Here is a 114,388-nt window from a genome sequence, read left to right as displayed (position 1 = left end):
CCACAGTGATGCGGAGTGTACGGTGCGGATATCCGCCGGATCCATCGTCACGGCCTGCGCGCTCTCGGTGGCGTTCCTCGTCGCCGGCTGCGCCGGCCACGGTGTCAAGGAGGCCCGGATGGGCGAGGAGGTCTACCTCCTGCCCGCCGCTGCGCAGGGGCCCGACCCGTTCACCGGTTCCACGGTCACGACGCCGACGGCACCCCGGCCGGTGACCCCCGCCGCGAGCAGCGCCGAGCCCGCCGCCACCGGGCCGCCCGGCGCCTCCTCCTCCGCGCCGGCCCTGCCCGCCGCACTGGTCGCCGTGCCCCTGCGCGCGGTGCGGGTCGTGTCCGGCGCGACGCCCGGTCTCTACGGCGGCACGGCAGGCGTCTCCGGCTGTGACGTCGAGCGGCAGATCGCCTATCTGACGGCGGACCGCGCCAAGGGCGCCGCCTTCGCCCGGGTGGCCGGCGTCGCCGAGAGCGGCCTGCGCGGCTATCTGCGCGGCCTCACCCCGGTCGTGCTGCGCGCCGACACCCGGGTCACCGACCACGGCTACCGCGCCGGAAAGGAGACCGGCTACCAGGCCGTGCTCCAGGCCGGCACCGCCGTCCTCGTCGACGACCGGGGCCTGCCCCGCGTGCGCTGCGCCTGCGGCAACCCGCTGACGCCGCCCGCACGGGCCGGCACCGGCTTCGGGGCCCGGGGCAGCGCCTGGTCCGCGTACCGGCCGAGCCAGGTGATGGCGGTGACCGCCGCGCCCCGGCCCGTCACCCGCCTCACGCTCGCCGGCGCCGACACCCGGACCTGGATCGAACGGCGGATCGGCCACGACGTGCGCCGCGACCGGATCGTGCCGGCGCCCGCCTGGGCCACCGCCCCGCCCGACGACGGCCCCGACATGCCGGGCGCCGCACCGCCGTACACCTCGGCCCCACCGGGCGGCGGCGCGGTTCCCGTCCCGGCCGGCACGCCGCACCCGCCTCCGGGAGCGGTCCCGGGCGCTGCGGACGGCGGTGCCACGGCCCGCGCCCCCGACGGCTGAGCCGCCGGCGAGCCGGTCCGCCCGGAGCCGGGATCCCACCGATCCCACCGGGCCGAACAGGTCGAAGAATCGGATGAATGCTGGCAAGGTGGGCGCATGGCAGTTCGGGGAGCGAGCGCCGTGTCACTCCCGGAAGGCTGGCCCGCCCACCCGGATCCGATCCTGGCGCTCAACCGCATGGGCAGCTTCGACTGGGACCTGGACACGGGCCTGTTCCACATGGACGCCCAGGCGCACGAGGTGTTCGACCTGATGCCCGGGGAGTACGACGAACACCCCGAGTCCCTCGCCGCCCGGGTGCCGCCGCCCGAGGCAGCCCGGGTGGACGCCATGGTGTCCCAGGCCATCAAGGACGGCAGGGAGAACTACGGCGGCTACTTCCGCATCCGCTGCCGCGACGGCACCCTCCGCTGGACCCACACCCAGGGCTACATCCGCCGGGACGACACCGGCCGCCCGCGCCGGGTCGTCGGCATCGTGCGGGACGCCACCGAGGAACTCGCCGAGAGCGAGGCACGCAGCGCGCGCGCCGCCCAGGACGAGGCGTTCCGCCAGCAGACGAACGTCGTCCAGGCCGTCTCCGCCGCCCTCGCCCACGCCCGCAGCGTCCAGGACGTCATCGACGCGCTCAAGGACACCCGCGGCATCCGCCATCTCGGTGCGGCCAGTCTCGTGATGGGGCTGGTGGAGGCCGGCCGCATCCGGCTGGTCGCCGAGGGCCCCGTCGACGCGTCCGTGCCCGGCACCCAGCTCACCCGGATCGACGAGCCGTACCCGATGAGCGAGGTCGTGCGCACGCTGATGCCGCGGTTCATCGAGTCCCCGGAGGAGTTCGCCGACTGCTACCCCATCCTCTGGCCGCACCTCACCGACCTGCGGGTCACCTCGGCCGCCTATCTGCCGCTGATCGCCCAGGCCCGCCCGATCGGCGCGATGGGACTGCTCTACAGCGACCGGCGCGGCTTCTCCCCCGAGGAGCGCGCCGTCCTGGTCGCGTTCAGCAGCAGCGTCGCGCAGAGCCTGCAGGGGGCCATGCTCTACGAACAGGAGAAGGACCTCGCGCAGGGCCTGCAGCAGGCGATGCTGCCGCGCACCATTCCCGGCGTCCGCGGCGCCGACGTCGCCGTCCGCTACCGGTCGGCCGCCGCGGGCCGGCACATCGGCGGCGACTGGTACGACCTGGTCCCGCTGCCCGGCGGCCGGGTCGGCGCGGTCATCGGCGACGTCCAGGGCCACGACACCCACGCGGCGGCCGTCATGGGCCAGCTGCGCATCGTGCTGCGCGCCTACGCCGCCGAGGGTCACACCCCGGCCACCGTGATGGCCCGCGCCTCCGTCTTCCTGCACGAACTCGACACCGACCGCTTCGCCACCTGCCTGTACGCCGAGGCCGACCTGGCCACCGGAGTCGTCCAGGCGGTCCGTGCCGGGCACCTCGACCCGCTGATCCGGCACGGCGACGGCGACTGCTCGCGGATCCCGGTCGAGGGCGGGCTGCCGCTCGGCCTGTCCGCCGAGTTCGGCCGGCTGGAGTACCCCGTCTCCACCCTCGAACTCGACCCCGGCCACACCCTGGTGCTGTGCACCGACGGGATGGTCGAACAGCCCGGCGCCGACCTCGACGACGGCATGCGCCGCCTGGCGGCACTCGTCGCGGCCGGCCCCGAGGACGTGCGCGCCCTCGCCGACCTGCTGATCCAGCGGGCCGAGGAGCGGGGCGGCGACGACGACGTGGCGCTGCTCCTGCTGCGCCGGCGCACCCCGGAGGCCCCGCCGGCCGGCGGCCGGCTCCAGCAGCACGTGGCGCCGGGCGACTCCGAGGCCCTCACCCGGGCCCGGCACCTGATCCGCGCCGCGGTCCGCTCCTGGGGCTACCGCGACCGCGCCGACGAGATCGAACTGGTCGCCGACGAGCTGATCACCAACGCGCTGATGCACACCGAGGGCTCCGCCATCGTGACCCTGCGCGCCCTGGACCGCGGGCGCAGACTGCGCATCGAGGTCGAGGACTCCTCCAGCGCCCTGCCGCGCCGCCGCGAGCCGGGCGAGGACGGCGTCTCCGGCCGGGGCCTGCTGCTGGTGGACATGCTCGCCGACGGGTGGGGCGTGGAGGCCCGGGGCGGCGGCAAGGCGGTGTGGTGCGAGTTCCGCCGGGACGGCTGACGCGCGTCACCGCCGGGGCGGTGTCCGTGCCGGATGGCACTCTGGACGTATGCCGGAACTGCCCGAGGTAGAAGCGCTCAAGGACTTCCTCACCGAGCACCTGGTCGGCCGCCGGGTGGCGCGGGTGCTGCCGGTCGCCGTCAGCGTCCTGAAGACGTACGACCCTCCGGTCACCGCCTTCGAGGGCGGCGAGGTGACGGCCGTGCGGCGGCACGGCAAGTTCCTGGACCTCGCCGCGGACAGCGGGCTGCACCTGGTGACCCATCTGGCCCGGGCCGGCTGGCTGCGGTGGAAGGACCGGCTGCCCTCCGGCCCGCCCAGACCCGGCAAGGGGCCGCTCGCGCTGCGCGTGGCGCTGGAGACCGGCGAGGGCTTCGACCTGACCGAGGCCGGCACCCAGAAACGCCTCGCGGTGTACGTCGTCCGCGATCCGCGCGAGGTCGAGGGCATCGCCCGCCTCGGCCCGGACCCGCTCGCCGCCGACTTCGACGAGGACCGGCTCGCCGCCCTGCTCAAGGACGAGCGACGGCAGCTCAAGGGCGCCCTGCGCGACCAGTCCCTGATCGCGGGCGTCGGCAACGCCTACAGCGACGAGATCCTGCACGCCGCGAGGATGTCCCCGTTCAAGCTCGCCGCCTCCCTGACTCCGGAGGAGACGCACCGGCTCCACGAGGCGCTGCGCTCGACGCTCGGCGAGGCGGTCGAGCGCTCCCGGGGAGTGGCCGCCGGGCGGCTGAAGGCGGAGAAGAAGAGCGGCCTGAGGGTCCACGGCCGCACCGGCGAGCCCTGCCCGGTGTGCGGTGACACCATCCGCGAGGTCTCCTTCAGCGACTCCTCGCTGCAGTACTGCCCCACCTGCCAGACGGGCGGCAAGCCCCTGGCGGACCGCAGACTGTCCCGGCTGCTGAAGTAGTCACCGGCCCGCACCGACGGACACGAGCCGCTGTCCGTCCATGGTGAGCACGTCGTAGCGGGCGATCTGGTCGGGGTGCATCGTGGAGGACCCGAGCGTGGTGAAGGTGCCCGCGCCGCGGCCGGGTTCCATCCAGGTGCCGGCGGTCTCCTCGGAGCCGTCGCGGCCGACGACCACGAGCCGGCAGGCGTGCGGACCGGTGCCGTCCTTGACCTTCAGCAGCAGCCGGCTGCCGGAGTCGCCGTCGTCGGCGGTGACCTCGGCCCACACCCCGGTCCGCGCGTCCGTCGCCGCGGTGACGTGCGCGGCGTGCCCCGCGTGGCCGGTGAAGGCGACGATTCCCGGACCGGCCACGGCCAGCACCACGGAGGCGGCCAGGCCGTACAGCAGGCGCCTGCGGCGCGCCCGGTGCCGGTGCGCGACCTCGCCGAGCAGCCGGTCCAGCAACCGGGGACCGGGCTGTGCCATGGGGTGCACGAAGCGCGGCGTGGCGCGCCGGTACAGCATCAACTGCCGTGTGGCCGGCCCGAATTCGGTCACCTGTGCCGCGCACCGAGGGCACTCCATGAGGTGGTCCTCGAAGCGGAAGGCCTCCGCCTCGTCCAGCACGCCGAGCGCGTACGCGCCGACGTCGCGATGCCTTTCCAGGGACCTCATGCCGAATCCTCGTGCCGATGGGTGCGGGTGGGGTTACTGCGTGCACCCACCCGTACGCAGCCGACAGCCGAATCACTCAAGCCACCCACAGAATCCCGGATGAGAGATTCGGAGCCGCGCGGCACGCGGATTGGTCGGATTCCGGAAAACTTCGCAGGGACCGCGGCGAGCGGTCAGAACAGATGGATGGCGAGGTGCCCGAGGGGCAGCCCGAGCCGCCAGGCGGGCGTCCACACCTTCGGCCCCTCGTCCTCGCCGGCCGCCGCGCCGCCGCCCGGCACCGCGTCCAGGTCCGGGGCGAGCAGCTCGGTCTCCTCCAGCCAGCGCCAGGCGTCCGCGGCGAGGGCCAGGTCGGGGGAGCGGGTGCCGGACCGCTCGGCCTGCTCGGTCAGCTCGGTCATGCGCGCACGCACCCAGTCCCGCCACGGCTGGTCGTAGGCGGTCAGCGACAGCCAGGTCTCCAGCTGGGAGATCACCCGGATGCCGGACAGCTCGCCGTCGGTGTCGGACAGGAAGACGGTCAGCGCCAGCGCGTCCCGGCCGGCCCGGAACTCGAAGGAGGTCGGCGGCATCAGATCGCCGGTGCGCAGCAGCTCGTCGGCGATGTACTCGGCGTACAACCAGGCCATGGGGACGGTCAGTTCACCGCCGTCGGTGCCGTCCGTGCTCTCGTGCCCTCTGTGCTGCATCCCTTCCTGCCCTTCCTCCGGTACGTGCCCTCGTCGCCGGGCCCCGCCGGGATCGCAGCCCCGGCCCGCCCGGGAACGCGGATGAGGACAGCCCATTGCCCCAACGGGGGGTGCAGCAAGGCGCTTTGCGAAGGCTTTGCTTCGGTTCCGGTTTCAGTGCAGGTCGGCCGCATAATCCGGAAGGACCCGGCGCAGCGCGCGCAGCGCGTAGTACGCGCGGGACTTCACGGTACCGGGTGGCACGCCCAGGGTCTGCGCCGCTTCCGCCACACTGGCACCGAGGAAATACACGAGTACGAGGACGTCACGGTGCTCCGGCGTGAGCGTCTTCACAGCCCGGCGCACATCGAGCATCGCGGCGGCCCGCTCGGCGTGATCGGCGGTCACCCGCGCGGTCTCGGGAAGCTCGGCGCCGGTCTCCGGCGGCCGGGCCTGCCGGGCCCGCCGGGCGTCGATGGCGAGCCGCCGGGCGACCGTCAGCAGCCAGGGCCGTACGGAGTCGAAGTTCTCGGCGTGCAGCGCCTCCGGATGCTGCCAGGCGCGCACCAGGGTCTCCTGGACGAGGTCCTCGGCCCGCTGCCGGTCGCCGTCGCAGAGCCGGAGCAGCAGGGCGAACAGCGGTCCGCCGTGCTCGCGCTGGAGCGCGGCCAGTTCGTGCTCGGCGGTCGTCGTCCCGTGGGGCGGTGCCGCCGCCTGGCGGGTGAGGGGGGTTACGGCCGTCATGGCCGTATGGCAGCGCGGGGAGCGGCCGGGGGACAGGGCGCGGGGCCGCCGGAGCGACGGACGGTCGATCGGGTCGGCGAACGGTCGGACGAACGGTCCGCGACGGCGCCGCCGGCCCCCGTCCCGTCATTCGGCGGGCCGCTCCTGGGCCAGCACCGAGCGCTTGTAGGAGTAGCCGAAGTAGATCAGGCACCCGATCACGAACCACACCGCGAACCGCACCCAGGTCTGCCAGTGCAGGAACGTGATCAGCCAGACCGAGAAGACGCACCCCAGCGCCGGTACGACGGGCATTCCGGGCGTGCGGAAGGTGCGCGGCAGCTCCGGGCGCCGGTAGCGCAGCACGATCACCGCCGCGCACACGACCACGAACGCCAGCAGGATGCCGATGTTCGTCAGCTCCGCCGCCGAGCCGATCGGCACGAACCCGGCGATGGCGGCCGAGGCGACCCCGACGATCCAGGTCACCCGGGTCGGCACGTGCCGCGTCGGGTGCGTCTTGGCGAACCACCGGGGCAGCAGACCGTCGCGGGACATGGAGAACCACACCCGGGTCACGCCGAGCATGAACGTGAACATCACCGTGAGGATGCCGATGATCGCGCCGACCGCGATCACGTCCGCGAGCCCGTGCAGACCCACCGCCTTGAACGCCGAGGAGAAGCCGCTCTCCGGGTCGATGTGCTTGTACTGCTGCATGCCCGTCAGCACCAGGCAGGCCGCCACGTACAGCACCATCGAGATCACCAGCGAGTAGATGATCGCCTTCGGCATGTGCCGCTGGGCGTCCCTGGACTCCTCCGCCGCCGTCGACATGGCGTCGTAGCCGAACACCGCGAAGAACACGGTCGCCGCGCCGGTGAACGCGCCGCTGACGCCGAACGGGAAGAACGGGTGGTAGTTCGACGCGGTGATGTGGAACACGCCGACGCCGATCACCAGCAGCACCACCAGCACCTTCAGCGCCACCACGAAGGTCTCGAAGCGGGCCGCGCTGCGGATGCCCAGGTTCAGCAGCCAGGCGATCAGCAGGCACAGGACCGCCGCGAAGAGATCGACCCGGTGCCCGGCGCCGGTGCCGGGCGCGCCCAGCATCCAGGCGGGCAGCTTCGCGCCCATCTCCTCGACCAGGAAGCCGAAGTAGCCCGAGATGCCGATGGCCACCACCGCCACGATCGCGGTGTACTCCAGCAGCAGGTCCCAGCCGATGAACCAGCCCGCGAACTCGCCGAGCACCGCGTAGCCGTAGGTGTACGCCGACCCCGCCTTCGGGATCAGCCCGGCGAACTCGGCGTACGACAGCGCCGCGCAGGCGCTGGCCACACCGGCGATCAGGAACGACACCAGCACCGCGGGGCCCGCCGTGCCGTTGGCCACCGTGCCCGCCAGCGTGAAGATGCCGGCGCCGATGATGCCGCCCACGCCGATCGCGGTGAGCTGCCACAGGCCGAGCGAGCGGTCCAGCCGGGTGCCCTCGCCGACCTCGGTGTCCTCGATGGGTTTGCGCCGGAGAATGCCCTCACCCGCGCGGAGCCTGGCCATGCCCCTCACCTCTTCGCCGACGGCAACGGCTGACGCCGGATCATGATGGCTCAGGGCCGCCGCGCAGGGAAGACGCCACGCACGGCCCAGGCGGGCGTCCAGGTGCAGCCTTCGGGCCGGGCGGGCGGCCCGGCCGTGAGATGGGCCCGCAGGGCGGGGAGCGCCGGGTGCGGGTTGGCGGTGACCCACAGCAGGGAGTGCGGGTAGACGGGTGTCGGGTCGCGCAGCGGGATACGGCGCAGATCGTGGCCGGACGGCCAGGTCAGCCGGGTCCGCTCGCTGACGAGAGTCGCCAGGGAGCCGGAACCGGCGACCGCCTCCTGCACCGCCCCGGTGAAGTTCGGGCCCGAGGAGTCGATGGTGAGCCCGAACTCGGCGGCGAGGCACGCGTAGTAGGCGGCCCACTCGGTGCCCTCCACGATGCCCGGCATCCAGATCCGGTGCCCGGCCAGCTCCCCGGGCGACACCGAGCGCCGCCCGGCCAGGGCGTGCCGCGGGCCGGTGAGCAGCTGGAGCGGCTCGTCGTACACCGGCGCGGCAGCGACGCCCCTGGGCAGCGGTCTGCCCGGCATGACCACGGCCCGGAAGGACGCGTCGATCGCACCCGAGCGCAGGGCGGTGAGCGCCGAGTCCACGTCGAAGAGCGTGACGACGTCCAGGGCGATGTCCGGGTGCGCCTCGTGGAAGCCGCGCAGCAGCCCCGCCGGGGCGAGCCGTGCGCCGATCACATCGACCCGCAGGGGGCGCCGCCCGAGCCGTACGGAGGCGGCCGCGCGCTCCTCGGCCAGCAGCAGCTCGCGGGCGTGGGGCAGGAAGGCATGGCCGTCGACCGTCAGCTCGGCGCCCCGGGCGGTACGGGTGAACAGGCGCACGCCCAGCTCCTTCTCCAGCGCGCCGATCCGCTTGGAGACGGCCTGCTGGGTGATCGCCAAGACCGCCGCGGCCTCCTGGAACTGTCCCGAGTCGGCCACGGCGACGAAGGTGCGCACTGCCTTGAGATCCACGGCGTCACGGTACAACCAACGGTTGTGCCATTCCTCCCGGCGGTTGTTTGATCCGGCGCCCACCTGCGGGTTTTCATGTCCCGGGTCAACGGGAGGTTGTGCATGGCGCTGGGCCGGCGGTTCGGGTGGCTGTGGGCAGCGTACGCGGTGAGCGCGCTCGGCACCTACCTCGCCTTCGACGCGTTCTCGGTGATCGCGGTCATCGCACTGCACGCCGGCCCGGCCGAGGTGGCGCTGCTCGCGGCGACCGGGCCCGCGGTGGGCGCCGTGGCCGCGATCCCGCTCGGGCCCTGGGTGGAGTTCCGGCGCAAACGCCCGGTGATGATCGCGATGGACCTCGTCCGGTTCGCCGCGCTGCTCACCGTCCCCGCCGCCTGCGCGCTCGGCGGGCTCGGCCTCGGCCAGCTGCTGCTGGTGTCCGTCGTCGTCGCGGCGGCCGACATCACCTTCAACGCCGCCTCCGGCGCCTTCCTCAAATCGCTCGTGCCGGCCGGCCGGCTGCTCGCCGCGAACTCCCGGTTCGAGTCCACGAACTGGACCGCCCTCGTCCTCGGGCCACCCCTCGGCGGCGCCGCGATCGGCCTGTTCGGCCCGGTGGCGACCGTCGCGGCGAACGCGGTCAGCTTCCTGCTGTCGGCCCTGGGCATCGGGGCCGTCGGCGGCGGTGAGCCCCGCCCCGAGGGCGCCGGCGGGCGGTGCCTGCGCGCCGCCGACCTGCCCGACGGCTGGCGGCACATCCTCACCAGCCCCGAACTGCGGCCGCTGTTCTTCAACAACCTCGCGGCCAACGCCCTGATCATGGTCGCCGCGCCGCCGCTGGCCGTCCTCATGCTCGGCCCGCTCGGCTTCGCCCCCTGGCAGTACGGCCTCGCCTTCGCCGTGCCCTGCCTCGGCGGCCTCCTCGGCTCCCGGCTGGCCGGCCCGCTCGTCGCCCGGCACGGGCAGCTGCGGGTGCTGCGCGTCGCGGGCACCCTGCGCGCCGTCTGGCCGCTCGGGCTGGCCTTCGTCCGGTCCGGACCGCCCGGCCTGCTGCTGGTCATGGTCCTGGAGTTCGGGGTGATCACCTGCTCGGGCGTCTACAGCCCCGTGTACGCCACCCGCCGCCTGGAGTGCACCCCCGACGACCGGGTCGCCCGCACCCTGTCCGCCTGGTCGGTCACCGGCAAGGCCACCACGGCCGCCCTGACGGCCCTGTGGGGACTGCTGGCGAGCCTCACCGGCCCACGCGCCGCCATCGCCCTGGCCGGCGTCCTGCTCCTGGCGACACCGCCCCTGCTGCTGCGGGCGACGCGGGAGGTCACGGCACCACGGTCACCGGCCAGCGCCCCGCCTTCACCAGCCGGATCGCCACCGAGCCGATGAACCGGTGCCCGGCCTGCTCGGAGGCGCCCACGACCACCGCGTCCGCCTTCAGCTCGTCGGCCGCCTTCACCAGCCCGCTGTAGGGGTCGCCGCGGAAGGTGTGGAACTCCCAGCGCACCTCGAATATCCCCTTGACCCGCTCGGCCGCCTCCCGGATGTAGCTGACCAGGTCCTCGGCGATCTCGTCGGTCGTCTCCGCCACCGGCGCCCCGAGCGCCGCTCCGGCCGCCAGCACCGGCTGCACGTACACCACGGCCAGCAGCGCGTGCTGCCGCCGGGCGAGGCCGCCCGCGTACGCCGCGGCCCGCAGGCTGGAGTCGGAGCCGTCCACGCCGACGACGATGACCTTCGGCCCGTCCGTGCCCCGCTCGAACTGGTACGAATGCGAGTGCGAGTGCTGTTCCGTCACGGCCGTGAGGTTATCGGAACACGCGGTTCCCGCTGAGCGGCGCGGCGCCCGAGGGCCGAACCGGACGCCCGCGGCGCACCGCGCCCGCGGCGTGCGGCCGGTGCGGCGCACGGTCCGGCCGTGCACGGCGGGTGGCCGGTGCGGGGCAGGGTCCGGCCGCGCGCCGCGGGGCCGCTCGCGCCGGGCCGGTATCACCCGCGCCGTGCCGCCGTGCCGCCGTGCCGTCTCGACGGGCGAGGCGGGCGGCGCCTTCCTACAGTCGGAATCATGACCGCCAGCGCGGAGCCCGCCGCACGGAGGGACGTCACGGCCTCGACCCGCCCGCCCGCCGGCCGGCGCCTCGGCTGGGTGCCCGAGGCCTTCGCGACGCTCTTCGCGGCGCTCGGCCTGCTGTGCGCCCTGCTCGCGCTCGTCGAACCGCTGCGCCGGCTGCTCCGCCCGGTGGCCCGCGCCCTCGACCTGGTGCTGGTGCCCATCAGCGCCAACCTGGCCTACGCCGTCTTCCTGTTCCTGCTCGGCGGCGCCACCGCCGCCCGCAAGAAGGTCGCCTGGTGGCTGGTCGTCGTCTATCTGGGCCTGGTCGTCCTCACCGACGCCCTCGGCCTGGGCCTCGGCCTGTACGCCGCGTCACTGCCGTCGCTGGTGCTGTGCGGTCTGCTGCTGGCCCTGCTCGTCGTGGCCCGCCGGGAGTTCTACGCCGCCTCCCGCCGCGGAGCCGTCTGGCGGGCGTTCGCCGTGCTGCTGGGCGGCCTCGTCGTGGCCATCCTGCTGGGCTGGGCGCTCGTCATGATGTTCCCGGGCACTCTGCCGGCGAGCCAGCACCTGGCCTGGGCGGCCGACCGGGTCTGCGGCGGACTGGTCTCGAGCGGCTCCTTCGCGGGCCGCCCGCCCCGCCGGGTCACCTTCGTGCTCGGCCTGCTCGGCGCCCTCGCCCTGCTGAACGCCGCCGCCGCCCTGTTCCGCTCCCAGCGCCTGGAAGCCGCCCTGCACGGCGACGAGGAGGCCCGCATCCGCGCCCTCCTCGCGGCCTGGGGCGACCGGGACTCCCTCGGCTACTTCGCCACCCGCCGCGACAAGGCCGTCGTCTTCTCGCCCAGCGGCAAGGCCGCCGTCACCTATCGCGTCGAGGCCGGCGTCTGCCTCGCCAGCGGCGATCCCGTCGGCGACCCGGAGGCCTGGCCGCACGCCATCGCCGCCTGGCTCGACGTCGCCCGCCGCTACGCCTGGGTGCCCGCGGTGATGGGCGCCTCCGAGGACGGCGCCCGCGCCTACGCCCGCGCCGGGCTCGGCGCCCTGCAGCTCGGCGACGAGGCGATCGTGCACGTGGCCTCCTTCGATCTGGACGGCCGGGACATGCGGGTCACCCGGCAGGCCGTGCACCGCGTCCGCCGTACCGGCGCCACCTGCCGGATCCGCCGGCACGCCACCCTCACCGAGCGGGAGGCGGAGGAGATCGTCGACAAGGCCGACGCCTGGCGCGACACCGAGACCGAGCGCGGCTTCTCCATGGCCCTGGACCGGCTCGGCGACCCCGCGGACGGCGACTGCCTGCTCGTGGAGGCCCTCGGCGAGGACGGCCGGCTCCTCGCCCTGCTGTCCTTCGTGCCCTGGGGCCGCGACGGCATCTCCCTGGACCTGATGCGCCGCGACCGCGCGGCCCCCAACGGGGTCATGGAGTTCATGGTCGCCGAGCTGTGCGCCGCCGCGCCGAAACTGGGCATCCGCAGGATCTCGCTGAACTTCGCGGTCTTCCGGTCGGTCTTCGAGGAGGGCGCCCGCATCGGCGCCGGACCCGTGCTGCGGCTGTGGCGCCGGCTGCTGCTGTTCTTCTCCCGCTGGTGGCAGCTGGAGGCCCTGTACCGCTCCAACGCCAAGTACCACCCGGAGTGGTATCCGCGGTTCCTCTGCTACGGCGACGCCGCCGCCCTCGCCCGCATCGGCCTGGCCTCCGGCATCGCCGAAGGCTTCGTCTCCGTGCCGTCGCTGCGCAAGCTCTGGGGAAAGGGGCGCCCGAGGAACGGGCAGCGTCCCGCCACCACCCAGGGCCTGCCGTCCCTGGCGGCGCTCGGCCTCGAAGCGGGGGCGCCGGCCGGGCCCGCCGCACCGCAGGCGGACCTGCCCGACCAGGTCCGCGTCCGGCACCGCAAGCTCGACCGGCTGCGCGCCGGCGGCACCGACCCCTATCCGGTCGGCGTCCCCGCCCCCACCCACGCCCTCGCCGACGTGCCCCCCGGCGCGGACGTCACCGTCGCCGGCCGGCTCATGCTGGTCCGCGACTTCGGCGGCATCGTCTTCGCCGTGCTGCGCGACTGGTCCGGCGACCACCAGATCGCCCTCGCCCGCGACCGCTGCGGCGCCGCCCTCGACCGCTTCACCGCCGTGTGCGACATCGGCGACCACCTCACCGTCACCGGCCGTTCGGGCCTGAGCGACAAGGGCGAGCCCACCGTCTTCGCCGCCTCCTGGCAGCTCACCGGCAAGTGCCTGCGCCCGCTGCCCGACAAGCGCCGGGGCCTCGCCGACCCCGAGGCGAAGGTGCGCCGCCGCTATCTCGACCTGGCCACCAGCCCCGCCGCCCGCGCCGTGCTGCGGGCCCGCTCCGCCGCCGTACAGGCCCTGCGGCAGGGACTGCTGGACCGCGGTTACGTCGAGGTCGAGACCCCGATGCTGCAACGGATCCACGGCGGCGCCAACGCCCGCCCCTTCACCACCCACATCAACGCCTACGACCTCGACCTGTACCTGCGCATCGCCCCCGAGCTGTATCTGAAGCGGCTGTGCGTGGGCGGCCTGGAGAAGGTCTTCGAACTGGGCCGCACCTTCCGCAACGAGGGCGTCTCCTACAAGCACAACCCCGAGTTCACGATGCTGGAGGCCTACCAGGCGTACGCCGACTACGACGTCATGCTCGACCTCACCCGCGAACTGGTCCAGGGCGCGGCGACCGCCGCCTTCGGCGCCCCGGTGGCCCGCAGGAACGGGCAGGAGTACGACCTGTCCGGGCAGTGGCCGGTCAAGACCGTGTACGGCGCCATCTCCGAGGTGCTGGGGGAGGAGATCGGCCCCGGCACCGAACTGCTGCGGCTGCACCGGCTGTGCGACCGGGCCGGGGTGCCGTACACCGCCGACGACGGGCCCGGCGACATCGTCCTGGAGATGTACGAGCGGCTGGTCGAGGAACGCACCGGCGCCCCCACCTTCTACAAGGACTTCCCCACCGACGTCTCCCCGCTGACCCGGCAGCACCGCGCCGACCCGCGGCTCGCCGAGCGCTGGGACCTCGTCGCCTTCGGCACCGAACTCGGCACCGCCTACTCCGAGTTGACCGACCCGGTGGAGCAGCGCCGGCGGCTGACCGAGCAGTCGCTGCGGGCGGCCGGGGGCGATGCGGAGGCCATGGAGCTGGACGAGGACTTCCTGCAGGCCCTGGAGTACGCCATGCCCCCGACCGGCGGGCTCGGCATCGGCGTGGACCGGCTGGTGATGTTCCTCACCGGCCTGACGATCCGGGAGACCCTGCCGTTCCCGCTGGTGCGCCGCCGCTGAACCGCGCGCCCCGGCCGCCGTCCGTGCGCCCGGCCATCCGTGCTGGGCCGTCCGGGTGCCTTCCCGCCGCCGCACCGGTGTCGTTGCGGTGCGCCGGAGCGGTGTGTGGGCGAGTGATGAGTCATGCAGAAGGACCAGTTGTTCACGCGGCGCCGGATGCTCCTGGCCGGCGCCGCCGCGCTGGGGGCCGCGGGTACCGCCGGAGCCGTCCTGGCGGGCGGCGCCGAGGACAGCCCCGAGGCCGCCGCCCCGCCCGCCCCCGGCCCGCGGGCCCGCCAGGCGCCCGGACCGTCCGCCTTCCGGCTGCAGCCGCTCACCGGGTACGGGCCGCCGCGGGCCGCGCCGCACCGGCTGAGGGTCCGCACCGAACCCCTCGTGCGGATGCCGGGGCGCGGCCGGCGGATGACGCTGACCTTCGACGACGGACCCGACCCCGCGTACACCCCGCACGTCCTGGACACCCTCGCCAGGTACGACGTACGCGCCATGTTCTTCGTGTGCGGCCAGTGCGTCGCCGGCCACAGGGAACTGGTGGCCCGGATGGCCGACGACGGCCATGTCGTCGGCAACCACACCTGGACGCATCCGGTGCTGACCTCCCTCAGCCGCGGGAGGATCCGCGACGAGATGAAAAGGACCAGCGACGTCATCGAGGACGCCTGCGGCGAGCGCCCGCAGTGGTTCCGGGCACCCTTCGGCGCCTGGGACCGGACCGTGTTCCGGCTGGGCGCCGAGATGGGGATGGAACCGCTGGGCTGGACCGTCGACACCACCGACTGGATGCTGCCGGGGGTCAGGACCATCGTGCGCCGGGTGGAGGCGGAGGCCGCCCCCGGTGCCGTGGTGCTCTCCCACGACGCCGGGGGAGACCGTTCGCAGACCGTTCGCGCGCTGCGTGAATGGCTGCCCCGTCTCCTCGATTCCGGATATCGCATGACGGTGCCGAAATGGCGCGTGTGACGGTTTCCCCGGGGCCGTTCCCGGAATATCGGCCCGCCTGGTCGCGGTGGTTCACCGCACCGCGACCAGGCGGGCGAAGACGACCACGTTCCCGTCGTAACCGTGCTGCTTGGAGAAACCGCCGCCGCAGGTGATGACCCGCAGTTCCGGAGTTCCTTTCGAGCCGTAGACGCGGTCGCCCGGAAAGCCGTTCTTGGAGAAGAGTTCGACGCCGTAGGTCTCGAACACCGCGGTCTTTCCGTCCTTGCGCAGAACCTCGATCCGGTTTCCCTTCCTGAGGTTTCCCAGTCCGTAGAACACGGCGGGGCCCTGCTGGTTGTCCACGTGCCCGACGATGACGGCCGTGCCCTCCTCGCCGGGGGAGACCGCACCGGTGAACCAGCCCGCCAGCTCCGGGTTCTCCGGCGGTGGCGCGCCGATCCAGCCGTCCTTGTCCAGGGTGACCGGCATCACCGGCGCGTCGACCCGGATCGCCGGGATCCGCACCCGGGCGGCGGCGGAGAACGCCAGCGGCGCCGGGGCCGCGGGGTGGGTGCGGGCGCCCGTGGCGGGCCGGCTGTCCGGGGCGGCCACCGAGGCGGGCTGCGGCGGGCCGACGTCGAACTCGCCCGAACCGTTGCGGATGAGCGCGATGCCGGTCAGCAGAACCAGCGCCGTCACGCCCCACGGGGCGCGCCTCTTTCGCCGCTCCTCCTCTTCGGCACGTTCGAACAGCTCGGACGCAGACATTCGCCATCCCCTCTCGACGTGCCCGTCACCACGTCCCTCGCGCATGGGAAAACGCTAAATCCCCGCGCACGCGGCGGGCGACGGGGTGAGCGGCGAACGGTGGCGGCAGGGGCTGTGCGGTGCGCCATCCGAGTTGCCGTACCCCGGTGGTTTCTGACGGTACGTGACCTGCGACAATATCCGATTGTGTGCTTTTCTTGCGGGATGTTGCGTCACCAGGACAGAGCATTCTCGACGTGCGGGCGTGTTCCGCGCGCTCGAGTGTCGTCCCGGGAGGTGTTTTCTCGCCGATCGACCGGGGACGGCCCCGGGCGCCTCCCGCGGAGGTTCACATGCGCAACCCACGTGCCCTGAGGGCCGCTTGGACGGCGGCCGCCGTCCTCGGGCTCGCCTCCCCGGTGGCGGTCGCGGCCGACACGGGCAACGGCGACGTCCCGTACACCAGTCCGGACCGGGCGGACCACCCCGGCCTGGACGAGCAGCACGGAAACCGCGGCAGGGACGAGCACCATGGAAACGGCGGCCGGGCGGAGGGCGGGGCAAACGGCGGCCGGCACGACGGATCCGCCGGTCGTGAGGGCGGCTCCCGGGACGACGACGGCGGGCCGCGTGGCATCCTCGTCACGCCCGGGGTGCTCCCGGCGGGCGGGCGGCTCACCGTCTCCGTGGAGGGCTGCCCCGACGGCGGCACCATGTCCTCCCGCGCCTTCCCGGCCACCGGACTCGACGCGTCCGGCGGCGGCGCCTCGCGGGCCGGCGTCCGCCTCGACCGCGACGCCCGCCCCGGCCGCTACGACCTCACGGTCCGCTGCGACGGCACGGCCCTGGTCCGCCCGGACGCCTTCACCGTGCTCGGCGGCGTCCACGGCGGTGTCGGAGGCAACCGGGCCGCCGGCGCCACGCCGAGCGACATGGCCGCCGGCGCGGCACTGGTCACCCTGTCGGTCGTCGGGGGCGGCACGTACTGGCTGCGCCGCCGCCGGGAGAAGCGGAGCTGACGCCGCGTCACCGGGCCGTCCCTTCCGCGGCGGACGGAAGGGACAGTGGCGCCGGGCGGCCGGGGGCTAGCCGGTGACGCCCGGGAACAGGTTCAGGAAGGGTTCCGCGGTCACCGCCATGCCCCGGCTGAAGGGGGCGTCGAAGTCCCAGATGAGGAACAGCATGAACGCGATGGTCGCGGAGAACAGGCCGGCGAGGATCAGTTCGCGTCTCGTACGCCGGATCTGCAGGGCGAACACCATGCCGACGGTGATCAGCGCCCCGGTGAGCAGCCCCCACCACACCACCGGCGGCATGGTGGACCCGGTGGAGCCGGCGCGGGCGTTGCGCGCCTGGTCGGCGGCGGCCGTCTGGTCCAGCAGCGGCTGGTAGGCCTGCGCCTCGAAGTCGTTCTTCGGCCGGTAGTCGGTGACGTCCTGACGGACCTTCCGCAGCAGCCGCGCGCCGCGGTCGGTGACGCGCCCGTCCCGGTACATCGTCGTCCACTCGTGGTGGACGACATCGCCGACATAGGTGTTGACATCGCTGCGGATCCGGTCACGGACATCCGGCGGATACACCCGGACCCGCTCCGAGATCTCGTGCAGCGCCTGTGCCTCGGACTGCACGTGGTCCTGCGCGGAGTTGCGGGCCTCCCACACGCCCGCGATGGCGAGACCCAGGACGATCGCGTACACGACGCCGATCCACATCGTCATGTACTCGATGACGTCCGGGGTCTCGCTGGGATCCTCGTCCTCGGGAGCCCGCTTGTGCCGCAGGACGGTGACGACCACCACCACGGCGCAGGCCGCGAGCATCGCGAGGACGAGAACAAGCCAATCCGGCAACGGATACCTCCAGAAGGTGAGGGGCCGGCGCGTCAGCGCGGGCGCAGGGCCGCGACGGCGACGATCGCCGGGACGGTGATGAGCAGCACGTAGGTGACCGGCGTGGTGTGGCGGGGCGCGACGTGCGCGGCGGGGTGCGGGTGGTACGCCGGGTAGGTCACCGGCGTCACCGACGGCCGCGGAGCGGGTTCCGGCTTCGGCGCGGGCGCCGGCTTCGGCGGTGGGGCAGGCGGGGGCGGGGGCTTGGGCGCGGGCGGTGCCGGGGCGGGCCGGGCCGGCGGGCGCGGCCTCGGCGCCGGTTTCGGCCGGGGCGGTTTCGGCACCGGCTTCGGTGTCGGCTTCGGTGGTGGCGGTGGTGGCGGTGGCGGCGTGGGGCTCGGCGGGCACGGGGACGGGGTGGGCGCCGGACAGGGCGGCGGGGGCGGCCAGTGGCCGCCGCCCGCGTAGGCCACCGCCGCCGTGCCGTCCGGTCCCGTCGAGGCGTACGCGCAGGCGTCGGCCGACGCGCTGCCCACGGGGCAGCCCACCAGCGTCCAGGCCAGCGTCACCAGGGCCAACAGTCGTGCGGCGGGCGCGCATCGGGTCACTTCGGGTCCATGCACGCCGAGATCATGTGTTGCGGGAAGGGGTCGTACGCCGCGGTCCTGCGGGTTTGCTCCGAAAGGGGGAGATGTCGCGACCGGTGGTTTGACGGGGTGAGCAGTGCGATCGGCCTGAAATGTGCGCCGGTACGGGCCGCGCACCGCCGGCCCCGGTCACAGGGTCCGGAAAGAAATTCCCGAAGAACTTCCCCTCCCCGTTGAACGCTTCCGCCCCCTCGATGCGTACCCATGACCGTGCGGCGGCGCGGCAGGCGCTGCAACAACCAGGCAGACATGGGGAGTTGGAGATGAAGACCTCCTGGCGGACCGCCTCGATGGTGGTCACAGCCGCCTCGGTGCTGGCGCTGACGACGGCGTGCGGTCAGGACAACGGCACCCCGTCCTCGGCGGCGCAGAACGTCGGGGCCACCGCGCCCGCGGGCAGCCCGACCACCGGCGCTGGCGCCGGCGCCGGCGCGGGCAACGGCTACGGCGCCGACGGCAACCAGAGTGCCGGCTCGCCGGCCCCGGCCGCCCCCGCGGGCAAGCTCACCGCGGACACCAACCCCACCCTGGGCAAGGTCGTGACCGACGGTTCCGGCCTCACCCTGTACCGGTTCGACCAGGACACCGCGAATCCGCCCAAGTCGAACTGCGAGGGCGCCTGCGCCACCACCTGGCCGCCGGTGCCGGCCGACGACGCCACGGCCGGCGCCGGCATCGACAAGTCGCTGCTCGGCGAGGTCACCCGCGCCGACGGCACCAAGCAGCTCACCATCGGCGGCTGGCCCGCCTACCGCTACGCCAAGGACGCCAAGGCTGGTGACGCCAAGGGCCAGGGCGTGGGCGGCAAGTGGTTCGCGCTGGCCCCGAACGGCAAGAAGGCCTCCCTGTCCTCCCTGCCCGGTCTGTCCGTCCGCAAGGACCCCAAGCTCGGCGACATCGTCGTCGACAGGAACGGCATGACCGTCTACCGCTTCCTCAAGGACAAGGCCTGGCCGAAGTCCGTCTCCAACTGCACCGGGGCCTGCCTGGAGAAGTGGCCGGCCGTCGGCATCGTCAAGGCCGACGACACCAAGGGCGTCCAGAAGAAGGGCCTGATGGGCTTCACCCGGCCCGACGGCGTGGAGCAGATGACGGTCGACTGCTGGCCGATCTACACCTTCTCCGGGGACAAGGCCCCCGGCGACACCAACGGTCAGGGCGTGGGCGGCACCTGGTACGCCGTCGCGCCCGACGGAAAGCCGGTCGGCGCGCCGGGCCACTAGATCACCTCCCCAGGGTCGATCGCCCCGCCCGACCCGGAGCGCCACCGAAGGTCCGCCCCCTCCGCACCGCAACGGAGGGGGCGGACCGCTGTGCGGGGTCCGGGCCCCCGCGGACGGCGTGCGCAAGACGGGCAAACCACGGCACACGCGACAGCGACTGCCCAGGCAGTGGCGGGGAACGGACGGGCAATTTCCGGTTCGGGTCGCCCCTTTGGCGGGCGATCAGTAGCCTCAGCTCGAACACGGGATCGCCTGCCCCTGCCGCCTACCCTGGGAGAGATACATGGAGCGCCCCGCCTGGGCCCCCCGGAGCATCGACATCTCGGTGCCGAGCGTCTCGCGGATCTACGACTTCTACCTGGGCGGATCGCACAACTTCGAGGTGGACCGGGAAGCGGCCCGCAAGGCGATGGAGTTCATGCCGGGCCTGCCCAAGATCATGCAGGCCAACCGGGCGTTCATGCGCCGCGCCGTCCGGTTCGCGGCAGCCGAGGGCATCACGCAGTTCCTCGACATCGGCTCCGGCATCCCGACGTTCGGCAACGTCCACGAGGTGGCCCAGGCGGCCGTACCGGGCGCCCGCGTGGTCTACGTCGACCACGACCCGGTGGCCGTCGCGCACAGCGAGGCGGTGCTTGCGGGCAACGACGACGCGGACGTGGTCGCCGCGGACCTGCGCAAGCCGCAGGAGATCCTCGCCAGTTCCCAGGTGGAGCGGCTGATCGACCTGAACCGTCCGGTCGCCCTGCTCCTCGTTGCCATACTGCACTTCGTGGAAGACGCGGACGACCCCTACGGTGCGGTGGCCGAGCTGCGCGACGCGCTCGCGCCCGGCAGCCTGCTGATCCTGACCCATGCCTCGTACGAGGGAATCCCGCTGCCCGCCGAGCGGGCCGAGGGCGCGGTGGACGTATACAGGGGCATTCGCAATCCGCTCATCATGCGCTCGCGCGAGGAGATCGCGCGGTTCTTCGAGGGGTACGACATGGTGGAACCGGGACTGGTGCCGATGCCGCTCTGGCGGCCGGAGTCGGCGCCGGAGGACGAGGACCCGTTCGCCTTCTCCGGATTCGCCGGCGTGGGGCGTACGGCGTGAGCGCCGAGCCGGACGGGCCGGAGGACAGACTGCGCCGGTTCACGACGATCTGGAGCCGGGCGGTCTACCCGGTGACCTCGACGTCGCTGACCCGTCAGGAGTTCGAGGAGCAACTGCTGCCGCTCGCACGCCGGCTGAGCGAGCTGCTGCGGGCCCGCGTCTTCGACGGGGAGGGCGCCAAGGCGATCGGCGCCGCCCTGGTCACCGCGCACTGCACCGACCCCGAGGCGCTCACCCGCACCCTGGACTGCGTCGACGCCTATCTGGTCCTGTACTGCGCGGGCGACGGCCCCCAGGACGAACCGCGCCTGCGCTGCTCGCGGTTGCAGCACGCGATGGCCGCCGGGTACGCCGAGGCGCTGCGCGCGCGCACGCTCGCCGAGCAGGAGTCGATCGCCCAGGCCGCGCTCAGGGCCCAGGGGGTGGTCGCGCAGGCCCTGCACGCCAGCGAGGCCCGCTTCCGCGCGGTGTTCGAGGGCGCGGCCATAGGGATCGGCATCGCCGACCTCGACGGCAACGTGCTGCAGGTCAACAAGGCGCTGCTGCGCATGTTCGGGCTCTCCGACCAGGCCCTGCGCGGCCGCCGCGTGCAGGACTGGGTGCACCCCGAGGACGCGCCGCAGACCTGGAAGCTCTACGACGAGCTCGTCCGCGGCGAGCGCGAGCACTACCACCTCGAGAAGGCCTTCAACCGCCCCGACGGAACGGTCCTGTGGACCAACCTGACGGTCTCCCTGCTGCGCGACGCCGACGGCGATCCGCAGTACCAGCTCGCGCTCATGGAGGACACCACCGAGCGCCGGCTGCTCAACCTGAGGCTGCGCTACGAGGCCACCCACGACGCGCTCACCGGCCTGCCCAACCGCACGCTGTTCTTCGAGCGCCTGGAGAAGGCGCTGAACGCGGGCGAGGGCCAGCGCTTCGGCCTGTGCTACCTGGACCTGGACGGCTTCAAGACCATCAACGACAGCCTCGGGCACGCGGCCGGCGACCGGCTGCTGGTGGAGGTCGCCGACCGGCTGCAGTCCTGCGCGACCGCGCCCGGCGAGATGGTCGCGCGGCTCGGCGGCGACGAGTTCGTGGCGCTGACCACCGGGCCGGGCACCGAGCGCAAGGTCGACGAACTCGCCGACCGCATCATGAACGCCCTCGTCACGCCCGTCAGCATCGACGGCCGCGACCTGCTGGTGCGCGGCAGCCTCGGCATCGTCGAGGGCCCGGCGGGCGAGCGTACGGCCGCGGAGGTCCTGCGCAGCGCCGACATCACCATGTACCGGGCCAAATCGGCGGGCGGCAACCGCTCCGAACTCGCCGACCCCGAGGCCGACGCGCGCGCGATCACCCGGCACGGCCTGACCACGGCGCTGCCGACCGCCCTGGAGCGCGGCGAGTTCTTCATCGAGTACCAGCCGCTGGTCCACCTCGGCGACGGCAGCGTCCGGGGCGCGGAGGCCCTGGTCCGCTGGCTGCACCCGCAGCACGGCGTCCTCGGCCCCGACCGCTTCATCCCGCTCGCCGAGCACACCGGCCTGATCGTCCCGCTCGGCCGCTGGGTGCTGGAGGAGTCGATCCGGCAGGCCCGCGCCTGGCGAGAACGGCACGGCGCGGAGAAGGCCGCGGGGCCCCTGCGCATCAACGTCAACCTGTCGCCGTGCCAGCTCAGTCATCCGGGCCTCGTCCAGGACACGGTCGACATCCTGGAGCGCGCGGGCGTCGCCCCCGACGCCCTGTGCCTGGAGGTCACCGAGTCCGCGCTCATCGGCGCCGACGACGACCTGCTCAAACCGCTGCACCGGCTCGCCGAGATGGGCGTCGACATCGCCCTGGACGACTTCGGCACGGGCTACTCCAACCTCGCCAACCTGCGCCGCCTGCCGGTGCGGGTCCTCAAGCTGGACCGCTCCTTCACCCAGGGCATGCAGCGGTTCCCCGCCGACCCCGTCGACCTGAAGATCGTCGAGGGCATCGTCTCCCTCGCCCACAGCCTCGACCTCGCGGTCACCGTCGAGGGCGTGGAGACCGGCGCCCAGGCCGAACAGCTCCGCATCCTGGGCTGCGACACGGCCCAGGGCTGGTACTACGCGAGACCCGGTCCACCGGAGAGGCTCCACGAACTGGCCCTGGCGGACGCCACGGGCTGACCGTCACCGCCCGCGCGGACCGGCCGGGGCCACGGCTCCCGCCGCCTTCGGTATTGCCCTGAGGGCAACAACCGTGAGCCGGCCGGTCCTTCAGTTCCGTGACGGCCCGGGGCAGGCTCGGGCACGCAGATCACTGCGTGTCCAGACCACCTGTTTCCCGCGGAGACCCCATGATCCTCGTCACCACTCCCACCGGCCAGATCGGCAGCCGCGTGCTCGGCCGCCTCCTCGACGCGCCGGACGCGGCCGGCCCGGTCCGTGTGATCGTCCGGGACCCCGGTCGCCTGTCCCCGGCGGTGCGCGCCCGCGTCGAGGCCGTTCCCGGCTCGCACGCGGACCCCGACGTCGTCGCCAAGGCCTGCGCGGGCGTCGACCGGGTGTTCTGGCTCGTGCCGCCGTCGCTCACCGTGGACAGTCTCGAAGGCCACTTCGAGGACTTCACCCGGCCCCTCGTGGACGCCATCGCGACCCAGGGCGTCGAACGGGTCGTCGGCGTCTCCACCCTCGGCCGCGGGATCGCCGAGAACGCCGGGCAGATCTCCGTGACCCTGGCGATGGACGAGGCGATCCGGGCGACCGGCGTCCACCACCGGGCGCTGTGCCCGCCGTACCTCATGGAGAACCTGCTCCGGCAGGCCGCCGCGATCCGCGACGGCGGCACCCTCACCATGGCGGCGCGCGGCGACCGGGTGCTGCGCACCTGCACCACCCGGGACATCGGCGACACGGCGGCGCGGCTGCTGCTGGACGGCTCCTGGACCGGCCAGGCCGACGTGCCGACGGTCGGCCCGGACGAGCTGACCCCCGAGGACATGGCACGGGTCGTCTCCGAGGTGCTGGAGAGGCCGGTCCGCTTCCAGGAGGTCACTCCCGAGGAGCAGAAGGCGGCGCTGCTCGCGCACGGCGCCGCCGAGGCCGCGGCACAGGGACTGACCGACATGGTCCGCGCCCTCGCCGCCCAGGGCTTCTACGGCGCCTCCGCCCCGCGCACCCCCGACACGGCGCCCACCGGTTTCCGCCAGTGGTGCGAGGAGGTGCTGAGGCCGGCCGTCCTCGGCTGACGGCGGACCGCTCAGCGCTCCAGCAGCATCCGCTGGAGTTCCCGCGCGGCCCGGGGCGGAGCCACGTCGCTGCGGTGGGCCAGGGCGATGGTCCGCTGCAGCCCCGGCCGGGCGAGCGGGGTCACCCTGAGGCCCTGCCCGGACCGGGTGGCCACCATCCGGGGGACGACGGCCAGGCCCAGCCCCGCCCGCACGAACCCCAGCACCGCGTCCATCTCCCCGCCCTCCACGGCGAACTCCGGCTCGAACCCGGCGGAGCGGCACGCGGCGACGGTGAGTTCCCTGAGGTCGTAGCCGTGCCGGAACATCACCAGCCGCTCGCCCTCCAGGTCGGCGATGCGCACCGCCCGCTCGCCCCGGCCGGGCGCCGGCGCCTCGGGGGAGGAGACCACCACCAGTTCCTCCCGCAGCAGCTCCACCGTCGACAGCGCGGGCGCCGGGGTCGGCAGCGGCAGCACGATCAGCGCCAGGTCCAGCGCGCCCCGTGCCAGTTCCCGCACCAGGTCGTGCGAGCCGCCCTCCTCGACCAGCAGCCGGATGCCGGGGTAGCGGTCGTGGAAGGCGCGCAGCACATCGGGGAGCAGGCCCGTGCACAGGCTCGGCGTCGCCCCCAGCCGCACCCGGCCCCGGCGCAGCTGCGCCAGCTCCTGCACCTCCTGCCGCGCGGTGTCCGCGTCGGCCAGGATGCGGCGGGCCAGCGGCAGCAGCGCCTCGCCCGCGTCGGTGAGCGTGATGTTGCCCCGGGCGCGCAGGAACAGATCCGCGCCCAGCTCCCGCTCCAGCGCCTTGATCTGCTGGGACAGCGACGGCTGGGCGACATGGACCAGCTCGGCGGCCCGGGTGAAGTGCCGGGTCTCGGCCACGGCGACGAAGTACTGGAGCTGCTGGAACTGCATCCAGCGAGCATAGCCTGCGCCTATGGAAACGAGCCGTACCATGTCTTGGACCGATCGGGACCTTCGGTCCTAGCGTGCTGTTCCATGGCTCTGGCAACGCGGACGGACCGACGGCCGTCCATGGCGCGCACGATGTGGGACTCCTCCGTCGGCAAGAAGACGGTGATGGCCGTCAGCGGCGTGATCATGCTGCTGTACCTGGTCGCCCATGTGATCGGCAACCTGAAGATCTTCTTCGGCGCGGGCGAGTTCAACCACTACGCCCACTGGCTGCGCACCGTCGGCGAACCCTTCATGCACTACGAGTGGACGCTCTGGCTCATCCGGGTCGTGCTGGTCGTCGCCGTGGTCGCCCACGCCACCTCCGCCTACCAGCTCAGCCGCCGCGACATCAGGGCCCGGCCCAGCAAGTACGTGCACACAAGGCCCCGGGCGAGCTACGCCACCCGCACCATGCGCTGGGGCGGGATCATCCTCGGCCTGTTCATCGTCTGGCACGTCCTGGACCTGACCACCGGCACCGTGCACCCGGGCCACTTCCGCAGCGGGCACCCGTACCAGAACGTCGTCGACGACTTCTCCCACTGGTACAGCAACGTCATCTACATCGTCGCGATGCTCGCGCTCGGCCTGCACATCCGGCACGGCTTCTGGAGCGCCGCCCAGACCCTCGGCGTCGGTAGCCGCGCCCGCGACCGCGCCCTGAAGACCGTCGCCAACGTCCTCGCGCTGCTGCTCACGGCCGGCTTCATCGCCGTACCCGTGGGCGTCATGACCGGAGTGGTGAGCTGACATGACCGCATACCTGAACTACGCGACGGGCGAGCCGGTCGCCGACACCAAGGCGCCGTCGGGACCGATCCACGAGCGCTGGGACAAGCGCCGCTTCGAGGCCAAGCTGGTCAACCCCGCCAACCGGCGCAAGCACACGGTCATCGTCGTCGGCACCGGGCTCGCCGGCGGCTCGGCGGGCGCCACCTTGGCCGAGCAGGGCTACCAAGTCGTCCAGTTCTGCTACCAGGACTCGCCGCGCCGCGCCCACTCCATCGCCGCGCAAGGAGGCATCAACGCGGCGAAGAACTACCGCAACGATGGCGACTCGATCCACCGCCTGTTCTACGACACCGTCAAGGGCGGCGACTTCCGCGCCCGCGAGTCCAACGTCCACCGGCTCGCGCAGATCTCGGTGGAGATCATCGACCAGTGCGTGGCGCAGGGCGTGCCCTTCGCCCGCGAGTACGGCGGTCTGCTCGACACCCGCTCCTTCGGCGGCGTCCAGGTCTCCCGCACCTTCTACGCCCGCGGCCAGACGGGCCAGCAGCTCCTGCTCGGCGCCTACCAGGCGCTCAGCCGGCAGATCGCCGCGGGCAACGTGGAGATGCACCCGCGCACCGAGATGCTGGACCTGATCGTGGTCGACGGCCGGGCCCGCGGCATCGTGGCCCGCGACCTGATCACCGGGAGGATCGACACGTACTTCGCGGACGCCGTCGTCCTCGCCTCCGGCGGTTACGGCAACGTGTTCTACCTGTCGACCAACGCGATGAACTCCAACGCGACCGCGATCTGGCGGGCGCACCGGCGCGGCGCGTACTTCGCCAACCCCTGCTTCACGCAGATCCACCCGACCTGCATCCCGCGCACCGGCGACCACCAGTCCAAGCTGACGCTGATGAGCGAGTCGCTGCGCAACGACGGCCGGATCTGGGTGCCCAAGGCCAAGGGCGACACCCGCCCGCCCAACGAGATCCCCGAGGACGAGCGCGACTACTACCTGGAGCGCATCTACCCCTCCTTCGGCAACCTGGTCCCGCGCGACATCGCCTCCCGCGCCGCCAAGAACGTCTGCGACGAGGGCAGGGGGGTCGGCCCCGGCGGTCAAGGCGTCTACCTGGACTTCGCCGACGCCATCAGGCGCATGGGCCGGGCGGCGGTCGAGGCCAAGTACGGCAACCTCTTCGACATGTACCAGCGGATCACCGACGAGGATCCGTACGAGGTGCCGATGCGGATCTACCCGGCCGTGCACTACACGATGGGCGGCCTGTGGGTCGACTACGACCTGCAGACCACCATCCCGGGCCTGTTCGCGATCGGCGAGGCCAACTTCTCCGACCACGGCGCCAACCGGCTCGGCGCCTCCGCGCTGATGCAGGGCCTCGCCGACGGCTACTTCGTGCTGCCGGCCACCCTGAACGACTACCTGGCCCGCAACCCGCGCACCGAGGAGATCACCCCGGACCACCCGGTGGTCCAGGAGGTGCTCGCCGAGACCGAGGACCGGCTGAACCTGCTGCTGTCCGTCGACGGCGACCGCACCCCCGACTCCTTCCACCGCGAACTCGGCGAACTGATGTGGGAGTTCTGCGGCATGGCCCGCACCGACTCCGGGCTGCGCAAGGCCCTGGAGCGCATCCCGCAGATCCGCGAGGAGTTCTGGCGGCGCATCAAGGTCCCCGGCACCGGCGAGGAGCTGAACCAGTCGCTGGAGAAGGCCAACCGGATCGTCGACTACCTGGAACTCGCCGAGCTGATGTGCCTCGACGCGCTGCACCGCACCGAGTCCTGCGGCGGCCACTTCCGCGAGGAGTCCCAGACCCCGGACGGCGAGGCCGCCCGCAAGGACGACGAGTTCGCCTACGCCGCCGCCTGGGAGTTCACCGGCACCGGCGAGGCCCCCGTCCTGCACAAGGAAGACCTGGTCTTCGAGTACGTCCACCCCACCCAGCGGAGCTACGCATGAAGCTCACCCTGCGCGTCTGGCGCCAGAAGAACGCCGACGCCGAAGGCGCCATGTCCACGTACGAGGTGGACGGCATCTCGTCCGACATGTCCTTCCTGGAGATGCTGGACGTCCTCAACGAGCAGCTCATCCTCTCCGGCGAGGAACCCGTCGCCTTCGACCACGACTGCCGCGAGGGCATCTGCGGCGCCTGCTCCCTCGTGATCAACGGCGAGGCGCACGGCCCGGAGCGCACCACCACCTGCCAGCTGCACATGCGGTCCTTCAAGGACGGCGACACCATCGACATCGAGCCCTGGCGGGCCGCCGCGTTCCCGGTGATCAAGGACCTGGTCGTCGACCGGTCCGCGTTCGACCGGATCATCCAGGCCGGCGGCTACATCACCGCGCCCACCGGATCCGCCCCGGAGGCGCACGCCACGCCGGTGCCGAAGGCCGACGCCGACTACGCCTTCGAGCACGCCGAGTGCATCGGCTGCGGGGCGTGCGTGGCCGCCTGCCCCAACGGCGCGGCGATGCTGTTCACCTCCGCCAAGGTCAACCACCTCAACGTGCTGCCGCAGGGCGCGCCCGAGCGGGAGACACGGGTGCTGGACATGGTCGCGCAGATGGACGCGGAGGGCTTCGGCGGCTGCACCCTCGCCGGGGAGTGCGCCACCGCGTGCCCCAAGGGCATCCCCCTGATGTCCATCACGAACATGAACAAGGAGTGGCTGCGGGCCACCCGCAAGGCGGGCAAGCGGTAGCCCCACCGCACAGCAGACGTTCGTCGCACGGACGAACGGGCGGGGCCGGGGATGGTGCTCACCGGCCCCGTCTCGTTTCCCGTGATCGCCGGGCCCCCGGCGTTCAACATCCCCACATCCGCTCTCCCGGCACACGTCACGCGCACGCCAACCGGCGTCGGAAGAACAGGAGCGGCGGGCCGTACACGGCGCCCGCCGTCCTCGCCGAACCGGCCCGTGACCAGGAGAGAGCCATGACCGGCGTTTCCACCCTCGACCGCCCCCCGCAGCCCGCCGCACCGGCCCGCTACACCGTCACCCTCGCCCGCGACGAGGACGACGTGCGGGCCGCGCAGCGGCTGCGGCACGACGTCTTCGCCGGTGAGATGGGGGCCCTGCTGGCCACGCCGCAGCCGGGACACGACATCGACGCCTTCGACGCGTACTGCGACCACCTGCTGGTGCGCGACACCGGCACCGGACAGGTCGTCGGCACCTACCGGCTGCTGCCGCCGGAGCGGGCCGCCGTCGCCGGCCGGCTCTACTCGGAGGGCGAGTTCGAGCTGGGGGCGCTCGATCCGATCCGGCCCGGACTGGTCGAGGTCGGCCGCTCCTGCGTGCACCCCGACCACCGCGACGGCGCCGTCATCAGCCTGATCTGGGCCGGAATAGCCCGCTACATGGCCGACCGCGGGCACGAGTGGCTCGCGGGCTGCTGCTCGGTGCCGCTCGCCGACGGCGGCACCCTCGCGACGGCCACCTGGGAGCGGGTGCGCGTCAAGCACCTGGCCCCCGAGGAGTTCCGGGTACGGCCGCTGCTGCCGTGGATCCCGAACGCCGAGGCCCCCACGGGCCACAGCGAGCTGCCCGCCCTGCTGCGCGGCTACCTGCGCCTCGGCGCCTGGGTGTGCGGCGAGCCCGCGCACGACCCCGACTTCGGGGTCGCCGACCTGTACGTGCTGCTGTCGATGCGCCGGATCAACCCGCGCTATCTGCGGCACTTCCTCTCCCTCGTGCCGGCCTGATGAGCGTCTGGCTGCCCGCCGCGCCCTGCACCCCGGGCCACTGCGTGGAGCCGGTCCCGGCCGCGGCGGCCGTACCCCGCGCCGTGCTGCGGCTGACGGCGGTCGCGGTCCTGGTCCTGACCGGGATCGCGCTGTCCCCGCTCGGTGGGAGGATCCCCGCCGGGTGGGTCGGGCGGTGGTGCCGGGCGATCGTGCGGGCCGCCGGGGTCCGGGTCCGCGTCACCGGCGCCGCCGCACCGGCCGCCGGACTGCTGCTGGTCGCCAACCACGTCTCCTGGCTGGACATCCCGTTGCTGACCGCCGTACGCCCGGCCCGGATGCTCGCCAAGAGCGAGATCCGGCAGTGGCCGGTGGCGGGCGCGCTGGCCGCCCGGGGCGGCGCCCTGTTCATCGAGCGGGACCGGATCCGGGCCCTGCCCGAGACGGTCGCCCGGATCGCCGATGCGCTGCGCGAGGGTGCGGCCGTGGCAGCGTTCCCCGAGGGCAGCACCTGGTGCGGGCGCGCCCACGGCCGCTTCCGCCGGGCCGTCTTCCAGGCCGCGCTGGACGCGGGCGTGCCCGTGCAGCCGGTCGCCCTGCGCTACCGGCAGGCGGACGGCGGACCCGGCACCGCGGCGGCGTTCGTCGGCGAGGACACCCTGCTCGCCTCCCTGTGGCGGGTGGCCCGCTCCCGGGGCCTGATCGCGGAGGTGGAGGTACGGCCGCCGATCCCGCCGGGCACCCACCCCGACCGCCGGACCCTCGCCCACGCGGCCCAGCCGCTCACCACCGAGCCGGCCTGGACCCATACGGCCCTGGTCACCGGCCACGCCCTGGCCGCTCGGCCGCTGCCCGGGCCTCGGCCCGGCCTGCCGGACCCCGCCCCCCGGCCAGAGCACCCCCGCACGGCCCGCTGACGGCACCTCCGACAGGGGCCCACCATCGAGCGAACCACCTCGATCGCCGAACCTGCCACCCTTACTGACGATGCCACCGCCGCCAAGTGGGGCACCATGTCGTAGAAGTGCCTCATGTGCTCGGACCAATCCATTGTTTCTCCCCGAAAAACGAGCTGCCGAATGCGATCGGCCGACACCGCTCCGGGTCGGCCAAATCCAGTCAACAGGAGCCTCTTGGACACGGGCTGGTTGTTGCCTGGTCACCAGGCGGGCATCATCGGGTCATGGCGGTCGAGATGGGGGCACCCGACGTTTCGCACGACGACGTCGAGACCCTGACAATCGATCTTCGACTTCTCAGAGAACGAGGCCTGACCGCCGTCCGTGATCTCTCACTTCCCGCACTCGGCACAGCGGTGAGAAAAGTCCATGGCGTTACCGACGACCTGCCGGTGTCGTCGGGAATGATCCAGCGTCTTCTTTCCGTCGCGGTGGACAGATTGGGCGGTGATCGGGCAGGGGAAGCCGCCCAATACTGTTTCGGCCTTGTGCAGGGTACGAAGTTCTGGCCGGCCGCTCAGCGGAGAAGAGCAGCAGCGCAGGCTCAGGGCGTCAGCGTGGAGCGTTTCCGCAAGGGGTACGAGCCACTGATCATCCGCCAAGTGGCAGAGGAGATCAGCGCGCTTGTCGCCGAGGCGCTGGAAACGGCCGGCGCTCAGGCGACCGCGCCGCCTTCCGGGCGTACAGACGGCTGGACGGTTGCCGAAGAGCTGTCACAGGACACCGACGGAATACGTGCCGCGTCGGCTGTTCTCGTCGGCCGCCTGGGCCGGCGCCGAACGGCGTACCCGTTGGACATGAGCCTCGGTGAACTGGTTCGCTCGGGACTCGCTGTCGACACCCGGATCGAACACTACTCACCGCGAGGCCAGTCGCCGGGTCCGGCCACGGTGCAGTTGCCGGGGGTCCTCGGCTCTGGCCGCTCGTGCCTGGTCCTGGGGGAGCCGGGGGCAGGCAAGACCCTCGTGCTCTACCGCGTGGCGCTGGCCTGTGCAGAGGCGGGCCTGGTTCCCGTCGTGCTGCGTGCGGGCGATGTCGAGCAGTTGGGGACCGATCCCACGTGGCTGAGTGTGTCGCAGGCCGCACCGGGCGCGGTCGTGGTGCTTCTCGACGGGCTGGACGAGGCGCTGACCGCCTGGACACATGTCGACACCCTCCCGTCGCTCCTCACCGATACACTCTCCCGCTTTCCGTGCATGGTGACGTCACGTACGCGTGATTTCGAAAGCTCTGCTCTTCTTCATCAGGCGGATGTGGTGTTCGACGAGATCTACCGGATCGAGCCCTGGCGTGTGACAGAAGAATTCAGGGAGTACGTCGAGCGCCTGCGCGGCGCGGGAAAGCTGCCGAACCCTGACCTGTACGAGGTGGTGCGGCAGTCGCCGGGGTTGGCTCGTGTGGCCAGTCGTCCCCTGCACGCACGCATGTTGACCTTTGTGAGCGAGGGCGACGTCCTCGACGGTTTCAGCGACAGCATCACTCTTTACGGGGAGTATGTGGCCAAGTTGGCGCGCATCGCCGACGGTGACATGCGGCGCCGCTCGTACACGATGAGTGAGAGTGTGTTCAGGCTGTGGCAGCGGTTCGCCTGGGAAGTGCACCGGCATGGCTCGCACGCAGAGGTGGCCGTCGACCTGAAGCCGATCGAGGGAGCGCTCCAGGAGTTCGGCCCGACAGGGTGTGTGCGAAGCGCGCTGGATTACATCCTGGACCGGCGTGAAACCGCCGGCCGTGAAGTCGGAGAATTCATCCACTACTCCTTCTACGAGTACTTGCTGGCCGGGCATGTGGCGGAGGTGTTGACCGCACACGCCACTCCGGAGTCCATCGTGGAGGCCTGCCGGCTCGATCTGAGCCGTGAGATGCGGCACTACCTGATCGGCCAACTACGGAGTGCGCCGTCGAACGAGGTCTCACGCAATCTCGCGAACGCGTACGGACTGGCGCGCGTCTGCAGAGGACTGAGCCCGGAAGAGACGCTGATCGCCTGCAACCTGATCAGTTACCTGATCTCGCGGACCGCTACCGAGCCCGTCGCGAAGCTGCGCACCGTGCTGGCCGACGAAGAGCATCCGTTTCTTCGGGTCTCGTTGTGGTGGGGTCTGTGCCATCTCGGCGACTCGTACGGGTTGACAGAATTCTGGCATGCCCTGGAACAGAACACGGACATCAGGGAAATCACGCCGGGGTACGTTCTCTACTATTACGGTGATCTACCCAGGACCGCAGATCCCCCTTACCGTGACTCCGCTCCCTATCGCCCATTGGTTCTCACGCCCGGTAGAGTGCTGCGCATGCTGCGGGATCCGCAATACGCGGCAACCATCCCACCCACGCGTCAATTTGTCGACATGTACTCATTTGCCGATGTGATGAAAGTACGCGACGCGGGTGTTGCGGAGCGGGATAGGGTTCAGCTTCTCGCACTGGTCCGCGGGCTGGCGGACGCCGGCATCGACGGAGTGCTCGTGAGAGGACTCGCGGCCGTGATCGGTGAGCTACGACTGCTTGAGGAGACTGAATGAAACAGCTTTTCGTCTGGGACCTGCACGGTACCTTAGAGCAGGGCAACGACCGTGCCGTGGTCGATGTGTCCAATCGGGTGCTGGAACGTCACGGGTACCAGGAACGGTTCACGTACGAGGACGGCATGAAGCTGTACGGCAGCAAGTGGTACGAGTACTTCCAGTGGCTGCTGCCGCAGGAGTCGTACCCGACGTGGTCCCGGCTTCAGGACGACTGCTTCGACCTGTCCCAATCAGACATAACGCTTCAGTGCAGGTGGCTGCAGCCGTCCGACTACGCACTGGATGTGCTGAGGTCGATCGCCCAGCACGCGGACTGGGATCAGATTCTCATCTCCAACACCCGCGCTGCGAACCTGAAGATCTTCATCGACGCGCTCGGGATCGCACCCTTCTTTCCGGAGGGTTCGCGCTATGCGGTCGACGGCCATGCCGCGCAGGAGCGAGCGACAAAGAAGGGAGTCCTGCGTGACCACTTGAAGAACAGGCACTACGACCGCCTGGTCTTCATCGGCGACTCGCCCAGTGATATGCGTCTGAAGGAAGTGGCGGGCGGTACCAGTTACCTGTACGCACACGCGGACTTCCCCTTCCGGAAGTGCGAAGCGGACTACAGAATCAGAGACCTCCGCGCGATCCTGGAACCTCGCAACTGACACCGAACCGGGGGGATGAGGGTGAAGTCTCTGTCGTCAGGTTCCGGCTTCCAAAGCCCCGGCATGGTAGTGATTCCTCCGCCTTCCCCTTCGGACACCAATCCGCCGCTCGGGCCGGCCGTGCTGGCGCGGGTGGCGGAGCAGCAGGGTGTGCACCTGAGCGTGGTCGATTTGAACATCGCCTACGTCAATCGGTTTCGCGACACTGCTCGTCGGCGACCCAGCCACGCCCTGGGCGATCACGGCAAGGACCGCGCCCTCGTCCAGGCCGCCGCGCGTGAACTCTTCTCCTGTTTCGGACTGGCTCAGGAACGGCCCTTGTTCCTGCCGACAGGCGAGCAACCGATCGCAGGTATGCACTACGCGTTCGACACGCTTGACCGGTGCCTCACGCAGGTGGCCTCGGAGGGCGCACTGTCGGCATGGCTCGAGGAAACGCTCTTCGGACGTCCTGACTGGCCACCCAGGGTGTTCGGGGTGTCCCTCATGGGGCCCTCCCAGGTCTTTGTCGGCTTGCTGCTTCTGCAGTTGGTGAAGCAGCGTCACCCCGAGATCGTCACCGTCGTCGGCGGCAGCCACGTCACTCTCCTCGGGCAGTCGATGCACACGGACGCGCGCTACCGGCGTCACATCGATGTCGTGCTGCCCGGCCACTGCGAGGACGCGTTCGTCCGGCTGCTGAGGAATCCAGACGAGACGCCGGGGCGCGTCGGACGGCATCCCAGCACAACGGCGCGGCCGCACGGCAAGACGGTCCTCCCGTCCGAGCCCGCTTTTGCGTACACACCCCTTTTCACGTCTGCGCAACTGGCTCTCTATCCGCAGGACCGTTTGACACTGCCGGTGCAGTTCACGCGTGGGTGCGTCTACGGCCGCTGCACGTTCTGCACCTATCCGCAGGTGGAACCGGAGACGACCGACCTGTACGAGAACCCTGCCGTCGACGCACTGGCCGAGCTGACGGAAACTCACGGCATCCGGCGTTTCTCCTTGAAGGACTCGCTGCTGACGTCGGTGATGATGGAGCGTCTTGCCCGAGCGTTGCTGGCTCGCCGACAGGCCGTCGAATGGAGCGCCACGACCAAGGTGACGAGGCGGCTCACCCACTCGGCTGCTCTGCTGGCCGAGTCGGGGCTGCGCACAGTGGAGCTCGGAGTCGAGACCGTCAGCCCCCGTGGGCAACTGCTGATCGACAAGCGAGCGCGACTGGCGGACATCGAGGCAGTGGTCACGGCACTCACCGGCCAGGGCATAGTCGTTGTGGTCAACCTGATCTTCGGTTTACCGGGGGAGACCCTCGAAGAGGCCGACCACCAGCTGCACTGGTTGAAGGACATGCAACGTGCCACCGGTGGCCGCATCGACTTCTCACTCAACATGCTGCAGATCGTCCGCGGCTCCCCCCTGGCCGCGAGGCCGGGTGCTGCCCCGCTCCTGGGGATCGCTCCCTGGGCCTACAGCTACGCCTGGGAGCGTCCGGACTGGGTCACACAGTTCGCCGACCGCATCGCCGATCTGGAACTCGCCGATCCCGTGCGGCCGGAAAAGCCCTCGGACGCCGGCTGAAGCCGACAGGGTCTCAGGGCATGACCCGCGCCAGATAAGGCGCCGTGACGCTGCCTTCGGTCCGGGACACGCGGGCCGGAGTTCCCGTTGCCACGATCCGGCCGCCCCGGTCGCCCCCGCCGGGGCCCAGGTCGATCACCCAGTCCGCGCCGGCCACCACCGTCATGTCGTGCTCGACCACCACGACCGTGTGCCCGGCGTCGACCAGCCCGTGCAGCCGGTCCATCAGCACCTCGACGTCGGCCGGGTGCAGCCCGGTGGTCGGCTCGTCCAGCAGGTAGAGGGTGTGGCCGCGCCGGCCGCGCTGCAACTCGCCGGCCAGCTTGATCCGCTGGGCCTCGCCGCCGGACAGCTCGGTCGCCGGCTGGCCGAGCCGCAGATAGCCGAGGCCCACGTCGAGCAGGGTGCCGAGGCTGCGGGCGGCGGCCGGGATGTCGTCGAAGAACTCCGCCGCGGCCTCCACCGTCAGGTCCAGCACCTCGGCGATGCTCCGTCCCCGGTACGTCACCTCCAGCGTCCCGGGGTTGTAGCGGGCGCCGCCGCAGTCCGGGCAGGGTGCGTACGTGCTGGGCAGGAAGAGAAGCTCCACGCTGACGAACCCCTCGCCCTGGCAGGTCTCGCAGCGCCCCCCGGCGACGTTGAAGGAGAACCGCCCGGCGCCGAAGCCGCGGGCCCGCGCCTCCTCGGTGCCGGCGAACACCTTGCGCACCACGTCGAACAGGCCGGTGTAGGTGGCCAGGTTGGAGCGCGGGGTACGCCCGATCGGCCGCTGGTCGACCCGGACCAGCCGGTCCACGCCCGCCGGCTCCTGCGCCAACTCCCCGATCAGCGTGGACTTCCCGGAACCGGAGACCCCGGTCACGGCGGTGAAGACGCCGAGCGGGAACTCGGCCGTCACCGCGCGCAGGTTGTGCCGGGTCACCGGGCCGACCTTCAGCCAGCCGCGCGGCGCCCGGACTTCACGCGCCGGTCCGGGCGACTCGTCGAAGAGGTACGCGGCGGTCGCCGACTCCTGCACCGACGCCAGTTCGGCCGGCGGCCCGCTGTAGAGCACCCGCCCGCCGTGCTCGCCCGCGCCGGGGCCCACGTCCACCAGCCAGTCGGCGCCGCGCACCACGTCCAGGTGGTGCTCCACCACGAACACCGAGTTGCCCGCGGCCTTCAGCCGGTCCAGCACGGTCAGCAGCGCCTCGGTGTCCGCCGGGTGCAGCCCGGCGGACGGCTCGTCCAGCACGTACACCACGCCGAACAGCCCGGACCGCAACTGCGTGGCCAGCCGCAGCCGTTGCAGCTCGCCCGCCGACAGGGTGGGGGTGGAGCGGTCGAGGCTGAGATAGCCGAGGCCCAGCTCGACCACCGGCGCGATGCGGGACCTGAGGTCCTCGGTGAGGACGCGGGCCGTCTCGTCCCGGCCGTGCAGCAGGCCCGCCAGGTCGGTCAGCGGCAGCGCGGCCAGTTCGGCGATGGTCCGGCCGCCGAACGTCACCGCCAGCGCCTCCGGCCGCAGCCGGCTGCCCCCGCACACGCGGCACGGCGCGCTGGTGAGGAACCGCTCCGCCTTCGCCCGCAGGGACGCCGACCTGGTGTCCGAGAAGGTCTTCAGCACATACCGGCGGGCACTCGTGTACGTGCCCTGGTACGGCCGCTGGATCCGGCCGGCGTCACGGACGGGGTGCACGGTGACGACCGGCTGCTCGTCCGTGAACAGGATCCACTCCCGCTGCTCGGCGGGCAGTTCGCGCCAGGGCCGGTCCACGTCGTAGCCGAGCGCGTCGAGGATGTCGCGCAGGTTCTTGCCCTGCCAGGCGCCGGGCCAGGCGGCGATGGCGCCCTCGCGGATGGACAGCGAGGGGTCCGGGACCAGCGACTCCTCGGTGGTGTCGTGCACCAGGCCCAGGCCGTGGCACTCCGGGCAGGCGCCGGACGCGGTGTTCGGCGAGAACGCGTCCGAGTCGAGCCGCTCGGCGCCCGGCGGATACTCCCCGGCGCGGGAGAACAGCATGCGCAGGGAGTTGGAGAGATTGGTGACCGTGCCCACCGAGGAGCGCGAGGTGGGGGCCGCGCGCCGCTGCTGCAGCGAGACCGCGGGCGGCAGCCCGGTGATCTCGCCGACCTTGGGCGCTGCGACCTGGTGGATCAGCCTGCGCGCGTACGGCGCCACCGACTCGAAGTACCGCCGCTGCGCCTCGGCGTAGATCGTGCCGAACGCCAGCGACGACTTCCCCGAGCCGGACACACCGGTGAACACGGCCAGTGCGTCCCGTGGGATGTCCACGTCGACGCCCTTGAGGTTGTGCTCGCGGGCGCCGCGGACACGGACGCAGGGATCGTGCGGGCTGTGCATAGGGGGGAGACTCTACCCGCCCCCGTTCACTAGGACTGCGGCGGGTTGTCCTGGTTCGGGCGGGTGCCGAACTCGTCCCTCATCCTGTCCTGCGCGGTGTCGACCTGCGACTGGTACTTGTTCCCGGTGCGCTGGTCGACGTAGTCGCCGCCCTTGCCGATGCCCTTGTCGGCCATGCCCTCATGGCCCTTGAGCATGCCCTTGATCCTGTCCATGAAGGACATGGCAGCCCTCCTCGTCGCTTGAGGCTTCCCCTCCCAGGTTCCCCGTGCGCGACAGGGTTCGCATCTCGGGGTCTGTTCGGTGGCCGGGTGCGAAGAGCGCGGCGAGCCGCCGGAAGGAGTCCAGCAGGGCCGTACGGTCGTAGGAGCTGGTGGTGACGAGGACCTCGTCGGCGCCGGTCTCCTTCAGCACCGTCTCCAGCTCGTGCGCCACCTGCTCCCCGGTGCCCGCGATGTGCCCGGCGAGGTGCGAGGTGTACAGGTCGCGCTCCTTCGCGGTCATCGGCCGGGCCTCGATCTCCTCGGCCGGCGCGAGCGGCGGGAAGGCGCCGTGGGTGCGGGAGTACGCCATCGACCAGGCCTCCGGGACCAGCAGCCGCCGCGCCTCCGCCTCGGTGCCGGCGACCGCGACCGTGCCCGAGATCACGACGTACGGCTCGGCCGCCCACGGGGAGGGGCGGAACAGCGCGCGGTACTGGTCGATGCCGCGCAGCATCCGCTCGCGGGCGCGCAGATCGCCGATCACCATCGGCAGCCCGGCATGCGCCGCCATCCGTGCGCCCTCGCCCATGGCCAGCACGAACGGCGGGATCCGCAGGCCTTCGGAGGGGCGGGCGTGCACCCCGGCCGGCGAGCCGCCCTCGAACCAGGCCAGCAGCTCGCCCAGCTGCGTCCCGAAGTCTCCGGCGGCCTCCTTGTCCCGGCCGAGGGCCTTGCGCACTCCGTCGGTGAAGCCGACGGACCGCCCGAGCCCCATGTCGATCCGGCCGGGGAACAGCGACTCCAGGACGCCGAACTGCTCGGCGACGACGAGCGGTTGGTGGTTGGGGAGCATGACACCGCCGGTGCCGACCCGGATCGTCCGGGTGGCCGAGGCCACCGCGGCGGCCAGCACGGTCGGCGCGGAACCGGCGACGCCGGGCACCCCGTGGTGCTCGGAGACCCAGAACCGGTGGTAGCCGAGCGCCTCCGCCTCCCGCGCCAGCGCGACGGTGTCCCGCAGCGCCTCGCCGGGCGGACGCCCCTCCCGGATGCGGGAGCGGTCGAGGACGGAGAACCGGGTCCGGGCGATCAGTGTGCTGCTCACCCATTGTTCAACGCTCTGACGAGAGGGGAATTCCTGGCTTGCCGGCGCCTGGCTAAGGTGGTCCGGTGACCGACAGCACCCGGCGTCCGCTCGCCGTGTTCGACCTCGACAACACCCTGGCCGACACCGCCCACCGGCAGCACTTCCTGGAGTCGAGGCCGAAGAACTGGGCCGCCTTCTTCGCGGCGGCGCCCGCGGATCCGCCCCTCGCCGAGGGCGTCGCGCTGGCCCTGGACAGCGCCCGGGAGTGCGAGGTGGTGTATCTCACCGGCCGCCCCGAGCGGTGGCGGCGCGACACACTGGACTGGCTCGCGGCCCATGGGCTGCCCGAGGGACGCGTGTACATGCGGAGCAACGCCGACCGCAGGCCCGCCCGGTTCACCAAGCTGGAGATCCTGCGCCGGCTCGCCGAGGACCGCGAGATCCGTGTCCTCGTGGACGACGACGAGATGGTCTGCGACGACGCCGAGCGCGCCGGGTTCACCGTCGTACGTGCCCGCTGGGCCGCGAAGTCCGCGGCGCTTCAGGAGGCTCAGGAGCGAGAGGGCCGCACCTGACGCCGGGAGGCGGTCAGTCCGCGTCCTCGATGCGGAAGCCCACCTTCAGCCCCACCTGGTAGTGCTCGATCCGCCCGTTCTCGATCTGCCCGCGAACCTCCGTCACCTCGAACCAGTCGAGGTTGCGCAGGGTCTGGTCGGCGCGCGCGATGCCGTTGCGGATGGCCTGGTCGATGCCCTCGTGCGACGTGCCGACGATCTCGGTGACCCGGTAGGTGTGGTTCGTCATGAGGGTGCTCCTCTCGTGTCACGCCGTACTCCACCGTGCCCCATCCCCGGCCCGCCCGCACGGTGTCCGGCGCCTACGCGGGTAGCCCTCGGCCCCCTTGACCCTCCGCATTGGTCCATACCAAAATCCAGCACACCCGTACGAGCGGCGCCGCTCGTCCCCCACGTCGGGCCCCCACGCCTGTCCGCACTCGCCTGCCAGACAGAACAAGGACGGACCCCTCGTGAGACGTCGTCTGATCGCCCTGGTGTGTGTCGCCTGTTCCCTCCTGAGCGCCTGCGGGATGCTCCCCGGCGGGCACGAGCGGAAGACCGTGACCGTGTGGCTCATGAAGGACAGCGCCTCCGCGGACTTCCTCAGGCGCTTCACCGCCGACTTCGAACGCACCCACAAGGACCTGCGCCTGGACATCCGCATCCAGCAGTGGACCGGCATCGTCGACAAGGTCCGCGCCGTGCTCGAGGACCGCTCCGGCCACGCGCCCGACGTCATCGAGGTCGGCAACACCCAGGTGCCGCTGTACGCCGACGGCGGCAAGCTCGCCGACCTCACCCTGGAGTCGATGCGCGACTGGGGCAAGGACACGTGGCTGCCCGCCCTCGCCGGCCCCGGCAGGGACGCCGACGGGCAGTACGGCATCCCCTGGTACGCGGCCAACCGCGTCGTCATCTACCGAAAGGACCTGTTCGAGCGGGCCGGCATCACCCGCCCGCCACGGACCCGCGAAGAGTGGCTCGCCGACACCGGGAAGCTGAACTCGGGCGGCGACCAGGGCATCTACCTCGCCGGTCAGGACTGGTACACCCTGTCGGGGTTCATCTGGGACGAGGGCGGCGACCTCGCGCGGCGCGAGGACCACCGGTGGCAGGGCGCCCTCGACAGCCCGGCCGCGCTGCGCGGCATGGACTTCTACCGGCGGCTGCAGGCGCTGGGCCGGGGCCCGGTCGGGGCCGACGAGGAACACCCGCCCCAGGCCGGGGTGTTCGCGGCCGGCAAGGTGGCCCAGATCATCGCCGTCCCCGGGCTCGCCCAGACGATCGTGCGGCAGAACCCGGACCTGAAGGGCAGGCTCGGCTACTTCCCGGTGCCGGGCAAGACCGCCGCACGGCCCGGCACCGTGTTCACCGGCGGCTCCGACCTCGTCGTCCCGGCCGCCACCAAGGACCAGTTCGCCGCGACCGCCGTCGTCGGAGCCCTCGTCGGCGCCAAGTGGGACACCGAACTCGCCCGCACCATGAACTACGTGCCCAACAAGACCACGCTGGCGGGCGCGGTCGCGGGAGAGGAGGGGGTCGCCGCCATGGCCGCGGGCGCGGCTCAGGGCCGGGCGACCCCCAGCACCCCTCAGTGGGCCGACGTCGAGGCCGACAACCCGATCAAGGAGTACATGACCCGGGTGCTCCAGGGCGCGGACCCGGCGACAGAGGCCCGCCGGGCCTCCGCGAAGATCACCGGGGAACTCGCGCCGGACGTCTGAGCCGGCGTCCGGGTCACCGCACCACGCTCAGCGACAGCGCGAAGCGCCCCTGCGCGTCCGTCCACCAGTGGGTCAACTCGAGCCCAGCGACGGACAGTTCCGCGGACACGCCCTCCTTGCGGAACTTCGCCGACACCTCGGTGCGCAGTTCCTCGCCGGCCGCGAAGTCCACGGCCAGATCCAGCGCGGGCACCTTCACGGTCTGCGCGATGCGGGAGCGCAGCCGCATCTCGATCCACTCGCGCTCGGCGTCCCAGAGGGCCACATGGTCGAAGGCGTCCGGATCGAAGTCGGCGCCCAGCTCCCGGTCGATCACGGCCAGCACGTTCTTGTTGAACTCCGCCGTCACCCCGGCCGCGTCGTCGTATGCCCTGACCAGCACCCGCGCGTCCTTGACCAGGTCCGTGCCGAGCAGCAGCCCGTCGCCGGGTGCGAGCAGCGACCGGACGGAGGCGAGGAACCCGGCGCGTTCGGCGGGCAGCAGGTTGCCGATCGTGCCGCCGAGGAAGGCCAGCAGCCGGGGTCCGGGGGTCGCGGGCAGGGCCAGCGGGGCGGTGAAGTCGGCGATCAGCGCGTGCACCTCCAGGTCCGGGCGTTCCGCGACGAGCGCCTTGCCGGCCTGGGTGAGGGCGCTCTCGCTGACGTCGACCGGGACGTACGCCGCGGGCGCGAGCGCGTCGAGGAGGAAGCGGGTCTTCTCCGAGGAGCCCGAGCCGAGTTCGATCAGCGTGCGGGCGCCGCTCGCCGCGGCGATCTCGCCGGACCGGCCGGCGAGGATCTCCCGCTCGGCGCGGGTGGGGTAGTACTCGGGCAGCTCGGTGATCTGCTCGAACAGCTCGCTGCCGCGGGCGTCGTAGAACCACTTGGGCGGCAGCCACTTGGGCTGGGCGGTGAGGCCGGCCAGGACGTCGGCGCGCAGTGCGGCGTCCGTCGCGTCCTCGGGGAGTGTGCGGGTGACGTGCAGGGGGCTCACGTACAGGGCTCCTTCGATGATGGGGGCGTCACCGCTCGAGCGGAGTCGAGAGTGGGGGAGGACGCCGGATCCTCCAGCGGTGCGAGCAGCACGCCGGCGCGGCTCGCGGTGAGGACGGTGCGGTCGGGGACCTCCTGCCAGAGCGGGTCGTCGTCGTAGGGCTCGGAGGCGACGACCGTGCTCCGGCCGGGCTCCGTGCGGTACCAGAGCGTGTCGCCCCAGGCGGTGGCGGCGATCGTCGCGCCGTCCGTCAGCAGCAGGTTGAGCCGTGAGGCCGGGGCGGCCCCGGCCAGTTGGCGAACCGTTTCGCCGAGGGCTTCCCCGAGGTCGTCGCCGCGGCGCAGCCGGTGCAGCACCAGGGCCCAGACGAACGCCGAGTCGGTGCGGGCCTGCAGCGACAGCAGGTCGACCGGAGGCAGCAGGGACACCAGCGGGGCCACCGAGTCCGGCCAGCCCGCGAGGGCGCCGTTGTGGCTGAACAGCCACCGGCCCGAGGCGAAGGGCGCCGCGGCGGCCTCGGCGTCCGCGCCCGCGAGCGTCGCGTCCCGTACGGCGGCCAGCACGGCGCCGGAGCGCACCACCCGGGCCAGGTCGGCGAAGGACAGGTCCGCCCAGATCGGCCCGGCCCGCCGGTAGCGGGCCGGGACCGGGTCGTCGGGGGCGTACCAGCCGACCCCGAACCCGTCGGCGTTGACGGTGCCGTAGCGCTGCCGCCGGGGCGCCCACGACTGGCGCAGCAGGCTGTGCTCTGGCTCGGTCAGGACCTGCCCGAGTGGCACCTCGGGCCCCAGGTATGCCAGGTGACGGCACATCAGACGGCCTCCGAGCGGGCGGTGCGGAACCCGGAGAAGATCTGCCGCCGGATCGGGTAGTCCCAGTTGCGGAACGTGCCCCGGCAGGCCACCGGGTCCACGGCGAACGAGCCGCCGCGCAGCACCTTGTACTCGGGCCCGAAGAACACCTCCGAGTACTCCTTGTACGGGAAGGCCCGGAAGCCCGGGTACGGCAGGAAGTCGCTCGCCGTCCACTCCCACACGTCCCCGATCAACTGCCGTACGCCGAGCGGGGACTCGCCGGCGGGGTAGCTGCCGGCGGGCGCCGGCCTGAGGTGCCGCTGGCCCAGGTTGGCGTGCTCCGGCGCCGGGTCGGCGTCGCCCCACGGGTAGCGCATGGAGCGGCCGGTGGCCGGGTCGTGCCGGGCGGCCTTCTCCCACTCCGCCTCGGTGGGCAGCCGGCGCCCGGCCCAGCGGGCGTAGGCGTCGGCCTCGTACCAGCACACGTGCAGCACCGGCTCGTCCGGCGGGACCGCCTCGGTGATCCCGAAGCGGCGCCGCAGCCAGCGGTCGCCGTCCCGCCGCCAGAACAGCGGCGCGGTGATCGCGTGCTGCTTGATGTGCGCCCAGCCCTCCGGCGTCCACCAGCGCTCGGTGTCGTAGCCGCCGTCCTCGATGAACGCCTGGTACGCCCCGTTCGTCACCGGCGTGGTGTCGATCCAGAACGGGGCCACCTCCCGGACGTGCGCCGGGCGTTCGTTGTCCAGCGCCCACGGCTCGGTGGCGGTGCCCATGGTGAACGGGCCGCCGGGCACCAGGACTTCGGCCGGACCGGTGAACAGCGGGGCCGGTGCCGGGTCCGGTGCGGTCAGGGCCTGCGGGCCCTTGCGGAGCTGATGGGTGATCAGCATCGTCTCGTCGTGCTGCTGTTCGTGCTGGGCGATCATCCCGAACGCGAATCCGGCCTCGGTCAGCCGGGTGCCGTGGAAGTCCGCCTTCTCCAGCAGGTCCATGACCCGGCCGCGCACCTCGGCGGCGTAGTGCCGGGCCTCGCCGGGCGGCAGCAGCGGCAGCGAGGGCCGCTCGGCGCGCGGGTGCTCGAACGCGTCGTACAGGGTGTCGATCTCGGGCCGCATGGGGTCACGGCCGCCGACCGTCCGCAGCAGCCACAGCTCCTCCTGGTTGCCGATGTGCGCGAGGTCCCACACCAGCGGGGACATCAGCGGCGAGTGCTGTGCGGTCAGGTCGGGTTCCTCGACGCAGGTGGTCAGCAGCGTGGTGCGGTCACGGGCGGCGGTCAGGGAGGCCAGCACCCGTTCGCGCAGCGTCTCGCTGTCCGCCTCGGTCGTCGCGGTGTCGGTCTCGGGGCCGGTCATGTGCGGATGTCCTTCCTCCCGTGGGCGGTGCGGCCGGGCCGGTTCCCGGGGGTCCTCCGGCCGGCCGTCCCGTCGAGCAGATCGTCGGCCGGGCAGCGGCCCCGCGCGACATAGCGGTCCCGGTACGCGGCCACCGCGCCGGTCACCTCGGCGGTGGCGCCGAGCCGGGGCAGGGCGTCCAGCGCCGCCGCGAAGCACACGGCGGCGGTCTCGCGCAGCTCCGGGTCGGCCAGACCGAGCCGGGCCGCGTCGGTCCACAGCGGGTTGTGCGGGGCGGGCAGGTTCAGGGCCCGCTCCGCGAGGCGTTTCACGCTCCGGTACGCCGTCTCCGCGGCCGCCGGGTCGTCGAACAGCGCCGCCGTCACCGCGAGCGGCACGATCCAGCCGTCGTCGCCGGGCTGCGCGTCGATCATCCGCAGCTCCAGGTGGCCGCGCGGCCGGACCGGCGGGAACAGGGTGGTCAGGTGGTAGTCCAGGTCCGCCCGGGTGGGCGGCCGGGGCGAGCGGGAACGGGTCCACTCCCGGAAGGTGAGCCCCTCGGGCACCTCCCACGGCCCGCTGTCCTGCCGTACGCACATGACCGGCGAGTCCAGCACGTGCCGCGCCCAGGCGGCTCGCGGGTCGCCGTCCAGCGGGGGAGCACCCGCACGGCCGGCGCCGATCTCCATCCACATCAGCTGCCGGGTGGACATCCAGCCCGTGGGCTCGTGGCCGAGCAGCGGGGAGTTGGCGAACGCGGCGACCAGCACCGCCCCCAGCTGATGGGCCAGCCACCAGCGGCGCCGGTGCCCGAGCGGGCCCGGCTCCTCGTGGCCGGCGTCCACGCACACCTGCACGGAGGCCGAGGCGCACATCATGTGCCGGCCCGCGGGACCGGTGCGGTCCAGGCAGGTCTCCATGGCGTCGTAGCGGGGCTCGCGCAGGAACCTGCGCGGGGTGTGCCAGGGGTCGTGGCCGATGCCGACCAGACCGAGTCCGTGCTCCGCGAGGACGGCGCGTACGGCGTCCAGGTCGGCGGAGACGGTGGCGACGCACTCCATCAGGGAGGCGGCGGGCGGCGAGCTCAGCTCCAGCTGGCCGCCGGGTTCGACGGTGAGCGGCGAGCGCAGGGGCACCGCCCGCAGCGCCGCGTACGCCGCCGCGAGTCGTTCGGGTGTCACGGGGAGCTGCGGCATCCGCAGCTCGTGGACCAGCCACTCCAGTTCGACACCGAGCGCGCGCGGTGGTCCTGTCTTGAAGCAGATGCCCCTGACCAGGGCCTCCACCTCGGCCTCGGTGACGGCGCTCCGGTGGTGCGTACAGTCGCCACCGTCACTCTGTGAATCGGACATGTAGGGATCCTCCTGAGATTCCACCATGTCGCCGGCCCGGTTCGTACGTGGGGCCGGGCAGGCGCGCGTTCCACCCAAGACCCTCGAGCCGCTCGGCACAAGGGTGCCCGTCCGGACGTTCGGGTTCGGTCATCTCTCTTTCCGTAGGCGTTCTCCGGTCGTTCCGGGGGCGGGAAACTCCGTTGCACCGCATCACCAGCATCACTCAGGATGCGTGCATGAGCACGACGGGGGAGATCGCGCGGGCCGCGCCCATGGCGCCCACGGGGGTGGCGCCATGAGCGCGCGCCTGCGTGCTGTCGCGGCCGAGACAGAGGAGATCGTGGCGGCGGGCGGCTATCGCGCGCCGGACGGCCGGTGGGTGTCCCTGGCCGCGTGGACCGAGGCCGCACGGACCGGCACCCGGATCTTCGGCCCGGAACCGGTGCCGCTACGGCAAACGGGTGGATCCGGCGCCGGGGCGTTCGCCGGAGCCTGTGCAGGGTCCGCCGCCGGGACCGTCTTCGAGGTCACCGGGGAGAGCAGCCTGGAGGCCGCCCGCCGGCTGTCCGGCGCGCCGGTCGCCGTGCTGAACTTCGCCTCGGCCCGCAATCCCGGCGGCGGCTATCTCAACGGCGCCCAGGCCCAGGAGGAGGCCCTTTGCCGCGCCTCCGCGCTGCACACCTGCCTGCTGACGGCCCGTGCCTTCTACGACCACCACCGCGCCCACCGCGACCCGTTCTACACCGACCGGGTGATCCACTCACCGGCCGTCCCCGTCTTCCGCGACGACCGGGGCCGGCTGCTGGCCGAGCCGTACCTCGCCGGCTTCCTCACCGCCGCCGCCCCGAACGCGGGCGTCGTACGGCGCTCCGCACCGGAGCGCGTCGCCGGCCTGCCCGGCGCCCTCGCGGCGCGGGCCGAGCGGGTGCTGGAGACGGCCGCCGCCCACGGCTACGGCCGGCTGGTGCTCGGCGCCTGGGGCTGCGGGGTGTTCCGGAACGACCCGGCACAGGTCGCGGGCGCGTTCCGGGCGCTGCTCGGCCCCGGCGGCCGGTTCGCCGGGGCCTTCGGGCACGTGGTGTTCGGGGTGCTGGACCGGACACCGGGAGCGGTGGTGCGGGAGGCGTTCGCCCGCGCGTTCCCGGAGGCGCGGGGTCGCACGGCGGGCGCGCCGTACGCCGGTCAGGTCCAGCCGTAGCGCTCGTGCAGCCGCTGCCGGACGAGGTTGAACCGCATCCGGTCCAGCGCGCACGCCTCCCGGCGCATGCCCTCCTCGTGCAGCCGCAGGACGCGGTCCACGTCCACCCAGGAGTCCCGGCCCGACCGGTCCCACGGCCCGCTGCCGATGGCCACCCACTCCCGGTCCCCGTCGTGCCGCTTGCTGGACAGCTGTACGGCGAGGAACGTGCCGGCCGCCTCCCGGGCGACGACCAGCACCGGACGGTCCTTGCCCCGGCCGTCGTTCTCCTCGAACGGCACCCAGGTCCACACGATCTCGCCGGGGTCCGGGTCGCCGTCGTGGGCGGGGGAGTACTCGGTGCGCACCCGGCCGACCCGGCGCGGGTCGGCCTCGGTGGTCGCGTGCGGGCCGTACCGGCCGGGGACGTTCTCATCGGTAAACGTGGTCACGGGGGGCACCCTAATGGGTGACGCGTGACGGGCAAGGCCCGCCTGCCGTGGATGGATTGGTCCGGCGCGGGCGTGACGGCGTGGCCGTCAGGGACGGTGCGTACCGGCGCCGTCGGCCAGGTGGCGGTGCGTACCGGCACCGTCCGTCAGGCGCCGGGGTGGGTGCCGATCTGCAGGCCCGGGCGGCGCTGATGGACGGTCACATAGGTCAGTCCCGCAGCGCCCGCGCTGATGCTGCGGGTCGCGGCACTGACCGCCCTGGGCATCGCCCTGCTCACGGTGTGACGGCGCGCCACCGCTCACGGTGTGACGGCGCTGCACGCACCGGCTCCGGGCGCGCCGTGAACCCGGCGCCGGCCGGTCAGGCGGCCCGCGTGGTGCGCGCGGACTCCGGCGGCCACCGCTCGTGCCAGCGCAGCTCCGACTCCAACTGGGCGGCGACGGACACCAGCAGCGGTTCGCTGTGGGCGGGTCCGAGGAGCTGGGCGCCCACGGGCAGACCATCGCCGACGAACCCGGCCGGCACGTTCACGCCCGGCCAGCCCAGCACGTTCCACGGCCAGGCGTACGGACAGGCGGCGATCATCGCGCGGTCCGTGGCCGGCCCGCGCAGCCGGTACAGGGCGCCGATCCGGGGCGGGGGAGCGGCCGTCGTGGGCGCGAGGATCACGTCGTACGAGGCGAAGAAGCGGCCGATCCGCCGGTGCAGCACCGCCTCCGCGCGCCGGGCCGCGCGCAGCGGGGCCCCGCCGAGCAGCCGGCCGAGCCGGGCCGCGTCCCGGGTCCGCCGGTCGAGCAGCGCCGGGTCGGGCACGTCCCGGACCCACTCGGCGATCCCCGCGGTGGCCCGCGGCACGAACGTCAGCCCGATCTGCCCGTAGGGCGGATCGGCCTCCTCCACCTCGTGCCCCAACCGCGCCAGTTCCTCGGCCAGTTCGGTGACCCGGGCGAGGATCTCCGGGTGCGGCCGGGCCCGTACGGCGGTGAACGGCGGCTTCAGGGACAGGGCGATCCGCAGCCGGCCCGGATCGCGGCCCACCGCGTCCGCCACCGTCAGCGCGGGCGGCCGGTGCGGATCGCGTGCGTGGTTGCCGCTCGCCGCGTCCAGCAGCAGCGCCGCGTCGGCGACCGTCCGGGCGAGGGTGCCGTTGACCGTGATGCCCTGGAAGGACTCGCCGCGCGGCCAGGTGGAGATCCGGCCGCGCTGGGGCTTGATGCCGATCAGCCCGGTCCACGCGGCCGGGATGCGCACCGATCCGGCGCCGTCGGAGCCGAGCGCCGCGGGCACGAGTCCGGCCGCCACGGCCGCGGCCGAGCCCCCGGACGAACCGCCCGGCGTGTGCCCGGTGTGCCAGGGATTGCGGGTGTTCCCGAACGCCGGTCCCTCGGTGAACGGCCACTGCCCCAGCTCGCAGGTGTTCGTCTTGCCGACGATCACGGCGCCGGCCGCGCGCAGCCGCCGCACTGCCTCCCCGTCCTCGGCGGCCGCGGGGAAGACGCCCGCGCAGCCGAACGCGGTCGGTTCCCCGGCCACGTCCATGTCGTCCTTCACCGCGACCGGCACGCCGAGCAGCGGGCGCCGCGTCCCGGCGGCCAGCTCCCGGTCGGCGGCGTCCGCCTCGGCGAGCGCGGCCTCGGCCCGTACGATCCGGAACGCGTTCAGCGTCGCCTGCGTCGCCTCGATCCGGGCCAGCGCCCGTTCCACCAGCGCACGGGAGGTCACCTCCCCGGCGGCGAGCGCACGGCGGGTCTCCACGAGACCGGCGGAACGGTCGTACGTCATGGGCGCGGCCTCCGGGAGCCTGCGGAGCGATGTCCTACCGAACGGTAACGTCGGATTCGGGCGCGCGTACGGGGTTCGGCCGGATTGCTGTGGACGAAGGTGCACAGGCGGCGCGCCCCGCGGTCCGCGCACCGGCCCGCGCACCGAGGTGCCGCACCAGCCCCAGCCCGGTCAGCAGCGCGAGCAGAGCGCACACCCCCGGCCAGCCGCACCACCCGTAGGCGCGGGCGCCGAGCCAGGAGCCCAGGCTGCCGCCCAGGTAGGCGCAGGTCATGTAGGCCGTGTTCAGGCGGCTGCGGGCGTCCGCGGCGAGGGCGTAGACGCGCACCTGGTTGGCGACCATGCCGGACTGCATGCCGACGTCCAGCAGCAGCGTGCCCGTCACCAGCGACAGCAGGCCGGGGGCGCGGCCGAGGGCACCGGGCAGGAGCACGGCCGCGGAGGCGAGGACCGTCAGGAAGCAGACCAGGTTCACCGCGTCGGCGCCGTGCCGGTCCACGAGCCGGCCCGCGACCGGGGTGACGAGCATGGTCACCGCGTTGACCAGCGCGAGCAGCCCGACCGCGTCCGCGCCGAACCCGTACACCGGGCCCGTCAGCAGCAGCGCCACCCCGGTCCACACGGCGGAGAACCCGGCGAACACCGTCGCCTGGTACCACGAGGAGCGGCGCAGGGCCGGTTCGGCGCAGAGCAGGCGGACGGGCTCGGACACCAGGCGCGGGTAGCGCTGCCGGGACGGCGGTGCGCCCGCCGGCAGGGCCCGCGCCAGGAGCAGCGCCACCGCCAGGGTGAGCAGGGCCGCCAGCGCGTACGGCGCCCGCCAGCCCAGCCGGTCGCCGAGGGCGCCGCCGGCCGTGCGGGAGAGCAGCATGCCCGCGAGGGCCCCGCTCAGCAGCGTGCCGCCGACCGCGCCGCGCCGCTCGGCCGGGACGAGCCCGGCCGCCAGCGGGCCGGCCAGCGGGGCGATCACCGTGCTCGCCCCGGCCAGCACGCTCGCGGCCAGCAGCGGGGGCAGCGCGGGCGAGGCGGCGGCGGCGCCGAGGGCGGCGCCGGTCACGGTGAGCAGGGTGGCCAGCAGGCGGCGCGGCGGCAGCCGGTCGCCGAGGGGGACGAGCAGGAAGACGCCCGCCGCGTAACCGAACTGGGTCGCCGTCACCACCGCGGCCGCCGCGCCGGAGGAGACGCCGAGGCCCGTGGCCACGAGCGGGGCCACTGCCTGCGGGAAGTACACGTTGCCGACCGCGACCCCGCAGGCCAGGGCCAGCAGGGCGACGAGCCGCGGAGTACGCTGCGCGGTGTGGTGATCCGTGTGCCGATCCGTCATGTGCCGAAGTCCACGCCCCGCGCGGGCGGTTGGCGAACGATGTAGGCGGGGGCTGAATGATCAGCTTCCGGCTCGGGGCCGACGACCTCGCCGACACCCGGTTCGCGGTCTCCCCGCTGAGCCAGCTGATGGAGAGCCTGCGCGTGCTGCGCGCCCCGGCCCTGCACCCCCTGCACCGCGGCTGGCGCCGTACGGTGCTCGCCGCTCTCGACCCGGCCGACCTGCCCCTGCTGTCCGCCCTGGTCGGCCCCACGCTCGCCCTGCCCGACTTCCTGACGCCCCGGCCCACCGCGTACACGGCGACGCTGGAGGAGGAACTGGCCGTCGTACGGGCCACGCCCCCTGATGTCGTACGGCTCGACCTGCGCGCCGCGCACGCCCCGCGCCCGCTCCCCGCCGCACTGCGGCAGGCCGGCGCGCCCGGTGACGGCCCCGTCCTCGAACTCCTCGACGCCCTCTGCGCGTTGCTGCACCGCTACTGGCGCACGGCCCTGCTGCCGTACTGGCCGCGGATCCGGCTCGTGCTGGAGGCGGACATCACCCACCGTGCGGGACAGCTGGCCACCGGTGGCGCGCGGTCGCTGTTCGCCGGGCTGCACCCCAACCTCGGCTGGCGGGACGGCGTCCTGACCATCGACAAGATGATCGGCCGGCACGCGGTCGACGGCGCCGGGCGGGGGCTGCGGCTGGTCCCCTCGGTGTTCGCGCACAAGCCGGCGCCTCCGGTCAGCGCCGACGCGCCGCCCATGCTCGCCTATCCGGGCCGGGGCACCGCGACCCTGTGGGAACCGGAACCCGCCCCCGACGCCTCCGCGCTCACCGCCCTGCTCGGCGCGCCGCGGACCACCCTGCTGCGGCTGCTCGCGGAACCCCTGCCCACGGTGGAACTGGCCCGCCGGCTGGGCGTGACCCCGAGCGCCGTCTCCCAGCACCTGCGGGTCCTGTACGGCACGGGGCTGGTGACCCGCGCCCGCGACGGCCGCAGGGTGCTGTACCGGCGCAGCGCGCTGGCCGAGACGCTGGTGTCGGGCGGGCCGCCCGTGCGCCCTTGACGCCGGGGACGCGCCTTTGACGCCGGGCAGCGCGCCTTTGACGCCGGGCACGCGCAAAGGGGCCGGACGGATCCGGCCCCTTTCGTGGCGGGTACGGCTCAGGCGGCCGCGGCCTCGCCCACGTTGCCGTGCAGACGCGCGACGACCTCGGTCAGCTGGGCGGCGACCTCCGCGTCGTCGGCCGGGTGGGTCTCGGCGAAGCGGGTCATCGAGCCCGGGATGGACAGCTTGATGTCCTCGATCACCTTGCCGCCGGCGATGCCGACGGCCTTGCGGGCCTCGTCCTGCGCCCACACGCCGCCGTACTGGCCGAACGCGGTGCCGATGACGGCGACGGGCTTGCCGCCGAAGGCGCCGGCGCCGTACGGACGGGACAGCCAGTCGATGGCGTTCTTCAGGACGGCCGGGATGGTGCCGTTGTACTCGGGGGAGAACAGCAGGAAGGCGTCGGCGGCCTGGGCGGCCTCGCGCAGCTTGGCGGCGGCGGCCGGGACGCTGCCCTCGACGTCGATGTCCTCGTTGTAGAAGGGGATGTCGGCCAGGCCCTCGAACAGCACGACGTCGGCGCCCTCGGGAGCGAGCTTGACGGCCGCCTCGGCGAGCTGGCGGTTGTGGGAGCCGGCGCGGAGGCTGCCGACGAGCGCGAGGATGCGAACAGACATGGGGGTCTCCAGGGGTGCTGAAACGTCGCCGTATACGATCCGGACCGGGGTCCGGTTAAGTTTGTATCACTCTAACCGGACCGCGGTCCAGTTTTGTTCCCGATGCTTTACGCTGTCTTCATGTCCAGCGCCCTGCCCCCCTTTCCGCCACCTCAGGAGCCCCTTGACGCCCCTCAGTTGCTCGAGGTGGGCGCGGGGCCCGAGGAGCCGTGCCTGCGGGCCGACGCGGCGCGCAACCGGGCCAGGCTGCTGGAGGCCGCCGCCCGGCTGATCGCCGAGCACGGCGTGGCCGGGGTCACCATGGAGGCGGTGGCGGCGGCGGCCCAGGTGGGCAAGGGGACGGTGTTCCGCCGGTTCGGCGACCGCACGGGACTGCTGATGGCCCTGCTGGACCACTCGGACCGCAAGCTGCAGGCCGACTTCCTGTCCGGGCCGCCGCCGCTCGGGCCCGGGGCGCCGCCCCTGGACCGGCTCAGGGCGTTCGGCGTCGCGGTGCTGTACCGCTCGGTCGAGCGGCTCGACCTGCAGCTGGCCGCGCAGACGGAACCGACCCGCCGGTTCTCCCACCCCGCGGTCACCGCACTGCGCACGCACGTCACGATGCTGCTGCGGCAGATCGTGCCGGACGCCGACTGCGAACTGCTCGCGCAGACCCTGCTGAACTCCCTCGACCCAGCGCTGATCCACCACCAGACCAGGCAGTGCGGCATGCCCATGCGGCGGCTGGAGGCCGGCTGGATCGACCTGGTCGCCCGCGTGACCCGCACGGACCCCCCGCGCTGAGCACCCCCGACCGGCACCGGCTGCGCCGGGAGCGGGCAGAGACCGCCGCATGGCTTCCTCGCCCGAGCACCGGCCGGGCGCCATCGCCCTGGTGGGTGCCGTGAGGATCGGTCGTCCGGCTGTCTCGGTCGAGCACCGGCCGGCCGTAATCGCCCCGGTGGGTGCCGTGAGAGACGGCCGTCCCGCTGCTTCAGCGGAGCGCTGGCCGGGCGCCATCGCCCCGGTGTGCGCGGCGCTGGGGTCCGCGTGGGCGCACCGGGGCGCTCCGGCCGTCGGCGCCCGGGCGTTCCGCCGGGCCCGTCAGCCGTCGTGGCCCGTGAACATGTCGAGCAGTCCCTGCGGGGCGTCCGCGCGGAACAGCAGCCCGGCGCTGTGCGCCGACTGAGCCGCGGAGGCCTGCGCACGCGCGAACATCCGCTCCTCGTAGGCGGTCAGCGCGGCCTCCGTGTCCCCGGGGTGGACGGCCAGGGCGAGCCCCAGCTCGGCGCCGTCGAGCAGGGCCAGATTGGCGCCCTCGCCCGCGAACGGCGACATCAGATGGGCCGCGTCCCCGAGCAGCGTGACGCCCGGCACCCGGTCCCAGCGGTGGCCGACCGGCAGGGCGTGGATCCGCCGGGGCACCAGCGCCCCGTCGGCGTCGGCGACCAGGGCCCGCAGGCTCTCGTCCCAGCCGTCGAACTCCTTCAGCACCGCCGCCTTCGCCGTCTCGGTGTCGCCGAAGTCGATGCCGTCCAGCCAGTCCTCCGGCGCCTCGACGGCCGCGTACACATGCAGGCTGCCGTCGGTCTCGCGGTGCGCGAGAAAGCCCCGGCCCGCGCCCAGCGCGAAGAGCATCCCGCCGCCGACGACCGCCGCGCTCGCCGGATGGCGCCGGTCCGCGTCCAGCAGGTCCGCCTCGACGAAGGACACGCCCGTGTACGCCGGCCGGGCGGTGGCGAGCAGCGGGCGGATCCGGGACCAGGCGCCGTCCGCGCCGACCAGCAGGCCGGTGGTGAAGGCCGTGCCGTCCGCGAGCGTCACCTCGTGCCGGCCGCCGCCCAGCGGGCGCGCGCCGGTGACCTTGGCGCCCCAGCGGACCGTGCCCTCCGGCAGCGAGCCGAGCAGCAGCTCGCGCAGGTCGCCGCGGTCGATCTCGGGCCGGCCGCCGGAGCCGTCGTCCTCCTCGGCGAGCCGCACGGCCGCGTGCCGGTCCAGGACCCGCACGGCCTGGCCGCCGGGGTGGACGCGCTCGAGGAACTGCTCGTGCAGTCCGGCGGCGCGCAGGGCCTCCTGACCGGAGTCGTCGTGGATGTCCAGCATGCCGCCCTGGGTCCGGGCGCCCGGCGAGGGGTCCAGGTCGAACAGGGCGGCCTCGATGCCGTGCACGTGCAGGACACGGGCGAGCGCCAGCGCGCCGAGCCCGGCGCCGACGACGGTTATCGGGTGGTGGTGGCTGGTGGTCATGGGTTCTCCCGGTCGGGTCGGTCGGGTACGGCGGTGCGCTCGATGCCGGTGATCAAGGTCTGGAAGGCCCACGACAGGCGGGCCTCGGGGGTGCCGGAGAGCAGAACGCCGGCGCTCGCGGCGATGTGCGGATGGGTGTCGGACGGGGCCTCGTGCAGGGCGCGGGTCAGCGCCTGCCAGTCGCCGGTGGACTCCTCCCCGGCGTGTTCGGCGGCGGTCGCGGTGGCGTGCTGCAGCAGCAGGTCCACGCCCCAGGCCGCCTGTGCGCGCGGCACTCCGCCCGCGTGGAGGAGGTCCAGCAGGGTCTCGATGAGGCGCAGGTAGTTCGGCCCGCTGGGCCGTGCGGTCAGCGCGGAGCGGGCAAGGCTCGGATGCTCCAGCAGCATCGCGGTGTAGGCGACGAGCACCTTCTCCAGCCGCTCCCGCCAGTCACCCTCGGCGGGGGCGGGGCCGACGGTGCCGAGCAGCTCGTCGAGGACGGCGGCGTGCAGCTCGTCGGTGCTGCGGACGTAGACGTACAGCGAGGCCGGACCGGTGTCCAGTTCCTGTGCCAGCCGCCGCATGGTCACCTTGCGCAGTCCTTCCGCGCGCAGGATCGCCACGGCGGCCGCGACGATGCCCTCGCGGGTCAGGGCGGGCTTGGCGGGACGTTCGCGCCGGGAGCGGGGAGAAGCGGTCACGAACCCACCGTACCGAACATGTTCGTTGCGAACAAGTTCGTGACGAACGTGTTCGTCGAGCGCATCCGCGCGCCGAAGCCCCCGAGCTGGTCGAACGGTGAACCACGTCGCCCCGCCGCGGCCCGCTCCCCGCCGCTCTGCCAAGATGCGGTCTGTCATGGTGCAGATACCGAACCCGCCCACGAGTGCCGACGTGGCCCGCCTGGCGGGCGTCTCGCGCGCGACCGTGTCCTACGTGCTGAACAACACCAGCGCCGTACGGATCAGCGAACCGACGCGCCGGCGTGTGCGCGAGGCCGCGCGGGAGCTGGGGTACGTCCCGCACGCCGCCGCCCGCAGCCTGCGCGCCGGACACAGCCGAATGGTCCTCATGCCCGCCCCGGCGATCCCGGCCGGCCCGCTCTACAGTGCGTTCCTCAACGAACTGCAGTGGGCGCTCGGCCGGCTCGACTACACCGTCGTGCAGTACGGCAGCGTCGGCCTGCGGGGCGACGAAGCCGCCCGCGCCTGGGCGGAGTTGCGCCCCGTCGCCGTTCTCGTGCCCGGCGCGGACCTCGGGCCGCAGGGCGTCGGCGTCCTCAAGCGCTCCGGCGCCCGGGCCGTGGTCACCCTCGGTCCTGGCCGGGTCGACGGCGCGCACGCCCTGCTGATGGACCACGACGCCGTCGGCCAGTGCGCGGGCGCCCATCTGTACGCGCGCGGCCGGCGCCGCATCGGTGTCGTGGTGCCCGAAGAACCGGGTCTCCAGGCCTACTCGCGGCCCCGGCTCGCCGGTGTGCGCCAGGCGCTGCGCGGCACGGACGCCTCGGTGACCGAGCTGCCGCTCGCGTACACGGAGGAGTCCGCGGCGCAACTCGCCGGGCGGTGGCGGGAGTCGGGGCTGGACGCGGTGTTCGCCTACAACGACGAGTACGCGATGCTGCTGATGCGCGCCCTGCAGGACGAGGGCCTGCGCATCCCCGAGGACGTGGCGGTGATCGGCGCCGACGACCTGATGCTCGGCCGGCTGCTGCGGCCCCGCCTGAGCACGGTGCACATCGCACTGCCCTCGGGCCGCGACCTCGCCGAACTGGTCGACCGGGCGGTCCGCGACCCCGGCGCCGAACCGGAGACGCACCCGGTCCTGGGCGCCTCGGTGGTGCCGCGCGAGTCCACCTGAGGGCCTGGTGTGCGCCGGGGGAGGGTGTCCGGCGTGAGCGGGGTACCCCTCCGGTGGAAGCGGGTTCGGCACCACTGTTGGTTTTGTGCTCAACCAAATAGGGTCGGGGGAGCCGTTCCGTACCGCCCGGCGACCGATCGGAGAGCCGTATGCCGCTGCTCGACCCGAAGGCCTGGCAGGCCCGCAGCCTGGCCGGACCCGCCCACACCGTCACCGAGCCCGCCACCGGGGAGGCGCTCGGCACCGTCGCTCTCGCCGCTCCCGAGGACGTGGCCGGCGCCGCGCGAGCCGCCCGTGCCGCCCAGGCCGGCTGGGCCCGCACCCCGCACTTCCAGCGTGCGGAGGTGCTGCGCCGGGCGGGGGACCTGTTCCGCGAACACGCCGGTGAGCTGCGCGAGTGGCTCGTGCGCGAGTCCGGATCCGTCCCGGGCAAGGCGGACTTCGAACTGCACGTGGCCGCCCAGGAGTGCTACGAGGCCGCCGCCCTCGCCTCCCGCCCCACCGGCCAGGTGCTGCCGAGCGAGGCGCCCCGGCTGTCGTACACCCGCCGGGTGCCGGCCGGGGTGGTGGGTGTGATCTCCCCGTTCAACGCGCCGCTCATCCTGTCCATCCGGTCCGTCGCGCCGGCCCTCGCGCTCGGCAACGCCGTCGTCCTCAAGCCCGATCCGCGCACCGTCGTCTGCGGCGGCCTCGCCCTCGCCGCGGTCTTCGCGGCGGCGGGACTGCCCGAGGACCTGCTGCAGGTGCTGCCCGGCGGCGCCGAGACGGGTGCCGCGCTGGTCGAGGACCCGCTGGTGCCCGTCATCTCCTTCACCGGGTCCACCGCGGCGGGCCGCGCCGTCGGCGAGGCGGCCGGCCGCCACCTCAAGCGCGCCCATCTGGAACTCGGCGGGAACTCGGCCCTGATCGTGCTGGAGGACGCCGACCTCGACGCCGTGATCTCCACGGCGGCCTGGGGATCCTTCTTCCACCAGGGCCAGATCTGCATGACGACCGGCCGCCATCTCGTCCATGCCTCGCTGTACGACGAGTACGTCGAACGGCTCGCCGCCAAGGCGGACTCGCTGGCCGTCGGCGACCCGCACCGCGAGCAGGTCCACCTCGGCCCGGTCATCGACGCCGGACAGCTCGCCAAGATCGACGGCCTGGTCCGGGAGAGCACCGCCCGGGGCGCGAAACTCGTCGCGGGCGGCACCCATGAACGGCTCTTCTACCGGCCGACCGTGCTCGCCGACACCGGCGAGCACACCCCGGCCTACACCGAGGAGGTCTTCGGCCCGGTCGCCCCGGTCCGCTCCTTCACCACCGCCGACGAGGCGGCGGCGCTCGCCGCGGACAGCCCCTACGGCCTGTCCCTCGGCATCGTCAGCCGGGACACCGCGCGCGCCCTCGACCTCGCCGAACGGATCCCGACCGGCATCGTCCACGTCAACGACCAGACCGTGAACGACGAGGCGGTCGCCCCGTTCGGCGGCGTCGCCGCGTCCGGCACCGGCGCCCGCTTCGGCGGCGAGGCCAACCTGGAGGCGTTCACCGAGCTGCGCTGGACGACCGTACGCGGCGACGTGGCGCCGTACCCGTTCTAGGGTCCCGCAGGGGCTACCGGGCCGCGCCCCCCTGGTCCTGCTGGGTCGCGATGCTCTTGCGGACCTCGTCCATGTCCAGGTTCCGGGCCTGCCCGATGAGGTCCGTCAGCGCGGCCTCGGGCAGGGCGCCCGGCTGGGCGTAGACGGCGACCTTGTCGCGGACGATCATCAGCGTCGGGATCGACTGGATGCCGAAGGCCTGCGCCAGCTCCGGCTGGGCCTCGGTGTCCACCTTGCCGAAGACGAGGTCCGGGTTCTCCTCCGCGGCCTTCTCGTACACCGGTGCGAACTGGCGGCACGGCCCGCACCATTCGGCCCAGAAGTCGATCAGCACGAAGTCGTTGTCGGTGACCGTCTGGTCGAAGTTGTCCTTGGTCAGCTCCACGGTGCTGCTGCTCATGGCCGAGTCCCTCTTCCTGGTGTGGGGTGTGCCGACGGCGGAAACACGGCCGCCGGGCCGCCTATTCCACACGCGCACGTCTGTCGTCGGGCGCGCGTACCCATGTGGCCGTCGCGCACACCACCCACCAGACTGACCCCATGACGGAAACGGAATCCATCGCGTACGACGTCGTGGTGCTCGGGGCCGGGCCCGTGGGGGAGAACGTCGCCGACCGCACCCGCGCGGCCGGTCTCACCACCGCGATCGTGGAGAGCGAACTGGTCGGCGGCGAGTGCTCCTACTGGGCGTGCATGCCGAGCAAGGCGCTGCTCCGGCCGGTGATCGCCCAGGCGGACGCCCGCCGCCTGCCCGGTCTCGCCCCCTCGGTCCAGGGCCCGCTCGGCACCCCGGCCGTCCTCGCCCGACGGGACGAGTACACCTCCCACTGGAAGGACGACGGCCAGGTCTCCTGGGTGAACGGCATCGGGGCCGAGCTGTACCGCGGCCACGGCCGGCTCGCCGGTCCCCGCACGGTCACCGTGACCGCGCCCGACGGCACCGTGACCACCCTCACCGCGCGGCACGCCGTGGCCGTCGCCACCGGCACCCGCGCCCAGCTGCCCGACCTGCCCGGCCTCGCGGAGGTCGAGCCGTGGACCAGCCGGGAGGCGACCAGTGCCAAGGCCGCCCCGGACCGGCTCATCGTCGTCGGCGGAGGGGTCGTCGCCACCGAGATGGCCACCGCCTGGCAGGCCCTCGGCTCCCGGGTGACCCTGCTGGTGCGCGGCAAGGGGCTGCTGAACCGCATGGAGCCGTTCGCCGGGGAACTGGTCGCCGCGGCCCTCACAGAGGCGGGCGCCGACATCCGCACCGGCACCTCCGTGGAGTCCGTCACCCGCGAGAACGGCACGGTCGTCGCCGTCACCTCCGCGGGCGACCGGCTGGAGGCCGACGAGATCCTCTTCGCCACCGGCCGCGTCCCGCACACCGACGACATCGGCCTCGACACCGTCGGCCTGGAACCCGGTTCCTGGCTGGACGTCGACGACACCCTCCGCGTCACCGGCACCGACTGGCTGTACGCGGTCGGCGACGTCAACCACCGTGCCCTGCTCACCCATCAGGGCAAGTACCAGGCCCGTGTCGCCGGCGCCGCCATCGCCGCCCGCGCGGCCGGCGACCCGGTGCCGGACGAGCCGTGGGGCGCGCACATGGCCACCGCCGACCACCACGCCGTACCGCAGGTGGTCTTCACCGACCCGGAGGCCGCCGCGGTCGGCCTGTCCCTCGCCGAGGCCGAGCAGGCCGGCCACCGGGTCCGCGCCGTCGACGTCGAGTTCTCCGCCGTCGCGGGCGCCGGGCTGTACGGCGACGGCTACAAGGGCCGCGCCCGCATGGTGGTCGACCTGGAGGACGAGATCCTGCGCGGCGTGACCTTCGTCGGCCCCGGCGTCGGCGAACTCATCCACTCGGCCACCGTCGCCGTCGCCGGCCGCGTCCCCGTCAGCCGCCTGTGGCACGCGGTCCCGTCGTACCCGACCCTGAGCGAGGTGTGGCTGCGACTGCTGGAGGCCTACCGCGACAACTGACGGCGAGGCCGGGGTGCGTCCGACGGGCTCCGGCCTCCCGGTGCGGTTCACCCACGAGGGCCGAGGCGAGGCGGCGCAGCCAGGGCGGTGCGAAGCCGGCTAGGGCAGGGTGAAGCCGAGTGCCTCGGCCGCCGCGTCCGGTGTCGGCCGGTTCCACAGGGCGGCGACCGCCTCGTTCGTGGACAGGGAGCGCAGTTCGGCCCGGTCCAGGTACAGCGTGCCGTCCAGGTGGTCCGTCTCGTGCTGGACGATCCGCGCGGGCCAGCCGCTGAACACCTCGTCCAGCGCGCGGCCGTGCTCGTCCTCGCCGCGCAGCCGGACCTCGGCGTGCCGGGCCACCACCGCCTGCCAGCCCGGCACGCTCAGACACCCCTCGAAAAACGCGGCACGCGCGGTGCCGACCGGCTCGTACACCGGGTTGACCAGCACCCGGAACGGCTGCGGGACCCGGCCCCGGGCCGCCGCGACCTCCTCGGGCACCGGCGCCGGATCCTCGATCACCGCGATCCTCAGCCCCACGCCGACCTGCGGCGCGGCGAGGCCCACGCCGGGCGCGGCGTGCATGGTGACGCGCAGGGCCTCGACGAAGCGGGCGAGCAGGGCGGGGCCGAGCTGGCCGTCGTACGGCTCGGCCCGGCGCCGCAGCACCGGCTGCCCGGCGGCGACGATGGGCAAGGGCCCGCCGGCGGCGAGGAGTTCCTCGACCCGCTCGGCGAGCGGTGCGTGATCACGGGGAGCTGCCATCGCCTCAGCATGCCATGCGTGAACGGCGTCCCCGGCACGGCCGCCGCGTCCGCGCGAGCGGGCCCGGCGTGAAGGCGCGGTCGGACCTGCGGCCCGTCCGCGCCTGCGCTCACCGTTCCGGGAAGTCGCCCGCAAGGGCCGAGGCGATGCGCAGATGCCGCTCCGCCTCCTCGTGCCGGGCCTGCCGCTGGAGCGTACGGCCCAGCATCAGCCGCGCGTAGTGCTCCACCGGGTCACGCTCGACGATGACCCGCAACTCCACTTCCGCCCGGCGCAGTTGAGCCGAGTGATAATAGGCGCGGGCCAGCAGCAGCCGCGGCCCGGTCTGCTCCGGCACCTCCTCGACCAGCCCGGTCAGCACCCGCGCCGCGCCCGCGTAGTCCTTGGCGTCGAAGAACTGCCGCGCGCGCTCCCAGCGCTCCGTCGGCGTGCCGTGGTCGTAGTACGCGGTCTCCCGTTGCGTCTCCACTCGTGACCTCCTTCGGCGGCCACAACCGAACGCATTCGTTGAATATTCCACCAACTGGGCTGCCGGGGCGCCGCCCGCTTGCGGGACGGCATGGTGGTTCCCTTCCGCCGGCCGGCGGGCGGTCCCCCGGGTGGGTCCCTCCGGCCCGCCGGCCCGCCACAACCGTGCCCGGCCGCCCCGGCCCGCCCCAACGGTCTCCGGCTGAATGCGGCTCGGACGGGATCCCTCGCCCCCGGCCGGCGCTGATGCCGGCCGGGGTGGGCACGCGGCGGGACGGCTGCCCGCACCGTTCGGGCCGTGCGCGAGGCGCGAGCCGGCCGTGCTCAGGCGCCGGCGGCCACCCGTGCGGCGAGGAAGTCCAGCAGGGCGGTGTCGAAGGACTCGGGCTGCTCGGCGCCCGGCAGGTGTCCCGCCTTCTCCACGACGGTGAGGGTGGCGTGCGGGACGAGACGGCGGATCGCCTCGGCGTCCGCGACCGGCGTGAAGACGTCGTCCGCTCCGACGACGATCAGCACCGGCGCCGTGACGGCCGCCAACGTGTCCCGGTAGTCGGGGCGTTCGGCCCGTCCCCGCAGGGCCGCCGCCGCGCCGCGCGGGTCGGTGGCCCGCATCATGCCCAGCACGCGCGCGGCGACGTCGGGCATCGCGGCGACGTTGTACGAGGCCAGCATCTTGTCGATCACCTCCTCCGCGTAGCCGTCCATCCCCTCGGCGAGGAGCCGGTCGGCCAGCCGGTTGCGGAACTCCTTGCCCTCCGCGGTCTCGGCGGGGGCGGAGGTGTCCGACAGGACGAGGGCGCTCACCCGGTGCGGGTGCCGGAGCTGGAACTCCATGCTGATCTGACCGCCCATCGAGACGCCGCCGACCACCGCCCGTTCGATGCCCAGATGGTCGAGGAGCGCGGCGAGATCGTCGGCGAAGTCGGCGAGGAGGACCTTGCCGGGGGTGACGCTGCTGCGGCCGTACCCGCGCAGGTCGGGGGTGATGGCCCGGTACCCGGCCTCGGCCAGTGCCATGGCCTGGGGCGCCCACAGGGTGCGGTCGAAGGGGTGCCCGTGGATCAGGAGGACCGGCAGCCCGCTCGACGGTCCCGCATCGTCGTAGTGGAGGGTGGCGCCCCGCAGGGTCACGGTCTTGGACTTGGACACACTGGCTCCATGATCGGCTGGTCGGCGGGCCGTGACAGCCTAGACCTTGCCCCCAGGGTCAAGGTCAACTCCCGCGACCGTGGCCCGCGGCCCGCAGCTCTGTCGTCTGCCGTCTCCGGCCCCGCAGCTCTTCCGCCTGCCGTCTGCCGTCCCTGGCCCGCAGCTCCATCGCCCGCCATCTGCCGCCCAAGGCTCGCCCTCTCGCCGTCGGGCGCCCATGACTCGCGGCCCCGCCCGCAGCCCGCAGCCCGCCGCCCGCGTCGGCTCTGCCACCTTCCGGCCGAATGGTCCGGCTTCTTGTCGTCTCCGCCGCCTCCACCGCAACCGGCCACGCCGTCGCCGTCCGGCGCCCGCAGCACCACCACCTTCCGCCTCGCCGTCCGCGGCCCCCCGGCTCCCCGGCCCCCGCCGAGCCCGTCGTCTTCCCCGGCGTCCGGGGGACGGCCGGTCGGGTGATCCGCGACTCCCCTGTCTCCGTGCCGGCGCAGGGGAAACGTGACTCAACCGGCTTGTCCGCGCACGCGGTTGCCCTATCGAATATGTGGCATATTCACACGTATCCGGACACACTGGATCCGCCGGTTCGTGATCAGGAACATCCCCGTCCCAAGAGGAGAGCGCATGGCGGAGCAGTCCTCCGAGGTCCTGGCGGAGCCGGACGAACCTGCCGCCGCCATGAGCCCGGCGGAGACCGAGACGAGGCTCGCCCAGGTGCTGGCCGGCCTGCTGGGGGCCGAGACCGTCCCGGTGGACAGTCACTTCTTCACCGACCTGGGCGCCAACTCCCTCGTCATGGCGCAGTTCTGCGCCCGGATACGGAAACGGGCGGATCTGCCGTCCCCGTCCATGCGGGACATCTACCGGCACCCCACGATCCGGAGCCTGGCCGCGGCTCTCGAACACACCGCCCCGCCGGCGCCGGCACGCCTGCCGTCGTCGGAGCCTGAGCCCGTGCCGTTGCCGAAGCCGGCCGGGAACAGGCGGACCCACCTCCTGTGCGGGACCGTCCAGTTGCTGGCCTTCCTGTGCTACTCCCTCGTCTCCGGACTCGTCACCGCCACCGGGTACGAGTGGATCGCCACCGGCTCGGGCGTGGCCGACGTCTATCTGCGGTCGGTCGTGTTCGGAGGCGTCGGGTTCGTCACCGTGTGCGCCTTCCCGGTCGTCGCCAAGTGGCTGCTCATCGGCCGCTGGCGACCGGGGGAGTTCCCCGTGTGGGGCCTGACGTATCTGCGCTTCTGGCTGGTCAAGGCGCTGCTGCACGCCAATCCGATGGTCTTCCTCACCGGTACTCCGCTGTACGTGCTGTATCTGCGGGCCCTGGGCGCGCGCGTCGGCAAGGGTGTCACGATCCTGTCCCGCACGGTCCCGGTCTGCACCGACCTGCTGACGATCGGCGCGGGGACGGTGATCCGCAAGGACTCGTTCTTCCTCGGCTACCGGGCGCACGCGGGCCGTATCCAGACCGGACGGGTCACACTGGGCCGCGACGTCTTCGTCGGCGAGAAGACCGTCCTGGACATCGACACGTCGATGGGCGACGGCGCCCAGCTCGGCCACGCGTCCGCCCTGCACCGGGGCCAGGCGGTCCCGGACGGCGAGCGCTGGCACGGATCCCCGGCGGAGCCCACCCGGACCGACTACGCCAGGGTCCCGCCGGCCCGGTGCGGCACCGCGCGCCGGGCCTGGTTCGGCCTCGGCACCCTGCTGCAGCTCTTCCTGCTGTACGTCCCCCTGGTCGTCGGCGGGGCGTACATGCTGTTCACCGAGGTGCCGGCGATCGGCGAGCGGCTCGACCCGCAGACGGCCGTCCTCTCCCGCTCTCAGCTGCTCTCCGACGCGCTGGTGCTCTCCCTCGTGCTGTTCTTCGGGTGCACCGCTCTGGGCCTGCTGGTCCTGGCCACCGTCCCGCGTCTGCTGGGCCTGGTCGTCCGCCCCGGCAAGGTCTATCCGCTCTACGGACTCCACTACGCGCTGCACCGGGCCACGGCCCGCATGACCAACGTCAAGTTCTTCGCCTGGCTCTTCGGGGACAGCTCGTACATCGTGCCGTACCTGCGCGGCATCGGATACGACCTCTCGCGGGTGGAGCAGACCGGATCGAACTTCGGCACCGAAGTGCAGCACGAGACGCCGCTGCTGGTGTCCGTCGGCAGCGGGACGATGGTCGCCGACGGCCTCTCCGTCCTCAACGCGGACTACTCCAGCACGTCCTTCCGGCTGTCCAGGGTGTCGATCGGCCCGCGCAACTTCCTGGGCAACAACATCGCCTACCCGGCGGGCGGCCGGACGGGCGACAACTGCCTGCTCGCGACGAAGGTGATGATCCCCCTCGACGGCGAAGTCCGGGAAGGCGTCGGGCTCCTCGGCTCACCGTGCTTCGAGATCCCCCGCTCGGTGGAGCGCGACGCGCGGTTCGACCACCTCCGCACGGGTGACGCGTTCCGCCGCCGGCTCGCCGCCAAGAACCGCTACAACCTCCACTCGATGCTGCTGATGCTGCTCGTGCGATGGCTGCACACCTTCGCGCTCACCCTGCTGGGCCTCGCCTCCGTGGACCTGTACGGCTTGGCCGGACACGTGGTGATCGCCGGGTACCTGGCGATCACGCTCGCCTTCTCCACCGCGTACTTCGTGCTGGTGGAGCGCTGCATCACCGCGTTCCGTCCGCTGCGCCCCCGGCTGTGCTCCATCTACGACCCGTACTTCTGGTGGCACGAGCGGCTGTGGAAGGTGCCGACCCAGTTCCTCGAGGTCTACAACGGAACTCCCTTCAAGAGCCTGGTCTGGCGGCTGCTGGGCGTGCGCATCGGCCGCGGGGTGTTCGACGACGGCTGCTATCTGACCGAGCGGACCCTCACCGCCATCGGCGACGCGTGCACGCTCAACGCCGGCAGCAAGATCCAGTGCCACTCGCAGGAGGACGGCACCTTCAAGTCCGACCGGACCACGCTCGGCACCGGCTGCACGCTCGGCGTCGGCGCCCATGTGCACTACGGCGTGACCATGGGCGACGGCTCGGTGCTGGCCCCCGACTCCTTCCTCATGAAGGGCGAGGAGGTCCCCCCGAACGCGACGTGGGGCGGCAATCCCGCGGTGGACCTGCCGGAGGGCGGCAGCCGGACCCGCGGACCCGGCCGGGCGACGCCGGCCGCCGACGCCGCCACGGCGACCGTGAGCTGAGGAAGGCCATTCGATGGAGACGTGCGTGGAAGCGGACCGGGAGTTCTGGAGCCGGGTACTGACCGCCGGCGGTGTCACCACGGTGCCCCGCTGGGCCCGGGAGCCGGCCGCGGGAGCCGCCGAGCACGAGATGCCCGTGCCGGCCGAGGTGACGCAGGCGGTGCGGGAACTGGTCCGGCGCCGGGGAACGCCGGTCAGCGTGCTGATGCTGGCCGCACACCTGAAGGTGCTGGCCGTGCTGTCCGGTGAGCCGGACGTGGTCACCGGCTACACCACCGGCGTGCGCGGCGAGCCGCTGCCGTGCCGGGTGACCGTACCGCCGGGATCCTGGCACGCCCTGCTGGCCGCCGCCGCGCACGCCGAGGCGGAGGTACTGGCGCACCGGGAGTTCCCGGTGGAGAAGCTGCGGCGCGAACTGGACGCGACCCGGCCGCCGTACGAGGTCGTGTTCGGTCCCCTCGGAGCCGACGAGAGCCACGCCGACGACGGCGCCCTCCAGGTGCGCTGGTCCGACCGGGGCGGACGGCTGACGCTGCGCCTGCGCCACCGCGCCGACGTGCTCGATGCCACGGCCGCCGCGCGTATCGGCGGCTACCACCTCACGGCGCTCGGACTGATGACGGCCGATCCGGCCGCCGACCACACCCGGCAGAGCCTGCTGTCGGCCGAGGAGGTGCGGGAACAGCTGGAAGGCCTGGCCGGGCCCCGCCGGCCGCTGCCCGACGCCCGGGTGCACGAACTGTTCGAGCAGCGCGTCCGGGCGCACCCGCAGGCCGTGGCGGCCGTGCACGGCGAGCGGGAATGGACGTACGACGAGCTGAACCGGCGCGCGAACAGGCTGGCCCGAGCGCTGCTGGCGCGGGGCCTGGGCCGGGAGGATGTCGTCGCCGTCGTCACCGAACGCGACCTCGACTGGCTCGCCGCGGTGCTGGCCGTGTTCAAGGCGGGCGGCACGTACCTGCCGATCGAGCCGCACTTCCCCGCCGGGCGCATCGCGGCGACGCTGTCCCGGGCGGGCTGCCGGCTGGTCCTGACCGAGCCCGGCAGCACCGGCACCCTCGACCAGGCGCTGGCCACGCTCCCGGACGTCGGGACACTGCGCGTCGACACCGCCTGCGCCGAGGGGCACGCCGACCACGACCTCGGCGTCCGGGTGGACTCCGGCGACCTCGCCTACATCTACTTCACGTCCGGCTCCACCGGCGAGCCCAAGGGAGCGATGTGCGAGCACGCGGGCATGCTCAACCATCTCCACGCCAAGATCGACGACCTGGCGCTCGGCGAGGGATGCGTGGTGGCGCAGACGGCCCCGCAGTGCTTCGACATCTCCCTGTGGCAGCTCCTGGCCCCGCTGCTGGCCGGCGGGAGGACCCTGCTGGTCGAGCAGGACGCCATCACGGACGTGGAGCGCTTCGTCGACACACTGGAGCGCGGCCGGGTCACCGTGGCGCAGCTCGTGCCCTCCTACCTGGAGGTCGTCGTCTCGTATCTGGAGCGGCACCCGCGCACCCTGCCGGACCTGCGGTGCGTGTCGGTGACCGGCGAGGCGCTCAAACGGGAGCTGGTCCAGCGCTGGTTCGCCGTCCGGCCGGGAACCGGGCTGCTGAACGCCTACGGGCTGACCGAGACGTCGGACGACACCAACCACGAACTCCTCACCGAGGTGCCCGAGCGGGTGCTGCTCGGACGGCCCGTCAACAACGTCCGCGTCTACGTCGTGGACGAGCACCTGGCCCTGGTGCCGCTCGGCGCCCCCGGACTGATCGCGTTCTCCGGAGTCTGCGTCGGCCGGGGATACGTCAACGACCCCGAGCGCACCCGCGAGGCCTACCGCAGGGACCCGTACCGGCCGGGTGAACGGCTCTACCTGGGCGGGGACTGGGGACGCTGGCACCCCGGCGGCAAGCTGGAGTTCCTGGGCCGCCGGGACAGCCAGGTCAAGATCCGCGGATTCCGGATCGAGATCGGCGAGATCGAGAACGCGCTGCTGCGCGTGGACGGCGTCCGCGACGGCGCGGTGGTCGTCGCCGAGCGGTCCGGCGGCGGCAAGCAGCTGATCGCCTTCTACACCGGGCGACGGCAGCCGCCCGAGACCCTGCGGGAGGCGCTCGCCACGACACTGCCCGACTACATGGTCCCGTCGGCCTTCCACTGGCAGGAGAGCCTTCCGCTGACCGCCAACGGCAAAACCGACCGCAAGGCCCTGACCGCACGGGCCGAAGCGGCCGCACCGGACGCGGAGGCGGAGGACGGCACCGGCCCGCTCACCCCGACCGAGCGGCGGCTGGCCGCGGCCTGGGCCGAACTGCTGGGAGTGCCCGCGCGGCAGATCGGCCGCACGGCCCACTTCTTCGACTGCGGCGGCACCTCCCTGACCGCGGTCAGGCTCACCCTCGCCCTCGACCGCGCGGTGTCCCTGAAGGACATCACCCGGCATCCGGTCCTCGCCGACCTGGCCGCCCTCATCGACGGCACGGCCCGGCGACGCCCGGACCTGCTGGTGCCCCTGTCCGGCGCGAGCGGCGCCCCGCAGTCCGTGCTGGTGTGCTTCCCCTACGCGGGCGGCAACGCGGTCAACTACCAGCCGATGGCGAGCGCGCTGGCCGCCGCCGGCGTGGCGGTCCTCGCCGTCGACCTCCCAGGCCACCACCTGGCCGAGCACCCCGAGCCGTTCGCGCCGCTCGAGGAGGTGGCCGAGCGGGTCGCCGCCGAGATCACCGCCCGTGGCCTGGACCGGGTCATGCTGTGGGGCCATTCCTCGGGCGCCGCACCGGCGGTGGAGACGGCCCGGAGACTCGGCCGGCGAGGCGTGCGCGTGACACGCCTGTTCCTCGCGGCGCACCTGCTCGGCACGGCCGACGGCCGGCACGCCGCCGCCGAGGAACTGACGCACCTCGACGACGCCGAGATCGCGCGGCGGCTGACCCGGGACGCCGGCTACGCCGAACTCGCCGAGCTGAACGAGCGGCACGCCGCACACATCGGCGCGGCCTACCGGCACGACAGCCTGTGCGCACACCGCTATTTCCAGCAGGCCCTCCAGTCGCCGCCGCCGGAACGACTGTCCGCACCGGTCACCGTGGTCGTCGCCGCCGACGACCCGCACACCGCCGGCCACGCCGACCGGCACCGGGACTGGCTGCTGCTGGCCGAACACGTCGAACTGCACGAACTCGCCGACGGCGGCCACTACTTCCTGCGCACCCGCCCGGCCGACGCCGCCCAGGCCGTGCTGAAGAACGCCGTACCCCTCGCCTCCTCCTGAGCCCGTCGCATCCCCGGGCGGTCCACCGAAAGGAATCCCAGATGCCGTTCTCCTCGCCGGCAGCCGCGCTCGATGTGCAGCTGCGACCGGACAGCCCGGCGCTGCTGCACGTCGACCCCCTCGACGACGCCCTGAGCTGGGCGGCGGAGTACCGTGAGGCGCTGCGCGCACAGGTCGCCGAGCACGGGGCGGTGGTGGTCCGCGGCCTCGGGCTGCGGGACGCCGACCAGGTCGGAGCCGTCTTCGCGCGGCTGTCCGGCGGTCTGATGACGGAACGGGAGGCCTTCGCTCCCCGCCAGGTCCACCTGCCCGGCGTCTACGCCTCCACCACCTGGCCCGCCAACCAGCCGATGTGCATGCACCACGAACTGAGCTACCTGCTCGACGTGCCCGGCCTGATGCTGTTCGCCTGCCTCACCGCGCCCGCGCAGGGCGGGGCGACGGCGGTGGCCGACGCCGAGGAAGTCCTGCGGGCGCTGCCCGCCGCGCTCACCGAACGGTTCGAGCGCGAGGGCTGGATCCTGACCCGCACCTACAACGACGAGATCGGGGCGAGCCTCACGGAGTCGTTCGGCACCGCCGACCGCTCCGAGATCGAGCGCTACTGCCGGGCCCACGCCATCGACGCCGTCTGGCAGCCCGACGGCACCCTGCGCACCGAGCAGCGCCGCAGCGCCGTCGTCCGGCACCCGCACACGGGCCGGCGCTGCTGGTTCAACCAGATCGCCTTCCTCAACGAGTGGACCCTCGCCCCCGAGGTGCGCGAGTACCTGGTGGACGTCTACGGCGAGGACGGACTCCCCTTCAACACCCGCTACGGCGACGGCAGTCCGATCGGCGAGGACGTCGTCCAGCTGATCAACTCCACCTACGAGGCGCACACCCGGCGCGAGCCCTGGCAGGCCGGCGACCTGCTGCTCGTGGACAACATCCGCACCGCCCACAGCCGGGAGGCCTTCACCGGGGAGCGACAGGTCCTGGTGGGCATGGCCGAGCCCGTGCACCCGGCCGGCCACACGGCGAACCCGGAGGCGAGCGAGCGATGACCGACGTACTGCCGGCCGCCACCCCGGCCCCGTCCGGACCCGCGCCCGTGCCGACGTTCGCGGTGATCGGGGGCGAGCAGGTGCAGCGCGCCCTGAGCGGACGCGAGCAGCAGATCGTGGAACTGGTCGAGGCCGCCTACCGGCTGCACGACGCCGGAGACACGGTCAACCCGCCGTCGTACTTCCTGCGCTTCCCCGACCGCCCTACGGCCCGGATCATCGCCCTGCCGGCCTCCCTCGGCGGACCGGACCGCGTGGACGGCCTGAAGTGGATCTCCAGTTTCCCGCAGAACGTGAGCGCCGGGCTGCCACGCGCCTCCGCGGTGCTCATCCTCAACGACCACGACACCGGCTACCCGTTCGCCTGCCTGGAGAGCTCGATCATCAGCGCCACCAGGACCGCCGCGTCCGCGGCGCTCGCCGCCGACCGGCTCAGCCGCGGCAGGCCCCGCCCCACCCTCGTCGGATTCTTCGGCACGGGCCTGATCGCCCGCTACATCCACACCTTCCTCACCGGCACCGGCTGGACCTTCGAGGCGGTCGGCGTGCACGACGTGTCCGCCGACAGCGCCGCCGGCTTCCGCGGCTACCTGAGCCAGGCCGGCACCACCGCACCGGTCACCGTCCACGACAGCGCCGAGGACCTGGTCCGCTCCAGTGACCTCGTCGTCTTCGCCACCGTCGCCGCCCGGCCGCACGTCACCGACCCGGCCTGGTTCGGCCACAACCCGCTCGTCCTGCACGTGTCGCTGCGCGACCTCGCCCCCGAGATCCTGCTCGGCTCGGCCAACTTCGTCGACGACGTCGAGCACTGCCTGAAGGCCGACACCTCACCCCACCTGGCCGAACAGCTCACCGGCAACCGCGACTTCCTGACCGGAACGCTCAGCGACGTCATGGCCGGACGCGTCGCACCCCCGGCCGACCGGCCGGTGGTCTTCTCGCCGTTCGGGCTAGGCGTCCTCGACCTGGCCGTCGGCCGTTACGTCTACGACGAGGTGTCCCGGACGGGCGGCCTGCGTGTCATCGATGACTTCTTCCACGAACTTCGCCGTTACGGCTGAGGCAGTCGTCCTCGGCCGGGCACCAGGAGGTCCGCCGTGCCTGTCGTCTCGGCTCCGTACGACTTCAACCAGGGCGATCTCTTCGTCGATCTGGAGTCCGTCTGCGGATACCCGCTCTATCTGAAGTGCGAGGCCTTCAACTTCGCGGGCTCCATCAAGCTGAAGGCCGCCAGGGAGATGGTGGAGAGCGCCGAACGGGACGGAGTCCTGGCACCGGATTCCGTCCTCGTGGAGTCGTCCTCCGGGAACCTCGGCGTCGCGCTCGGCATGATCGCCGCGAGCAAGGGCTACCGGTTCCTGTGCGTGACGGACTCCCGCTGCAACCTGTCCACCCGCCTGCTGATCGAGGCGCTCGGCAACGAGGTGCACATCGTCGCGGACCAGGACTCCAACGGGGGCTTCCTCGGCGCCCGCATCGAGTACGTCCGCGCCCTGTGCGCCTCCGACGACCGGTACGTCTGGCTCAGCCAGTACACCAACGAGGGCAACTGGAGGGCGCACTACCGCACCACGGGCCCGGAGATCGCGCGCCAGTTCCCGGAACTGGACGTCCTCTTCGTCGGCGCGGGCACCACCGGGACCCTGATGGGCTGCGCACGCTACTTCCGGCAGTGGCACCGGCCGGTGCGGATCGTCGCCGTGGACAGCGCGGGGTCGGTGGCCTTCGGCGGCGAGCCGGGCCGCCGGATGATCCCGGGCCTCGGCATGAGCATGCGCCCGCCGCTGCTCGACGAGTCCTTCGTGGACGAGGTGATCCGGGTGGAGGAGACCGACACCATCCGCATGTGCCACCGCCTGGCCCGGCGCGGCTACCTGTTCGGCGGCTCCACCGGAACGGTGGTCAGCGCGGCGACGGGCTGGCTCGCCCGGCACGAGGGGAGAGCCGTCACCGCGGTGGCCATCGCCCCGGACCTCGGCGAGCGCTACCTCGATACCGTCTACCAGACCAACTGGCTGCAGGACCTGTACGGCGACCAGACGCTGGACTCCCTGGAGGCCGGCCGCTGACGGACCCTGCGCACGGTCACCGGGCTGAGCAGGCTCGCCGGACCCGGTGACCGCGCGGGGCCGGCGAGCCTTTTCGGCCCGCGATCCGCGACAGCGGCTCCCGCCCTCGGGCGGCGCGGCGGGAGAGACCGTCGGCCCGGCGCCGGTCGTTGATGAACGGCGTCGAGGTGACCCGGCCGCGCCCGATGAAGTTCGTGACCGAGGCCGACGCGGTGCCGATCGGCGGCGGCGTACGGACACGGGACGTGGTCGCCGACGACCGGCTGCCCGGCCGACTGCGGCTCGACCCCGCGCGGCAGTCCAGTGCTCCGGCGTGCTCTGGTCCTCGCCCGGCTGGGGCTGCTGGACGCCATGCCGGCCTGCAGGGGGAACATCGCCATGGCCGGCGGTTGCCTGGTCTCCCAGTACCTCGCCCCCTGGATGATCATCCGGCTGCTCGGCGAGCACCAGCAGACCGTCGAGCGTGCCCTGGGCGCCGTCCACGCGGGCGAGGCGGCCCGGCGCTGACGTCCCGGGCGGCATGCGGCGGCCGGGGTGACTACATCCCCTCGGCCCTGCCCGCCGTCGCCGGCGCCGCCACGGCGGCGCCGGCCGTCGAGGTCTGTTCCGGCAGAGTCAGGAACAGGGTCAGGCCGGCGCTCGCCAGGTAGAGTCCGGCGAAGATCCACATCACGCCCTGGACGCCGAGCGGCCCGAGGAAGAGGGCGACCACGGCCGGGCCGGCGAACGTGCTGGCGCCCGCGCCGAGGTTGAGCGCCGACATCGCCTGCCCCTTGTGCTCCGGCGCCAGCGACGGCATGAGCGCGGACAGCGGCACGTAACCGGCGAGCGTCGCACCGAAGAGGCTCACCAGCACCATGGCCGCCGGGAAGTCGTCGCCGGAGGCCGTGGTGCCGTAGTAGAGCAGGAGCGTGGTGACCGCGCAGCCCACCCCGCCGAACCAGGCGACGGTGCGCTGCCAGCCGAGCCGGTCGCCGACGAGCCCGAAGAGCAGGTTGAAGAAGATGTTGGTGGCGAACATCGCGGACAGCAGCCGCAGCCACTCGGTCAGGGAGAAGCCCAGCGTGTCGGTGAAGAACACGGGCAGGAAGACCAGGAAACCGAACTGCGCCGCGGTGTTGACGGTGCGTACCACCGCGCCGACGCCGATGCGCGGGTTGCGCCAGACGATGGAGAGCGAGCCGAGCAGCGTGGCGACCGGCCGCTCACCGATGGGCGCCAGCCGTGTCCTGCCCGTCGGCTCGCGCACGAGGAACAGCGCGATCAGGCCACCCGCCGCCACCAGGGCCAGCGCGAACCACAGGGTGCGGTAGGTGCCCAGCCACGGCACCGTGAAACTGGCCACCAGTGAGCCGAGCGTGGGCAGCCCACCGGTGAAGGCGAACCAGAACCAGCCCACGGCGGAGCCGAGCCGGTGCCTGGGCGTCACCGCCGTCACCCAGACGAGGAAGCCGTAGGCGAAGAGCGGATAACCGAATCCGCGCAGACCATAGCTGGTCAGCAGCAGCCAGTAGTGGTGCGTGGGGACGGCGAGGCCGAGAAAGGCCACCTGCAGCGCGGCCCAGATGGCGAGGCCCAGCATCATCACCCGGCGCGGGCCCCACAGGTCGGAGAGCGCCCCGGAGAACCAGGCGGAGACGCTCGCCGTGACGCCGTACACGGTGAACAGCAGCGCCACGCGTTCCTTGGAGAGGCCCTCGTGCAGCAGGTAGGGGGAAAGGAATCCTGATTCGACACCGTCACCGATCATGAAGACCAGCACACCGAGAAATCCCCAGGAAAGGGCCTTCGGAATGCCGATACGGTCCAGGAAATCGGGATGTCCGGTTTTCGCGGGTGGGGCGGGGAGATTCAGGGGGACGGTCACGTCGGCCACCTTCTTGCGGAATGGGGAGAGCGGAGTGCCGTACGGCGTGGGACCGATGAAAAGACCGCTCCAGGGCGGGGTCAATCCGTCATCGGAAAGACCTCGCCGGCCGGGTGACCCGTCGTGTTAAATCGTCGTTCCGTCGCTGCGTGGGGAGCCCGGACCTCGGCATTCCGCCGCAGCTCAGTGCGGTGTGCGGGCGACTGCGGGATGGGGTGCGCCGAGTGAGAACCGTGTGATGTTCACGTGGTGTCGTGCGACGGGAGCGCCGAGGAGGCCGCGGACGTCCCCGCCACGGTGCGCACGTGGACTCCGTTGTCGCGCAGGCGCCGCACCTCTCCCGCCGGGGCGTCGTCGTCGACGAGGACCAGGTCGAAGTCGGTGAGCGGGGCGAGCGCGTACAGGCCCTGGTTGGCGAACTTCGTGTGGTCGATGATCAGCACCCGGCGCGAGGCGGCGGCCATCATGGCCCGCTTGACCTGCACAGTCTCGGGCGACATGTGATAGCAACGGCCGCCGGTCACCGCCGTCGTCGACATGAACAGCACATCGGCGCGGAACGCCTCCACGCTGTGCGCGGTGTGCGCGCCCATGAAGGCGTCGTAGGCGGGGAAGTAAGTGCCGCCCAGGGCGATCAGCGCCACGCCCGGCTCGCGGGCCAGCGCCGAGATCGCCGGCAGCGAGTTGCTGATCGCCGTGATCGGGGTGTGGTCCGACAGGTGGCGGACCAGGTGCAGACAGGTCGTGGAGTCGTCGATCATCACGACCTGGCCGGGCGCGAGTTCCTCGGCGGCGGCCCGCGCCAGCAGCTGTTTGGCCAGCACCATCGTCGACAGGCGTTCGCCGGCGCTGCCGTGGAACTGTGTCGAGGGCAGACAGCTCGCCCCGCCGCGCACCTTGCGCAGCCACCCCTGTGCCTGCAGGGCGTCCAGGTCGCGGTGGATGGTCATGACGCTCACGCCGAACTCGGCCGCGAGCTCGCTGGTGCGGACGAACCCTCTGCTCGTGACGAGTTCACGCACCCGGTTCCGGCGCCCCTCCTGCGCCTCCGTACGGGCGTCCAGACCGGCCACGGCAGCCGCTCCTTCCTGAGAAGAGCCTCATGAGAATCCCACACGAACGTAACACGGTGCGGCCGCGCCGCGGCCCGGCCGGTGTCCGCGTGAGCGGCGCACGCGCCGGCAGCCGCGGCGGGCCCGGGACGGAATGTCACACGGCGCGCGCGGCCGGCCGCGGGACAAGTCGCGGGACGGATTGACGGCCCTCGCGGAGACGCGTTTCCTGATTTCTGCGAGCCGTCCGTGGCCGGACCGTCCGATTCGACGGGCCCGTTCCGTGGGCGCGGGCCTTTGCGAAGGGGCAGGTATTGAAGTCATGTCGGTTCTCACGATCGACGTCGGAACATCGGTCATCAAATCCGTCGTGTTCGACGACCAGGGCCGGGAGCTGGCGGTCTCGCGCATCGGCACCGAGGTGCTGCGGCCCCGTCCCGGATGGGCGGAGCAGGACATGGACGCGGTGTGGAACGGGGTCGTGTTCACCGTGCGCAGCGTCCTGTCCCGGCTCGGCCCGGCCCAGGAACCGGTATGGCTGGTGGGCTTCACCGCCCAGGGCGACGGCTGCTGGCTCGTGGACGGCGACGGCCGTCCCACGGGCCCGGCGATCCTGTGGTCCGACGGGCGCGCCGGCGACCTGCTCACCCGCTGGCAGGCCGACGGCGTCCTGGAGCGGGCCTTCCGCCGCAACGGCTCGCTGACGTGCAGCGGCATGCCGAACGCGGTGCTCAGCTGGCTCGCCGAGCACGACCCGGAGCGACTGCGGCGCTCCCGCACCGCGCTGACCGCGGCCGGCTGGCTGTTCCTGAAGTTCACCGGTGTCACCGCCATCGACGAGTCCGACGCCTCGGCGCCCTTCCTCGATCACACCACCGGCGCGTACGACCCCGAGATCCTCGACCTGTTCGCGATGACGTGGGCCGAACCGCTGCTGCCCCGGATCCTCGGCGAGCACGAGCGCATCGCCGAGATCACCGGCCCCACCGCCGCCGAACTCGGCCTGCCCGCCGGGCTGCCCGTCGTCATGGCCCCCTACGACATCGCCGCCACCGCCCGCGGCGCCGGAGCCGTCAACCCCGGCCAGGCCTGCGCCATCCTCGGCACCACCCTGTGCACCGAGATCGTCACCCGCGAACCGGACACCGGGGGTGAGCCGTGCGGCATCAACATCGCCTACCGCGGCCGCGAACGCGTCCTGCGCGCCTTCCCCACGCTCTCCGGCACCGAGGTCCTCGACTGGACCTGCCGCACCCTGGGCGCAGCAGATCCCGCCGCGCTCGGCAGGCTCGCCTTCGGCACCGGGCCGGGCGCGGGCGGACTGGCGTTCCTGCCGTACCTCTCGCCCGCCGGTGAGCGGGCCCCGTTCCTGGACCCGCACGCTCGCGGCGCCTTCTGGGGCCTGTCCCTGGACCACACCCCCGCCCACGTCGCCCGCGCCGTCTTCGAGGGGCTGTCCCTCGTCGTCCGCGACTGCCTGGCCGCGTCCGGGACCGCCGTCCACGAACTGCGCCTGTGCGGCGGCGGATCGGCCAGCGACGCCTGGTGCCGGCTCATCGCGGACGTCACCGGCGTGCCGACGGCCCGCAGCGCCGACACGGAACTGGGCGCCAAGGGCGCGTTCCTGACCGGTCTCGTCCTCACCGGGGCGGAGAGCAGCATGCACAGCGCCGCCGCCAAGTACGTCCGCATGTGCTCCAGCTGGGAGCCCGACGGCGAACGCGCCGCGTTCTACGACGGGCTCTACGCCGCGTACATCACCTGGCGCGACGCCGCCCGCTCCCTCGGCTGGGCGCCCGCACCCGCGTCCGTCCCCGCCGCGCCGCTCGCCGGCGCACCGGCCGCCTCCCCGCCCCGCACCCCGGAGACCCCGCATGTCTGACGCCCTGTCACCCGAGGCCGTCCATCTGGGACTCGACCTCGGCACCCAGAGCGCCCGCGCGGTCGCCGTGGACGGTACCGGACGGCTGCTGGCGGCCGCGTCCCGTCCGCTGACCGGCCACCGCGACGGCGTACGCCACGAGCAGGACCCCGAGCAGTGGTGGTCCGCGCTCGCCGCCGCCTGCCGTGCGGCCCTGACCGGCATCGACCCGCGCCGGGTGCGCGGCCTGGCCGTGGACGCCACCTCCGGGACCGTGCTCCTGGCCGACGCCCGGGGCCGCCCGCTCACCCCGGGCCTGATGTACGACGACCGCCGCGCCGACGCGTACACCAGCCGCGTCAACACGCACGGCGCGCGCGTGTGGGACAAGCTCGGCTACCGCGCCATGCAGCCCTCCTGGGCGCTGCCCAAACTCCTCTGGATGCTGGACGACCCAACCCTGCCGGGCGGCCGGGACCTGCCGGCGGGCACCCGCCTGCTGCACCAGGCCGATCTGATCACCTGGCGGCTCGCCGGGCACCAGGTCGCGAGCGATGCCAGCCACGCCCTGAAGACGGGCTACGACCTGATCGCCGAGCGGTGGCCCGAGGCCGAACTCGACGCGCTCGGCGTCCCCGGCGCGCTGCTGCCCGACGTCGTACGGCCCGGAACGGTCCTCGGCACGGTGTGCGCCGAAGCCGCCGAGACGACCGGCATCCCCGCCGGCACGCTCATCACCGCGGGCATGACCGACGGCTGCGCCGCGCAGATCGCCGCAGGGGCGCTCACCCCCGGCTCCTGGAACGCGGTGCTGGGCACCACCCTCGTGCTCAAGGGGGCGAGCCCCCACCTCGTCCGCGATCCCGGCGGCGTGGTCTACTGCCACCGCGGCCCCGGCGGCACCTGGCTGCCCGGCGGCGCCTCCAGCAGCGGCGCCGGCATCCTCACCCACCGCTTCCCCTCGGCGGGCCCCGCCGACCTCGACGCGCTGACCACGCGGGCCGCCGCGACCGGCTCCACCGCCGTCGTCTACCCCCTGGCGGGCTCGGGCGGCGAACGCTTCCCGTTCCGCGCGCCCGAGGCAGAGTCCTTCGTCCTCGGCGAACCCACGGGCGACGCCGAGGAGTTCCACGCCTGCCTGCTGGGCGTGGCCCTGCTCGAACGGCTCTGCCTCGACTACCTCGACCACCTCGGCGCCCCCGTCGACGGCCCGCTCACCTTCACCGGCGGCGGCGCCCGCAACCGCTACTGGGCGCAGCTGCGCGCAGACGTGCTCGGCCGCCCCGCCCGGCTGCCCGAGCAGGCGGAGAGCGCCCTCGGCATGGCGGTGCTCGCCGCCACCGCCTCGGGTGCCACCCTGGAGGAGGCCGCGGGCGCCATGGTGCGGCTGCGCGAGGAGCTGCGCCCCGACCCCGCCCGCACCGCCCGCCTGCTCCCCGTCTACCTCGATTTCGTCGACGCGCTGGACCGCCGCGGCTGGCTGGCACCCGCCGTGGCCGGCCACGCGCGTGGAAGGGCCCGACAGTGACCGACTTCCTCCTCGTACGCCATGGGGAGACCGTGTGGCACGCGGACAACCGCTACGCGGGCCGCAGCGACGTGCCGCTCACCGAACTCGGCCGCCGGCAGGCCGCGGAGCTGGGGGCCTGGGCCGCCGGGCAGCACCTGGACGCCGTCCTCTGCTCACCGCTGTCCCGGGCCCGGCAGACCGCCGAGCCCGCGGCGGCCGCGCTGGGCCTCACGCCCTGGGTCGACGAGCGCCTGTGCGAGGTGGACTTCGGCCGCGGCGACGGTCTGACCCGCGCCGAGATGGCCGAGGCGTTCCCCGAGGCGCTCGCCGCCTTCCTCACCGACCCGGTCGACCACCACCTGCCCGGCGGGGAGCATCCCGCCGCGGCGGCGGACCGCGCGGCCGCCTGCCTCCAGGAGATCGCGCACAAGCTCCCCGACGGGCGCGTCCTCGTCGTGGCCCACTCCACCCTGCTGCGCCTGGTGCTGTGCCGGTTCCTCGGCATCCCCCTCGCCCGCTACCGCCAGGTCTTCCCCGCCCTGCACAACGGCGCCCTGACCGAGCTGCGGCTGCGCGACGGCCAGGCGTCCCTGCTCCGCCTCAACGCACCCGTTCGCTGAGCCACCGCTCGCCTTCGCCGATCCAGTGCGCTCCTTCGCCGACCCACCGCTCTCCGGGAGACCCACCGTGCCCACCACCGTCCTCGCCGCCGGCGACCACTTCGTCCTGCCCGATCTGCTCGAACAGGAACTGCGGGCCGCCGCGCCCGCCGGTACCGACCTGGACGTCCGGCAGCTCCGACTGCCATGGCCGCACACCCCGTTCGGAAAGGTCGCCGAGGTCGACGAGGCGTCCGGAACCGAAGAGGAGATCATCGAGGCGCTGCGCGGCGTCCGCATCTGCCTCACCCAGATGGCCCCGCTGACCGAACGGGTGCTGGCCGCGTGCCCCGATCTGGAGCTGTTCTGCGTCAGCCGGGGAGGACCGGTCAACGCGAACCTGGAGGCCGCCACCCGGCACGGCGTCGCCGTCTGCTACGCCCCGGGACGCAACGCCGTCGCCACCGCGGAGCACACCCTCGCGCTGATCCTCGCGGCCGCCCGCGGCCTCGGCGACGTCCACACCGACCTCAAACGGGGCACCTGGCGCGGCGACTACTACGACTACACGCGCTGCGGCGTCGAGATCGACGGCTCGGTCGTGGGCCTGGTCGGCTTCGGCGCCATCGGCTCGCGTGTCGCACGCGTCCTGACCGCCATGGGGGCCACGGTCCTCGTCCACGACCCCTATGTGTCACCGGAGGCCGTGCGGGGCGTCGCCCGGCTCGTGTCCCTGGACGAGCTGCTGAGCAGCTCCCGCATCGTCTCCCTGCACGCGCGGGTGACGGACGAGACCCGCGGCATGATCGGACAGGCCCAGATCGAGGCCATGCCGCGGGGTTCGGTCCTCGTGAACTGCGCCCGGGGCGCCCTGGCCGACTACGACGCGGTGTGCGACGCGCTGGACTCGGGGCATCTGGCGGCCGCCGGCTTCGACGTGTTCCCCGTCGAACCGGTACCCGCCGGCTCGCGTCTGCTGTCCACCCCGAACGTCGTCCTCACCCCGCACATCGCCGGCGCCAGCCGCGAGGTCGCCCACAAGGCCGCCCGCATCGTCGCCGCCGACGCCGCCCGCTTCCTTCGCGCCGGGCAACTCGCCCACTGCGCCAACCCGGAGGCGCTGCGGGGCTGAACGGACGCCTGCCGGCTGGAAGATCCCGGCTCAGCGCACCCGGCCCCGCGCCTTCAGCGGCACCGGAGGCAGTTCCGGAGCGGGCAGCGGATCCCCGTCGTACCCCTTGACCACCCCGAATCTCGACCCGTTCATCCAGTCCTTCCGGGCCTGTTCGATGTCGTCCTGGGTGCGTCCGACGAAGTTCCACCATATATCGCACTACGCCGCTGTTTCCGCAGATCAGCGACCTGCGCGACTGCTCCTGGTCAGCAAAGGGTCAGCATCAGTCGCGAGGAGTCGGTCGGCCATGGCGCGGGATTCGTTGGTCCGGGGGATGGGCTCGTTCTTCAAGGAGTGCGAGCATCCGCGGTCCCGGTGGCCGAAGTGCCCCCACCCCTACAAGATCCGGTACCGGTCGGCGGCCGGCAAGCAGCTGGAGGAGTCGGGGTTCACGGACCGCGACAAGGCCGTCGGGCGTTTGACAGAGATCTACAACGAGAAGAAGACGGCACCGCAGGCTCGGTCGAAGGCGGAGCGCATCCAGAAGTACGGGTCCATGCGGTTCGACGAGTACGTCGAGGAGTGGAAGGCCGGCCAACGTCATCTGGCTGTCGCGTCGGTTCGGCACCTCGACTCGCTTTTGGAGCACCACCTCTACCCGGCGCTCGCCAGCCGACGGATGAACTCCTTCGATCACAAGGTCGTTGACGGCTTCATCCGTACCATGGAACGCAACGGCGTCGGTCTGGCTACCCAGTCCAACGCCTTCGAGAAGCTGCGCTCGGTCCTCCTGGACGCACATAGGCTCGGGATCTTTCCCGATAACCCGGTGGCCGGCGTCAAGCCGCCGCAGTACGACCCGGCGCGCGCCGTGATCCCGTCCCCCGAACAGCTGCGCGCGCTACGCACCGCAGGCGACGACGCGTTCATGTTGATCGTGCTGATGAGCGGTTGTGGTCTGCGGAACGGCGAAGCGGCGGCCGTGAACCTCAACAACATCGTCGCCGAAGACGTGTACCGGGTCACCGAGCAGGTCATCCTGTCCACCAGGCAGTGCGGCCCGCTCAAGCACCGTAAGGCGGGGGAGTACCGCGATGTTCCCCTTCCCGCTCGGGTCGGGAGACGATCGAGTGGTATGCCGAGACGTACGGAACGGTCGACGGCTACCTTCTGCGTCAGCCGACCGACCCCAGCAAGCCGTATCCGCACTGGGGCATGGACAATCAGGACGAGCGAGACACAGAAGAAACCTCCGATCGAGCGCTTTGTAATGTCTGCAGCCGAAACGCGTCAACTGGTCAGCCTGGGCCGACAATTAGCCCCCTACGGGATACGTTGCTGCTTAGTCCATGCCTCGACTTCCGACATCTTGAATCGAATCTTGGCGTTGATGCCTGAGCCAAATCTGTAAGGGGCAAGCCCTGAGCGTGCGGCATTCCTGTAGATCCAGGAAACGGACACATTCAGATATTCAGCCGCTCCTCGCACGCTCATGAACTGCGCTGTCATAGTCCCTCAAGAGATCGGTAAGACACTCTGTCGCACACTGGCCTTGTCGGTTGGCCGTGTTGACAGTTCCGTGGTCTGGCCGATCGCCGGTTTGGCCAACCGGCGAAGATGGGGCATGTTGCGCGCCGCTGAGCTTTTGAGAGTGGCTGTCAGCCCTACTCGCCCGAGACAGCACCAGCACCACGCTCCCGATTCCGGCCAGCCGTAGCCGACTTCGGCCGCCCACAGCCATCCCGGGCGGACAGAGCCCCCCGTCCACCGGGCCCGCGGCGGCACCCAAAGCCTTCCCCTCTCACTCCGGCACCGCAAGAGACATCGAGGCCCACTGCCATGCCTACGAACGGATCAAGGGCCGTGGCCATTCGCTGAACGCCACGGCATGGCAACGCCTAGTCCGCGCCGCAGGCGGTGAACAACAGGTCGCGGGATACTGCGCCCAGTTGATCGGATCCGCGGACGACACCACCCCGACGCCGACGACGGCGAACAAGGCCAAGAAGACCGGCAAGACGAAGAACGTGAACAAAGCGGGCAACGGCCTGAGGAAGTCGAGCGCCGAGATCAAACCGTCGAAGAAGCCCTCCGACCGGCACTAGGCAGCGCCCGATTCGAGGTGCGACTGGGCGTCACCGACGGGGCCCGGACCTGCCACAGCGCAACGGGGCGCCGGCCTCCACGCACGCTCCGACCCTCACGAGGCACTGGCGGCGGCCCTGTGCGAACTTCTGCCGCTCGACGAGGCACGGCTCGCGGAGTGCTGCGCGGATGTCGCTTTCGCTGGCCGCACCACCGTCTCGCCCGAACTCGCGGCCGTGCAGCGGAGGCGCTGGCTGCGATCCATACGCGAGCACAGTGCTCTGCCTCTACATACTTCATGCAAGCGGATCGGAGTGCGAATCGCCGGCAAAGGGCGTCGAGTCCAGCGAACGGTTGGGCCGTTGTCGGTGGGTCATCGAGCGCACGATCTCCTGGCTGACCGGCTACCGGCGTCTGTCACCCCGCTGCCCAGCGACATCCCCGCAACTACCTGGCCTTCCTCGGCCTCGCCGCGGCATTCTGCTGCTACAAACGCCTCCTCAAACTGACCATGTAGGACACGGTGTGAGTCACGGATCGTGGCCGCGCTGACTCGACTGCCAGTGCTGTCTGCGATGTCGTGAGTTGGCCCGGTGGCAAGGATGCGTACTCAACGTGATCAATCCTGCGTCACGGCTTCAGCGCTGGCTACACAGGATGGCGTATCGCGAGTTCCCCCCCGCATACGTCTGACTTCGGTGTTTATCATCGCCCGTCACTCGTTCGGTAACTCTTGCTGCACTTAAGCCTCTTGTGTGCTCGCGATACGCGCCCGCACGATTGAGTGAACGGCTTCACAAGCGAGCGAGGATGGCACCATTGCAGATCAATCGCGCGGCGGCCACTACGGCGCTGGCCGTATCGCTGGTGGTTGGCTTGGCCGGTTCGGCCATGGCTGACGACACCGGCGTGAGTTATGCGTACAACCGGCAGGCCGCCGTGGACTGGGCGGAACAGCACGCCCAGGACGCTGAGCCCTTCCCGGCGTCCTGCACGTGGTTCGTCACCAACGTCCTGTGGGCGGGTGGCCTGCCGCAGGACGCCGGCTGGAACGCAGCCGGAAGCCACGGACACCTGCAGCCCCGGCCGGGCACTCCCTCCGCCACTGCGGCGCAGCCGCTGCTGGACTACTTGAGTGCTCGGTACCCGTACACCAGGCCGGTTGGGATGGACTTCACGGCGAATGCGGTGCCGCAGGCCGAGCCGGGGGACATCGTCGCCTACGACTGGGAAGGAGACGGGACCATCGATCACCTGGCCCTGGTGGTCGACATCGCCCCCGGTCAGTATCCCGAGGTCGCGGAGTGGGGCACGGACGGCACCACCCCCACCAGGTACGTCAAGCGCGGGTGGACGTACTCCGAGAAGGATCCGGGCTGGTTGCAGAGTAAGCACCCGTACGTGAAGGCGTGGCTGTGGCACGTCGACACGACGTATCTGCCGAGCTTCTGACCTTCTTGTGGGCCCCGTCGCGGAAGCGGCGGGGTCTTCGTCGTGGTGCCTTACGCGGGCGGGAGCGGCCCGGAGCCATTTATCCGATGTGCGAGCGCAGTGCCATCGTGGACGCCGAGAAGCACTACGACGAGGCCGTCGTCGTGCTGGACGACGACCACGTGGGCGTCCTGTCGCGGATCCTGCTCACCTTCGAAGGCCCGTGAGGGTGAACCCGGACATGGGCTGGTTGATTTCGCCTACGTGTGTGTCGGACTCAAGAGATGTGGCCCCGTGCGATGTTATACACGGTCTTCTGGTAAATGAGGGTGGATTGCGCCCGGTTTTTGATGGCTGATCCGGACTGGCAGTGGCAGCGCTCAGGGCCGTCCGTGGCGGTCGCGCATTCCCTGTCCCCCCTGGGCACAAGGCGGGGCTCTGCGTCAGCACTGATCACCAGCCCTGACCAGAGGGTGACACCTTCCGGGGCTGGGTGAGGCACGAGTAAGGCGGGGACGAGATGTGGCCACACCTCAATCGCTTACTCGAGTCGAATACTTGACCGAATCTGTAGGGTCATACGCAAACCGTGATATCAGGCATGGCTCACCTGTTCTCACTCTGATGGGGTGATCTTCCCGTTCACGAGATGGGAGAACACCCACGATGCATAAGAGACGCTTAACCGCCATAGCTCTCGGTATCGGCAGCCTCGCCGCGATGCTCACCGGGACCACTGCGCACGCTGCCCCCAGTGCGGACAGCGACCAGGGGCAGGTCATCTGGCTGCGCTCCAGCAAACCCATCGACCTGCCGCTGGGCATCAAGTACCAAAGCGCCCTGGCTAAGCAACGCTCGTCTGTCTCCGCTCAAAGGCTGCAGACCAGCGAGACACCGCAAGCCCCACAACCGTCCAGCGAGACCCAGGAGCAGAAGATCGCTCAGGATGGCGGCCAGAAGTACGTTGCCGAGTCCGGCAACGCCGCCGCTGAGAAGCGAATCGTCACCGCTGCGGCCCTCACCAAGGAACAGTGCCGAGCGATGCCGGACGCGCACACAACCGCCGGCAAGGTGATCAACCACTTCAGCTTCTGCCGCTGGGGCTACAACACGGCCATCAAGCTCAATGGGCAGGGCGAGGTCGAAGGCATGGTCCGGTTCCGCGAGACGGAAATCGGCACGGGTTCCGACAACATGCGGGACGCGACCATCGAAGACCACACCGACCAGCTCACGTCGTCCGGCGTGTTCAACGACTCGGCGCTGATGAGCTTCGAGGTGACACAGGCGGGCTGGCCGTCGTCCAACTCCTGCAAGGTCACCGACATCTCCTCGAACCCCTTCACCGAGACGGTCGGCGCCTGGCGCGATGAGTACATCGCCTATGGCCTGGTGTCTGCCAAGGGCGCCGGCACAGGCCCCGACGACATAGCCACCTGCGTGTACCAGCACAACTGGAAGGTCACCGGCGACGGGGCAACCACGCCGTGGAGCAGCGGCCCCGAGAACGGGCTGCGTTTCGACTCCTCGAAGTCTCTCGGCAGCAAGTTCTATGACGAGGGAGTGATCTTCGATCGGGTCATACCGGTGTTCTCCTACGACCGCGCCAAGAGCGACACCAAGGGCGTCGCGAACCATGTATACGACGCGCTGTACAGGCCGCAGACCACCTACCCGCAAAAGGCCAACAAGGTGATCCCGGGCGACGTCTGGAACGGCCGACCGCCCCTGCACCGCAACTGGGCCAACTACGACGCTGCCGCAGCCGAAACGGCCCGCAAGAACCGGAACGCAAAGGACGCCGCGTGCCGGGGCCTGAGTCGTCCCAACGACAGCTACCAGTGCGACGAATTCCCCTTCGCCTCGACCATGGAAGGCGCCGGCCTGGGTGACGGGAACTTTTCCGTGCGCTACGTGCCGGGCGCCGAGAACAGCAAGGCGGGAACGGAGCTGTCCGACTGGTACGGCAGTGACCGGATCCTGCACAACAACGCATACGGCATCTTCGTGAAGTAAGGCCTACGCCGGAACGGGGGCGGCCCTCGGGCCGTCCCCGACCTGCCAAATGGGTCAGCGCATGTTCAGGGGAGGCTTCCCACTCGTACGGGTCATGCGCTCTCGCCGGCTCCCGGCTTCGGAGGGAGCCGGCGGTTCTTGCGTTCCGGAGGGAACGAAGACAATCACATACGCCTCGAAACCGCCATGACTACCCCGTTCTGTGCGCTCGATGGCAGCATCGAATCGTTCGCGGGAGTCACTTCGACCTTGTGACCACACCTGCGCGCGATAGGTTCGAGACGGGTCCAAGGCCACAAACGGCTCACCCGGCTCTACTCGCTGACCGAACACCTCAACCGATGCACGGGCAGGCTGAGCCGGGCCGTTCATCGTGTCAAAGGCTGCCATGCGGCCCATGTAGACCGGCTGGTAGTCCACAGAAGCAACCAGTGTCCAGGCCGGCCCCGGTGCCTCGTCCAGTTGGTCGTTGACAGCCAAAACGACCGGCGCAGTATGCTCCTGAACCCGCGACGTCACGACGAGCTGGCCGGGCACGACGATTACCTCTTCGTCGGTCTGGAAATTCGGCTCGCTCTTCCTGCGCTCGAAGCCTCGCTCCCAATGCTCGCCTACTGAGAAGTGGCTGTACTCGATACTGACGGCACCAACCCCGCTGATCTCTCGCATGCCTTGAAGCCTTTCAGGAATGGAGCAGCCACGCAGCATCTGTGTCGGCCAGAGTGAAGCTGCGGGAAGCGAGCCGGGGGGCGGGGGAGGCGAGGTGAGGCGAGCTGGTCGATGCGCTCGCCGAGCGCCGGGGCCCCGGTCGGTCCATGCGAACCGGATGCGGGCGCCGCCGTCCCGCCGGTGGACGACGATCCACAGAAACGTCTCGGGCCGTGTATGTCGGGGATGTCGTCAACGATAGCCATTTCGACGGGCGTCGGGTCGGCGGCGGTGACGGGTCGCGCGGGCGCCTGTATGGTCATGCGGTCCTGCCGCTGGTCGGGGAGGTCTATTCGGCGCGTTCGCGGCCGCGCTGCTCCCGGGGGCCGACCAGGTCAGTCCCCGCTCGAACGCGGCCAGGATCGGCGCCAGGAGGCGGGCTTCCCGCTGCGCCCTCGCGCGAAACTGTCACGCGGGCGAGGACCTGAGCGCTGGTCGGCTGCTCTCACGTGTGCGTCCCGACCGATGTGATGTAGCCCCGGCCGTGCGTGGCCTCGGGATGCCGCACCAGCGGCAGGCGGACGGCACCGGCGGCCGGCCGTCGGGGGAAGCGGATCGGGCCCGCCGCAGGCCGGTCCTGCGGTCGAGGGTCACATGACGAGAGCCAGGGCGCAGGTGACGAGTCCTCCCTCGGGTGCGTCGACGACGTAGGCCCGGGCATCGCCGTGAGTCTGGAGGCGTTCGGCCAGTTGGTCTCGGCAAACGGCTAGCCAGTCCGGAGCGAGGGGTTGGGAGAGGAACAGCTCGGATCGCAGGCGGGTGATGCCTTCGGCATCGGCGGGCGTGGCACGGCGTGGAGTGGTCACGGGATCGGTCCTGTTGATTCAGCGAGGGGTGAGGCGGCAGGGGGTTCACCGGGCGGGTCCTGCCCAGTCAAGGCTGGGATCACGCGGAGGCGGTCGTGTCCGGGTCGGTGATGGGCGAGAAGCGGGCGGGGGCGTGGTCGATCGGGAGGTCCGGGCGCCAGGCTGCGAGGATCTGCGCACTGCATTCGAACAGGTCCGGCGGCAGGGCATCCACCGGCCACCAGCGCCAGTCTCCGACACTCTCGCCAGGCTGGTCGGCCGGCTCGCCTTGCCAGTGGGTGACGAGCGCGCCGAAGGTGATGCGGACGACGTCGCCAACCTGGTCGAGGAACATCCCGAGAAGACGGACGTCGGCCGGGTCGGCGCACAGACCGGTCTCCTCGGCGAGTTCGCGCACGACTGCCTCTTGCAGTGACTCGCCCGGCTCCACGGTCCCGCCGGGCAGCTCCCGTGTGCCCAGCCGGTGTCGGCCAAGGAGGAGGCCCTGGGGTCCGAGCAGCACTGCCCCGACGCCGACGGCCGCATGGGCGACGGGTGGCTTCGCGGTGCGGGGACGGGCGGTGATCCGGGCCGGCCGGTGGACCTGGAACAGTCGGTAGGAGGCGTGGTTGTTCTTCTCCGGCGCGTCGAGGACGGTGATGCCCCGCACGCGGAACCCATAGTGGACGAGCAGGTCTTCCCACAACTCGGGTGTGAGCACCCACATGTGCACGGTGAGATCGTCGCCGCCGGCCAGCCGCAGGATCTCCGGGCGTGGGGTGACGGTCGAGGCGGGGCCATCCCCGGCGGAGTTGGTGTGCAGCACGGTGAAGTACAGCCGTCCGCCCGGTTTGACGGCGGTCGACAGGGCGGGCAGGAGCCTGTGCGGGTCGAGGAAGTGGAAGGTGCTGAGGGAGTAGATCACGTCGTACGGGGCTGTCGTGCCCAGGTACTCGACAGCGTCGGCGTGCACCAGCCGCAGGTCCGGTACATCGAGGTAGCGGGCACGCGCTCTCTCGATCTGGCTGAGGGAAGCATCGACACCGTCCACCTGCGCTCCGTAGGTGCGGGCCAGGTGGGCGGCGTGCCGGCCAGGGCCGCAGCCGATGTCCAGGACCCGCAGGCCCTCGATGTCCCCGAGGATGGCGTCCCCCGGCCCGATTGCTGCAGGGCCCCAGATGATCCGGTCCACTTCCGGCAGGGGAGTGGAGCGCTCCAGGTGGTGCTTTCCATAGGTGTCCCAGGCGAGGCGGGTCTGATGCTCGATGTCCAACACGTCGACCTCCGTACTGAGTTCAGGGGTGGAGTGCATAGCAGCGCAGCACGTCGATATCGACGGTGCGTACGACCGACCAGCCCGCGGTGAGGATTTCGGCCTCGGCGGGTGTGATCCCGAGGTGCCTGTACGGATCGTCCTCCTTGCGGCGGCCGGCGACTTCAGTGACGACCCAGAAGGTCCCGTCGGGCGCCAGGACCTGTCGGACGCGGTCGAGGAAGGCCGCCTTGTCGTCGATCCACCGGTAGACCAGGCGGCAGGTGACGACCGCATACGTGGCATCCGGCAGGGCGCTGAGGTCGTCGGAGACGAAGTCCGTCAGGTGCCAGGCCGGCCCGTTGCTCTGCTGAGTGTTACGGGCCGCGGCGATGGCGCTGGGCGCGAAGTCGATGCCGATGGTGCGGTAACCGGGCTGGTGAAGGCGGCGGGCGTGAGAACCCTCGCCGGTGCCGATGTCGAGTGCCGGGCGTCCGTGGCCCGGTCCGACATGGTCGGCCAGCAGCGCTGCCTCGGTGCTGGTGACCTCGCGATACCGGCGTCCGCCGGCCCAGAGCGGCTCCCAGTAGTCGGCGGTGGCCGGCGCGGTCGCCACTCGGCCGCTTTGCGAACGAGCAAGACAGCAGGGATCTTGGTCCTGGGCATTGGCAAGGGCTGCAGGCGCTGCTTCGCAGGGAACGATGGGCCAGTCGATCTTGATTCGAGTGTGCTTCTTATGGAACACGTGCAGGCCGTCGGTGTCAGCGCTTGTCGGTCTGGTGGCCTTCTCGGGTTGGACCGTGATGTGCGGGCAGGGTGCGGCGCGGTGGTTGCGCTGCCACTGCCGGACGCTCTCGGCCATCTCTGTGGCCGCCAAGTGACCGGCTGGTCCGTAGCCGTGGATGACGAACTCGTATACACCTTTGTCGTTTTCGCCGTCTCCGATCCGCTCGTGTGCCAGACGGGCGAGTGACGTCCCACGCACCGTGGCCGCGCCGGGCCAGTGCGGCGGTGGAGGGTTGATGAGGCCGGTGTGGTGGTCCGGGTCGACGGACAGGCGGCAGAAGCCCGGGAGCGCGCCGGCCAGATACAGGGTGAGGGAGTCGAAGGGCACCTCACCCTCGACGGTGACGTTCGTGCGGACCGTGGTGGGCGCCTTGTCGAAGGCCGGGGCGAGCTGGTCGACGGGTAGTGGGGTTCCGTCCTCGAAGGCAAGGCGGATGCCGTGGCCTGGGATGGTGCGCAGGTTCGGGTCCCATGCGCCGGCGCCTTGCATGGGCACGAAGCCGCACACGGTGAGCGGCTCCTCACTGATGAGCGCACCGTCGTGTTTCGTGAACCCGATGGACCACACGTACTGGTGGAGGCGCAGCGGGGCGACGAGGCGTCCGCCTTCCGCAACCATGGTGATCCACGGCAGATCCCAGGTGTCGACCGTGACGATCACCGCATCGAATCCGCCCTCGGGGATGGTCTCGGGGGGTAGATGCTCGGCGTCCGCGGTCAGGACACGGACACGGTCGTATCCGGTGGCGCGGAGCAAGCGGATGGCGCGGTCGGTGACGTCAGGGGCGATGTCGACGGTGGTGACCTGGCCGGTCCGGCCGACCAGTTCAGCGATCAAGGCGGCGTTGTAACCGCCTGAGCCGACCTCCAGGACATGGTGGCCAGACCGGAGGCGGGCCGATTCCAGCATGACGGCCTGGAGCCACGGGGCGCTGACGGAGCTGCTGACGCGGCCGTCGGGCGTGTGGCATGTGGGGATGATGTCATCGGCGTACGCGGTCTTAACGGGCACTTCCGGTGCGAAAGCATGGCGGGGAACCCTGCGCAGGGCGGCCTCGACACTGGCAGTGCGGACGTGGCCGGCCGCGAGGAGCTGATCGACGAGCCGGTGCCGCAGTGCACTGGGATCGTGTTCCTGCGCGGTAGTGGGGGGAGTTGTCACCCTGGTGGCCTTTGAGCGGGTCATGCGGGATCTGCGATGGTGGGGGAGCCGGGGCGGGGGATGGTGCCTGCGGGGGCGTACTGGGCGGCTTGCGCGTCGAACATCGAGGCGTAGCGGCCTTGGGCGGCCATGAGTTCGTCATGGGTGCCGTGTTCGACGAGCCGTCCGTGGTGCAGCACGTAGATGCGGTCGGCGTGGCGGACGCCGGACATGCGGTGGGTGACCAGGACGACGGCCCGGTTCGGGGCGGCCAGTCGGCGGATGCGGTCGAAGGCGGCGATCTCCGCTTCCGGGTCGAGGGCGGAGGTGGGCTCGTCCACGATGAGCACGCCGTCGGCATCGGACGTGGCGCTGCGCCAGTGGGTCCGGGCGAGGCCGATCTTCTGCCACTCGCCGCCCGACAGTTCGCTCGCGCCGCGGAACATCCGGGCCAGCAGGGTGCGCAGCCCGTCGGGAAGCTTTGTGATGACCGGTCCGGCACCCGCGTAGTCCACGGACGGCTGCAGGTCCTCGGGGCCGGCTTCCCGGGCGGGCCGGCCGATCCGGATGTTCAGCGCCGCTGTCACGGGCCAGCGTTGGAAGTCCTGGGTGAGCAGCGCGACGCGGTCGAAGACCTCGGAGCGGTCCAGGGAGGTGATGTCGGCCTCGCCCCACAACACCGTCCCGGTCTGCGGCAGCAACAGGCCCGACAACACCTTCATCAGAGTGCTCTTGCCGGAGCCGTTCTCGCCGACCACGGCGGTGACCGAGCCCATGGGCAGCGTGAGGGAGACCTCGTCCAGGGCAGGGGCTTCCCGGTCCGGGTAGCGGTAGCTCACTTTTTCCAAGACGACCTTCCTCACCCGTGCCGGGACGGGGTCGCCCCCGCTGGGAATGGTGCGTCGTGCCGCCTCGTCCAGGAACCGGGAGTGGTCGCGGACGTAGAGGGACTCCTCGTGCAGCTGGTTCACGTTCATCACCAGCGCGCCCAGGCTCGCCGAACCGGACCGGACGGCGATGACGGCGGTCCCGGCCACGGCCAGACTCATGTGCCCGCTCATGATCAGCCAGAACATGGCAGCGTACGTCGCCGCCATGGCGAGGCCGGACAGCGCGGCGGCCACCCACTCGGTGACGGCTTTGCCGGTGGCCAGCCGCTCCTGCTCGGCCTCGGCGCTCTCGGCCATGCGCTCGTAGCGGCTGAGCAGGAACGGGCCGACGCCGTGGATGCGCACCTCCTGCGCGGCGGTCCGCTCGGTGAGCAGGTTGCCGATGAGACGGCTGGCCCGCACGTGCTCGACCCAGCTCATCACCGACACGTACCGTTCCTGCGCCACCCGCATCGCGCCCCAGCCGCGCGGCGCCGCGATCAGGATCAGCATCGGCAGCAGGACCGGGTGGAGGATGGTGAGCACACCGGCCGTGGAGATCAGGGAGATGGTCCCGTTCAGGGCGGCCACGCAGGCGCTGATCATGCGGCGGGCGGATGCGGCGCCGTACTGGGCGACGTCGATCAGCCGCCGGAAGTCCGGGTCCTCGATGGCCTCCAGCTCCACGGACGCGGCGGCGGCCAGGTACTGGGTCGTGGCGATCCGCTCCACCAGCGGCTCCAGCCGGCCCGCTCGCGAGGTGGACCACCCGGCCAGGCCGGAGTTGAACACGGCTGCTCCGGCGGCGGCGAGCAGTCCGGGCAGGACTGCGTGCAGCCGCTGCCCGGGAGTGCCGGAGCCGAGCAGCGCGTGCATGATGGCGTTGACCGCGAGCAACCCGACGGCCGCTGCGGCCCCCTGCCCGATCTCGCTGATGGCGACCGTGAGCAGAGCGCGGCGGTCCGCCTGCCACGCCAGCCGCAAGGTCGTGCCGACCAGCCTGGGCATGGAGCGCAGAGCCGACATCATGGTCAGGTCGAGCCGGGCACGCTCGTGTTCCGACCAGCCCAAGTCGTAGCGCAGAGGACCGCCGAAGAGCTCCTGCTCGGCGTCGGAGACCTCCGGCTCGGCCATCCGCACGCGTCCGAAGAACCTCTTCACAGCGTGCCTCCCCGACCGGACCAGCTCAACGACCGGAGAGCCGACGTGGGTAGCCACCGCGGCACGGTGGCCCTGATCATCCGAACAGGGGCCTTGTTGCTGGACTCGTCGCGGTATGAGTACTCCGCACTCCGTGCGGCGTTAGGGGGAGTCGCATGTGCTGGTGTCCTGGCCGAAGTCAACGTGGTCCCCCTTGACGGTTGTGCGGCTGGTTCGTGTGGTTCAACGAGCCGGTCGGAATTTCGAACACATGTGTTTCGGTCGTGTTGGTAACCCCGGGATTGAGCGCGCGTCGGAGCTTGCGGGTTGCATCGACCCTTGCGGCCCCTGGGTCAGGGGCCGGAGCAGCGGTGGCCAAAACGCCGAGCGTGCCGCTGTTCCGGCGCCCGGGGATGAAGCGTGATCTAGTGGAAGCGGCGAGTAGAGAACGGCTCGTCGGCGCGGGTGAGATGCGTGCCGTCCGCCTCCTCCACGAGGAGCAGGCCGGCCGCGTGGTCCCAGGTCGCCTCCCAGGAGAAGGCGACGGCGTCCATCTCGCCCCGGACGATGGCGAGATACTCCTAGCTTGATCTTTAACCTGTGCGGCGGGGCTTCGGGGTGGTTGTCTTCTTCTTTGGTCGTTTCGCTGGCTGGGTTTTCTTAGGTGTGTGCACGTCGTGGCGGGGTGCGGGACGGGTGTTTTTCCGGCCCGGTGGCCGGCCGGGACCGGGGAGGGTGCGTTTAGGTGCTCTGGCCGGGCAGGCAGCCTGTGGGCGGATGTGCCGGAAGTCGCGGCGGACGCGAGCGGGAGTGAGCCTGTCCGGAGAGCTGGGTTTCTCCCAGGGACGGCGCCGGTCGGCTGCGAGTGGGCGGGCCAGACGCAGTTGGGTGTAGACGGCGAGGATCAGCCAGGTCCAGCGGTCGGCGGCCTCGGATGTGCGGATTTTCGGGGCGGTCCAGCCGAGGGTCTGTTTGAACAGGCGGAAGGTGTGTTCGATGTCGAAGCGTCGCAGGTAGGCCTGCCAGAGACGGTCGGCGTCTGCCTCCGTGGCGTCGGTGCCCGACCACCACAGCCAGACCGGCTTCGGTGTTGCTCCGCTGGGCAGGTGGTCGATGTCCAGGCGGATAATCGTCCCCTCGACGACGGGAAGGGTGCCGTCGGTGACTGCCCAGGAGGAGCGGTGGGTGAGCCTGGGATGCAGCCGGTCCCAGGAGCGGGCTCTGGCGGTGCCGTATAGACGTGTGTCGGTGACGGTCTCGGTGTCCGGTGTGCCCCAGGTGTCGGGCTGGCCGAAGACGAACTCGCTGCCGTGCCGGGGTGGTCGGCCCTGGGTGTGAGGCTGCCGGGGCGGGACGGCCCGCCGCAGGACACGGTCCGAGCGCATCCGGGCCAGCACCTGCACCGGCAGGTCCCTGAGGAGGAACGCGAGACGGGGTGCGTCGTAGCCGGCGTCCGCGATGATGAGGATCTTCGGGTCGCCTTCCTGCCATTGGCCTGCCCTGATCAGTGTCTCGACCAGTTCGCGCAGTTGCCGGGCAGTGACGGTGGCGGTGTCGTCCCCGGGCGCCAGGCGCAATGCGTCCAGCGGAGCGGTCCAAGAGCTGCGGCCCGGCTCGAGTGCGCAGATGATCGAGTACGGCCAGCCGGGAACCGGGATGTGCTGGTCTTTGCCCCGGCCGTAGGTGTGACACAGAATCCGTTGCGGTGAGGTGTGGGCGTTGGGGCGCAGCCAGCAGGTGATGTCGACGGCCAGGACCAGCCGGCCGTCGACGGCCCGTGGCAGTGGCATCGAGGCCAGGACCTGCCGCAGCCGGTCAGCATCGATCCGGCCGCGGGCGACGGCTGAGTAGAGCCCGCCATGGCCGCGGCGGTGTTCGCCGACCAGTGACAGTTCGGGCAGCGACCTCACCGCCCCGTCACCGCACAGAACGGCATCAGCCAGCTCGAACAACGCATCCGAACGAGCGGTGAGACAGGAATAGAACTCGCCCCGGAAGCATGACAGTTGCTCCAAAGCGTCTCGGCGTGTGTCGCGATGCAGCAGACTCATCCCCACGGCCTTCGTTCTGAAGATGTGTGTTCCTTGGTCGGAGCACATGTTCAGGCGAAGGCCGCCTTCACGTACGGCGGATACCAGACCGAGTGATCAAGTTCGACGCACCATTCGACGTCGGAGGTTAAAGCTCAAGCTAGTGCCGGATCCAGGAGCGGTGGTCGACCGCGGTTATCAGGAGAAGCGGGCAATCGCAGGCTCGGTGTGAATCCGCAACAAGGTGCTGGCCCTCGCGAGGTCTTCGGGAGTGTCGACCGCCAACCCTTTGGTCCGCAGCGCGGAGCATCCATACGCCGTGGCCATGTTCGATGAAGCGCAGCATCTCCACGCCTTCGGTACGTTCCAGCGGCCCCTGGGGGAGATGCCGGAACGTGTTGAGGACCGTTCGGGTGAAGCCGTAGAGACCGAGCTGACGCAGGTACCTCGGTCGGTCACCGCGCGGGTAGGGGATCGGCTGCCGGGAGAACATGAGGGCGTTGTGCTCGGCGTCGACGACGACCTTGACGACGTTGTGGTCCAGGACGGCACCGGCGTCGTCCAGCTCCGTGCACGCGTTCACTGCCAGGGTTCCGGATGCCAGGTGCTCCATGGCTTGGGAGACAGCGTCGATCGCGGTGGGGGAGATGAACGGCTCGTCGCCCTGGACGTTGATGTACGCGTCTGCGGGCAGGCGTTCTGCGCACTCCGCGACGCGGTCCGTGCCGGTGAGGTGTTCTCCGGTCCGCATGCACTCGATGCCCAGGCGGTGACACGCCTCCTCGATGCGTTCGTCATCGGTGGCGACCACCACCCCGTCGAGGCACTTCAGTGCCGCACGCGAACTGAGCCCCTGGAGGCAGGAGCGTATCGTCGCCGACGTCCATGACCAGCTTTTCGCTCTCATGGCAACGGCGTGAGTGAGAGGAGAGACCTGGGTGCCCGTGATGCACGACGACGCCAAGCGACTTGTACGGACTCAGGTCTGGAACGCTCTCGATGCGGCCGGCGCGGTCTACGACGACAGCGTTCACGGCCGCATCCCCAACTTCCGAGGGGCCGATGAGGCCGCGGCCCGGCTGGCTGAACTGGAGGAGTGGAAGAACGCGAATGTCATCAAGGCCGTGCCGGACAAGGCCCAGCTCCCTGTACGGGTTCGTGCCCTGAACGAGGGCAAGCTCGTGTACATGGCAGTCCCTAAGCTGGCGGCGCCGAAGCCCTTTTACCTGCTCGACCCAGCCACACTGACGATCTCGCCCCAAGAGGCAGCCACGAGTCGCGTTGCGTCAACGATCGCACCAACCGTCGAGGTCGACTCCCTCAGTCCGGTCGACGTCGTTGTCCTCGGGAGCGTCGCGGTCAACCGGGACGGTGCCCGGATCGGCAAAGGGGCCGGCTACTCCGACCTGGAGTTCGCACTCCTGACGGAAGCCGGCCTTATTGGCTCCAGCACTCTCGTCGTGACCACGGTGCACAGCCTCCAGGTGATCGACATCCCGATTCCAGTCACTGACCATGACGTGAAGGTCGACCTAGTCATCACGCCTGATGAAGTGATCGAGTGCACGGATCCGCACCGGCCGGAGGGCATTCTCTGGGATCACCTTGATCCGGCCAAGATCTCGGCCATTCCGGCGCTACAGGCAAGAGTGAATCGGTAGTGCACGGCAGCCTTGGCAGCAGAGGCCATCCGAAGAGCGCTCGAAGTGTTGTGGGTGGCTGAGAATCTCGGCCTTACACCGTGTCCTACGTGGTCAGTTTGAGGAGACGTTTGTAGGAGCAGTGGGCTGCAGCAAGGCCGAGGAAGGCCAGGTATTTGCGGCGATCTGGGTCGCCGAGAGGGCTCCGGACGGAGGCAGCTGCGGCAACAGCGTCGCCCAATTTCGCGACTCCCCTGCTGCAGACAGATAGGCGAAGAGACGGTATCGAATGCCCTGGACCGCAAATCCGAGTCTTCCCAGGTCAGCGCACCCTTCCGCGTGGTTTCAACGGCACCGGCGGCAGCTCGGGTGCTGGCAGTGGAGCTCCGTCGTAGCCCTTCACCTCGCCGAATCGGACCCCCTTCATCCACTCCTCGCGAGCCCGTACGATCTCCTCCTGGGTGCGTCCGACGAAGTTCCACCACATGATCAGCTCCTCCGCGAACGGTTCGCCGCCGAGGAGCATGATCCCGGCGTCCGACTCGGCGCGCAGCGGGAGTTCCGAGCGGCCGCAGCCGAGGTAGAGCATCGAGCCCGGCAGCACCGGTACGCCGTCCACGTGGACCTCGCCGGACATGGCGAGGACGCCGTACTCGAAGTCGGGTTCCACGGGCAGGCGTACGTCGGCGCCCCGGGCGAGGGCGAGGTCCGCGCCGATGATCGGGGTGTACGCCGTACCGGGCGAGGCGGCGCCGTCGAGGTCGCCGAGGATCACCGTGGCGGTCAGGCCGGGGGCGGTGACCGTGGGCAGGTCCGGGTGGTACTCGAACTTCGGTTCGGTGTGGCGGTGCCCGTCGGGCAGGGCGACCCACAGCTGGGCTCCGTGCAGGAAGCGGGCGTGCGGGCGGGGGCTCTCCTCGGAGTGGCTGATGCCGCGGCCCGAGGTCATCAGGCCCAGCTGCCGGGGCCGGATCGTCTGCAGGCTGCCCGTCGAGTCGCGGTGCAGCACCTCGCCCTCGTGCAGCCAGCTGACCGTCTGCAGCCCGATGTGCGGATGCGGCGGGACCTGCATGCCGGGCTCGTCGGCGATGTCGTCCGGGCCGTAGTGGTCGACGAACGCCCACGCGCCGATCATGCGGCGGCCGAGGTTCGGCAGCAGCCGGCGCACCTCGGTCGACTCGCCCAGCTTCACCTGGCGGGGGCTCAGCAGCTCGCGTACGGGCTCGGCCACCACGAATCCACGGCCGCCGCAGAGGCCGGGCACGGGCGCGCGGTCAAGATTGCTCATGGCGTCCAACTTAGCGGCGCGGCCGTCGCAGCGGTGAGTGCGGAAGCCACGGATTTTCCTCGGTCAGGTCGGTCAGGTCGGTTAGGCGGATGGCCTGCATACGGCGGCGAGGGGCGGCGAGCGGCTGGGACGGGGATGGTGGCTGCCGAGGCGGCGTGGCGGCTGTATGGCGGGGCGGGGGCGGGCGCTGACCGGGGACCGTGGCCGTGTCACGGGTGGGTGGCGCTCGCGGACGGCCCGGCCGTGGCGGGGACGACCGGGCTCGGGACCGGGGTCGGGGTGCCGGTCGTCGGGCGCGGCGCGCGGGCCGGCTCGGCGGGGTGGGACGGGCCGCCGCGCACGGCGAAGAACACCAGCGCGGCCACCGCGGCCAGCGCCAGCGCGCCCACCACCGCCCGGCGCAGCCGCACCGCCCGGCGGGGCCGCACCGCGGCCGTCGGCGGGCGCAGGGGCCGCAGGTCGGCGGGGCCGACGGAATGCGCTCGCGCGGCCAGGGCGGCCCGCAGCCGCTCCTCGACCGGCGGCCGTGCGGTGCCGTGACCGGACACGCTCATCGCAGTCCCTCCAGACGTCGGCCGAGGGCGTCCAGGGCCCGGCTGGCCGTGGACTTCACGGCACCCCGCGACAGCCCGAGCGTCACGGCGATCTCCGCCTCGCTCAGATGCGACCAGTACCGCAGCACCAGCACCTCCCGCTGCCGCCGGGTCAGCGTGCGCAGCGCCGCCAGCACCTCGCGGTGGTCCTCGTGCAGCAGCACGTCCTCCTCCGGTGCGGGCGCGTGCTGCTCGGGAGCGGGGGTGTGCGCCCGCACGGTCCGGCGCCGGCGCAGCACCGAGCGGGCCGCGTTGACGACACTGGTCCTCAGATAGGCCTCCGGGTCGTCGAGCGAGCCCAGCCGGTGCCCGTGCCGGCGGAAGAGCGCGGTGAAGGCGTCCTGGACGACGTCCTCCGCGGTGGGCAGATCGTCCACGAGCAGCACCGCGAGCCGGACCAGGGCGAGCCGGCGGTGGTGGTACAACTCCTCGATCCCAGGCGGCTGTTCGGGGCCGGAGCGGGCGGCCGGGGCCGCGCCGGGGCCGGTGCCGAGGGGCGCCGGGTCCGCCGGGGCGCCCGTACCGGTGCGGGCGAGGACGCGGGTGCGCAGCGCCCGCCCGAACCGCCGCCAGGGCGCGGGGCGTCGCGGCACGCCGGGTGCGGAGTCCCAGGGCAGGGCCGCCGCCGGTGGTGTGGCTGTCGTCATGGGTCTCCCGGGGCCGGAAGCGGCCGCCGCCGGACGACGGCCCCGCTCCCGGCCCCTTCTCAGGTCGTGCTGCTCAGCCTCGGCGGTGCTGCGGAACCGGCGCCGGCAGGGTCGGCCCATGGTGCGGGCCGTGCCCGGCCCGCCCCCCTCCCGGAACGGGGCTGGGCGTGGCGTGTGCGGGTACGGACGGTACGGGGCTGGGGGACGCGTGTGTGGGCGCGGAGGGTACGGGGCTCGGGGACGCGTGTGCGGGTACGGACGGTACGGGGCTCGGGGTCGCGCTCGTCGGTTCCGGCACCGGGGTCGCGCTTGCCGGCGCGGGCGTCGGGGTCGCCGTACGGACCGGTGACGGGACGGGCGACGGGGTGGCGGTGCGGGCAGGGGAGGGCACCGGCGAGGGGGTGGCGTGGCTGCCTGCCTGGGCCGCCTGGGCCGTGAGGGTGCCGGCGACGGCCAGGGCCGCGCCCACGGCGGAGACCCCCAGGGCGGCACGCAGCCTGCGGGCACGGCTGGGCTGGGACGGACGGTGTGCGGACATGAGTTCCCTCGGTCGTTCGGAGTCGGACATCGGGTCGAAGTGGAGGCCTCCACCCGGACAGACGTCCGGCCCCGGCCGAGGTTGCAGGTGCCGGCCGAGAATTTTTCCGAGGGCATCTCGTACGCGCACGGCCGCGAATGGCGGCCCGCAGTCCCGCGGCTGACCATGGAGGCAAGGGGTACGGCTGCCGCCGCAGCGCCGGCGTCGTCGGAGGACACCGGGAGACGACAGGCCGGCCCAGGCCGTGGTCGGCGGCCGGAAGGGAGGATGCCGTCATGCTGGAAGTGAAGACGGTCGGGAAGCCGGACGAACGGCGCGACTTCCCCCGCGGCCACATCGAAGCCCTGCACCTGAGCGGGCTGGACTTCGCCGTGGCCACCTTCGAACCCGGCTGGCGCTGGTCCGAGTCCGTGGCGCCGCTCGCGGGGACCGGGAGCTGCATGATCCACCACAACGGCTATGTGGTCCGGGGCCGCATGCGCATCCGCATGGACGACGGCGGCGAGTCCGAGATCGGCCCCGGTGACGTGTTCGTCTGTACGCCCGGCCACGACGCCTGGGTGGTGGGTGACGAGCAGGTCGTGGTGTTCGACTTCGCCGGCGCCATGGCCAACGAGTACGCGAGGGGCTGAGGGCGGCCATCGGCGGTCCGCCCGCCCACAGGACCGGGTCGCCCAGGGAGCGGCCCGGTCCGCGTGTCATCCGCCGCCGTACCCGCCGGCGCGCCGGCGGGGGACCGGTGATCACACCGGCAGCAGCCGGGCGACGAGTGCGCCGAGCTGACGGGCCGTACGGCACTCGTGCATCTCGACCAGGCCGGCGTACGCGGGTGCGGCCGAGTCGCCGGTGCCCCACTGGGCGCGAGGCTCGGGATTCAGCCAGTACACGCGCCGGGCCCGTCCGGCGATCTCGCGTACGGCGGCCAGGTTCGGGTCGCTCATGTTCGTCCGGGCGTCACCGAGGACGAACACGGTGGTGCGCGGCCCCACCGCCTCGCCGTACCGCTCGGCGAACTCGCCGAGCGCCATGCCGTAGTCGCTGCTGCCGTGCCAGCCGGTGAGCGTGGCCTCGGCGTGGATGCGGGCGCCGAGGCCCTCGGGGTCGGCGCGGCCGTGGCCGAGCAGCGCGGTCACCTCGTCCAGCCGGTTGACGAAGGCGAACACCCGGATCTTGCTGAACTGGTCGTGCAGCGCCTGGACCAGCAGCATCGTGAAGTCCGAGAAGCCGGACACCGAGCCGGACACGTCGCACAGCAGCACGAGTTCGGGGCGCACCGGGCGGCGTCGGCGCAGCACCGGCCGCATCGGCACCCCGCCCGTGGACAGCGAGGAGCGCAGGGTGCGGCGCAGGTCGACGGTGCCGCGGGCGGCCCGGCGCCGGCGCGCGGCGAGCCGGGTGGCCAGCTTGCGCGCGAGCGGCTGGACGGTCCTGCGCAGCTCGGCCAGTTGCGTGCGGTTGGCGTAGAGGAAGTCCACCCGGTCCGCGGTCGGCAGGACCCCGCGCCGGGCGATCTCCTCCCGCCCGCGCCGTTCGGCGACCCGGCGCCGCGCCTCCGCCCCGACCAGCCGCCGGAACTCCTCGATCCGGCGCCGGATCTCGTCGTCCAGCAGCCGGTCGGCGAACCCCGCCCCGCTGCCCCGCCCGCCCCGGACATCGGCCCGTACCCGGGCCAGCAGGGTCTGCGGACGCAGCCGTTCCAGCGTCTGGTACGCCGAGAAGCCGTCCGAGCCGGGTGAACTGCCGTAGCCGCCGAAGCCGTCGACCGCCTCCACCGCCAGCCGGGCCATCAGCGCCCGGTCGTCGGCCGCCAGGGCCCTGGCCAGCCGGTCGCGCAGCTCCTCCCGGTCCCCGGGGCCGCCGTCCGGGCCCCCGACGCCGCGCGGGAAGTACAGGTCGAAGACCGGGTCGAACACCGCCCGCTGCCCCGGGCCGTGCAGCAGCGTCGCGGCCAGCCCCTCCCGCAGGCGCTCGCGGTCCGCGAGCCCCAGCGCCTCCACCGCGCGGGCCGCGTCCACCGTCTCGCCGGTGCCGATCGGCACGCCGTGCGCGCGCAGCGCCCCGACCAGCCCGGTGATCCGCTCGGCCAGCTCGGTCACAGCGCGTCCAGGTCGAGCTTCGCCGCCGCCTTCTGGATGTCGTCCTGGTGCTTGAGGATGACGCCGAGGGTGTCCCGTACGACCGTCTCGTCCAGCGTGCCGGCGCCCAGCGCCAGCAGGGTGCGCGCCCAGTCGACGGTCTCGGCGACGGACGGCGCCTTGCGCAGGTCCATGGCGCGCAGCGCCCCGACCACCCGCACCACCGACTCGGCCAGCGCCGCGCCGAGGCCCGGCACCTTCAGCCGTACGATCCGCCGCTCCAGCTCCTCCTCCGGGAACCCGATGTGCAGGAACAGGCAGCGGCGGCGCAGCGCCTCGGACAGCTCCCGGCCGGCGTTGGAGGTCAGGACGACGAACGGGCGGCGGGTCGCGGTGACCGTGCCCAGCTCCGGGACCGTGATCTGGAAGTCGCTGAGCACCTCCAGCAGCAGGCCCTCCATCTCGACGTCGGCCTTGTCCGTCTCGTCGATCAGCAGCACCGTCGGCTCGTCGCCGCGGATGGCGGTGAGCAGCGGGCGGGGGAGCAGGAACTCCTCGCTGAAGATGTCGGTGCGGGTCTCGTCCCAGCTCTCGTCGCGGCCGGCGCTGATGCGCAGCAGCTGCTTGGCGTGGTTCCACTCGTACAGCGCCCGGGACTCGTCCACGCCCTCGTAGCACTGGAGCCGGACCAGGCGGGCCCCGGCGACCTGCGCGACGGCCTTGGCCAGCTCGGTCTTGCCGACCCCGGCCGGGCCCTCGACCAGCAGCGGCTTGCCCAGCCGGCCGGCGAGGAACACGGTCGTGGCGACGGCGGGCGAGGCGAGGTAGCCCGTCTCGGCGAGGCGGGCGGCGACGTCGTCGACGGACGTGAACAACGGGGCCTCCGGCGGGTCGGGATGCTGTCCTGGCCCCTATCTAAGCGCTTGTTCAGCTCGCCTGTCACGTGGTTCCCGGGTGCGGGACCGCCCGCCCGCGGCCGGGAGGGGCGGCGGCGCATACACCGATCGGTTTTCTTTCGCTCGCGGGCCCCGTTAACCTCGCTCCATGGCCTCCACCGACACGAAGTCCCCGCGCGAGCGGCTGCTCGACGCCGCGGCCCGGCTCTCCTACCGCGAGGGCGTCTCCGTCGGCATCGAGGCGCTGTGCCGGGAGGCGGGTGTCTCCAAGCGGTCGATGTACCAGCTCTTCGACAGCAAGGACGCCATGCTGGCCGCGAGCCTGGAGCGGCGCATCCCCGGCTACGAGGCCCGGCTCGCGCACCCCGACCCGGAGTCCGCCACCCCGCGCGAGCGCATCCTGCACGTCTTCGGACGCCTGGAGCAGGCGTCCGCGGACGCCGACTACCACGGCTGCCCCTACCTGGCCGTCCTCGTGGAGCTGAAGAACCCCGAGCACCCGGCGACCCGGGTCGCCCGCGGTGTCAAGGAACGGCTGACCGAGGCCTTCCGTGCCGAGGCGGAACGCGGCGGCGCCCGCGACCCCGGGCTCCTCGCCCGCCAGCTCCTGCTGGTCTTCGACGGCGCCAGCGCCCGGGCCGGCGCCGGAGTGGAACGCCTGGACGACGGGCTGGCGACGGCGACGGTGACGGCGCTGCTGGACGCGGCCGGGATGCGGTAGCGGCCCGGCCGCGTCCAGCACAGATCCGGGCCGCGTCGACGCGCCGGCTGCCCCGTGATCCGGGTTCTCGTGCTCGGACGCGAGGCCGCGCCGTTCAGCGCCTGGGGCGGCGGTGCCGTCGGCCGAGGAGGAACACGCCGCTGCCCGTGCTCAGGACCCCGGCGGCAGCGGCGCCGAGCACGATGGCCTGCCGGGTGCGCCCGTCGGCGCCGTTTCCCGTCGGCTGCGGGGTGGGTCCGGCGGCGGCTGCCGCCCGGAGGATCAGCTGGGCGACGGCGTCGGGCCGGGCGATGAGGGAGACGTGGCAGGTGTCGATCTCGACCGTGTGGGAGTGGGCGCGTCGGGCCTCGAAGCGTTCCAGCCGGGGGCTGATCGTCATGTCCTGCCGGCCCACGAGGGCCCAGGACGGGATGTCCTTCCACGCGGCGACCCTGGCCTTCTCGGAGAACGCGGTCGTGGCGGCCGGCCGTTGGGTGACGGCCAGCAGGTTCGCCTGGCTCTCCGGCAGGCAGGCGGCGAACACCGAGTGCACCTTGTCCGGCTTGAGATAGAGGTCCGTACCGCTCGTGTCACCCGTCCGGAAGGGCACGGAGTCGGTGGCGGTGGCGAGTGCGCTGGGGAACCGGGCGGCCAGCGACATGCCGCTCTCGCCGACGTCGGGCATCTGCGCGGATATGTACACCAGCGACTTCACCTGCGGATTCCCGGCGGCGGCCGTGCTGATGACGGCGCCGCCGTAGGAGTGGCCGGCCAGGACGATCGGGCCTTTGACCGACTTCAGCACCGAGGCGATGTACGCCGCGTCGCTGTACAGCCCGCGCAGCGGGTTGGCCGGTGCCATGACCGTGTACCCGCGGCGCTCCAGTCGTTGGACGACGCCGTTCCAGCTGGAGCCGTCCGCGAACGCGCCGTGCACCAGCACGATGGTCGGCTTCCCGCCGCTCGCCGGACCGGCCGCCAGGGCCGGAGTCGTGGTGCCGGCGCACAGGACGACGGCCGCGGCTGCCGCCGTGACGGCGCGGACGCGCCGGGCGCGGCCTGTGGAGCCGGACATCGCAGAGCTGGTCACACCGTTCTCGCTTTCCTCCGGGGCCGAGGGCCTACGAGTCAGAGGCTCGACGAATCGGCGGGTACGGGCCCGCCGGCATCGCCTGATCGGGTGACTTGGATGGAGCATCGGAGTGATGTTCGGCCTTCTCGGTTGACGGCAGGGCCCGCGCGTCACCGCCCGAAGGCCACCATGGTCTTCCGGACCGCTCGTCCGACCGCAGGCGCCGGTGGCCGCCACGATCTCCTCCGGCGGGGAAGAGGCGGTCCACCACGGGGCGGCAGCCGACCGGTGTGCGGACCGAGGCGGGGGCACGCCCTGCGCCGCGCCGGGATGGACCGGGCCTTCCGGGCCTGCTCGGTGACACAGCTGCATACGGAGCGCTCGGTCAGCCGAGCAGGATCACCTCCAGGGTGCGCGGGCCGTGCACGCCCTCCACCCGGTCCAGTTCGATGTCGCTGGTGGCCGACGGGCCGGAGATCCAGGTCGACGGGCGGGCGGGATCGAGGCGTTCGAGGGCCTGCGGAACCGAGGAGACCACCTGGTCCGGGACGCGGACGACGCAGATGTGGTGGTCCGGGACGAGTGAGATGCGGCGCCGGCCCTGGTCGGGGGAGCCGTCCAGGACGATCGTGCCGGTCTCCGCGATCGCCATCGCGCAGCCGGTCACCACGCTGTCCACCCGGTCCAGTTCCTGCGGTGTGCTGTCCGGACGGTCCTCGATCCGCGCCACGTCCGCGGCGGCCAGCCACTGTCCCGGCAGCCCGGGCGGCACCAGCACCTGCCGCGCGCCGCGGTCGGCCAGCAGCCTCCGGACGAGGTCCGCGACCGATCCGGCGTCGCTGCGGTGCACGATCGCCCGGTAGTCCGCCAGGTTCGCGGCCAGCAACTCCACCGTCTGTCCGGTCGTCCGCGTCCCGTGCTCGCGCAGATACTCCCGGGCGACGGCCTCCTCGTACGGCCGCTCGTCCGCGGGCACGTCGGCGAGCGCCCGCCGCACCCGGCCGAGGATCCTGTCCCTGCTGCTCACCTGACGCCGTCCTTCCCGCCGCGCGTGCGCTGCCACCAGTCCCGGAAGGGCTCCGCCGGCACGGCCGGCAGGTCCCGGGCGCCGGTCCACGCCCGTCCCGGGCCCGGCAGCGTACGGGGATGCAGCCGGCGGGTGCGGGAGGCGAGCCGCTGGCCGGTGCGCAGGGCCGTGGGGTGCGTGAAGGCCCAGCGCGCCGCGCGCATGGCCGCCCGCTCGGCCGCGTGCCCCTTGGCGGGCTTCAGCACGACCTTGTTGCCCTGCCGCACCGCCGGACCGCCCTGCACGACCCGCTCCCGCAGATGCACCAGCACCTCGGGGATGTCGATGGCGACCGGGCACACCTCGTAGCAGGCACCGCACAGACTCGACGCGTACGGCAGGGAGGCGTCGATCTCGCTTGCCGTGCCCCGCAGTTGCGGGCTGAGGATCGCCCCGATCGGACCCGGGTACACCGAGCCGTAGGCGTGGCCGCCCGCCCGCTCGTACACCGGGCAGACGTTCAGGCAGGCCGAGCAGCGGATGCAGCGCAGCGCCTGGCGGCCGACGGTGTCGGCGAGGGTGTCGGTGCGGCCGTTGTCGAGCAGGACGAGGTGGAAGGCGCGGGGGCCGTCCTCGTCCCTGGTGCCGGTCCACATGCTCGTGTACGGGTTCATGCGCTCGGCGGTGGAGGAGCGGGGCAGGGTCTGCAGGAACACCTCCAGGTCCCGCCAGGCCGGCACCACCTTCTCGATGCCGACGACCGAGATCAGCGTCTCCGGCAGGGTCAGGCACATCCGGCCGTTGCCCTCGGACTCGACGACGACCAGGGTGCCGGTCTCGGCGACCATGAAGTTGGCGCCGGAGATCCCGACCTTCGCACGCAGGAACTTCTCCCGCAGGTGCAGCCGCGCGGCCTCGGCGAGTTCGGCCGGCGCGTCGGTCAGGCCCTCGGGAGCCGGGCGGCCCCACTCGCCCATCTCCGAGCGGAAGATGTCCCGGATCTCCCTCCGGTTCCGGTGGATGGCCGGCACCAGGATGTGCGAGGGCCGGTCCTTGCCCAACTGCACGATCAGCTCGGCGAGATCGGTCTCGTAGGCGCGGATGCCCTCCGCCTCGAGGGCTTCGTTCAGCCCGATCTCCTGCGTGGCCATCGACTTGACCTTGACGACCTCCGACTCGCCGGTCGCCTTCACCAGGCCGGCCACGATCCGGTTGGCCTCCTCGGCGTCCGCCGCCCAGTGGACCGTACCGCCCGCCGCCGTGACCGACTCCTCCAACTGCTCCAGATACCGGTCGAGATGGCGCAGCGTGTGGTCCTTGATCCGGCGGCCCGCCTCGCGCAGCGCCGCCCAGTCGTCCAGCTCGGCGACCGCGCGGGCCCGCTTGGCGCGTATGGTGTGCGTCGCGTGCCGCAGATTGCCGCGCAGGGTGGGGTTGTGGACGGCGTCGTGCGCGGCCTTGGGGAAGGCCGGCATGCCGACGAACGTTCCGCTCATGCCGCCGGTTCCTCCTCCGTGCTCGCCAGGATCTCCGCGATGTGCACCGGCCGCATGCCCGCCTTCAGCCGGCTCATGGTGCCCCCGATGTGCATCAGACACGAGTTGTCGGCCGCGCACAGCACCTCCGCGCCCGTCGAGACGGCGTTGCGCACCTTGTCCACGCCCATCGCCGCCGACACCTCCGCGTTCTTCACCGCGAAGGTGCCGCCGAAACCGCAGCACTCCTCGGCTCCCGGCAGTTCCACCAGCTCCAGGTCCTTCACCGCCCGCAGCAGCCGCCGGGGCCGGTCGCCCAGGCCGAGCGAGCGCAGCCCGTGACAGGTCGGATGATAGGTGACCGTGTGCGGGTAGTAGGCCCCGACGTCCGTCACGCCGAGCACGTCCACCAGGAACTCCGTCAGCTCGTACGTCTTCGGCACCACCGGCGCCAGCGTTCGCGCCAGCGAGTCCCCGCGCCCCTCCGCGCGCGCCCGCTCGCCCATCCGCGGATACAGCTCCCGCACCATCGCCCCGCACGACCCGGACGGGGTCACGATCGCCTCGTAGCCGCCGAAGACATCGGAGAAGTGCCGGGCCAGCGGCTCGGCCTCGTGCCGGTAACCCGTGTTGTAGTGCGCCTGCCCGCAGCAGCTCTGGCCCATCGGGAAGTCGACGTCGACACCCAGTCTGGTCAGCAGTTTCACCACGGCACGGCCGGTGTCCGGATAGAGCGTGTCGTTGACACAGGTCAGGAACAGGGCGACACGCATCACGGCTCCTTGGAATCGGTCATCGGACGAGTGCAGGGTAGTCGGCGGACACCGCCGAAGGGAGAGGCGCCACTCACCGCGCGGCGAGCCGTGCCTCGGCCTCCCGCCAGCGCGCCGCCTCGCCGCGAGGCGTGTACCGGGTCAGCGGCTGCGTGCGGGCGAGCAGCCCGCGCATCGCGGTCAGGTCGCCGGCAAGCCCGTGGGCGCGGGCCTGGACCAGGACGTTGCCCAGCGCCGCCGCCTCCGTGGCGCCGGCGACCACGGGCAGCCCGCAGGCGTCGGCGGTCAGCTGGCACAGCAGCGCGTTGCGGGTGCCGCCGCCGACGACGTACACCACGTCCACCGGATGGTCGGCGAGCCGCTGTGCGTCCTCGACGGCCCGCCGGTGGGCGAGGGCGAGCGAGTCCAGGATGCACCGGGTGACCTCCGCCCGCGTCAGCGGGACCGGCTGCCCCGACGCCCGGCACGCCTCCGCGATCCGCTCCGGCATCCGCCCCGGCGCCAGGAAGGCCTCGTCGCCGGCGTCCACCACCGAGCGCAGCGCCGGCACCCCGCCGGCCTCGCGCAGCAGAGCCGCCAAGTCCGGCTCTTCCCAAGCCCGTTGGCACTCCTGGAGCAGCCACAGCCCCATGATGTTGCGCAGATACCGGACCGTGCCGTCGAGCCCCAGCTCGTTGGTGAAGTTCGCGGCCCGGCTCTCCTCGGTGAGCACCGGAGCGGTCAGCTCCAGACCCGCCAGCGACCAGGTGCCGGTGCAGATGTAGGCGAAGCGCTCACCGGTGGCCGGGACGGCCGCCACCGCCGAAGCGGTGTCGTGCGAACCCACCGCCGTCACCGGCACGGGACCGGCCGGCCCGGTCTCCTCCAGCACCTGAGGCCGCAGCACGCCCGCCGGGTCGCCGGGCTGCCGCAGCGGCGCGAACAGCCCCAGGTCGATGCCGAGCCGGCCGGCGACGTCGTACGACCACGTCCGCGTCCGGGGATCGATCAGCTGGGTGGTGGAGGCGTTGGTCAGCTCGGTGCCCTGCTCGCCGGTGAGCCAGTACGAGATCAGGTCCGGGACGAGCAACAGCCGCCTGGCCTGGGCGAACTGGGCGGTGGAGCGGGCGGCCACCAGCTGGTACAGGGTGTTGAACGGCGCGTACTGCAGCCCGGTGGCCGCGTACAGCTCCTCGGCCGGCACGCTCGCCCAGACCTTCTCCGCGATCCCCTCGGTGCGGGCGTCGCGGTAGTGCACCGGATTGCCCAGCAGAGCCCCGTCGGCGTCCAGCAGGCCGTAGTCCACCGCCCAGCTGTCGATGCCGACGGAGTCCACCCGGCCCGCCGCCCGCAGCCCGTCCAGTACACCGCCGTACAGCGCGAGGACGTCCCAGCGCAGTCCCTCCGCGAGCCGCACCGGCCGGTTGGGGAACCGGTGCGCCTCGCTCAGCTCCAGCGAGTCCGGGCCCACCCGGCCGACCATCACCCGCCCGCTGGAGGCGCCGAGATCGACCGCGGCGTACGACCGCACGGGCCCGCTCACCGCAGGAAGGCGGCCGCGACGCCGGCGTCGACCGGGACGTGCAGCCCGGTGGTGTGGGTCAGTTCGCCGCCCGTCAGGGCGAACACCGCGTTGGCCACGTGCTCGGGAAGCACCTCCCGCTTCAGGATCGTCCGCTGGGCGTAGAACTCGCCCAGCTTCTCCTCCGGCACCCCGTACACCGCCGCCCGCTGCGCGCCCCAGCCGCCCGCGAAGATCCCCGAGCCGCGCACCACACCGTCGGGGTTGACCCCGTTGACCCGGATGCCGTGCTCACCCAACTCCGCCGCCAGCAGCCGCACCTGGTGGGCCTGGTCGGCCTTGGCCGCGGAGTAGGCGATGTTGTCGGGCCCGGCGAAGACGGCGTTCTTGGAGGCGATGTACACGATGTCACCGCCCAGCCCCTGGGCGATCATCACCCGCGCCGCCTCCCGTGAGACCAGGAAGGAGCCGCGGGCCATGATGTCGTGCTGCAGGTCCCAGTCGCGTGCCGACGTCTCCAGCAGCGGCTTGGAGAGGGAGATGCCCGCGTTGTTGACCACGAGGTCGACGCCGCCGAAGGCGAGCACGGCCGCCTTGAAGGCCTGTGCGATCTGCTCCTCGGAGGTGACGTCGACGGTCACCGCGACCGCCTTGTCCGGGCCGCCCAGCTCCTCGGCGACCTCACAGGCCTTCTCGCCGTCGAGGTCCGCGACCACCACACAGGCGCCCTCGGCGGCCAGCCGGCGCGCGATCGCCCTGCCGATCCCGCTGCCGGCCCCGGTGACCAGAGCCACCCGGGTCGCCAGCGGCGTCGGCTTCGGCATCCGCTGCAGCTTGGCCTCCTCCAGCGCCCAGTACTCGATGCGGAACTTCTCCGACTCCTCGATCGGCGCGTACGCCGACACCGCTTCCGCACCGCGCATGACGTTGACGGCGTTGACGTAGAACTCGCCGGCCACGCGTGCCGTGTGCTCGTCCTTGCCGAAGCTGAACATGCCCACGCCCGGGACCAGGACGATCGCCGGGTCGGCGCCGCGCATGGCGGGGGAGTCCGGGGTCGCGTGCCGCTCGTAGTAGGCGGCGTACTCCTCGCGGTAGGCGGCGTGCAGCTCCTTCAGCCGGGCCACGGCCTGCTCCAGCGGAGCGGCCGGCGGCAGGTCGAGCACCAGCGGCCGTACCTTCGTGCGCAGGAAGTGGTCCGGGCAGGACGTGCCCAGCGCGGCGAGCCGCGGGTGCTCGGCGCGGGCCAGGAAGTCCAGGACGACGTCGGTGCCGGTGAAGTGCCCGACCTGTGCCTTGTCCTGGGATGCCAGGGCCCGCACGTACGGTGCGAGGGCCGCGGCGCGCTCCCGCCGCTCGGCCTCGGCAAGGGCCTCGTAGCCCTCACATGTCGGAAGGCGGCACGGAAGGGCGGACCGGAGCCGGCTTGTTACCCTCGGGGACACACCGAACGGAGGTGCCAGGTCATGGAGTCCCGGCCACTGCGCTACTTCGTCGCCGTCGCGGAGGAGCTCAACTTCACCCGGGCCGCGGAACGGCTGGGCATCTCCGTCCCGCCCCTGTCCCGCGCCATCCGCAAACTCGAGGCCGACCTGGGCATCACCCTCTTCGAGCGCAGCACCCACAACGTCACCCTCACCCCGTCCGGCACCGTCCTGCTGGAGGAGGCCCGCGCCGCCCTCGACGCCCTGCACGCCGCCTGCCGACGGGCCCAGCGGGCGGCGGGACCGGAGCCCAGGCTCGTCCTGGCCGTCAAGGCCGACGGAGACGCGGGCCTGCTGGAACCCCTCCTGACCCGCTATGCCGCCGAGCCGGGGGCCCGGCCCGTCACCGTACGCCTCTCCGGCTGGCGCGAGCAGACACGGCTGCTGCGCGCGGGCGAGGCCGACGCGGCCCTGGTGTACGAGCCCTTCGACCGCCGGGGCCTGGACGCCGAGCGGCTGGCCGTGGAGCCCCGCCTCGCGGCCCTCCCGGCCACCCACCCCCTCGCCGCCCGCGCCCACCTCACCCTCGCCGACCTCGCCCTGCCCGGCGTCGAACCGGGCCACGCCGACGGACTGCCCGCCTACCTGGACACGGTCGTGGCCCGATACGCCATCGCCGACCTGTCCCAGCTGCTCGCCCTCGTCGAACTCGGCGAGGTGGTCACGCTCCTCCCCGAATCGGTCACCACCCGCTACCCCCGCCCGGGCGTCGTCTACCGCCGGATTCCGGACGCGCCCCCGGCCGCCCTGTCCATCGCCTGGCCCCAGCAGTCCCGCTCGACCGCCACGGCGGCACTGGTCCGCGCGGCCCTCGCAGTGGCTCCGGCAGCCGGGGCGGCGGCATGACAGACACGGCGCTCAGGTCCGCCGGCACCGCAGCGGCCGAAGCGATGACGGGACCGAACGGGCGTTCCGCCGGCTCGGAGCGCGCAACGCCCCGCGCTGCCCTGGGAGTTGCCCCGTAGCTCCACGAGGCTGAGGGGCATGCCGTGTCCGGGTCGGTACCGATGCGCCGGCCGGGCAAAGCGAACGCCCGAGGTTCTCCGGTGGGATTGCGCGGGTGTCGCCGCCACCAGCACAGAGCGCGGCCGGGCGTTCACCATGCCAGCGACAGATGCCGTCCTCCGGCCGCGCTGGTGCAGCAGCTCTCCCGCCTCGGTTTCCGTGGCTTCGGGCGGGAGGGTTCTCACGCCGAATCCGTAAACGCTGCGAGCGTCCGGTTGAGTTCGGACGCCGTGCCCGGCCGGTCCGGTGCAGGCGGCGCGTGGTCGGGCCCCGCCTCGTCCACAAGGACTCGCACAGTCTCGACGAGGGCGACCATGACCGGGTACCGCGTCGAGCACAAGTCTGATCACGGCGGCCCGGACCGGTGGGTACTTCTAGGATCTGCGGCATGGCGACAAGACTCGTGCAGATCAACATGAAGGCCCACGACGACGCCGCGCTCGGCCGGTTCTGGGCGGAGGCCCTCGGCTGGGGTGTCGACAGCGAGGGACCCGGCGTGACCAACCTCGAACCCGTGGGCTTCGCCTACCCCGACCCCGTGGCCGTCTGCATCGACATCGTCGCCCGCCCGGAACCCAAGACGGTCAAGAACCGGGTGCACCTCGATCTGGCCACCACCTCGACCGCCCATCAGGCGGAGTTGGTCGCGCGCCTGAGGGATCTCGGCGCGACGCTCGCCGACGTGGGTCAGGGCGATGTCCCCTGGACGGTCATGGCCGACCCGGAGGGCAACGAGTTCTGCGTCCTGGAGCCCCGCCCGATCCACCAGGACACCGGCCCGGTCGCCGCGGTGGTGGTCGACTGCACCGACCCACGGGGGATGGCCCGGTTCTGGGGCCAGGCGATGGACTGGACGCTGCACGAGGTCACCGACGACCACGCGACCATGCGCTCCGCCAAAGGCGTCGGCCCCTACCTGGAGTTCGTCCGTACCCCCGACACCAAGAGCGTGTGGAACCGCGTCCACCTCGACGTCTGCCCCTACCCCGGTGACGACCTGGCCGCGGAGGCGGCCCGACTGCGCGCCTTGGGAGCCACCGACCCCGGCATCGACCAGTCCGCGATCTCGTGGACGGTTCTGGCCGACCCGGAGGGCAACGAGTTCTGCCTTCTCACTCCGCGCTGACCTCGGGCCGCGGCCCCGGCCGGTGTCGCATGGTGCGGGGGGATCGGACCGTCCAGGCCGCCCCTCCGACCGGCCCGCAGATCGAAGGAACGAGGAAAACCGGCCGCGCGTACCCCGACCGGGGACACCATCCGCCGGCGCTGAACGCGGCAGGAACCCGGGGACCAGAAGGCCCGGGAACGTTCCGGGCGTTGGGCTGGGCAGGCGGAAACTCCTGCGCAGTCTCCTGCCCGGTTTCCAGGAACGGTTCGGTTCACCAGGGCACCGTCCGGCCCCAGCGGTCCAGGTAGGCGAGGCCGGGCGTACCGAGTCGGGACAGCAGGACGTCCACGAGGAGGGGGACGCTCTCCTCGACGGTGTACGGCGCGTCCGGCCCGCCGAGCGCGGTGCGGATCCAGCCCGGTGCCAGGAGGGCGAAGCCGCGCTGTGTCCCGGCCTGCCGGACGGCGAAGCTGCGCATGAACATGTTCAAGGCCGCTTTGCTACCCCGGTAGACCTCGCGGCCCGCGGTCGTGTTGTTCGTGATGCTGCCCTGTCCGGACGACATCGCTCCGATGAGGCCGGTGGGGGACACCAGGTCCTCGAGCGCCTCGATGACGCGCATGGGGCTGAGGGCGTTGGTGACCATCACCTCGACGAAGTCGTCCGTCGCCACCTGGCCGATGGGGGTCTGTTCGTTGTTCGTGGTACCGGCGTTGACGAAGAGCAGGTCCAGCCGTCGGTCCGCAAGGCGCTCGTGCAGGGGCGCGAGGTGGTCGGGCTCGTTGATGTCGAGATGCTCGACGGTGACGCGGCCCTCGGCCCGGTCGGCGAGATCGTGCAGGGGCGTTCGCGCAGCGGTGCCGCGGACCGTGCCGATGACACGCCAGCCTCGGGCGAGGAACTCGGCCGCCATCGCCTGGCCGAGGCCGCGCGAGGCCCCGACGATGAGGGCGGTCGGCGTGTGCTGCTCAGTCGCATTCGATGACATACGGCGTCGTCTCCCTGCGTGGAAGTAGCGAGCTCATCGGGTGCGTCCTGGACCGGGACCGCCTCGGGGCGGCACCGGAGCACGGCACTGCAGTGGCTCTTCATCGGTACGCATCAAGTGTCATCGGCGTGCTGCCGCGGGTGCGATGAAGGCACCCGGATACGTAGGATTCCGGCTGTGGCAGGTACGCCCATGCGTGGATCCGTCGCGATCCAGCCCGACGATGTGCGCATCATTCGCGCACTGCAGGTCGCCCCGAGAGCCTCCTTCGCCTCGATGGCAGCCGCGCTCGACCTCACCGAAAGCACTGTCAGGCGCCGGTACCGGCGCCTGCACGCCGACGGCGTCATCCGCGTCATCGGTGTCGTCAACCCGGGAGCGCTGGGGCAGAGCAGATGGCTGGTACGGCTGCGCTGCCGGCCCGGCAGCGTCGCGGCGATCGCGGGCGCACTCGCCAAGCGGGACGATGTCAACTGGGTGGCCCTGGTCGCGGCCGGCTCGGAAGTCACGTGCGCGACGCAGTCACGGGACGAAGCGCAGCGGGAGGAACTCCTCGGCCGACGGCTCCCGCGCACCGCGGCGGTGCTCGACATCAACGCCTTCGCGATGCTCCGCCAGTTCATGGGAGGCCGCGGACACTACTGGGCCGCGCTGCACGGCGCGCTGTCCCCGCGGCAGGAAACCATGCTCGGGAGCGACGGCCCCCCGTTCACGGAGTCTCCGGTCGTCACCGACGACCCCGTACACCTCACCGGCGAGGACGAGAAGATCCTCGACGCGCTCGCTGCGGACGGCCGGGCCAGCCTCGTCGGCCTCGCCACGGCGGCGGGCTCCACACCAGGCCGCGTGTCCCGCCGCCTCCACACCCTGCTCCTTCAACGCGTCGTCCACATCGACGTCGAGATCGCCCCGGCAGCCTTGGGCTATCACGCGCGGGCCAACCTGTGGCTGCGCGTACACCCGTCAGAGGTGAAGAACGTCGGACGCTCGCTGGCAGGAGAACCCGAGATCGCCTTCGTCGCGGCCATCTCCGGCCCGTTCAACATCCATGCCGTCGCCCACTGCCGGGACTTCGACGAACTCTTCGCCTTCACGTCGGATCGCATCGGGCGCCTGCCCGGCCTGCAGAGCATGGAAGTCTCGCCTGTCCTACGGCATGTCAAGCAAGCCGGCACGCTGGTGTCCGGCGATCGCCTCGTCGGGCCACCGGCTCAGGCGGCCGCGAGGGGCATCGAGTGCAGTGACAACAGTCGACAGCGGTGACAGCAGAGGTACCGGCGCTCGCGCACCTACGCGTCGGGATCACGGAGGCCGACTGCGTCATGCCGCCAGAACGGCTCTGCGTAGACCAGCGTCCCCGTCATCCACGGCTCGTATCTCGGCAGCCGGATGGCCTGGAAGGCGCCGTCAGGGATACGCAGGGACGGCTTCCGGAAGCCCAGGCCGTCACCGGGCGCGAAGCCGAAACGCGAGTAATAGCCCGGATCGCCCTCCACGAAGACGAGGGGGACAACGCGCTCGGCGAGGATGCCCAGTCCGTGTCGGACCAGGGCCGAGCCGATACCGCGTGCCTGGAACTCGGGCAGCACGGCCAGTGGGCTGAGGACCTGGACGTCGACCAGCCGCCGAGGGGCGTCGAGCAGACTGCGGGTGAACATGACGTGGCCGACGACCTGCCTGTCGTGCTCGGCGACCAGCGAGAGACCGTCCTCGGGCGTGACGGTGTCCCGCAGGGTGCCGACCAGATCGGCCACGACGAGACCATGGTCACCGAACGCCCGCAGGTGAACGTCCCGCACGGCCTGTCTGTCGCTCGGAAGTTCTTCGCGGAGATCCATGTCCGGAGGGTAGGGGCCCCGCCGGGTGGCTCGCATGCCGTTGTGGAGCCGGCAGGACACGCGGGCGCGTATATCGCGTTGTGGGCCCCGGTGCGCCGCCATAAGGTCACCGGCATGTCTCTACGTCTCCGTATGCGTCAGGCACTGCCGGAAGCGATGCGCGCCCGTGACAAGGCGGCGGTGAGCGCCCTGCGCGCAACGCTTGCTGCGCTGGACAACGCCGAGACGGTGCTCGTGGACGAAACCGAGCTCCGCGGCGGGGCCCTTGAGCAGGCGCCGGTCGGTGTCGGCGTCACCGAAGCAGCGCGACGTGAACTGAGCGAGCGGAGTGTGGCGGAGGTCGTGCGCGCCGAGGCCGCCGAGCGACTGGAGGTTGCAGCGCGGTTGACTGC

General features: G+C 72.2%; 97 protein-coding genes and 5 pseudogenes (1 of these 102 only partly in view). 49 read left to right on the top strand and 53 right to left on the bottom strand.

The window, feature by feature from the left end; translation table 11 throughout:
* The first annotated feature begins 22 nt into the window (after window positions 1-22).
* From OG956_RS03940 to OG956_RS03930, 3 genes are all read left to right on the top strand, one after another.
* Window positions 23-1,027: a DUF6777 domain-containing protein gene (locus tag OG956_RS03940; RefSeq protein WP_330336518.1), complete on the top strand. Its 1,005-nt coding sequence runs from the start codon at window positions 23-25 to the stop codon at window positions 1,025-1,027.
* Window positions 1,028-1,123: 96 nt separating this feature from the next.
* The gene (locus OG956_RS03935; protein ID WP_330336517.1) at window positions 1,124-3,190 is read left to right on the top strand and encodes a SpoIIE family protein phosphatase; all 2,067 of its coding nucleotides are present in this window, start codon (window positions 1,124-1,126) and stop codon (window positions 3,188-3,190) included.
* 49 nt (window positions 3,191-3,239) lie between these two features.
* Entirely contained in the window at window positions 3,240-4,103 is an 864-nt protein-coding gene (locus tag OG956_RS03930; protein WP_330336516.1) for an Fpg/Nei family DNA glycosylase, read from the top strand.
* Here the strand turns inward: OG956_RS03930 and OG956_RS03925 are convergent, their stop codons facing one another.
* The 5 genes from OG956_RS03925 to OG956_RS03905 form a co-directional block, all read right to left on the bottom strand.
* Window positions 4,104-4,760: a zf-HC2 domain-containing protein gene (locus OG956_RS03925; RefSeq protein ID WP_330336515.1), complete on the bottom strand. Its 657-nt coding sequence runs from the start codon at window positions 4,758-4,760 to the stop codon at window positions 4,104-4,106.
* A gap of 173 nt (window positions 4,761-4,933) precedes the next feature.
* Window positions 4,934-5,449, bottom strand: coding sequence for a hypothetical protein (locus OG956_RS03920; protein ID WP_330336514.1), 516 nt, complete (start codon window positions 5,447-5,449; stop codon window positions 4,934-4,936).
* 153 nt (window positions 5,450-5,602) lie between these two features.
* Complete coding sequence (locus OG956_RS03915; RefSeq protein WP_330336513.1) at window positions 5,603-6,172, bottom strand: sigma-70 family RNA polymerase sigma factor; 570 nt, start codon at window positions 6,170-6,172, stop codon at window positions 5,603-5,605.
* Between the two features lie 126 nt (window positions 6,173-6,298).
* Window positions 6,299-7,714 (bottom strand): amino acid permease, encoded by a 1,416-nt coding sequence (locus OG956_RS03910; RefSeq protein ID WP_330336512.1) that lies wholly within the window; start codon window positions 7,712-7,714, stop codon window positions 6,299-6,301.
* A gap of 50 nt (window positions 7,715-7,764) precedes the next feature.
* Entirely contained in the window at window positions 7,765-8,718 is a 954-nt protein-coding gene (locus OG956_RS03905) for a LysR family transcriptional regulator (protein WP_330336511.1), read from the bottom strand.
* A 102-nt stretch (window positions 8,719-8,820) separates the two neighbouring features.
* On the opposite strand from OG956_RS03905, the gene OG956_RS03900 reads away from it, so the two are divergent.
* Window positions 8,821-10,080: an MFS transporter gene (locus OG956_RS03900; RefSeq protein WP_330336510.1), complete on the top strand. Its 1,260-nt coding sequence runs from the start codon at window positions 8,821-8,823 to the stop codon at window positions 10,078-10,080.
* On the opposite strand, the gene OG956_RS03895 is transcribed toward OG956_RS03900, so the two are convergent.
* Window positions 10,016-10,489: a universal stress protein gene (locus OG956_RS03895; RefSeq protein WP_330336509.1), complete on the bottom strand. Its 474-nt coding sequence runs from the start codon at window positions 10,487-10,489 to the stop codon at window positions 10,016-10,018. The two genes, OG956_RS03900 and OG956_RS03895, sit on opposite strands and share 65 nt — an antisense overlap.
* A 267-nt stretch (window positions 10,490-10,756) precedes the next feature.
* Here OG956_RS03895 and lysX point away from each other — a divergent pair, with 267 nt between their 5' ends.
* Both lysX and OG956_RS03885 read left to right on the top strand, forming a co-directional pair.
* Window positions 10,757-14,035, top strand: a complete 3,279-nt coding sequence (gene lysX, locus OG956_RS03890) for a bifunctional lysylphosphatidylglycerol synthetase/lysine--tRNA ligase LysX (protein ID WP_330336508.1) — start codon at window positions 10,757-10,759, stop codon at window positions 14,033-14,035.
* A gap of 123 nt (window positions 14,036-14,158) precedes the next feature.
* Window positions 14,159-14,995, top strand: a complete 837-nt coding sequence (locus OG956_RS03885) for a polysaccharide deacetylase family protein (protein WP_330336507.1) — start codon at window positions 14,159-14,161, stop codon at window positions 14,993-14,995.
* A 51-nt stretch (window positions 14,996-15,046) separates the two neighbouring features.
* On the opposite strand, the gene OG956_RS03880 is transcribed toward OG956_RS03885, so the two are convergent.
* A complete protein-coding gene (locus tag OG956_RS03880; protein WP_330336506.1) occupies window positions 15,047-15,724 on the bottom strand; it encodes a class F sortase in 678 nt (225 codons plus the stop codon).
* A gap of 332 nt (window positions 15,725-16,056) precedes the next feature.
* On the opposite strand from OG956_RS03880, the gene OG956_RS03875 reads away from it, so the two are divergent.
* Window positions 16,057-16,722, top strand: a complete 666-nt coding sequence (locus tag OG956_RS03875; protein ID WP_330336505.1) for a hypothetical protein — start codon at window positions 16,057-16,059, stop codon at window positions 16,720-16,722.
* A gap of 66 nt (window positions 16,723-16,788) precedes the next feature.
* Here OG956_RS03875 and OG956_RS03870 read toward each other — a convergent pair whose 3' ends face one another.
* The gene (locus OG956_RS03870; RefSeq protein WP_330336504.1) at window positions 16,789-17,553 is read right to left on the bottom strand and encodes a bestrophin-like domain; all 765 of its coding nucleotides are present in this window, start codon (window positions 17,551-17,553) and stop codon (window positions 16,789-16,791) included.
* 32 nt (window positions 17,554-17,585) lie between these two features.
* A complete protein-coding gene (locus OG956_RS03865; protein WP_330336503.1) occupies window positions 17,586-17,714 on the bottom strand; it encodes a hypothetical protein in 129 nt (42 codons plus the stop codon).
* A 728-nt stretch (window positions 17,715-18,442) separates the two neighbouring features.
* On the opposite strand from OG956_RS03865, the gene OG956_RS03860 reads away from it, so the two are divergent.
* From OG956_RS03860 to OG956_RS03845, 4 genes are all read left to right on the top strand, one after another.
* Window positions 18,443-19,402 (top strand): SCO0930 family lipoprotein, encoded by a 960-nt coding sequence (locus tag OG956_RS03860; protein WP_330336502.1) that lies wholly within the window; start codon window positions 18,443-18,445, stop codon window positions 19,400-19,402.
* Between the two features lie 283 nt (window positions 19,403-19,685).
* Window positions 19,686-20,498: an SAM-dependent methyltransferase gene (locus OG956_RS03855; protein ID WP_330336501.1), complete on the top strand. Its 813-nt coding sequence runs from the start codon at window positions 19,686-19,688 to the stop codon at window positions 20,496-20,498.
* Complete coding sequence (locus OG956_RS03850; protein WP_330336500.1) at window positions 20,495-22,639, top strand: putative bifunctional diguanylate cyclase/phosphodiesterase; 2,145 nt, start codon at window positions 20,495-20,497, stop codon at window positions 22,637-22,639. Before OG956_RS03855 ends, OG956_RS03850 begins: the two co-directional genes overlap by 4 nt.
* 170 nt (window positions 22,640-22,809) lie before the next feature.
* Entirely contained in the window at window positions 22,810-23,700 is an 891-nt protein-coding gene (locus OG956_RS03845) for an NAD(P)H-binding protein (RefSeq protein WP_330336499.1), read from the top strand.
* Between the two features lie 11 nt (window positions 23,701-23,711).
* Here the strand turns inward: OG956_RS03845 and OG956_RS03840 are convergent, their stop codons facing one another.
* Window positions 23,712-24,596 carry a LysR family transcriptional regulator gene (locus OG956_RS03840; protein ID WP_330336498.1) on the bottom strand — a complete coding sequence of 295 codons (885 nt, stop codon included), beginning with the start codon at window positions 24,594-24,596 and terminating at the stop codon, window positions 23,712-23,714.
* A gap of 120 nt (window positions 24,597-24,716) precedes the next feature.
* Between OG956_RS03840 and OG956_RS03835 the strand changes: the two genes are divergently transcribed.
* The 8 genes from OG956_RS03835 to OG956_RS03800 all read left to right on the top strand — a co-directional run bounded on the left by OG956_RS03835 (window position 24,717) and on the right by OG956_RS03800 (window position 34,774).
* Window positions 24,717-25,388, top strand: coding sequence for a succinate dehydrogenase (locus OG956_RS03835; protein WP_330342729.1), 672 nt, complete (start codon window positions 24,717-24,719; stop codon window positions 25,386-25,388).
* Window position 25,389: 1 nt separating this feature from the next.
* Window positions 25,390-27,339 (top strand): fumarate reductase/succinate dehydrogenase flavoprotein subunit, encoded by a 1,950-nt coding sequence (locus tag OG956_RS03830; RefSeq protein ID WP_330336497.1) that lies wholly within the window; start codon window positions 25,390-25,392, stop codon window positions 27,337-27,339.
* Window positions 27,336-28,085 (top strand): succinate dehydrogenase/fumarate reductase iron-sulfur subunit, encoded by a 750-nt coding sequence (locus OG956_RS03825; protein ID WP_330336496.1) that lies wholly within the window; start codon window positions 27,336-27,338, stop codon window positions 28,083-28,085. The genes OG956_RS03830 and OG956_RS03825 overlap by 4 nt, the downstream gene beginning before the upstream one ends.
* A 233-nt stretch (window positions 28,086-28,318) precedes the next feature.
* Window positions 28,319-29,089 carry a GNAT family N-acetyltransferase gene (locus tag OG956_RS03820; protein ID WP_330336495.1) on the top strand — a complete coding sequence of 257 codons (771 nt, stop codon included), beginning with the start codon at window positions 28,319-28,321 and terminating at the stop codon, window positions 29,087-29,089.
* Complete coding sequence (locus OG956_RS03815) at window positions 29,089-29,985, top strand: lysophospholipid acyltransferase family protein (RefSeq protein WP_330336494.1); 897 nt, start codon at window positions 29,089-29,091, stop codon at window positions 29,983-29,985. Before OG956_RS03820 ends, OG956_RS03815 begins: the two co-directional genes overlap by 1 nt.
* 266 nt (window positions 29,986-30,251) lie before the next feature.
* Entirely contained in the window at window positions 30,252-32,552 is a 2,301-nt protein-coding gene (locus OG956_RS03810; protein ID WP_330336493.1) for an NACHT domain-containing protein, read from the top strand.
* The gene (locus OG956_RS03805; RefSeq protein ID WP_330336492.1) at window positions 32,549-33,208 is read left to right on the top strand and encodes an HAD family hydrolase; all 660 of its coding nucleotides are present in this window, start codon (window positions 32,549-32,551) and stop codon (window positions 33,206-33,208) included. The genes OG956_RS03810 and OG956_RS03805 overlap by 4 nt, the downstream gene beginning before the upstream one ends.
* A 21-nt stretch (window positions 33,209-33,229) precedes the next feature.
* On the top strand, window positions 33,230-34,774 hold the full coding sequence (locus OG956_RS03800; protein WP_330336491.1) for a B12-binding domain-containing radical SAM protein: 1,545 nt from the start codon (window positions 33,230-33,232) through the stop codon (window positions 34,772-34,774).
* A gap of 13 nt (window positions 34,775-34,787) precedes the next feature.
* Here the strand turns inward: OG956_RS03800 and OG956_RS03795 are convergent, their stop codons facing one another.
* From OG956_RS03795 to OG956_RS03785, 3 genes are read right to left on the bottom strand one after another with little or no spacing between them, the layout of a single operon-like run.
* A complete protein-coding gene (locus tag OG956_RS03795) occupies window positions 34,788-37,118 on the bottom strand; it encodes an excinuclease ABC subunit UvrA (protein ID WP_330336490.1) in 2,331 nt (776 codons plus the stop codon).
* 29 nt (window positions 37,119-37,147) lie between these two features.
* Entirely contained in the window at window positions 37,148-37,342 is a 195-nt protein-coding gene (locus OG956_RS03790; RefSeq protein ID WP_330336489.1) for an antitoxin, read from the bottom strand.
* Window positions 37,299-38,426 carry an LLM class flavin-dependent oxidoreductase gene (locus OG956_RS03785; RefSeq protein ID WP_330336488.1) on the bottom strand — a complete coding sequence of 376 codons (1,128 nt, stop codon included), beginning with the start codon at window positions 38,424-38,426 and terminating at the stop codon, window positions 37,299-37,301. The genes OG956_RS03790 and OG956_RS03785 overlap by 44 nt, the downstream gene beginning before the upstream one ends.
* Window positions 38,427-38,491: 65 nt before the next feature.
* Here OG956_RS03785 and OG956_RS03780 point away from each other — a divergent pair, with 65 nt between their 5' ends.
* Window positions 38,492-38,983: a phosphatase domain-containing protein gene (locus OG956_RS03780; protein WP_330336487.1), complete on the top strand. Its 492-nt coding sequence runs from the start codon at window positions 38,492-38,494 to the stop codon at window positions 38,981-38,983.
* Window positions 38,984-38,996: 13 nt separating this feature from the next.
* On the opposite strand, the gene OG956_RS03775 is transcribed toward OG956_RS03780, so the two are convergent.
* Complete coding sequence (locus tag OG956_RS03775) at window positions 38,997-39,212, bottom strand: dodecin (protein ID WP_330336486.1); 216 nt, start codon at window positions 39,210-39,212, stop codon at window positions 38,997-38,999.
* Between the two features lie 223 nt (window positions 39,213-39,435).
* Between OG956_RS03775 and OG956_RS03770 the strand changes: the two genes are divergently transcribed.
* The gene (locus OG956_RS03770; protein WP_330336485.1) at window positions 39,436-40,689 is read left to right on the top strand and encodes an extracellular solute-binding protein; all 1,254 of its coding nucleotides are present in this window, start codon (window positions 39,436-39,438) and stop codon (window positions 40,687-40,689) included.
* A gap of 13 nt (window positions 40,690-40,702) precedes the next feature.
* On the opposite strand, the gene egtD is transcribed toward OG956_RS03770, so the two are convergent.
* The 4 genes from egtD to egtA are packed head-to-tail and all read right to left on the bottom strand — an operon-like array spanning window position 40,703 to window position 45,142.
* Window positions 40,703-41,662, bottom strand: coding sequence for an L-histidine N(alpha)-methyltransferase (egtD, locus tag OG956_RS03765; RefSeq protein WP_330336484.1), 960 nt, complete (start codon window positions 41,660-41,662; stop codon window positions 40,703-40,705).
* Window positions 41,659-42,474, bottom strand: a complete 816-nt coding sequence (gene egtC / locus OG956_RS03760; protein WP_330336483.1) for an ergothioneine biosynthesis protein EgtC — start codon at window positions 42,472-42,474, stop codon at window positions 41,659-41,661. The genes egtD and egtC overlap by 4 nt, the downstream gene beginning before the upstream one ends.
* Window positions 42,474-43,811, bottom strand: a complete 1,338-nt coding sequence (gene egtB / locus OG956_RS03755; protein ID WP_330336482.1) for an ergothioneine biosynthesis protein EgtB — start codon at window positions 43,809-43,811, stop codon at window positions 42,474-42,476. Before egtB ends, egtC begins: the two co-directional genes overlap by 1 nt.
* On the bottom strand, window positions 43,808-45,142 hold the full coding sequence (gene egtA, locus OG956_RS03750) for an ergothioneine biosynthesis glutamate--cysteine ligase EgtA (RefSeq protein ID WP_330336481.1): 1,335 nt from the start codon (window positions 45,140-45,142) through the stop codon (window positions 43,808-43,810). The genes egtB and egtA overlap by 4 nt, the downstream gene beginning before the upstream one ends.
* Before the next feature lie 277 nt (window positions 45,143-45,419).
* On the opposite strand from egtA, the gene OG956_RS03745 reads away from it, so the two are divergent.
* Entirely contained in the window at window positions 45,420-46,322 is a 903-nt protein-coding gene (locus tag OG956_RS03745; RefSeq protein ID WP_330336480.1) for a TIGR02452 family protein, read from the top strand.
* Here OG956_RS03745 and OG956_RS03740 read toward each other — a convergent pair.
* The 4 genes from OG956_RS03740 to OG956_RS03725 all read right to left on the bottom strand — a co-directional run bounded on the left by OG956_RS03740 (window position 46,307) and on the right by OG956_RS03725 (window position 49,860).
* Window positions 46,307-46,753 (bottom strand): type II toxin-antitoxin system PemK/MazF family toxin, encoded by a 447-nt coding sequence (locus OG956_RS03740; RefSeq protein WP_330336479.1) that lies wholly within the window; start codon window positions 46,751-46,753, stop codon window positions 46,307-46,309. The two genes, OG956_RS03745 and OG956_RS03740, sit on opposite strands and share 16 nt — an antisense overlap.
* Window positions 46,754-46,899: 146 nt before the next feature.
* Window positions 46,900-47,031: a hypothetical protein gene (locus OG956_RS03735; protein ID WP_330336478.1), complete on the bottom strand. Its 132-nt coding sequence runs from the start codon at window positions 47,029-47,031 to the stop codon at window positions 46,900-46,902.
* Between the two features lie 83 nt (window positions 47,032-47,114).
* The gene (locus tag OG956_RS03730) at window positions 47,115-48,536 is read right to left on the bottom strand and encodes an amidase (protein ID WP_330336477.1); all 1,422 of its coding nucleotides are present in this window, start codon (window positions 48,534-48,536) and stop codon (window positions 47,115-47,117) included.
* Window positions 48,537-48,570: 34 nt separating this feature from the next.
* Window positions 48,571-49,860, bottom strand: coding sequence for an MFS transporter (locus OG956_RS03725; RefSeq protein WP_330336476.1), 1,290 nt, complete (start codon window positions 49,858-49,860; stop codon window positions 48,571-48,573).
* A 56-nt stretch (window positions 49,861-49,916) separates the two neighbouring features.
* Between OG956_RS03725 and OG956_RS03720 the strand changes: the two genes are divergently transcribed.
* Entirely contained in the window at window positions 49,917-50,912 is a 996-nt protein-coding gene (locus OG956_RS03720) for an ArsR/SmtB family transcription factor (RefSeq protein ID WP_330336475.1), read from the top strand.
* A gap of 98 nt (window positions 50,913-51,010) precedes the next feature.
* Here OG956_RS03720 and OG956_RS03715 read toward each other — a convergent pair whose 3' ends face one another.
* Window positions 51,011-51,574 carry an NAD(P)H-dependent oxidoreductase gene (locus tag OG956_RS03715; protein WP_330336474.1) on the bottom strand — a complete coding sequence of 188 codons (564 nt, stop codon included), beginning with the start codon at window positions 51,572-51,574 and terminating at the stop codon, window positions 51,011-51,013.
* Window positions 51,575-51,676: 102 nt separating this feature from the next.
* Between OG956_RS03715 and OG956_RS03710 the strand changes: the two genes are divergently transcribed.
* Window positions 51,677-52,357 carry a TetR/AcrR family transcriptional regulator gene (locus OG956_RS03710; protein ID WP_330336473.1) on the top strand — a complete coding sequence of 227 codons (681 nt, stop codon included), beginning with the start codon at window positions 51,677-51,679 and terminating at the stop codon, window positions 52,355-52,357.
* A gap of 300 nt (window positions 52,358-52,657) precedes the next feature.
* On the opposite strand, the gene OG956_RS03705 is transcribed toward OG956_RS03710, so the two are convergent.
* Both OG956_RS03705 and OG956_RS03700 read right to left on the bottom strand, forming a co-directional pair.
* A complete protein-coding gene (locus OG956_RS03705) occupies window positions 52,658-53,800 on the bottom strand; it encodes an FAD-dependent oxidoreductase (protein WP_330336472.1) in 1,143 nt (380 codons plus the stop codon).
* Entirely contained in the window at window positions 53,797-54,480 is a 684-nt protein-coding gene (locus tag OG956_RS03700; RefSeq protein WP_330336471.1) for a TetR/AcrR family transcriptional regulator, read from the bottom strand. Before OG956_RS03700 ends, OG956_RS03705 begins: the two co-directional genes overlap by 4 nt.
* Before the next feature lie 157 nt (window positions 54,481-54,637).
* Between OG956_RS03700 and OG956_RS03695 the strand changes: the two genes are divergently transcribed.
* Window positions 54,638-55,639, top strand: coding sequence for a LacI family DNA-binding transcriptional regulator (locus OG956_RS03695; protein WP_330336470.1), 1,002 nt, complete (start codon window positions 54,638-54,640; stop codon window positions 55,637-55,639).
* Between the two features lie 149 nt (window positions 55,640-55,788).
* A complete protein-coding gene (locus OG956_RS03690) occupies window positions 55,789-57,225 on the top strand; it encodes an aldehyde dehydrogenase family protein (protein ID WP_330336469.1) in 1,437 nt (478 codons plus the stop codon).
* A 13-nt stretch (window positions 57,226-57,238) separates the two neighbouring features.
* Here OG956_RS03690 and trxA read toward each other — a convergent pair whose 3' ends face one another.
* Window positions 57,239-57,625: a thioredoxin gene (gene trxA, locus OG956_RS03685; protein ID WP_330336468.1), complete on the bottom strand. Its 387-nt coding sequence runs from the start codon at window positions 57,623-57,625 to the stop codon at window positions 57,239-57,241.
* A gap of 140 nt (window positions 57,626-57,765) precedes the next feature.
* Between trxA and OG956_RS03680 the strand changes: the two genes are divergently transcribed.
* Window positions 57,766-59,196, top strand: a complete 1,431-nt coding sequence (locus tag OG956_RS03680) for a dihydrolipoyl dehydrogenase family protein (RefSeq protein ID WP_330336467.1) — start codon at window positions 57,766-57,768, stop codon at window positions 59,194-59,196.
* 99 nt (window positions 59,197-59,295) lie between these two features.
* On the opposite strand, the gene OG956_RS03675 is transcribed toward OG956_RS03680, so the two are convergent.
* The 3 genes from OG956_RS03675 to OG956_RS03665 form a co-directional block, all read right to left on the bottom strand.
* Window positions 59,296-59,940 (bottom strand): peptide deformylase, encoded by a 645-nt coding sequence (locus OG956_RS03675; RefSeq protein WP_330336466.1) that lies wholly within the window; start codon window positions 59,938-59,940, stop codon window positions 59,296-59,298.
* Window positions 59,941-60,049: 109 nt separating this feature from the next.
* Window positions 60,050-60,409, bottom strand: a complete 360-nt coding sequence (locus OG956_RS03670) for a tetratricopeptide repeat protein (RefSeq protein WP_330336465.1) — start codon at window positions 60,407-60,409, stop codon at window positions 60,050-60,052.
* A 323-nt stretch (window positions 60,410-60,732) separates the two neighbouring features.
* Entirely contained in the window at window positions 60,733-61,557 is an 825-nt protein-coding gene (locus tag OG956_RS03665; protein WP_330336464.1) for an alpha/beta fold hydrolase, read from the bottom strand.
* A gap of 621 nt (window positions 61,558-62,178) precedes the next feature.
* On the opposite strand from OG956_RS03665, the gene OG956_RS03660 reads away from it, so the two are divergent.
* The 6 genes and pseudogenes from OG956_RS03660 to OG956_RS03635 form a co-directional block, all read left to right on the top strand.
* The gene (locus OG956_RS03660; protein ID WP_330336463.1) at window positions 62,179-64,740 is read left to right on the top strand and encodes a Pls/PosA family non-ribosomal peptide synthetase; all 2,562 of its coding nucleotides are present in this window, start codon (window positions 62,179-62,181) and stop codon (window positions 64,738-64,740) included.
* 13 nt (window positions 64,741-64,753) lie between these two features.
* Complete coding sequence (locus OG956_RS03655; protein ID WP_330336462.1) at window positions 64,754-68,005, top strand: non-ribosomal peptide synthetase; 3,252 nt, start codon at window positions 64,754-64,756, stop codon at window positions 68,003-68,005.
* 41 nt (window positions 68,006-68,046) lie between these two features.
* Window positions 68,047-69,051, top strand: coding sequence for a TauD/TfdA family dioxygenase (locus tag OG956_RS03650; protein ID WP_330336461.1), 1,005 nt, complete (start codon window positions 68,047-68,049; stop codon window positions 69,049-69,051).
* Window positions 69,048-70,115 carry a 2,3-diaminopropionate biosynthesis protein SbnB gene (gene sbnB / locus OG956_RS03645; protein ID WP_330336460.1) on the top strand — a complete coding sequence of 356 codons (1,068 nt, stop codon included), beginning with the start codon at window positions 69,048-69,050 and terminating at the stop codon, window positions 70,113-70,115. The genes OG956_RS03650 and sbnB overlap by 4 nt, the downstream gene beginning before the upstream one ends.
* A gap of 36 nt (window positions 70,116-70,151) precedes the next feature.
* Window positions 70,152-71,123, top strand: coding sequence for a 2,3-diaminopropionate biosynthesis protein SbnA (gene sbnA / locus OG956_RS03640; RefSeq protein ID WP_330336459.1), 972 nt, complete (start codon window positions 70,152-70,154; stop codon window positions 71,121-71,123).
* Between the two features lie 152 nt (window positions 71,124-71,275).
* Window positions 71,276-71,630: pseudogene (locus OG956_RS03635) on the top strand (AraC family transcriptional regulator); the annotation flags it as partial.
* A gap of 31 nt (window positions 71,631-71,661) precedes the next feature.
* On the opposite strand, the gene OG956_RS03630 reads toward OG956_RS03635, so the two are convergent.
* Window positions 71,662-72,990 (bottom strand): MFS transporter, encoded by a 1,329-nt coding sequence (locus OG956_RS03630; protein ID WP_330336458.1) that lies wholly within the window; start codon window positions 72,988-72,990, stop codon window positions 71,662-71,664.
* A 242-nt stretch (window positions 72,991-73,232) separates the two neighbouring features.
* Window positions 73,233-74,063, bottom strand: a complete 831-nt coding sequence (locus OG956_RS03625; RefSeq protein ID WP_330336457.1) for a DeoR/GlpR family DNA-binding transcription regulator — start codon at window positions 74,061-74,063, stop codon at window positions 73,233-73,235.
* 301 nt (window positions 74,064-74,364) lie between these two features.
* Here OG956_RS03625 and OG956_RS03620 point away from each other — a divergent pair, with 301 nt between their 5' ends.
* The 4 genes from OG956_RS03620 (at window position 74,365) to OG956_RS03605 (ending at window position 79,144) form a co-directional block, all read left to right on the top strand.
* Window positions 74,365-75,924 carry an FGGY-family carbohydrate kinase gene (locus OG956_RS03620; RefSeq protein WP_330336456.1) on the top strand — a complete coding sequence of 520 codons (1,560 nt, stop codon included), beginning with the start codon at window positions 74,365-74,367 and terminating at the stop codon, window positions 75,922-75,924.
* Window positions 75,917-77,431: an FGGY-family carbohydrate kinase gene (locus OG956_RS03615; RefSeq protein WP_330336455.1), complete on the top strand. Its 1,515-nt coding sequence runs from the start codon at window positions 75,917-75,919 to the stop codon at window positions 77,429-77,431. Before OG956_RS03620 ends, OG956_RS03615 begins: the two co-directional genes overlap by 8 nt.
* Window positions 77,428-78,033, top strand: a complete 606-nt coding sequence (locus OG956_RS03610; protein WP_330336454.1) for a histidine phosphatase family protein — start codon at window positions 77,428-77,430, stop codon at window positions 78,031-78,033. The genes OG956_RS03615 and OG956_RS03610 overlap by 4 nt, the downstream gene beginning before the upstream one ends.
* A 67-nt stretch (window positions 78,034-78,100) precedes the next feature.
* The gene (locus OG956_RS03605) at window positions 78,101-79,144 is read left to right on the top strand and encodes a 2-hydroxyacid dehydrogenase (RefSeq protein ID WP_330336453.1); all 1,044 of its coding nucleotides are present in this window, start codon (window positions 78,101-78,103) and stop codon (window positions 79,142-79,144) included.
* 30 nt (window positions 79,145-79,174) lie between these two features.
* Here OG956_RS03605 and OG956_RS03600 read toward each other — a convergent pair.
* A pseudogene (locus OG956_RS03600) lies at window positions 79,175-79,339 on the bottom strand (pirin family protein); the annotation flags it as partial.
* A gap of 94 nt (window positions 79,340-79,433) precedes the next feature.
* On the opposite strand from OG956_RS03600, the gene OG956_RS03595 reads away from it, so the two are divergent.
* Window positions 79,434-80,537, top strand: a complete 1,104-nt coding sequence (locus OG956_RS03595) for a site-specific integrase (RefSeq protein ID WP_330336452.1) — start codon at window positions 79,434-79,436, stop codon at window positions 80,535-80,537.
* On the opposite strand, the gene OG956_RS40175 is transcribed toward OG956_RS03595, so the two are convergent.
* The gene (locus tag OG956_RS40175) at window positions 80,450-80,635 is read right to left on the bottom strand and encodes a helix-turn-helix domain-containing protein (protein WP_443065526.1); all 186 of its coding nucleotides are present in this window, start codon (window positions 80,633-80,635) and stop codon (window positions 80,450-80,452) included. The two genes, OG956_RS03595 and OG956_RS40175, sit on opposite strands and share 88 nt — an antisense overlap.
* A gap of 440 nt (window positions 80,636-81,075) precedes the next feature.
* Here OG956_RS40175 and OG956_RS03590 point away from each other — a divergent pair, with 440 nt between their 5' ends.
* The 4 genes and pseudogenes from OG956_RS03590 (at window position 81,076) to OG956_RS03575 (ending at window position 84,658) form a co-directional block, all read left to right on the top strand.
* The gene (locus OG956_RS03590) at window positions 81,076-81,231 is read left to right on the top strand and encodes a hypothetical protein (RefSeq protein ID WP_330336451.1); all 156 of its coding nucleotides are present in this window, start codon (window positions 81,076-81,078) and stop codon (window positions 81,229-81,231) included.
* A 313-nt stretch (window positions 81,232-81,544) separates the two neighbouring features.
* Window positions 81,545-81,728: pseudogene (locus tag OG956_RS03585) on the top strand (transposase); the annotation flags it as partial.
* 374 nt (window positions 81,729-82,102) lie between these two features.
* The gene (locus tag OG956_RS03580; RefSeq protein WP_330336450.1) at window positions 82,103-82,663 is read left to right on the top strand and encodes an amidase domain-containing protein; all 561 of its coding nucleotides are present in this window, start codon (window positions 82,103-82,105) and stop codon (window positions 82,661-82,663) included.
* 699 nt (window positions 82,664-83,362) lie between these two features.
* The gene (locus OG956_RS03575; RefSeq protein ID WP_330336449.1) at window positions 83,363-84,658 is read left to right on the top strand and encodes a NucA/NucB deoxyribonuclease domain-containing protein; all 1,296 of its coding nucleotides are present in this window, start codon (window positions 83,363-83,365) and stop codon (window positions 84,656-84,658) included.
* Window positions 84,659-84,712: 54 nt separating this feature from the next.
* Here OG956_RS03575 and OG956_RS03570 read toward each other — a convergent pair whose 3' ends face one another.
* The 7 genes and pseudogenes from OG956_RS03570 to OG956_RS03540 all read right to left on the bottom strand — a co-directional run bounded on the left by OG956_RS03570 (window position 84,713) and on the right by OG956_RS03540 (window position 94,183).
* Window positions 84,713-85,327: a hypothetical protein gene (locus OG956_RS03570; RefSeq protein WP_330336448.1), complete on the bottom strand. Its 615-nt coding sequence runs from the start codon at window positions 85,325-85,327 to the stop codon at window positions 84,713-84,715.
* Window positions 85,328-86,251: 924 nt separating this feature from the next.
* A complete protein-coding gene (locus tag OG956_RS03565; RefSeq protein WP_330336447.1) occupies window positions 86,252-87,427 on the bottom strand; it encodes a bifunctional class I SAM-dependent methyltransferase/NUDIX hydrolase in 1,176 nt (391 codons plus the stop codon).
* Window positions 87,428-87,446: 19 nt separating this feature from the next.
* The gene (fxlM, locus tag OG956_RS03560; RefSeq protein ID WP_330336446.1) at window positions 87,447-89,375 is read right to left on the bottom strand and encodes a methyltransferase, FxLD system; all 1,929 of its coding nucleotides are present in this window, start codon (window positions 89,373-89,375) and stop codon (window positions 87,447-87,449) included.
* The gene (locus OG956_RS03555) at window positions 89,372-91,333 is read right to left on the bottom strand and encodes an ABC transporter ATP-binding protein (protein ID WP_330342728.1); all 1,962 of its coding nucleotides are present in this window, start codon (window positions 91,331-91,333) and stop codon (window positions 89,372-89,374) included. Before OG956_RS03555 ends, fxlM begins: the two co-directional genes overlap by 4 nt.
* A 452-nt stretch (window positions 91,334-91,785) precedes the next feature.
* Window positions 91,786-91,920 (bottom strand): annotated as a pseudogene (locus OG956_RS03550) (inositol monophosphatase family protein); the annotation flags it as partial.
* Between the two features lie 12 nt (window positions 91,921-91,932).
* Entirely contained in the window at window positions 91,933-93,390 is a 1,458-nt protein-coding gene (locus OG956_RS03545; RefSeq protein ID WP_330336445.1) for an NF041680 family putative transposase, read from the bottom strand.
* A gap of 139 nt (window positions 93,391-93,529) precedes the next feature.
* Window positions 93,530-94,183, bottom strand: coding sequence for a cytidylyltransferase domain-containing protein (locus OG956_RS03540; RefSeq protein WP_330336444.1), 654 nt, complete (start codon window positions 94,181-94,183; stop codon window positions 93,530-93,532).
* A gap of 133 nt (window positions 94,184-94,316) precedes the next feature.
* On the opposite strand from OG956_RS03540, the gene OG956_RS03535 reads away from it, so the two are divergent.
* Complete coding sequence (locus OG956_RS03535) at window positions 94,317-95,030, top strand: 5-formyltetrahydrofolate cyclo-ligase (RefSeq protein WP_330342727.1); 714 nt, start codon at window positions 94,317-94,319, stop codon at window positions 95,028-95,030.
* 301 nt (window positions 95,031-95,331) lie between these two features.
* Here OG956_RS03535 and OG956_RS03525 read toward each other — a convergent pair whose 3' ends face one another.
* The 3 genes from OG956_RS03525 to OG956_RS03515 form a co-directional block, all read right to left on the bottom strand.
* Window positions 95,332-96,297, bottom strand: coding sequence for a pirin family protein (locus OG956_RS03525; protein ID WP_330336443.1), 966 nt, complete (start codon window positions 96,295-96,297; stop codon window positions 95,332-95,334).
* Between the two features lie 209 nt (window positions 96,298-96,506).
* Window positions 96,507-96,851 (bottom strand): hypothetical protein, encoded by a 345-nt coding sequence (locus OG956_RS03520; protein WP_330336442.1) that lies wholly within the window; start codon window positions 96,849-96,851, stop codon window positions 96,507-96,509.
* The gene (locus tag OG956_RS03515; protein ID WP_330336441.1) at window positions 96,848-97,537 is read right to left on the bottom strand and encodes an RNA polymerase sigma factor; all 690 of its coding nucleotides are present in this window, start codon (window positions 97,535-97,537) and stop codon (window positions 96,848-96,850) included. Before OG956_RS03515 ends, OG956_RS03520 begins: the two co-directional genes overlap by 4 nt.
* Window positions 97,538-98,350: 813 nt before the next feature.
* On the opposite strand from OG956_RS03515, the gene OG956_RS03510 reads away from it, so the two are divergent.
* On the top strand, window positions 98,351-98,707 hold the full coding sequence (locus tag OG956_RS03510) for a cupin domain-containing protein (RefSeq protein WP_330336440.1): 357 nt from the start codon (window positions 98,351-98,353) through the stop codon (window positions 98,705-98,707).
* Between the two features lie 111 nt (window positions 98,708-98,818).
* On the opposite strand, the gene OG956_RS03505 is transcribed toward OG956_RS03510, so the two are convergent.
* A complete protein-coding gene (locus OG956_RS03505) occupies window positions 98,819-100,171 on the bottom strand; it encodes a vWA domain-containing protein (protein ID WP_330336439.1) in 1,353 nt (450 codons plus the stop codon).
* Window positions 100,168-101,025: an AAA family ATPase gene (locus OG956_RS03500; protein WP_330336438.1), complete on the bottom strand. Its 858-nt coding sequence runs from the start codon at window positions 101,023-101,025 to the stop codon at window positions 100,168-100,170. Before OG956_RS03500 ends, OG956_RS03505 begins: the two co-directional genes overlap by 4 nt.
* A gap of 169 nt (window positions 101,026-101,194) precedes the next feature.
* Between OG956_RS03500 and OG956_RS03495 the strand changes: the two genes are divergently transcribed.
* A complete protein-coding gene (locus OG956_RS03495) occupies window positions 101,195-101,767 on the top strand; it encodes a TetR/AcrR family transcriptional regulator (RefSeq protein ID WP_330336437.1) in 573 nt (190 codons plus the stop codon).
* A 94-nt stretch (window positions 101,768-101,861) separates the two neighbouring features.
* Here OG956_RS03495 and OG956_RS03490 read toward each other — a convergent pair whose 3' ends face one another.
* From OG956_RS03490 to rhaD, 6 genes and pseudogenes are all read right to left on the bottom strand, one after another.
* Entirely contained in the window at window positions 101,862-102,836 is a 975-nt protein-coding gene (locus OG956_RS03490) for an alpha/beta fold hydrolase (RefSeq protein ID WP_330336436.1), read from the bottom strand.
* Window positions 102,837-103,203: 367 nt separating this feature from the next.
* Window positions 103,204-103,845 (bottom strand): LutC/YkgG family protein, encoded by a 642-nt coding sequence (locus tag OG956_RS03485; protein WP_330336435.1) that lies wholly within the window; start codon window positions 103,843-103,845, stop codon window positions 103,204-103,206.
* Window positions 103,842-105,320: a LutB/LldF family L-lactate oxidation iron-sulfur protein gene (locus tag OG956_RS03480; RefSeq protein WP_330336434.1), complete on the bottom strand. Its 1,479-nt coding sequence runs from the start codon at window positions 105,318-105,320 to the stop codon at window positions 103,842-103,844. The genes OG956_RS03485 and OG956_RS03480 overlap by 4 nt, the downstream gene beginning before the upstream one ends.
* Window positions 105,317-106,072, bottom strand: a complete 756-nt coding sequence (locus tag OG956_RS03475; RefSeq protein ID WP_330336433.1) for a (Fe-S)-binding protein — start codon at window positions 106,070-106,072, stop codon at window positions 105,317-105,319. The genes OG956_RS03480 and OG956_RS03475 overlap by 4 nt, the downstream gene beginning before the upstream one ends.
* Window positions 106,073-106,145: 73 nt before the next feature.
* On the bottom strand, window positions 106,146-107,582 hold the full coding sequence (locus tag OG956_RS03470; protein ID WP_330342726.1) for a rhamnulokinase: 1,437 nt from the start codon (window positions 107,580-107,582) through the stop codon (window positions 106,146-106,148).
* 8 nt (window positions 107,583-107,590) lie between these two features.
* A pseudogene (gene rhaD / locus OG956_RS03465) lies at window positions 107,591-108,967 on the bottom strand (bifunctional rhamnulose-1-phosphate aldolase/short-chain dehydrogenase); the annotation flags it as partial.
* Window positions 108,968-109,039: 72 nt separating this feature from the next.
* Between rhaD and OG956_RS03460 the strand changes: the two are divergent.
* The gene (locus OG956_RS03460) at window positions 109,040-109,903 is read left to right on the top strand and encodes a LysR family transcriptional regulator (RefSeq protein WP_330336432.1); all 864 of its coding nucleotides are present in this window, start codon (window positions 109,040-109,042) and stop codon (window positions 109,901-109,903) included.
* 547 nt (window positions 109,904-110,450) lie between these two features.
* Window positions 110,451-111,188 carry a VOC family protein gene (locus OG956_RS03455; protein ID WP_330336431.1) on the top strand — a complete coding sequence of 246 codons (738 nt, stop codon included), beginning with the start codon at window positions 110,451-110,453 and terminating at the stop codon, window positions 111,186-111,188.
* A 253-nt stretch (window positions 111,189-111,441) separates the two neighbouring features.
* Here OG956_RS03455 and OG956_RS03450 read toward each other — a convergent pair whose 3' ends face one another.
* Window positions 111,442-112,158, bottom strand: coding sequence for an SDR family oxidoreductase (locus tag OG956_RS03450; RefSeq protein ID WP_330336430.1), 717 nt, complete (start codon window positions 112,156-112,158; stop codon window positions 111,442-111,444).
* A gap of 192 nt (window positions 112,159-112,350) precedes the next feature.
* Here OG956_RS03450 and OG956_RS03445 point away from each other — a divergent pair, with 192 nt between their 5' ends.
* Entirely contained in the window at window positions 112,351-113,421 is a 1,071-nt protein-coding gene (locus OG956_RS03445) for an Lrp/AsnC family transcriptional regulator (RefSeq protein WP_330336429.1), read from the top strand.
* A gap of 26 nt (window positions 113,422-113,447) precedes the next feature.
* On the opposite strand, the gene OG956_RS03440 is transcribed toward OG956_RS03445, so the two are convergent.
* A complete protein-coding gene (locus OG956_RS03440; RefSeq protein WP_330336428.1) occupies window positions 113,448-113,996 on the bottom strand; it encodes a GNAT family N-acetyltransferase in 549 nt (182 codons plus the stop codon).
* A 156-nt stretch (window positions 113,997-114,152) separates the two neighbouring features.
* On the opposite strand from OG956_RS03440, the gene OG956_RS03435 reads away from it, so the two are divergent.
* Window positions 114,153-114,388, top strand: the 5' portion of a protein-coding gene (locus OG956_RS03435) for a hypothetical protein (RefSeq protein ID WP_330342725.1). It continues 85 nt past the right edge of the window; the window shows 236 of its 321 coding nt (coding positions 1-236); it begins with the start codon at window positions 114,153-114,155; its stop codon lies off the right edge, out of view.

Source organism: Streptomyces sp. NBC_00557 (genome assembly GCF_036345995.1).
Taxonomy (GTDB): Bacteria; Actinomycetota; Actinomycetes; order Streptomycetales; family Streptomycetaceae; genus Streptomyces.
Note: the sequence above shows the minus strand (reverse complement) of the source record. Positions and strands in the feature narration are given on the sequence as shown.

What these genes read in the sequence shown, in the direction of transcription:
- OG956_RS03805 (WP_330336492.1), top strand. Translation starts at nt 32,549, where the DNA reads ATGAAACAGCTTTTCGTCTGGGACCTGCACGGTACCTTAGAGCAGGGC.
- OG956_RS03690 (WP_330336469.1), top strand. Translation starts at nt 55,789, where the DNA reads ATGCCGCTGCTCGACCCGAAGGCCTGGCAGGCCCGCAGCCTGGCCGGA.
- OG956_RS03515 (WP_330336441.1), bottom strand. Translation starts at nt 97,537, where the DNA reads ATGACGACAGCCACACCACCGGCGGCGGCCCTGCCCTGGGACTCCGCA.
- OG956_RS03675 (WP_330336466.1), bottom strand. Translation starts at nt 59,940, where the DNA reads ATGGCAGCTCCCCGTGATCACGCACCGCTCGCCGAGCGGGTCGAGGAA.
- OG956_RS03820 (WP_330336495.1), top strand. Translation starts at nt 28,319, where the DNA reads ATGACCGGCGTTTCCACCCTCGACCGCCCCCCGCAGCCCGCCGCACCG.
- OG956_RS03620 (WP_330336456.1), top strand. Translation starts at nt 74,365, where the DNA reads ATGTCGGTTCTCACGATCGACGTCGGAACATCGGTCATCAAATCCGTC.
- OG956_RS03840 (WP_330336498.1), bottom strand. Translation starts at nt 24,596, where the DNA reads ATGCAGTTCCAGCAGCTCCAGTACTTCGTCGCCGTGGCCGAGACCCGG.
- OG956_RS03900 (WP_330336510.1), top strand. Translation starts at nt 8,821, where the DNA reads ATGGCGCTGGGCCGGCGGTTCGGGTGGCTGTGGGCAGCGTACGCGGTG.
- OG956_RS03595 (WP_330336452.1), top strand. Translation starts at nt 79,434, where the DNA reads ATGGCGCGGGATTCGTTGGTCCGGGGGATGGGCTCGTTCTTCAAGGAG.
- OG956_RS03655 (WP_330336462.1), top strand. Translation starts at nt 64,754, where the DNA reads ATGGAGACGTGCGTGGAAGCGGACCGGGAGTTCTGGAGCCGGGTACTG.
- OG956_RS03915 (WP_330336513.1), bottom strand. Translation starts at nt 6,172, where the DNA reads ATGACGGCCGTAACCCCCCTCACCCGCCAGGCGGCGGCACCGCCCCAC.
- OG956_RS03475 (WP_330336433.1), bottom strand. Translation starts at nt 106,072, where the DNA reads ATGCGTGTCGCCCTGTTCCTGACCTGTGTCAACGACACGCTCTATCCG.
- OG956_RS03875 (WP_330336505.1), top strand. Translation starts at nt 16,057, where the DNA reads ATGCGCAACCCACGTGCCCTGAGGGCCGCTTGGACGGCGGCCGCCGTC.
- OG956_RS03795 (WP_330336490.1), bottom strand. Translation starts at nt 37,118, where the DNA reads ATGCACAGCCCGCACGATCCCTGCGTCCGTGTCCGCGGCGCCCGCGAG.
- OG956_RS03615 (WP_330336455.1), top strand. Translation starts at nt 75,917, where the DNA reads ATGTCTGACGCCCTGTCACCCGAGGCCGTCCATCTGGGACTCGACCTC.
- sbnB (WP_330336460.1), top strand. Translation starts at nt 69,048, where the DNA reads ATGACCGACGTACTGCCGGCCGCCACCCCGGCCCCGTCCGGACCCGCG.
- egtA (WP_330336481.1), bottom strand. Translation starts at nt 45,142, where the DNA reads ATGTCCGATTCACAGAGTGACGGTGGCGACTGTACGCACCACCGGAGC.
- OG956_RS03825 (WP_330336496.1), top strand. Translation starts at nt 27,336, where the DNA reads ATGAAGCTCACCCTGCGCGTCTGGCGCCAGAAGAACGCCGACGCCGAA.
- OG956_RS03815 (WP_330336494.1), top strand. Translation starts at nt 29,089, where the DNA reads ATGAGCGTCTGGCTGCCCGCCGCGCCCTGCACCCCGGGCCACTGCGTG.
- OG956_RS03730 (WP_330336477.1), bottom strand. Translation starts at nt 48,536, where the DNA reads ATGACGTACGACCGTTCCGCCGGTCTCGTGGAGACCCGCCGTGCGCTC.
- OG956_RS03845 (WP_330336499.1), top strand. Translation starts at nt 22,810, where the DNA reads ATGATCCTCGTCACCACTCCCACCGGCCAGATCGGCAGCCGCGTGCTC.
- OG956_RS03710 (WP_330336473.1), top strand. Translation starts at nt 51,677, where the DNA reads ATGCTTTACGCTGTCTTCATGTCCAGCGCCCTGCCCCCCTTTCCGCCA.
- lysX (WP_330336508.1), top strand. Translation starts at nt 10,757, where the DNA reads ATGACCGCCAGCGCGGAGCCCGCCGCACGGAGGGACGTCACGGCCTCG.
- OG956_RS03445 (WP_330336429.1), top strand. Translation starts at nt 112,351, where the DNA reads ATGCGTGGATCCGTCGCGATCCAGCCCGACGATGTGCGCATCATTCGC.
- OG956_RS03810 (WP_330336493.1), top strand. Translation starts at nt 30,252, where the DNA reads ATGGCGGTCGAGATGGGGGCACCCGACGTTTCGCACGACGACGTCGAG.
- OG956_RS03545 (WP_330336445.1), bottom strand. Translation starts at nt 93,390, where the DNA reads ATGAGTCTGCTGCATCGCGACACACGCCGAGACGCTTTGGAGCAACTG.
- OG956_RS03855 (WP_330336501.1), top strand. Translation starts at nt 19,686, where the DNA reads ATGGAGCGCCCCGCCTGGGCCCCCCGGAGCATCGACATCTCGGTGCCG.
- OG956_RS03680 (WP_330336467.1), top strand. Translation starts at nt 57,766, where the DNA reads ATGACGGAAACGGAATCCATCGCGTACGACGTCGTGGTGCTCGGGGCC.
- OG956_RS03925 (WP_330336515.1), bottom strand. Translation starts at nt 4,760, where the DNA reads ATGAGGTCCCTGGAAAGGCATCGCGACGTCGGCGCGTACGCGCTCGGC.
- OG956_RS03570 (WP_330336448.1), bottom strand. Translation starts at nt 85,327, where the DNA reads ATGCGAGAGATCAGCGGGGTTGGTGCCGTCAGTATCGAGTACAGCCAC.
- OG956_RS03535 (WP_330342727.1), top strand. Translation starts at nt 94,317, where the DNA reads ATGCACGACGACGCCAAGCGACTTGTACGGACTCAGGTCTGGAACGCT.
- OG956_RS03790 (WP_330336489.1), bottom strand. Translation starts at nt 37,342, where the DNA reads ATGTCCTTCATGGACAGGATCAAGGGCATGCTCAAGGGCCATGAGGGC.
- OG956_RS03460 (WP_330336432.1), top strand. Translation starts at nt 109,040, where the DNA reads ATGGAGTCCCGGCCACTGCGCTACTTCGTCGCCGTCGCGGAGGAGCTC.
- OG956_RS03880 (WP_330336506.1), bottom strand. Translation starts at nt 15,724, where the DNA reads ATGTCTGCGTCCGAGCTGTTCGAACGTGCCGAAGAGGAGGAGCGGCGA.
- OG956_RS03480 (WP_330336434.1), bottom strand. Translation starts at nt 105,320, where the DNA reads ATGAGCGGAACGTTCGTCGGCATGCCGGCCTTCCCCAAGGCCGCGCAC.
- fxlM (WP_330336446.1), bottom strand. Translation starts at nt 89,375, where the DNA reads ATGACCCGCTCAAAGGCCACCAGGGTGACAACTCCCCCCACTACCGCG.
- OG956_RS03830 (WP_330336497.1), top strand. Translation starts at nt 25,390, where the DNA reads ATGACCGCATACCTGAACTACGCGACGGGCGAGCCGGTCGCCGACACC.
- OG956_RS03920 (WP_330336514.1), bottom strand. Translation starts at nt 5,449, where the DNA reads ATGCAGCACAGAGGGCACGAGAGCACGGACGGCACCGACGGCGGTGAA.
- OG956_RS03715 (WP_330336474.1), bottom strand. Translation starts at nt 51,574, where the DNA reads ATGTCTGTTCGCATCCTCGCGCTCGTCGGCAGCCTCCGCGCCGGCTCC.
- OG956_RS03720 (WP_330336475.1), top strand. Translation starts at nt 49,917, where the DNA reads ATGATCAGCTTCCGGCTCGGGGCCGACGACCTCGCCGACACCCGGTTC.
- OG956_RS03650 (WP_330336461.1), top strand. Translation starts at nt 68,047, where the DNA reads ATGCCGTTCTCCTCGCCGGCAGCCGCGCTCGATGTGCAGCTGCGACCG.
- egtB (WP_330336482.1), bottom strand. Translation starts at nt 43,811, where the DNA reads ATGACCGGCCCCGAGACCGACACCGCGACGACCGAGGCGGACAGCGAG.
- OG956_RS03450 (WP_330336430.1), bottom strand. Translation starts at nt 112,158, where the DNA reads ATGTCATCGAATGCGACTGAGCAGCACACGCCGACCGCCCTCATCGTC.
- OG956_RS03520 (WP_330336442.1), bottom strand. Translation starts at nt 96,851, where the DNA reads ATGAGCGTGTCCGGTCACGGCACCGCACGGCCGCCGGTCGAGGAGCGG.
- OG956_RS03860 (WP_330336502.1), top strand. Translation starts at nt 18,443, where the DNA reads ATGAAGACCTCCTGGCGGACCGCCTCGATGGTGGTCACAGCCGCCTCG.
- egtC (WP_330336483.1), bottom strand. Translation starts at nt 42,474, where the DNA reads ATGTGCCGTCACCTGGCATACCTGGGGCCCGAGGTGCCACTCGGGCAG.
- OG956_RS03705 (WP_330336472.1), bottom strand. Translation starts at nt 53,800, where the DNA reads ATGACCACCAGCCACCACCACCCGATAACCGTCGTCGGCGCCGGGCTC.
- OG956_RS03525 (WP_330336443.1), bottom strand. Translation starts at nt 96,297, where the DNA reads ATGAGCAATCTTGACCGCGCGCCCGTGCCCGGCCTCTGCGGCGGCCGT.
- OG956_RS03555 (WP_330342728.1), bottom strand. Translation starts at nt 91,333, where the DNA reads ATGGCCGAGCCGGAGGTCTCCGACGCCGAGCAGGAGCTCTTCGGCGGT.
- OG956_RS03580 (WP_330336450.1), top strand. Translation starts at nt 82,103, where the DNA reads ATGGCTGACGACACCGGCGTGAGTTATGCGTACAACCGGCAGGCCGCC.
- trxA (WP_330336468.1), bottom strand. Translation starts at nt 57,625, where the DNA reads ATGAGCAGCAGCACCGTGGAGCTGACCAAGGACAACTTCGACCAGACG.
- OG956_RS03935 (WP_330336517.1), top strand. Translation starts at nt 1,124, where the DNA reads ATGGCAGTTCGGGGAGCGAGCGCCGTGTCACTCCCGGAAGGCTGGCCC.
- OG956_RS03885 (WP_330336507.1), top strand. Translation starts at nt 14,159, where the DNA reads ATGCAGAAGGACCAGTTGTTCACGCGGCGCCGGATGCTCCTGGCCGGC.
- OG956_RS03440 (WP_330336428.1), bottom strand. Translation starts at nt 113,996, where the DNA reads ATGGATCTCCGCGAAGAACTTCCGAGCGACAGACAGGCCGTGCGGGAC.
- OG956_RS40175 (WP_443065526.1), bottom strand. Translation starts at nt 80,635, where the DNA reads ATGACAGCGCAGTTCATGAGCGTGCGAGGAGCGGCTGAATATCTGAAT.
- OG956_RS03725 (WP_330336476.1), bottom strand. Translation starts at nt 49,860, where the DNA reads ATGACGGATCGGCACACGGATCACCACACCGCGCAGCGTACTCCGCGG.
- OG956_RS03835 (WP_330342729.1), top strand. Translation starts at nt 24,717, where the DNA reads ATGGCGCGCACGATGTGGGACTCCTCCGTCGGCAAGAAGACGGTGATG.
- OG956_RS03510 (WP_330336440.1), top strand. Translation starts at nt 98,351, where the DNA reads ATGCTGGAAGTGAAGACGGTCGGGAAGCCGGACGAACGGCGCGACTTC.
- OG956_RS03455 (WP_330336431.1), top strand. Translation starts at nt 110,451, where the DNA reads ATGGCGACAAGACTCGTGCAGATCAACATGAAGGCCCACGACGACGCC.
- OG956_RS03660 (WP_330336463.1), top strand. Translation starts at nt 62,179, where the DNA reads ATGGCGGAGCAGTCCTCCGAGGTCCTGGCGGAGCCGGACGAACCTGCC.
- OG956_RS03575 (WP_330336449.1), top strand. Translation starts at nt 83,363, where the DNA reads ATGCTCACCGGGACCACTGCGCACGCTGCCCCCAGTGCGGACAGCGAC.
- OG956_RS03930 (WP_330336516.1), top strand. Translation starts at nt 3,240, where the DNA reads ATGCCGGAACTGCCCGAGGTAGAAGCGCTCAAGGACTTCCTCACCGAG.
- OG956_RS03910 (WP_330336512.1), bottom strand. Translation starts at nt 7,714, where the DNA reads ATGGCCAGGCTCCGCGCGGGTGAGGGCATTCTCCGGCGCAAACCCATC.
- OG956_RS03495 (WP_330336437.1), top strand. Translation starts at nt 101,195, where the DNA reads ATGGCCTCCACCGACACGAAGTCCCCGCGCGAGCGGCTGCTCGACGCC.
- OG956_RS03745 (WP_330336480.1), top strand. Translation starts at nt 45,420, where the DNA reads ATGAGCGCGCGCCTGCGTGCTGTCGCGGCCGAGACAGAGGAGATCGTG.
- OG956_RS03695 (WP_330336470.1), top strand. Translation starts at nt 54,638, where the DNA reads ATGGTGCAGATACCGAACCCGCCCACGAGTGCCGACGTGGCCCGCCTG.
- OG956_RS03775 (WP_330336486.1), bottom strand. Translation starts at nt 39,212, where the DNA reads ATGACGAACCACACCTACCGGGTCACCGAGATCGTCGGCACGTCGCAC.